97 protein-coding genes, 1 tRNA gene and 1 pseudogene (2 of these 99 only partly in view) are annotated in these 115343 nt (G+C 58.2%); 32 read left to right on the forward strand and 67 right to left on the reverse strand.

Translation table 11 applies throughout. The features are described 5' to 3' along the window. Positions 1-966, reverse strand: the 5' portion of a protein-coding gene (hrcA, locus tag JDEN_RS07805) for a heat-inducible transcriptional repressor HrcA (RefSeq protein ID WP_015771826.1). The gene continues 54 nt to the left of window position 1, outside the view; 966 of the gene's 1020 nt are visible here — the first part of the coding sequence; the start codon lies at positions 964-966; its stop codon lies beyond the left edge, outside the window. 141 nt (positions 967-1107) lie between these two features. Between hrcA and JDEN_RS07810 the strand changes: the two genes are divergently transcribed. Further along, entirely contained in the window at positions 1108-1962 is an 855-nt protein-coding gene (locus JDEN_RS07810; RefSeq protein ID WP_015771827.1) for a DUF3097 domain-containing protein, read from the forward strand. A gap of 83 nt (positions 1963-2045) precedes the next feature. On the opposite strand, the gene JDEN_RS07815 is transcribed toward JDEN_RS07810, so the two are convergent. The 3 genes from JDEN_RS07815 to lepA form a co-directional block, all read right to left on the reverse strand. Further along, the gene (locus tag JDEN_RS07815) at positions 2046-2945 is read right to left on the reverse strand and encodes a proline-rich domain-containing protein (protein ID WP_015771828.1); all 900 of its coding nucleotides are present in this window, start codon (positions 2943-2945) and stop codon (positions 2046-2048) included. A gap of 102 nt (positions 2946-3047) precedes the next feature. After that, positions 3048-4319: a radical SAM family heme chaperone HemW gene (hemW, locus tag JDEN_RS07820; protein ID WP_015771829.1), complete on the reverse strand. Its 1272-nt coding sequence runs from the start codon at positions 4317-4319 to the stop codon at positions 3048-3050. 7 nt (positions 4320-4326) lie between these two features. Beyond that, positions 4327-6198 (reverse strand): translation elongation factor 4, encoded by a 1872-nt coding sequence (gene lepA / locus JDEN_RS07825; protein ID WP_041287868.1) that lies wholly within the window; start codon positions 6196-6198, stop codon positions 4327-4329. Positions 6199-6349: 151 nt separating this feature from the next. Between lepA and JDEN_RS07830 the strand changes: the two genes are divergently transcribed. Both JDEN_RS07830 and rpsT read left to right on the forward strand, forming a co-directional pair. Then, positions 6350-6901 carry a type II toxin-antitoxin system PemK/MazF family toxin gene (locus JDEN_RS07830; protein WP_015771831.1) on the forward strand — a complete coding sequence of 184 codons (552 nt, stop codon included), beginning with the start codon at positions 6350-6352 and terminating at the stop codon, positions 6899-6901. Positions 6902-7153: 252 nt separating this feature from the next. Further along, positions 7154-7414 carry a 30S ribosomal protein S20 gene (gene rpsT / locus JDEN_RS07835; protein WP_015771832.1) on the forward strand — a complete coding sequence of 87 codons (261 nt, stop codon included), beginning with the start codon at positions 7154-7156 and terminating at the stop codon, positions 7412-7414. Between the two features lie 112 nt (positions 7415-7526). Here rpsT and JDEN_RS07840 read toward each other — a convergent pair whose 3' ends face one another. From JDEN_RS07840 to JDEN_RS07870, 7 genes are all read right to left on the reverse strand, one after another. After that, positions 7527-8237 carry an ABC transporter G family protein gene (locus tag JDEN_RS07840; protein WP_015771833.1) on the reverse strand — a complete coding sequence of 237 codons (711 nt, stop codon included), beginning with the start codon at positions 8235-8237 and terminating at the stop codon, positions 7527-7529. Positions 8238-8239: 2 nt separating this feature from the next. Then, positions 8240-9106, reverse strand: coding sequence for an ABC transporter ATP-binding protein (locus JDEN_RS07845; protein ID WP_015771834.1), 867 nt, complete (start codon positions 9104-9106; stop codon positions 8240-8242). Next, on the reverse strand, positions 9099-9467 hold the full coding sequence (locus JDEN_RS07850) for a GntR family transcriptional regulator (protein ID WP_015771835.1): 369 nt from the start codon (positions 9465-9467) through the stop codon (positions 9099-9101). Before JDEN_RS07850 ends, JDEN_RS07845 begins: the two co-directional genes overlap by 8 nt. 120 nt (positions 9468-9587) lie before the next feature. Further along, a complete protein-coding gene (gene holA, locus JDEN_RS07855) occupies positions 9588-10580 on the reverse strand; it encodes a DNA polymerase III subunit delta (RefSeq protein WP_015771836.1) in 993 nt (330 codons plus the stop codon). A 75-nt stretch (positions 10581-10655) separates the two neighbouring features. After that, positions 10656-13136 carry a ComEC/Rec2 family competence protein gene (locus JDEN_RS07860; RefSeq protein ID WP_015771837.1) on the reverse strand — a complete coding sequence of 827 codons (2481 nt, stop codon included), beginning with the start codon at positions 13134-13136 and terminating at the stop codon, positions 10656-10658. After that, the gene (locus tag JDEN_RS13015) at positions 13133-13918 is read right to left on the reverse strand and encodes a ComEA family DNA-binding protein (RefSeq protein ID WP_015771838.1); all 786 of its coding nucleotides are present in this window, start codon (positions 13916-13918) and stop codon (positions 13133-13135) included. The genes JDEN_RS07860 and JDEN_RS13015 overlap by 4 nt, the downstream gene beginning before the upstream one ends. A 100-nt stretch (positions 13919-14018) precedes the next feature. Next, a complete protein-coding gene (locus tag JDEN_RS07870) occupies positions 14019-14861 on the reverse strand; it encodes a DegV family protein (RefSeq protein ID WP_015771839.1) in 843 nt (280 codons plus the stop codon). A 160-nt stretch (positions 14862-15021) separates the two neighbouring features. Between JDEN_RS07870 and JDEN_RS07875 the strand changes: the two genes are divergently transcribed. Then, positions 15022-16341 (forward strand): hypothetical protein, encoded by a 1320-nt coding sequence (locus tag JDEN_RS07875; protein WP_015771840.1) that lies wholly within the window; start codon positions 15022-15024, stop codon positions 16339-16341. Here the strand turns inward: JDEN_RS07875 and JDEN_RS07880 are convergent. The 7 genes from JDEN_RS07880 to JDEN_RS07910 form a co-directional block, all read right to left on the reverse strand. After that, complete coding sequence (locus JDEN_RS07880) at positions 16309-19788, reverse strand: ATP-binding protein (RefSeq protein WP_226926577.1); 3480 nt, start codon at positions 19786-19788, stop codon at positions 16309-16311. The two genes, JDEN_RS07875 and JDEN_RS07880, sit on opposite strands and share 33 nt — an antisense overlap. Then, positions 19751-20440, reverse strand: a complete 690-nt coding sequence (locus tag JDEN_RS07885; protein ID WP_015771842.1) for a DUF4194 domain-containing protein — start codon at positions 20438-20440, stop codon at positions 19751-19753. Before JDEN_RS07885 ends, JDEN_RS07880 begins: the two co-directional genes overlap by 38 nt. Further along, positions 20437-22005 carry a DUF3375 domain-containing protein gene (locus JDEN_RS07890; RefSeq protein WP_015771843.1) on the reverse strand — a complete coding sequence of 523 codons (1569 nt, stop codon included), beginning with the start codon at positions 22003-22005 and terminating at the stop codon, positions 20437-20439. Before JDEN_RS07890 ends, JDEN_RS07885 begins: the two co-directional genes overlap by 4 nt. A 74-nt stretch (positions 22006-22079) precedes the next feature. Then, complete coding sequence (leuS, locus tag JDEN_RS07895; RefSeq protein WP_015771844.1) at positions 22080-25034, reverse strand: leucine--tRNA ligase; 2955 nt, start codon at positions 25032-25034, stop codon at positions 22080-22082. A 60-nt stretch (positions 25035-25094) separates the two neighbouring features. Then, the gene (locus JDEN_RS07900; RefSeq protein ID WP_015771845.1) at positions 25095-26321 is read right to left on the reverse strand and encodes an MFS transporter; all 1227 of its coding nucleotides are present in this window, start codon (positions 26319-26321) and stop codon (positions 25095-25097) included. Then, the gene (locus JDEN_RS07905; RefSeq protein ID WP_015771846.1) at positions 26318-27007 is read right to left on the reverse strand and encodes a metal-dependent transcriptional regulator; all 690 of its coding nucleotides are present in this window, start codon (positions 27005-27007) and stop codon (positions 26318-26320) included. The genes JDEN_RS07900 and JDEN_RS07905 overlap by 4 nt, the downstream gene beginning before the upstream one ends. Then, positions 27004-28941 carry a metallophosphoesterase family protein gene (locus tag JDEN_RS07910; protein WP_015771847.1) on the reverse strand — a complete coding sequence of 646 codons (1938 nt, stop codon included), beginning with the start codon at positions 28939-28941 and terminating at the stop codon, positions 27004-27006. The genes JDEN_RS07905 and JDEN_RS07910 overlap by 4 nt, the downstream gene beginning before the upstream one ends. Positions 28942-29215: 274 nt before the next feature. On the opposite strand from JDEN_RS07910, the gene mqo reads away from it, so the two are divergent. Together mqo and JDEN_RS07920 are read left to right on the forward strand one after the other, a co-directional pair. Then, positions 29216-30712 (forward strand): malate dehydrogenase (quinone), encoded by a 1497-nt coding sequence (gene mqo, locus JDEN_RS07915; protein WP_226926576.1) that lies wholly within the window; start codon positions 29216-29218, stop codon positions 30710-30712. 54 nt (positions 30713-30766) lie between these two features. After that, entirely contained in the window at positions 30767-31762 is a 996-nt protein-coding gene (locus JDEN_RS07920) for an aldo/keto reductase (protein ID WP_015771849.1), read from the forward strand. 21 nt (positions 31763-31783) lie between these two features. Here the strand turns inward: JDEN_RS07920 and JDEN_RS07925 are convergent, their stop codons facing one another. Further along, positions 31784-32413 (reverse strand): thymidine kinase, encoded by a 630-nt coding sequence (locus JDEN_RS07925; RefSeq protein WP_015771850.1) that lies wholly within the window; start codon positions 32411-32413, stop codon positions 31784-31786. After that, the gene (locus tag JDEN_RS07930; RefSeq protein ID WP_015771851.1) at positions 32413-33048 is read right to left on the reverse strand and encodes a trimeric intracellular cation channel family protein; all 636 of its coding nucleotides are present in this window, start codon (positions 33046-33048) and stop codon (positions 32413-32415) included. The genes JDEN_RS07925 and JDEN_RS07930 overlap by 1 nt, the downstream gene beginning before the upstream one ends. Positions 33049-33355: 307 nt before the next feature. Between JDEN_RS07930 and JDEN_RS07935 the strand changes: the two genes are divergently transcribed. The 3 genes from JDEN_RS07935 to JDEN_RS07945 all read left to right on the forward strand — a co-directional run bounded on the left by JDEN_RS07935 (position 33356) and on the right by JDEN_RS07945 (position 35217). After that, positions 33356-34024 carry a helix-turn-helix domain-containing protein gene (locus JDEN_RS07935; RefSeq protein WP_143713273.1) on the forward strand — a complete coding sequence of 223 codons (669 nt, stop codon included), beginning with the start codon at positions 33356-33358 and terminating at the stop codon, positions 34022-34024. A gap of 99 nt (positions 34025-34123) precedes the next feature. Further along, positions 34124-34507 (forward strand): hypothetical protein, encoded by a 384-nt coding sequence (locus JDEN_RS07940; RefSeq protein ID WP_015771853.1) that lies wholly within the window; start codon positions 34124-34126, stop codon positions 34505-34507. Positions 34508-34545: 38 nt separating this feature from the next. Then, positions 34546-35217 (forward strand): alpha/beta hydrolase, encoded by a 672-nt coding sequence (locus tag JDEN_RS07945; RefSeq protein ID WP_015771854.1) that lies wholly within the window; start codon positions 34546-34548, stop codon positions 35215-35217. On the opposite strand, the gene JDEN_RS07950 is transcribed toward JDEN_RS07945, so the two are convergent. From JDEN_RS07950 to JDEN_RS07965, 4 genes are all read right to left on the reverse strand, one after another. Next, positions 35162-35818, reverse strand: coding sequence for a CYTH domain-containing protein (locus JDEN_RS07950; protein WP_015771855.1), 657 nt, complete (start codon positions 35816-35818; stop codon positions 35162-35164). The two genes, JDEN_RS07945 and JDEN_RS07950, sit on opposite strands and share 56 nt — an antisense overlap. 36 nt (positions 35819-35854) lie before the next feature. Beyond that, positions 35855-36889 carry an adenosine deaminase gene (locus JDEN_RS07955; protein WP_015771856.1) on the reverse strand — a complete coding sequence of 345 codons (1035 nt, stop codon included), beginning with the start codon at positions 36887-36889 and terminating at the stop codon, positions 35855-35857. A gap of 122 nt (positions 36890-37011) precedes the next feature. Continuing rightward, positions 37012-37419, reverse strand: coding sequence for a YchJ family protein (locus tag JDEN_RS07960; RefSeq protein WP_015771857.1), 408 nt, complete (start codon positions 37417-37419; stop codon positions 37012-37014). Beyond that, positions 37416-38198, reverse strand: a complete 783-nt coding sequence (locus tag JDEN_RS07965) for an alpha/beta hydrolase (RefSeq protein ID WP_015771858.1) — start codon at positions 38196-38198, stop codon at positions 37416-37418. The genes JDEN_RS07960 and JDEN_RS07965 overlap by 4 nt, the downstream gene beginning before the upstream one ends. A gap of 165 nt (positions 38199-38363) precedes the next feature. Between JDEN_RS07965 and JDEN_RS07970 the strand changes: the two genes are divergently transcribed. Further along, entirely contained in the window at positions 38364-39191 is an 828-nt protein-coding gene (locus JDEN_RS07970; RefSeq protein WP_015771859.1) for a lytic transglycosylase domain-containing protein, read from the forward strand. Positions 39192-39204: 13 nt separating this feature from the next. Here the strand turns inward: JDEN_RS07970 and JDEN_RS07975 are convergent, their stop codons facing one another. Next, entirely contained in the window at positions 39205-41103 is a 1899-nt protein-coding gene (locus tag JDEN_RS07975) for a glycoside hydrolase family 15 protein (protein ID WP_015771860.1), read from the reverse strand. Between the two features lie 112 nt (positions 41104-41215). On the opposite strand from JDEN_RS07975, the gene JDEN_RS07980 reads away from it, so the two are divergent. Further along, positions 41216-42574: a glucose-6-phosphate dehydrogenase gene (locus JDEN_RS07980; protein ID WP_015771861.1), complete on the forward strand. Its 1359-nt coding sequence runs from the start codon at positions 41216-41218 to the stop codon at positions 42572-42574. 8 nt (positions 42575-42582) lie between these two features. Next, a complete protein-coding gene (locus JDEN_RS07985; protein WP_041287871.1) occupies positions 42583-42888 on the forward strand; it encodes a hypothetical protein in 306 nt (101 codons plus the stop codon). A gap of 228 nt (positions 42889-43116) precedes the next feature. On the opposite strand, the gene JDEN_RS07990 is transcribed toward JDEN_RS07985, so the two are convergent. Then, positions 43117-45066, reverse strand: coding sequence for an oxidoreductase (locus JDEN_RS07990; protein WP_015771863.1), 1950 nt, complete (start codon positions 45064-45066; stop codon positions 43117-43119). A gap of 250 nt (positions 45067-45316) precedes the next feature. On the opposite strand from JDEN_RS07990, the pseudogene JDEN_RS08000 reads away from it, so the two are divergent. Beyond that, a pseudogene (locus JDEN_RS08000) lies at positions 45317-47800 on the forward strand (phosphoketolase family protein); the annotation flags it as partial. A 79-nt stretch (positions 47801-47879) separates the two neighbouring features. Here the strand turns inward: JDEN_RS08000 and JDEN_RS08005 are convergent. From JDEN_RS08005 to JDEN_RS08025, 5 genes are all read right to left on the reverse strand, one after another. Next, positions 47880-48689, reverse strand: coding sequence for a sulfite exporter TauE/SafE family protein (locus tag JDEN_RS08005; RefSeq protein ID WP_088585232.1), 810 nt, complete (start codon positions 48687-48689; stop codon positions 47880-47882). Between the two features lie 50 nt (positions 48690-48739). Next, positions 48740-49681 carry an amino acid ABC transporter permease gene (locus JDEN_RS08010; protein ID WP_015771867.1) on the reverse strand — a complete coding sequence of 314 codons (942 nt, stop codon included), beginning with the start codon at positions 49679-49681 and terminating at the stop codon, positions 48740-48742. Further along, complete coding sequence (locus JDEN_RS08015; RefSeq protein ID WP_015771868.1) at positions 49678-50352, reverse strand: amino acid ABC transporter permease; 675 nt, start codon at positions 50350-50352, stop codon at positions 49678-49680. The genes JDEN_RS08010 and JDEN_RS08015 overlap by 4 nt, the downstream gene beginning before the upstream one ends. Positions 50353-50423: 71 nt before the next feature. After that, positions 50424-51260: a glutamate ABC transporter substrate-binding protein gene (locus tag JDEN_RS08020; RefSeq protein WP_015771869.1), complete on the reverse strand. Its 837-nt coding sequence runs from the start codon at positions 51258-51260 to the stop codon at positions 50424-50426. Positions 51261-51334: 74 nt separating this feature from the next. Beyond that, positions 51335-52114 carry an amino acid ABC transporter ATP-binding protein gene (locus tag JDEN_RS08025; protein ID WP_015771870.1) on the reverse strand — a complete coding sequence of 260 codons (780 nt, stop codon included), beginning with the start codon at positions 52112-52114 and terminating at the stop codon, positions 51335-51337. A 198-nt stretch (positions 52115-52312) separates the two neighbouring features. Here JDEN_RS08025 and JDEN_RS08030 point away from each other — a divergent pair, with 198 nt between their 5' ends. Further along, positions 52313-52501, forward strand: a complete 189-nt coding sequence (locus JDEN_RS08030) for a hypothetical protein (protein ID WP_015771871.1) — start codon at positions 52313-52315, stop codon at positions 52499-52501. Positions 52502-52671: 170 nt separating this feature from the next. Here JDEN_RS08030 and feoB read toward each other — a convergent pair whose 3' ends face one another. The 3 genes from feoB to pdxR are packed head-to-tail and all read right to left on the reverse strand — an operon-like array spanning position 52672 to position 56193. Next, positions 52672-54525 carry a ferrous iron transporter B gene (feoB, locus tag JDEN_RS08035; RefSeq protein WP_015771873.1) on the reverse strand — a complete coding sequence of 618 codons (1854 nt, stop codon included), beginning with the start codon at positions 54523-54525 and terminating at the stop codon, positions 52672-52674. After that, the gene (locus JDEN_RS08040; RefSeq protein ID WP_041287873.1) at positions 54522-54758 is read right to left on the reverse strand and encodes a FeoA family protein; all 237 of its coding nucleotides are present in this window, start codon (positions 54756-54758) and stop codon (positions 54522-54524) included. The genes feoB and JDEN_RS08040 overlap by 4 nt, the downstream gene beginning before the upstream one ends. 52 nt (positions 54759-54810) lie before the next feature. Continuing rightward, complete coding sequence (gene pdxR, locus JDEN_RS08045) at positions 54811-56193, reverse strand: MocR-like pyridoxine biosynthesis transcription factor PdxR (protein WP_015771875.1); 1383 nt, start codon at positions 56191-56193, stop codon at positions 54811-54813. A 125-nt stretch (positions 56194-56318) separates the two neighbouring features. Here pdxR and pdxS point away from each other — a divergent pair, with 125 nt between their 5' ends. Both pdxS and pdxT read left to right on the forward strand, forming a co-directional pair. Further along, entirely contained in the window at positions 56319-57221 is a 903-nt protein-coding gene (gene pdxS, locus JDEN_RS08050; RefSeq protein ID WP_015771876.1) for a pyridoxal 5'-phosphate synthase lyase subunit PdxS, read from the forward strand. Continuing rightward, the gene (gene pdxT / locus JDEN_RS08055) at positions 57218-57814 is read left to right on the forward strand and encodes a pyridoxal 5'-phosphate synthase glutaminase subunit PdxT (protein ID WP_015771877.1); all 597 of its coding nucleotides are present in this window, start codon (positions 57218-57220) and stop codon (positions 57812-57814) included. The genes pdxS and pdxT overlap by 4 nt, the downstream gene beginning before the upstream one ends. 80 nt (positions 57815-57894) lie before the next feature. Here pdxT and JDEN_RS08060 read toward each other — a convergent pair whose 3' ends face one another. Both JDEN_RS08060 and JDEN_RS08065 read right to left on the reverse strand, forming a co-directional pair. Continuing rightward, a complete protein-coding gene (locus tag JDEN_RS08060) occupies positions 57895-58575 on the reverse strand; it encodes a response regulator (RefSeq protein WP_015771878.1) in 681 nt (226 codons plus the stop codon). Continuing rightward, positions 58572-59984, reverse strand: a complete 1413-nt coding sequence (locus JDEN_RS08065) for a sensor histidine kinase (protein WP_015771879.1) — start codon at positions 59982-59984, stop codon at positions 58572-58574. The genes JDEN_RS08060 and JDEN_RS08065 overlap by 4 nt, the downstream gene beginning before the upstream one ends. A 137-nt stretch (positions 59985-60121) precedes the next feature. Here JDEN_RS08065 and JDEN_RS08070 point away from each other — a divergent pair, with 137 nt between their 5' ends. Beyond that, positions 60122-60847, forward strand: a complete 726-nt coding sequence (locus tag JDEN_RS08070; protein ID WP_015771880.1) for a DUF4352 domain-containing protein — start codon at positions 60122-60124, stop codon at positions 60845-60847. Positions 60848-60959: 112 nt separating this feature from the next. After that, on the forward strand, positions 60960-61403 hold the full coding sequence (locus JDEN_RS08075) for a rhodanese-like domain-containing protein (protein ID WP_015771881.1): 444 nt from the start codon (positions 60960-60962) through the stop codon (positions 61401-61403). A gap of 50 nt (positions 61404-61453) precedes the next feature. On the opposite strand, the gene JDEN_RS08080 is transcribed toward JDEN_RS08075, so the two are convergent. Next, positions 61454-63967 (reverse strand): FAD-dependent oxidoreductase, encoded by a 2514-nt coding sequence (locus JDEN_RS08080; protein WP_015771882.1) that lies wholly within the window; start codon positions 63965-63967, stop codon positions 61454-61456. Positions 63968-64139: 172 nt separating this feature from the next. Between JDEN_RS08080 and JDEN_RS08085 the strand changes: the two genes are divergently transcribed. After that, positions 64140-65081, forward strand: coding sequence for a VOC family protein (locus JDEN_RS08085; protein WP_015771883.1), 942 nt, complete (start codon positions 64140-64142; stop codon positions 65079-65081). 42 nt (positions 65082-65123) lie between these two features. Beyond that, entirely contained in the window at positions 65124-66236 is a 1113-nt protein-coding gene (gene ald, locus JDEN_RS08090; protein WP_015771884.1) for an alanine dehydrogenase, read from the forward strand. Positions 66237-66286: 50 nt separating this feature from the next. Here the strand turns inward: ald and JDEN_RS08095 are convergent, their stop codons facing one another. From JDEN_RS08095 to JDEN_RS08125, 7 genes are all read right to left on the reverse strand, one after another. Further along, positions 66287-67177 (reverse strand): glycine betaine ABC transporter substrate-binding protein, encoded by an 891-nt coding sequence (locus JDEN_RS08095; protein WP_015771885.1) that lies wholly within the window; start codon positions 67175-67177, stop codon positions 66287-66289. An 83-nt stretch (positions 67178-67260) separates the two neighbouring features. Beyond that, positions 67261-68148 carry an ABC transporter permease gene (locus JDEN_RS08100; protein ID WP_015771886.1) on the reverse strand — a complete coding sequence of 296 codons (888 nt, stop codon included), beginning with the start codon at positions 68146-68148 and terminating at the stop codon, positions 67261-67263. Further along, positions 68145-69416, reverse strand: a complete 1272-nt coding sequence (locus JDEN_RS08105) for a quaternary amine ABC transporter ATP-binding protein (protein WP_015771887.1) — start codon at positions 69414-69416, stop codon at positions 68145-68147. Before JDEN_RS08105 ends, JDEN_RS08100 begins: the two co-directional genes overlap by 4 nt. Positions 69417-69946: 530 nt before the next feature. Beyond that, complete coding sequence (locus JDEN_RS08110) at positions 69947-72118, reverse strand: VaFE repeat-containing surface-anchored protein (RefSeq protein ID WP_015771888.1); 2172 nt, start codon at positions 72116-72118, stop codon at positions 69947-69949. Positions 72119-72273: 155 nt separating this feature from the next. Next, on the reverse strand, positions 72274-72561 hold the full coding sequence (locus JDEN_RS08115; RefSeq protein WP_015771889.1) for a hypothetical protein: 288 nt from the start codon (positions 72559-72561) through the stop codon (positions 72274-72276). A gap of 9 nt (positions 72562-72570) precedes the next feature. Further along, on the reverse strand, positions 72571-73959 hold the full coding sequence (locus tag JDEN_RS08120; RefSeq protein ID WP_197712993.1) for a TFIIB-type zinc ribbon-containing protein: 1389 nt from the start codon (positions 73957-73959) through the stop codon (positions 72571-72573). A gap of 10 nt (positions 73960-73969) precedes the next feature. Continuing rightward, positions 73970-75211: an SHOCT domain-containing protein gene (locus JDEN_RS08125; RefSeq protein WP_015771891.1), complete on the reverse strand. Its 1242-nt coding sequence runs from the start codon at positions 75209-75211 to the stop codon at positions 73970-73972. 188 nt (positions 75212-75399) lie between these two features. Here JDEN_RS08125 and JDEN_RS08130 point away from each other — a divergent pair, with 188 nt between their 5' ends. Further along, positions 75400-76341: a DUF808 domain-containing protein gene (locus tag JDEN_RS08130; RefSeq protein WP_015771892.1), complete on the forward strand. Its 942-nt coding sequence runs from the start codon at positions 75400-75402 to the stop codon at positions 76339-76341. Here JDEN_RS08130 and JDEN_RS08135 read toward each other — a convergent pair. The 5 genes from JDEN_RS08135 to JDEN_RS08155 all read right to left on the reverse strand — a co-directional run bounded on the left by JDEN_RS08135 (position 76286) and on the right by JDEN_RS08155 (position 80835). Then, complete coding sequence (locus tag JDEN_RS08135; protein ID WP_041288359.1) at positions 76286-77677, reverse strand: MFS transporter; 1392 nt, start codon at positions 77675-77677, stop codon at positions 76286-76288. The two genes, JDEN_RS08130 and JDEN_RS08135, sit on opposite strands and share 56 nt — an antisense overlap. A 151-nt stretch (positions 77678-77828) precedes the next feature. After that, entirely contained in the window at positions 77829-78509 is a 681-nt protein-coding gene (locus JDEN_RS08140; RefSeq protein ID WP_015771894.1) for a PIN domain-containing protein, read from the reverse strand. Positions 78510-78646: 137 nt separating this feature from the next. Next, entirely contained in the window at positions 78647-79387 is a 741-nt protein-coding gene (locus tag JDEN_RS13655; RefSeq protein WP_143713275.1) for a hypothetical protein, read from the reverse strand. A gap of 83 nt (positions 79388-79470) precedes the next feature. After that, positions 79471-80091, reverse strand: a complete 621-nt coding sequence (locus JDEN_RS08150; RefSeq protein WP_015771896.1) for a DUF6318 family protein — start codon at positions 80089-80091, stop codon at positions 79471-79473. A 72-nt stretch (positions 80092-80163) separates the two neighbouring features. Continuing rightward, positions 80164-80835 (reverse strand): histidine phosphatase family protein, encoded by a 672-nt coding sequence (locus tag JDEN_RS08155; RefSeq protein WP_041287875.1) that lies wholly within the window; start codon positions 80833-80835, stop codon positions 80164-80166. A gap of 174 nt (positions 80836-81009) precedes the next feature. Between JDEN_RS08155 and JDEN_RS08160 the strand changes: the two genes are divergently transcribed. Continuing rightward, complete coding sequence (locus tag JDEN_RS08160) at positions 81010-83124, forward strand: LamG-like jellyroll fold domain-containing protein (RefSeq protein ID WP_041287876.1); 2115 nt, start codon at positions 81010-81012, stop codon at positions 83122-83124. Positions 83125-83401: 277 nt separating this feature from the next. Next, on the forward strand, positions 83402-85834 hold the full coding sequence (locus JDEN_RS14250) for a LamG-like jellyroll fold domain-containing protein (protein WP_197712994.1): 2433 nt from the start codon (positions 83402-83404) through the stop codon (positions 85832-85834). A gap of 154 nt (positions 85835-85988) precedes the next feature. Here the strand turns inward: JDEN_RS14250 and JDEN_RS13450 are convergent, their stop codons facing one another. Continuing rightward, positions 85989-86885: a 3'-5' exonuclease gene (locus JDEN_RS13450; RefSeq protein WP_015771900.1), complete on the reverse strand. Its 897-nt coding sequence runs from the start codon at positions 86883-86885 to the stop codon at positions 85989-85991. A gap of 199 nt (positions 86886-87084) precedes the next feature. Between JDEN_RS13450 and JDEN_RS13660 the strand changes: the two genes are divergently transcribed. Together JDEN_RS13660 and JDEN_RS08180 are read left to right on the forward strand one after the other, a co-directional pair. Next, entirely contained in the window at positions 87085-87474 is a 390-nt protein-coding gene (locus tag JDEN_RS13660) for a hypothetical protein (protein WP_143713277.1), read from the forward strand. Next, complete coding sequence (locus tag JDEN_RS08180; protein ID WP_015771902.1) at positions 87474-88937, forward strand: hypothetical protein; 1464 nt, start codon at positions 87474-87476, stop codon at positions 88935-88937. Before JDEN_RS13660 ends, JDEN_RS08180 begins: the two co-directional genes overlap by 1 nt. Here JDEN_RS08180 and pepN read toward each other — a convergent pair. After that, a complete protein-coding gene (pepN, locus tag JDEN_RS08185; protein ID WP_015771903.1) occupies positions 88913-91561 on the reverse strand; it encodes an aminopeptidase N in 2649 nt (882 codons plus the stop codon). The two genes, JDEN_RS08180 and pepN, sit on opposite strands and share 25 nt — an antisense overlap. A 125-nt stretch (positions 91562-91686) precedes the next feature. On the opposite strand from pepN, the gene JDEN_RS08190 reads away from it, so the two are divergent. Further along, entirely contained in the window at positions 91687-91890 is a 204-nt protein-coding gene (locus JDEN_RS08190) for a hypothetical protein (RefSeq protein WP_049754458.1), read from the forward strand. A 17-nt stretch (positions 91891-91907) separates the two neighbouring features. On the opposite strand, the gene JDEN_RS08195 is transcribed toward JDEN_RS08190, so the two are convergent. The 4 genes from JDEN_RS08195 to JDEN_RS08215 all read right to left on the reverse strand — a co-directional run bounded on the left by JDEN_RS08195 (position 91908) and on the right by JDEN_RS08215 (position 95427). Beyond that, positions 91908-92720, reverse strand: a complete 813-nt coding sequence (locus tag JDEN_RS08195; protein WP_041287877.1) for an HAD-IIA family hydrolase — start codon at positions 92718-92720, stop codon at positions 91908-91910. Positions 92721-93015: 295 nt separating this feature from the next. After that, on the reverse strand, positions 93016-93711 hold the full coding sequence (locus JDEN_RS08205) for a DUF6318 family protein (protein ID WP_143713279.1): 696 nt from the start codon (positions 93709-93711) through the stop codon (positions 93016-93018). Positions 93712-94009: 298 nt separating this feature from the next. Then, complete coding sequence (locus tag JDEN_RS08210) at positions 94010-95071, reverse strand: restriction endonuclease (RefSeq protein WP_226926575.1); 1062 nt, start codon at positions 95069-95071, stop codon at positions 94010-94012. Then, positions 95053-95427 carry a PH domain-containing protein gene (locus JDEN_RS08215; RefSeq protein WP_015771908.1) on the reverse strand — a complete coding sequence of 125 codons (375 nt, stop codon included), beginning with the start codon at positions 95425-95427 and terminating at the stop codon, positions 95053-95055. The genes JDEN_RS08210 and JDEN_RS08215 overlap by 19 nt, the downstream gene beginning before the upstream one ends. A gap of 109 nt (positions 95428-95536) precedes the next feature. On the opposite strand from JDEN_RS08215, the gene JDEN_RS08220 reads away from it, so the two are divergent. Both JDEN_RS08220 and JDEN_RS08225 read left to right on the forward strand, forming a co-directional pair. Then, on the forward strand, positions 95537-95899 hold the full coding sequence (locus tag JDEN_RS08220; RefSeq protein ID WP_015771909.1) for a DUF952 domain-containing protein: 363 nt from the start codon (positions 95537-95539) through the stop codon (positions 95897-95899). A 149-nt stretch (positions 95900-96048) separates the two neighbouring features. After that, on the forward strand, positions 96049-97953 hold the full coding sequence (locus tag JDEN_RS08225; protein ID WP_015771910.1) for a DUF2075 domain-containing protein: 1905 nt from the start codon (positions 96049-96051) through the stop codon (positions 97951-97953). A 90-nt stretch (positions 97954-98043) separates the two neighbouring features. Here JDEN_RS08225 and JDEN_RS08230 read toward each other — a convergent pair. Continuing rightward, a tRNA-Ala gene (locus tag JDEN_RS08230) sits at positions 98044-98116 on the reverse strand. 197 nt (positions 98117-98313) lie between these two features. Beyond that, positions 98314-98874 carry an STM3941 family protein gene (locus JDEN_RS08235; protein WP_143713280.1) on the reverse strand — a complete coding sequence of 187 codons (561 nt, stop codon included), beginning with the start codon at positions 98872-98874 and terminating at the stop codon, positions 98314-98316. A gap of 220 nt (positions 98875-99094) precedes the next feature. Here JDEN_RS08235 and JDEN_RS08240 point away from each other — a divergent pair, with 220 nt between their 5' ends. The 4 genes from JDEN_RS08240 (at position 99095) to JDEN_RS08255 (ending at position 102826) form a co-directional block, all read left to right on the forward strand. Next, on the forward strand, positions 99095-100360 hold the full coding sequence (locus JDEN_RS08240; RefSeq protein ID WP_015771912.1) for a M18 family aminopeptidase: 1266 nt from the start codon (positions 99095-99097) through the stop codon (positions 100358-100360). Between the two features lie 185 nt (positions 100361-100545). Continuing rightward, complete coding sequence (locus JDEN_RS08245) at positions 100546-101202, forward strand: DUF6318 family protein (RefSeq protein ID WP_015771913.1); 657 nt, start codon at positions 100546-100548, stop codon at positions 101200-101202. 217 nt (positions 101203-101419) lie between these two features. Further along, positions 101420-102037, forward strand: coding sequence for a PKD domain-containing protein (locus tag JDEN_RS13025; RefSeq protein WP_226926573.1), 618 nt, complete (start codon positions 101420-101422; stop codon positions 102035-102037). Positions 102038-102184: 147 nt separating this feature from the next. Further along, positions 102185-102826: a DUF6318 family protein gene (locus tag JDEN_RS08255; RefSeq protein ID WP_015771915.1), complete on the forward strand. Its 642-nt coding sequence runs from the start codon at positions 102185-102187 to the stop codon at positions 102824-102826. 144 nt (positions 102827-102970) lie between these two features. Here the strand turns inward: JDEN_RS08255 and JDEN_RS08260 are convergent, their stop codons facing one another. The 10 genes from JDEN_RS08260 to proB form a co-directional block, all read right to left on the reverse strand. Beyond that, complete coding sequence (locus JDEN_RS08260; RefSeq protein WP_015771916.1) at positions 102971-103648, reverse strand: histidine phosphatase family protein; 678 nt, start codon at positions 103646-103648, stop codon at positions 102971-102973. Positions 103649-103657: 9 nt separating this feature from the next. Further along, the gene (gene rsfS / locus JDEN_RS08265) at positions 103658-104083 is read right to left on the reverse strand and encodes a ribosome silencing factor (RefSeq protein WP_015771917.1); all 426 of its coding nucleotides are present in this window, start codon (positions 104081-104083) and stop codon (positions 103658-103660) included. A gap of 38 nt (positions 104084-104121) precedes the next feature. Further along, a complete protein-coding gene (locus JDEN_RS14345; RefSeq protein WP_015771918.1) occupies positions 104122-105540 on the reverse strand; it encodes a hypothetical protein in 1419 nt (472 codons plus the stop codon). 3 nt (positions 105541-105543) lie between these two features. Beyond that, entirely contained in the window at positions 105544-106152 is a 609-nt protein-coding gene (gene nadD, locus JDEN_RS08275; protein WP_015771919.1) for a nicotinate-nucleotide adenylyltransferase, read from the reverse strand. A 35-nt stretch (positions 106153-106187) separates the two neighbouring features. Then, complete coding sequence (locus tag JDEN_RS13830; RefSeq protein WP_015771920.1) at positions 106188-106358, reverse strand: hypothetical protein; 171 nt, start codon at positions 106356-106358, stop codon at positions 106188-106190. Between the two features lie 245 nt (positions 106359-106603). Then, positions 106604-107899 (reverse strand): glutamate-5-semialdehyde dehydrogenase, encoded by a 1296-nt coding sequence (locus tag JDEN_RS08280; RefSeq protein WP_015771921.1) that lies wholly within the window; start codon positions 107897-107899, stop codon positions 106604-106606. Positions 107900-107909: 10 nt separating this feature from the next. Further along, complete coding sequence (locus tag JDEN_RS08285; RefSeq protein WP_015771922.1) at positions 107910-109505, reverse strand: pyridoxal phosphate-dependent decarboxylase family protein; 1596 nt, start codon at positions 109503-109505, stop codon at positions 107910-107912. After that, positions 109502-110932: an MFS transporter gene (locus tag JDEN_RS08290; protein WP_049754528.1), complete on the reverse strand. Its 1431-nt coding sequence runs from the start codon at positions 110930-110932 to the stop codon at positions 109502-109504. The genes JDEN_RS08285 and JDEN_RS08290 overlap by 4 nt, the downstream gene beginning before the upstream one ends. 192 nt (positions 110933-111124) lie before the next feature. Further along, positions 111125-114565, reverse strand: coding sequence for an endo-1,4-beta-xylanase (locus JDEN_RS08295; RefSeq protein WP_015771924.1), 3441 nt, complete (start codon positions 114563-114565; stop codon positions 111125-111127). Between the two features lie 265 nt (positions 114566-114830). After that, on the reverse strand, positions 114831-115343 hold the 3' end of the coding sequence (gene proB / locus JDEN_RS08300) for a glutamate 5-kinase (RefSeq protein ID WP_015771925.1). Its footprint extends 669 nt past the window's final position; only the last 513 of its 1182 coding nucleotides appear in the window; its start codon lies beyond the right edge, outside the window; its stop codon occupies positions 114831-114833.

Below are 115343 nucleotides of genomic sequence, written 5' to 3' on the forward strand. Positions count from 1 at the left end.
GGTGCCTGGGTAGTCCATCCCGGTGGGTCCAATAGACCCGAGTGCCCCTAGTGTGTTGCTGTTCGATCCGTAATGGGTGGTAATGACAGAAGTTTCCTTGAGGGTGTCGACTTGAGTTTCGCTTCCGATACGCACGGTCACAGCCCCGGAGTCTTCCGCCACTTCAGTGAGGAGTTTGAGGAGGACCACCTGTTCTTCCAGTGCTTCAAGGATGGGCCTGAGCTGGGTGAGCACAATACCGTTGCGGGTGAGGTTGGAGGTTCCCGCCAGGACAAGACGTTCGTCGTTGTCTTCGTCGAGGGTGGCGGTCAGTAGGTCAACGATCGCGTGAAAGATGTCAGCAAGTGGGCCGGCGAATTGTTCTGATGCACAGTTCAAGTCGTCGCTGACGTCTGGTTGCCTCTTGCCGACCGCGTGTGCGTTGAGTGCGCCACGCATGGAGGCGATGTCGTCTTCGCTAATGCTGGGGTCGATGTCGATGTGGCGTTGTTCGACCCGCCCAGTGTCCGTGATGATCACCAGAAGCACGCGTGTGGGGTGCAGCCTTACCAGTTCCAAGTGTCGGACGGTAGATTTGCGAAGTGATGGGTATTGCACGACTGCCACTTGCCCGGTAATTTGTGCCAGCAAGCGTCCGGCACGGTGGACGACGTCATCCAGGTCCACCGCACTGTCGAGAAACATGTGAATAGCATTGCGCTCTGCACCAGAGAGCGGTTTGACGTCGGAGAGTTTGTCAACAAAGACCCGGTAACCGAGGTCAGTGGGAATACGACCCGCTGATGTGTGTGGTTGGGCGATCAGTCCGGCATCTTCGAGGATGGCCATGTCGTTGCGAATGGTGGCTGGCGACACCCCAAGTCCGTGACGTTCAGCAATGAGTTTAGAGCCGACCGGCTCACGGGTGCTCACGTAGTCCTCGACGATGGCACGGAGCACTTCCAGTCGACGTTGTTCAGCGTGCATGGTCGCTCCTTTCCAGCCTGCGTTTGGCACTCCCCACTGCCGAGTGCCAATTCTACCGGTTTTTTCGTACCCGTGTCTGTGATTGTCACCAACATGGGTGTCGTGCCACCGCCAGGGCATGTGGCCCGCTAGTCTTCGAGCGTGAGTTGGGACAGATATGGTTCAGATGTTCTTGGTCAGCCTACCCCCTCGTCGCGGACACCCTCAGTTGCGCAGGTGGAAGCCCGTCGCGGGCTAGTTGTTGAAGAGGTGACAACAGGGTGGGTTGGCGCTGTAGTCCGAGTGGAGAAAACCGCTGGCATGCACACGGTCACCCTGGAGGACCGTCATGGCGCGCATCGCGTGTTCCGGCTGGGGCCGGGATTTTGGGTGGACGGGGAACCGGTAGTTCTGGTGCCCCCACAACGCGTGACAGCACCCGTTGCCACACGCACTGCGTCTGGCTCCCGCATGGCTCCGCTCAGCCGCGCGCGCGTTGCCCGAACCTCACGCATCTGGGTAGAGGGAAAACATGATGCTGAGCTTGTGGAAAAAGTGTGGGGGGCAGACTTGCGGGTTGAGGGCGTCGTGGTGGAAATGCTTGACGGGGTTGATCACCTTCAGGACCGGTTGGAAGAGTTCGGCCCCACTCCTGAATCCCGGGTGGGTGTGCTCGTTGACCACCTTGTTCGAGGGAGCAAGGAAGCCCGGATTGCCGATGCGGTCGCCGAGAGATTCCCACCCCGGAGCGTTCTTGTGGTGGGGCACCCGTATGTCGATGTGTGGCAAGCGGTGAAACCTCATCTCCTTGGTCTTCCCGCGTGGCCGACAATCAGCCGCGATGTGGAGTGGAAGCGGGGAATTTTGGCTACTTTGGGGTGGCCGGCGCAGACACAAATGGATGTTGCCCAGGGATGGCAACGTATTTTATCTAAGGTGACGACGTACACGGATGTTGAGCCCGCACTGCTGGGGCGGGTGGAAGAACTGATCGATTTCGTCACCGTGGATGAGTAGTAGCCATGCGTGAGGGGCAGTGGCTGAACCACTGCCCCTCACAGCAAGATACGTATTCGTGTCAGATCGATGCACGTAGCGTGTCAGGCGGCGACTGATTCTCCGATGAGTCGCTTGTACACCCACGCGATCGCGAGCAAGCTCACTGGGGTGGTGATAAGAAGGCCCACACCCAGGAGTAATGCGCCAACAAATACCAACAGCATGACGAACACGAGCAACAGCAGTGTGGGGACGAAGTTGTTCATGGCCAGCGTGGCAGATGCTTTGATGGCGTCAATGGCGCCCATGTTTTTATCTAGTGCGAAGTACAGCGCAAAGATCGTGAAGAACGAGATGATGATCCCGGCGATGCCGGTCCATGCGAGCAGGCCGTTCGCGACAGCGATGAGCAGCGACACGATGATGGCTTGACCAAGGTTGGAGAAGTCAAAGAAGTCAGCGAGCGTCAATTTCTGACCGGCTGCAACCTTGAGCGCGACCTTGGCAAAAAGAGCACCGGCAGCGAGTGCGAGTGCCCCAACGACGAGGGAAAACAGGATAAGTCCACCGAAGCCCAGCGCCATGAGACCACCGTCGCCGCTGGCAGCGGAGGCGCCGAGCACCACACTCATGATGATGGTGACGATCAGGAGGATCAGACCGTAAATAACCATCCCACCGATGAATGCACCGGCGTTGTCTTTGAACTTGTTCCACCCCCACGAGAATGCGTCGCCAATGGGGAACCCTGCTGAGTTGTTCTGGTGCGGGTAAGACGCTCCTTGTTGACCGTAACCTTGTTGCCCATAGCCAGGCTGTTGAGCACCGGGCTGCCCATATTGTTGCTGCCCGTCGTACGGGTTACCTTGGGGCTGCGCTGGTGGCTGCTGACCGTACCCAGGCTGCTGGTAAGGGTATTGGGGTTGCTCTGTTGGCCCAGGTTGTCCAGATGTTGGAGGCTGCTGGTTCTCCGGCTGCGTGGGGTCGTTGTTCGTCGTCATCGAAATCTCCTTCATTGTCATCCATGTACAGCCAACATAACTGCTGACGGGTTCACATGCACATGGTGACGAGACCCTATCACCCTGGGCGACAGCAGTCCGTCACGTGAGATCGCGGACGATCGCATCTGCCATCAACCGTCCGGAACGGGTCAACTGCACGCGACCTGCAAACACGGCGCGCGCATCGATCAGTTCACGGGCGATCAATGACGCCAGCACTTCGCGACGCTCCTCGGCCACCCACTGAACAGGCATCCCCTCACGAAGACGGATCCCCAGCATCACCCGTTCCAGGTGGGCATCGTCACCTGTGAGCAGTTCCCGCCCGGCAGCAGGTGATTGGCCGTTTTCCAGTGCGTGAGCGTACCTGATTGGGTGTTTGACGTTCCACCATCGCACCCCGGCGGACGGAGCATCGTCGTGAGCGTTCGGGTCACCTGCCATGAATGAGTGTGCTCCAGGGCCAATCCCCCACCAGTCATGTCCCCGCCAATACGCCAGGTTGTGACGACACACCGCGAGCTCACCGTCAGCGCGTGGACGCGCCCAGTTTGAGATCTCATACCATTGGTAACCAGCGTCGCTCAGGACAGTGTCCGCGACCTCGTATTTGTCGGCTTGGTCATCGAGCGACGGGAGTTCAATGTCGCCGCGCCGCACCTGGACTGCCATGCGTGTGCCCTGCTCCACGGTCAGCGCGTAGGCTGACACGTGCCCTGCACCCGTGGCTATGGCAGCGTCTAGGGAACGACGCCAGTCATCCATGGATTCCCCTGGGGTGCCGTAAATGAGATCAACTGACACCTCGAGGCCCGCCTCATGTGCCCACCGAACCGCAGACGCAACATTGGCTGGGTTGTGAGTGCGCTCAAGCGTAGCCAGAACATGAGGAACCACCGACTGCATTCCCAAGGACACTCGCGTAAAACCCCCGTTCGCAAGGATCTCCATACTGTGAGGGGTGACGGAGTCAGGATTCGCTTCGGTGGTGACCTCAGCACCATCCGCAAGGCCCCAGGTCTGGCGCACCGTGGACACTAAAGAGACCAAGTCCTGTGCGGGCAGCAAGGTGGGGGTGCCCCCACCAAAGAATATTGTCGATGCGGGGCGCGGGGGGTAGCCCGCCCGGTCCATGACCTGGCGGGCAAGTAGGATCTCCTGTGCTGCGGTCTGGGCGTAGTTCCGTTGACTAGCTCCTCCACCCAATTCGGAGGCTGTGTACGTGTTGAAGTCACAGTACCCGCATCGCACAGAGCAAAAGGGCACGTGAATGTACACACCAAAAGCACGGTCCGAGGGATCCGACCCTACCCATGCGGGTAGTGACCCATCGCGGGGAGCTGCTTCGCCCTGGGGAAGAGCAGGAGTCATGAGTGACTCATTTCTTTCGCGAGTCTCCTTGCTCAGAGGTCAACGCGGAGATGAAGGCTTCTTTAGGCACGTCAACTGACCCAATGGTCTTCATGCGTTTCTTACCCTCTTTTTGTTTTTCCAAGAGCTTACGTTTACGTGAAATGTCACCGCCGTAGCACTTGGCCAGAACGTCCTTACGAATCGCACGGATCGTTTCTCGGGCAATCACACGCGCACCAATAGCGGCTTGGATCGGCACCTCGAACTGTTGCCGCGGGATAAGTTCTTTGAGTTTTACGCACATTTTCACGCCATAGGCGTAGGCCGCGTCCTTGTGAACGATGGCGCTGAAGGCATCGACTCGCTCACCTTGTAGCAGGATGTCAACTTTCACCAGTTCAGATGACTGTGCTCCGGTGACGTCGTAGTCCAGTGACGCGTACCCACGAGTGCGTGATTTGAGGGCATCAAAGAAGTCGAAAACGATCTCGGCGAGCGGCAGAATATACCGCATTTCCACCCGGTCAGCGGAGAGATAATCCATGCCTTGCAGCTCACCACGCCGTTCCTGGCACAGTTCCATGATGGCGCCAATGTACTCACTGGGCGCAAGAATCGTGGCTTTAGCCACGGGTTCTTGCACGTCACTGATTTTCCCTCCGGGGAACTCGGAGGGGTTGGTGACGTTCACCCAGGTTTTGTCTTCGAGCTGAACGTCATAAATGACGTTGGGTGCCGTGGAAATGAGGTCGAGGTTGAATTCGCGTTCTAACCGTTCCCGCACAATTTCTAAGTGGAGCAACCCAAGATAGCCCACACGGAACCCAAACCCCAACGCCACGGACGTTTCGGGTTCGTAGTTGAGTGCCGCATCGTTGAGTTTCAATTTATCCAGCGCGTCACGCAACACCGGGTAATCCGAACCATCAATGGGATACAGACCTGAAAACACCATGGGTTTGGGTTCAGAGTACCCAGGAAGCGCGGTATCTGCGGGTTTTGCTGCGTTCGTGACGGTATCGCCAACCTTGGATTGGCGGACGTCTTTCACACCGGTAATGAGATAACCGACCTCACCAACTCCGAGCCCTTTGGTCGGAATTGCTTCGGGGGCAGACACACCAATTTCGAGGAGTTCATGGTGGGCTTTAGTGGACATCATGACGATACGTTCACGCGGGCTGAGTTTGCCGTCCACGACACGCACATAGGTCACCACACCCCGGTAGGTGTCATACACCGAGTCAAAGATCATCGCACGGGCAGGCGCATCTGCCTCACCAACGGGGGCGGGAAACGAGGTAACAATCTGATCAAGGAGCGCTTCAACCCCGACCCCCGTCTTGCCCGACACCCGTAAGACGTCATCGGGGTCTGTTCCCACTAAACCCGCCAGTTCCTCAGCATATTTTTCTGGTTGCGCAGCTGGCAGATCAATTTTGTTGAGAACAGGAATGATTTCGAGGTCGTTTTCCATAGCAAGGTACAAGTTCGCCAGGGTTTGTGCTTCGATACCTTGCGCAGCATCGACCAGAAGAATTGCCCCTTCACATGCCGCCAGCGACCGTGACACCTCGTAGGTGAAGTCCACGTGGCCGGGGGTGTCGATCATGTTCAGCGCGTAAGGGGTTCCGTCGACCTCCCAGGGCATCCGCACTGCCTGCGACTTAATGGTGATTCCCCGTTCCCGTTCGATATCCATCCGGTCAAGGTATTGGGCACGCATGGAACGGTCATCTACCACACCGGTTAACTGCAACATCCGGTCCGCAAGGGTCGACTTGCCGTGGTCGATGTGCGCAATGATGCAGAAGTTCCGCAGCAGCTCGGGCGGCGTTGCCGCGGGCTGGATACGTGCTTGGCTGGCAGATGAGGGAATGGGAGTCACGGGTGACATTCTCCCATGATTGACCCAACGGTTCGTCCTGTTTCGCTATGAGCCGGGCCACTACCACCTGCCGATGCGCCTGACCGCAGGTGAGTATGGTGGGTTTAGCTCCCCGTGGTTGTTGTTTGCTTGAGCCGTGGCCTGCGGATACGGTGGCGCTATGGTTTCGCCCTCTGTGCGCCGTCTTGCTGGCGCTGTCGCTCACGTTCTGCGCTCGCGCGCCCGCGGTCACCGTGTAACGAAGGGGGATGCCTCGCCTTCACCTGGTGACGTTGCCCGCTCCACCAGCAATCGTGCGCCCGTTCAGGACAACGGTGTGTTGCTTGATGCTTACCCTGGGGACTTCACGGGGGTGTTTTCACCCCGCTACGCTCCCAGTCTGGATGGCGACCCAGACCCCGGTGAAATCGTGTGGGCGTGGGTACCTTACGAGGAAGATTACAGCCAGGGCAAGGATCGACCTGTCCTCCTTGTGGGTCATGACGGCCCGTGGCTGTTAGGAATGATGCTGACGTCACGGGATAGGGATCAGCGATCCCACCCTAACTGGGTGGAAATTGGTACTGGGCCCTGGGATAGCCAGGGCCGCGACAGCGAGGTGCGGGTTGACCGGTTGATTCGTTTGAACCCTGACCGAGTTCGTCGTGAGGGTGCGATTTTGCCACAGAATCGATTCGCGGCAGTTGTTGCTCAATCTCCTTTTGCTCGGTGATGAAGTCCGCACTGCTTCGCGTGCAGAGCGCCGCCTCGAGCATGACACACATCACCGAGAGAACACCGCGTTGATCCGCTGAGACCGTTGGCCGATGACGGTGCGACTGTTAGGATTATGAATTGCTTGTCCGTCAGGTCGGCGGACAGCGCTCTCGTACCTCACCACGGGTTCCCCACCCCAGTCCCGGTACGAGCAGAGCCTTCTACGACCTGTCAGCTCACCACTTGGTGAACGAAAGAAAGTGCTCACGTGGCAAACATTAAGTCTCAGATCAAGCGTAACCGCACCAACGAGAAAGCTCGTCTTCGCAACAAGGCTGTGAAGTCTGAAGTGAAGACGTACGTTCGTGCGGTCCGCGAAGCTGTTGCGGCTGGCGACAAAGAAGCAGCTGTTGCTGCTCTTGCTGTTGCTTCCCGCAAGCTGGACAAAGCTGCAACGAAGGGTGTCATTCACAAGAACCAGGCTGCTAACCGCAAGTCCGGTCTTGCTAAGGCAGTGAACGCCCTGTGAGTCTGTGAACTCAGACAATCAAAGGCGCCGTCCCCGTGTCTCGGGGCGGCGCCTTTGTCATTGCTGATAACGGGTGGTTCTCGTCATGTGGCGTGAGTTCATGGGACCCCGTCTACCGCACTGAGGCGTGCCGCAGCGCCGTATATTGAACGATCAACGCCATAACAACAAGGATAAGTCCACCATAGACCACCCACGTCCAGGTGGCGTGTGCGGCCCAACCGCTGATGTGCGGGGCAGCCCAGGCAACAAGTGCGACAAGAACGACCACAGCGGTGATTGCCCCAACCACGGGTCCTTTCGGTCCGGCTTTGACAAAGAGCGCCCCGAAGGCTGCACCAATACTGAGCGCGACCCACGTCATCATTGTGGTGATTGCAAAGAGTCGCAGGCTGTCACCCGCGCCAAGAATGTAGACATCAAAGACGTGGGCGCCCGTCCACCAATGATTTGTGGCTTTTTCGATGCTGCCCAGGGCGAGTGCAATCGCCCCAGTAGCAACGCTTTGAATGAAGAAGTACGCTGCGGTTCCACTGATGTACGCACGCCGCGTGGTCCCCATCGACATGGCAAAAGGGAACGTGGACGCAACAGCTTGGACCCCAAGGTAGACGAAAAACCCGGCGACACTCCAAATCGCGCCACCATTGTTACGAAATCCTTGCTGGACGTTTGGGTCAAAGGTGTCCACACCAAACCGCATCATGGCGACCGCAATCAACACGGACACTGCAACAACGCAGAGGTAAACAAAGACCGGGACACCAAACACGATTGTCGGTTTGTTGAGGTGAAGCTTGGTGATGGTTGTTGGGGTTGTCATGATCATGCTCCCTGTGATGAATCGCCGATGGCGGCAACGAGGTCTTGAAGCGGCAGTGGGCGCACGTCAAGTCGTTCTGGTAGTTGCTGCGGCGGCTCCCCGAGGAACGTGGCTGACGCTAGTGATCCTACGGTGCGCATCGACAGTGCCGGGCTGCCGTGAGCCCAGGTGGTGAGTTCGGCGGCAGGGCCAAGGAGTTCATACCCGAGGTGCGTAGCGTCGTCTGCTGCCACATCGAGCGCGACGACCCCTTTGTTGAGCACCACAATGCGATCAAAGATTGATTGCATCTCCCCCACCAGGTGAGTGGACAGCACGATCGTGCGGGGGTGGTTGGTGTATTCCTCGATGAGGAGTTCATAGAACTTGTGTCGAGCAGATACATCGAGCCCCAAGTACGGTTCGTCGAAAATGGTCACCGACGCGCGGCTCGCGAGGGTCAGGGTGATGGCAAGTGCTGACAGCTGCCCCCGGGAGAACTTCTTGATGATCGTTGAGCTAGGAAGGGAAAACTTCTCAGCCAGCTGGTGAGCACGATCGGTGTCCCAACCTGGGTGAAAGCCCTGGGCAATACGCAGGGCATGTTTGAGGGTGTAGTCATCAGGGTAGCGTTGATTGTCACGAATGAAGCACATATCCCGAGCAACTGCAGCGGACTCAAAGGGAGTATGACCGTGGACAGTCACGTGCCCGCTAGAGGGTTGGTCATGCCCGGCAATAAGGGACATGAGTGTGGTTTTGCCGGCACCGTTGGCACCAAGAAGCCCGCAGATCTCGTTGGGGGCGACAGACAGTGTGACGTCGTTGAGGGCGGTGACAGACCCGAAAGAGCGGGTCACGTTGGCCACTGCGATGGCTGGATTAGTCATGGGGGTACTCCTGGGCTATCAGTGCGCAGAGCGCATCAAGGTCGATTCCGAGTGCGCGCGCATTGCTGGTCAGAGTTCTCACGTCGCGATCAACGAACTCTTGTTTCTTTCGTGCCACAAGTTGGTCACGCGCTCCACGGTTCACGAACATGCCGATGCCACGTTTTTTGTAGGCGATCTGTTGCGATACCAGGAGGTTGAGCCCTTTGGCTGCAGTGGCTGGGTTGATTCGGTAGAACACGGCAAGTTCGTTCGTGGAGGGTAGGGGGTCATCGTCACCGTAGACCCCTTGCACGATGTCGCGTTCGATGACTTCGGCGACTTGTTGGAAGATCGGTGTTGCGTCGTCGAACAACTTCATCACCTCACTGGTTCATTACTCATGTAACTAACCTATGAACCTGACGATGTGTTGTCAAGTCACAGAGTCATGTCGCCTTTGCTGCACGGTGATCAAGCACCGCACAGCCCTCCACAACAGCTAGCGGCGACCAGCTAAGTCCGCAACAATGCGCACAGCACGTTCGATGGCATACTCAGGGTCGCGCCCCCCACCCTTGACCATCTCATCTGCTTCAGCCACCGCACAGATCGCCTGGGCAAGCCCATCAGGCCCCCACCCTGCAAGATCACGTTTCGCTCGATCAATTTGCCACGGCGCCAAACCAGTGTCCTTTGCGGTTTTGCCCTGCCGCATGCCTGACACCTTGGCCAACGCGCGTAACTTCATCGCTAAGGCCGCCACCAGGGGAACTGGATCTGCACCCGTGGCCATGGCGTGACGCAAAAGAGTCAGCGCCTGAGCTGTATCGCCCAAGACAGCCGCATCGGCAACTTTGAATCCCGTCACTTCAACTCGCCCACCGTAGTAGCGTTCCACGACAGAGTCGGTCACCAGGCCATCCGTGTCTGAGATGAGTTGATCACAGGCAGCAGCCAACTCCCGCACATCACCACCAAGCGCCCCCACTAACGCACGAACCGCATCGGCACTCGCTTGACGGCGGGCCCGCTGAAACTCCTTTGTCACAAAAGCGATTTTGTCGGCATCTTTTTTCATCGGCTCACACTGAACCACCGGGACACCGGCTTTTTTCACAGCATCCAGCATCTTCTTACCCCGCACTCCCCCACGGTGAACCAGGATCAGCCAGACATCATCAGCCGGTTGGGTCAGGTACTCAGGGACATCTGTAATGAGGGCGTCCGTTGTCGCTTCACAGTGGTCAATAATGATGAGCCGTGGTTCATTAAAGAGCGAAGGGCTGGTCAGGACAGACAACATTTGCGGCTGATAGGTGGCCGCAGCAAGAGTTGTCCGCTCAACGGCCGGATCAGCCTGGCGTGCCTGAGAAATCAGCGCGGTCAGAGCCCGATCAACAAAAAGCCCTTCTGTGCCCTGGATCAGAACAATGGGGGCGAGCGTAGCATGTTCCCAGGTGGTGGTCCGTGGACCACTGGACGCAGATGGCATGAGTTAAGGGTGTCACGTCCACCGGTCGGTTTCCAGTTGCCACGAGTACAAGGATTGCGGGGTACGCCACTGCTGTCATTGTTCCTTCTGCGGTGAACACATGTGGGAAGCGAGTACCCCGCGTGTGACGCTCACGTCAAAAGTGTGGCAGATGTCGGTGCGCATGATGGCAGCACCACGGTACAAGTCGAGCGCATCAGCGTGAGGGTGGCCGTAGGTGTTGTGTGCCCCCACACCAACAACAACAAGATCTGGCGCAAGAACGGCGGCGAGCATCTCACTTTGGCTTCGTGAGCCGTGGTGCGCCAGCTTGACGATGTGCCACCCAGGAGGTGAGGGATCCTGTTGGCTGATGAGGGCGTGCGCGAGCTTGTCCTGCGCATCTTCCTCAAGATCACCAAGAAAGGTCAGCGTGAGCGGCTCATTGGGGCCAGTGACAGTAAGTTGCACGACCAACGAATCGTTATTACGTGGATCACTATCACGGGAGGGTGCAGAAACTCGGGCTGGAGGCATTGGCCACAAAATATTCATCGTCGTGGTAGGTGACAACAGCACACGCTCCCCTGCACTATGGCTGATGATGCGGGTCCTTCCGCCCGTGTGTTGGTCGAGAAGTGCGCGGTCATCCGAGTCGTCACTGTACCGCTGCGAAACATGCACAGCTCCCACGTCGACGGCGTTCAACACCTCAGGTAGTGCACCTTGATGATCTGCGTGAGCATGAGAAATGATGAGCGTGTCGATGCGTGCCACCCCGGCTTTGTTCAGACACCGGGTGATCCCGCTGTTCGGTGGTCCCACGTCAACCATGATGATGTGCCCGGTTGGGTCTTTGACGAGGAAAGCGTCACCTTGCCCAACGTCACAGGCAATGAGAGTCCACTGGTCGGTTGTGGGCCACCAATAAGTCAGCCACGTCGGTCGGATCACCACAATGACCAGGGTGCACAGGAGGATCAGTGCACATCTGCGCAGTACGGCTGGTGGTGTGATCGTCGGTGCGCTACCGCGCGGAGGAAAGAACTGGGTATCGCGCGCAGTAGTGATTAAAGCGGCCACCTGCATAATTGTGCGGCGTTGCACTGAGTGGATAGTCGTGCCCCACCACGCTCGGGCATCAGGATGAAAGAGACTGAGCACGGAGGCGAAAGCAAGCATGGCAAGTGCTGCGGCACAGACACCTTGTGGCCCTTCCCACCACGGTAGGCGCGCAAAGGGAAGCTGCGCGCAGGTGACAGCAACATAGGAAATCCACGAGGTCGCGATGCTCGCCACGTGGAAAAGGGCCAGTGCAACAGGCGGCGCCCATGGTGCAATGAGTGCCCCCAGCAGCGAGATGATCGTCGCCGGCGCAAGAGCTGGGGCCGCCAGCGTATTCGCAAGAACAGAAATCACAGAGATAGAGGGGTCAAGGATGATGAGGATGGGGGTGCACGCCATCCAGGCCGCGGTGGGGACCGCGAGCGCGTAGGCGAGCGGTTCTGGCATCCATCGGCGTGGTTGTGAGGGCCGGTGCAGGGCTGTGGCGATGGGGGTGGTTCCCACGACGAGCCCTGCGGTTGCGGCAACGGACAAAACGAATCCGAGATGGGTGGTGAGGTAGGGGTTGGCGGTCACGAGAAGGATCACTGCCCAGGACAGGGAGGTGAGCCCTTGCGGTGGGCGGCGGATAATAATCGCGAGAACGGCGATCGCAGCCATTGTTGCTGCTCTAAGGACGCTTGGTTGGGGGTGAACGAGAATCACGAACAGGGCCATCGCTACTGACGCGACGATTGCTTTGGCCCATCGGGGTAGGGGCGCTGCCAGGGTGAGGACCATGAGGAACACCAGGGAAAAGTGGGATCCAGAGACTGCGGTGATGTGGGTGAGGCTGGTTGCTTTCATGGCGTCGTCGAGGTGTGGTGGCATGAGGGTGGTGTCGCCGATTGCGGTTCCTGGGACAAGTCCTTGTGCTTGGGGTTCAAGCGTGGCGGCAAGGTCCATGGTGTGACGCCGCACGGTGTTGGACCAGGCGGTTGGACCGGTGGGGTGTGCGTGGGTGGTGATTGTGTGGGTATCGAGTAGAGCAACACGGTGGCTTGTTCGAGGTGCTTCGCGTGTTGTTCCACAGGCTGTGATGCGATCTCCTCGTTCCAGGGGAGCGTCGTGAATGATCATCACGGTCAGGGTGTCAACAACGAGGTCTGTGTACCATCGTGGCTGGTCAGGTGTTGACTGTGAGGTGGGCTGTGATGCTGTGGCAACTGTGCCGTTGATGCACACCTCGGCTGTTGTTGTCACAGCTTGCGGCCATTGGGCGTGGTGTGTTCGTTGGTGCAGGATGACCATGTGTGTGACAGCGAATGAAGAAATGAGGGCGGCCAGTACAAGGCCTGTGGCCCATGCAGTGGGGCGTGGGGAATGCCGTAACCCTGCAATGACGCCCACCGCAGCACCGATCATAAGGAGCGCGAGGACGCCGAGAGCCCACGATAGTGATAGTCGGGCACAGGCAACCGCGATCCAGGTGAGGAGAGCGAGGGGGACGAGCCGTAGGTCTCGAACTTTCACGAAGCCCCCGTGGTGAGGTGAGGGGTGAGGTTCTCCAGGATCGTTGGTCCGATCCCGCGGACTCGGTCCAGTGAGTGCACCGTGGGAAACGGCCCGTGTGTGGTGCGGTCATCAATGATGCGTTGCGCCAGCGCAGGCCCAATACCGGGGAGCGTTTGGAGGTCCTCACTGGTGGCGGTGTTGATGTTGATAGGGCCAGTCTCTGGTGCGGTTGATGGGGTTGGGGACGGAACGTTGACAGGTGGGTCGTCGTCTTTGTGAGGGACAAGGATTTGTTCCCCGTCCTGAACGAGACGGGCAAGGTTATGGGCATCGGGGTGAGCATCGGTGGTGAGACCGCCAGCGGCGTTGAGGGCATCTGCCACTCGAGCACCATCGGTTAGCGTGTATATCCCCGGTTGTTCTACTTCCCCGGCAACATGGACCACCGGGCCACTGGTGGGGGCAGGGGTGTTGCCGGTGGTGTCCTCAACAGTGTGCGGCTCCTGGTCAGCTGGGTCACTGGCGGGCTCGATGTCAGCGGGTTCATTGACAGCTGTAGGGGCACTTGAGTCAAGGATGGGTTGTGGTGTGGTGTACGAGGAGATGGTGATCACGAGGAACACAACGAGTGCACACATGAGCGCTACTGTTGCGGCAGTCGTACCCCACGTCCACCGCTGAATGGTGCGTTGACGAGACACCAACCCGTCATGGTTGAGTGGGTGCCCGTGGGCTGCAGTGTAGGTGTCAAGAAGGCGTGATGAGGAGGCTCGGGGTTGAGATTCGTCGTGCGGGTTCACCCCGGCACGGTAACTCCTGTGATCCCTCGATGGCAGTGAACCGGCCGCATTTGTCCGGCAACTGTGGACAACGAGGGTGAGTCACCCTGTGAACAACCCGCTAGTTACTGCGTGGTTCAGGTCCAGCCCACGCCACAGCGAGAGTGCCGGCACCAGTGTGAGCGGCAAGAACCGTTGACAACGGTGACACCATCGGAACAATGCCCACCTCCGTTTCGACCATGTCCGCCAGGTGCTCTGCATCCGTGGGAGACACACAATGGTGAACAGTAAAGCGTGTCGCGCCATTGTCACGAGCACGCCGAGCAGCCGCAACCAACCGCGCCTTGCCAGCTTGCTGTGAGCGCACCGCACCATGGGGACGAATCACCCCACCAGCAAGAGAAAGCATCGGGCGGATCCCTAACCGCTGCCCAACCGATCCCATCGGTAACGTCAACCGCCCCCCGGCAAGAAGCCGCTCCAAGGATTCCACACAAAATTCTGCGCCCACCCGGGCACGCGCATCAACAAGCCACTGGGCGATGGTGACCGCAGACGCCCCCTGATTCGCCAACGTCCATGCGTCAGTGGCCAAGTAGCCCAACGCCTGACCTGCAGCATAGGAGTCCACGACGTGGACTCGACCAGGCCACGCCCTTCCAGCTAACACTGCTTGATGGTGAGTTCCAGACAGGCGAGCGGACAACACGACGACAACCACGTCGCTTGCCCCGTGGCGGAATGCCTGCGCATAGGCTTCAGAGAACTGTGCTTGGGTTGGCTGCGAGGTTCGTAGTGGCCGACCAGATCTCACGTATGCATCTGCGTCATCTTGCGCAAACGTGGAATCATCAAGGAATTCCCGATCACCCGCGTGCACATGAAGTGGGACACGCGAAACCTCGGCTGGAACTGACCCGGCTGTTGAGTCCGTGAGAAGAACGACACGAGATGTTGACACCCTCACAGAGTACCGTGAACGTCACCCACCCCGAAGAACACAACCAGCATGTGCCAACCAGAAGGTGGACCTGACGGTGGGGAAGATAACCCTCTAGTCTGACGACTCCCCTACGCCAACATCGTAAGTTAGGAACGAGGATCACCAGACAAGGAACACGATGACCGCACACATGACACATCACCACCGGCGCCAGGCGACCGCATGGGTGACTGTTGTTGTTACCGGTTTACTCGCCGCGTGCACTCCGGGAGGAGAACCATTCACTCCCGTTGACCCCACAGGTGATCCGTCAGCAATTGTCACCCCTGATACCAGTGGCGAAGACTATGCGCTGGACAATGACGGTATTAAGGTCACCGAAATTGACGCCAGCGATGCGCGCACAGCCCTGTCCGGGCACCAGTACGACGTCGTCCATGAATACTCCTCCGCACCCGAAGAAGACTTCTCCCCGGCGCAGATCACTGCTGATGGAGAAATTATCGCCTTCGCGCGTGATAGTGCGTCGCAACCGGGAACCAGAGACCTAGGAATTGTGGCTTCCGACCAGTATGAGCGTCTCACCAACACTGATGAACACTGGGGTGAACTACCACATGATGTGTCAGTCGTTTCTACGTTCAAGTCCACAACTGTGTGGGTCGAACACACCGGAGAGCGAGACCAATCCGCCAGCCCGTGGAAGATGTTCGTCCACAACGCGCAAACAACCCGTGAGATCGCGTCCTCCACGAACCACACACCAGACATTAGTGCAGTCACGTTTGGGCGGATCACCCTCAGCGATAGCGAAGGCGTGCTCCGAGTCTCCGTTCCGTTCACAGGTGAAGTCACCCCCACGGACGGAAGCGCGCGACGGATTGACGCCTTTGTCTTGACCGCAACACTCACCGACCCAGCACAGGTAGACATTGTCCCCCTTGGCCCCTCGCCACTGCCCTCACTCACTCACGATCACTTGTGGCAAGTAGTCACGACAACAGAGCCTGAGGACTCCACGACACGGTTAGTGGTGACACACCTGAACACCGCTTCAGATCACAAAGAGGCTCCTGCATCCGACACGAGCACAAGGACGTCACAACCCACCGACGTCCTCACCTACAAGCCAGGGGTCCGGGTGCACCCTGAGTTGGTCACCTCAGGAAACATTGTGGCTTTGCGTGTCACACAGGGAACCACACACTGGATAGACCTATACAACGCCACCAGTTCGAGCATCACGCGGATCCTTGTACCCACATTCCCCACCAGCATTGACATGTGCGAAGGGATCATCGCGTGGACGTCACCAGCGGTGGACTCCCCGTCGTCCACCGTGTCAATCTACTCCCTGAACGACTCAACCCTGTGGGCGACCGATGTTGCTGATAACCTCGGCACGATCGCTTGTCGGGGGGACTACCTCATGTGGCAAGCCATGGATTCCACCACGGAAACAAGCTCAACGGCTGTGGTCATTCGCTGGAAACAGTGACTCACCTGTCACGCGTAAGTCAGGTGTCTCGCTCACACCCTCCCTCTCAGCAGAAGCAGGGACGGTAAAGTCCGAGACACTCAACGCACCATCAGCAGCCAACGACCAGTTCACACGGGTGATACCGCGAGCGTCTTTGACAGTGTGGATCAGCAACGGAACATGCGGTTCCAACGCTGACACCTTATCGAGGGGAGCACCAATAACTAGCTGGAAGCCCAGCCCCTTCCACGCGCTCACCGCACGTCCAGCGAACCGGGAATCTGCTTTGATGAATGCCTCGTCAAGAAACACCGGTGCATACCGTGGTCGCACCGCGTCAGCATCACCCAACTGGTAACGCAACGCAGCACCAACAATGAACGCCACAAGTTCCTGCGACTCACCACCAGATTTCCCGGCAATATGATCATAAATGGACACCTCAGTTCCTTGTATGTCCACTTTCACAGCCTCAACTCGCACGTGTTCACGCACATCAATGAGTCGGTTCCGCTCCGCGGATGTGGGGCGTACCCGCTCCAACAACGCGCGCATCCGTTGGAACCGTGACTCACGAGCAACCGGGTCCTGATGAGTGTCGTGGTCACCTAACTCGCGCGCCAACGCACTGAGTTCACTGCGGAAACGCTTCACATCGTTCCCCTCCCGCACACGCGCAACAATCCGCAGCCGGTGCCCCTCATCATGAAACGGAACCGACCACAAAATGTCGTTCACTGGTTCCATACGGCGACGGATATCGTCAAGAGACCGAGCCATCTGGGCGTTGAGCGTCGTCAGTTCATGTCCAGACAACAACGTGAGAGTGCGGTCCCATTTACCTCGTAACTCATGGAGGCGTTGATGCTCAAGGTCAGCCAAGATCGCCTCATAGTCGTTGTAGGCACGCACTGGATCAGTGGACAGGTCCGGGTGCGGCCAACGACTCACATAAGTGTCGAATAATCGCCGCAGTTCACCATTGGCCCGATCAACCTCAGTGTGCGCGTGTTCGCGTTCCGCAGTGAACTCACGCACCAACTCCCCAACCACCCGGTCAAGGTCGGCCACACTGTCGAGGGCACGGTTGCCTAAGCGGTCCTCAAGGATTGTCACTAACCGATGATCAATGTCGCCTGGGTTCTCCCCCAGTCGAGTTTTCGCCTCGTCATCTGCGTCTACAAGCTCCGCATACTCATCATCTAGGGACCCCATCTGCGCTGACATTGTCGCGATCTGTGTGCGCACCTCATTGGTTTGCGTCACCAACCGACGCTCCTCAGCGGACAACTCGGCAACAACACTGTGACCACTGGTCAGACTCTCGATGTGCTGCTCGCGCTCAGTCAACGTCTTACGTGCACCGTCCACATCAATATCAGGCCACACAGCAGCAGCGATCACCTCGTGAGCTCGCACCACATCGCGCCACGCCCCCTGCTCACGGTCCATGACCTCAAGAACGCGCGTGGTCTGAGCAATCTCGTTGTCAAGGGCCGCAATCTGTTCCCGAGCTCGTGCCACCGCATCGTCATTGGAAAACCCCAACACCGACCGGGACGTACCGCCATGACTCCCCCGCCGCCCCTGACTGAGTTGCCCTGTGATTGTCACCGCAAAAGGGTGTTCACCCAACTCCTTTGGGTCATCGACACACACGGCAGCAAATGACTGCATGAGTCGCCCCTGAAGCCATCCAGCAAAGGGACCACCCAGAACCTCAAGCCTGCCCGGGATCACCCGTGAATCGTCACACACCACCGGTTCAGAAAAGGTGGGAACTCCCTCAAAATGCACTCGCCGTGGCAACTGCACCCGGTTGATCGCTGCCCGAAACTGCGGCAACTGATCCTGAGCAACGACGAGCGTCACAGCAAAACCACCCAACGCCTGCGATATCGCGGTGCGCCACGGTTCGTACTGAGCTTTTACTTCTAACAGTTCACCAACAAAAGGCAAGTCCGCCGGTGTCCACCCACACGCCTTGGCTAACAAGTCACGCGCATGGTGCAGGTCCTCGGGAATGTTTCCCCGCCGAGCCCCCAATGACGCCACCTGATCAACGAGTACCTGCCGTTTCTTTACCAGACCATCACGCCTGGCCAACGCCTCGTAATGGTCCTGTCGCGCCTTCTTCTCCGCCCGCGGCACATCCTCAACAAATGCCCGCGACATGCGCTGCGCTGCCTCAAACGACCGTTCATCGTGCACCTCAACACCCACCATCCGGGCATGGTCATCTAGTGCGGCACGCACCGCAGTAACCGACTCAAACCGGTCACGCAACAACCGCACATCCCGGCGCAAATCCGCAACCTGCTCACCACCCTCACGAGTCAACGCCGCCCGCACAACGTCACGGTGCTCCTCTAACGCCCCCAACCGGGCCTGCGTCGCAGCCCGCTGGTCGCGAAGTGACCGGTAGGTCGCCCGGTTCAGTCGAAGCGCATCGTTCAGAACAGCAAGCGCCCGCTGGTCACGCCACTGCGACACAGCAGACCCTGGTTGCACCCCACCAATAACACCCAACGCGTCCAGTTCATCAACAGTTGACTGCGCTCGAGTTCGACGCTCGTGCAACTCACGGATCGGTAACAAATGCTGAACCTGCTGCTCTGCACTGAGCAGTTCCTCACGGACCGCAGAGAGTTCATCCACATGAGAAACTGCCTTCGCTGCCGTCTCAAAGGTCGCAGGGTCCTCTAACACAAGTTGCTTATAGAGCGCATCAACCGTAGAAATGTGGTGCCCCGCCTGGATGCGCGCCAACAGTTGCATCGCTTTCGCGCCGCCACCGGCAGCACCAATTCCTAACGTGTCATGAAGGCGAGTGAAGAACGCTGCATCCGAATCAAAAAAGGTGAGCCCTTCGGCGCGCGTCAAGACACGACGGGGAAAACGCGCAGCCGCAAAAGGCTCCAAGCGCCGCACATCATATTTTCCTTCGCTCACAACCCGGTGAAACACACACTCGTCGTTCCGTTTCGCACCACGTGGGACATAAAACACCCGCATGGCCGTCACAAGCGCGCCCGCCTGGTCACGCCACGTCATGGCGATAGCCGACCACGTGTCACCGTCACTACCACGCAGTAACGCCTCAACAACACCGTTGGCGCCCTGGGGTCGATCATCAGTTTTACCACGCACATACGACAAAATATTGCGCTGCTCACTGCCCCGTGCACGACCCGTCAACGCCGCATTGGAGGCGCCATTAAACGGAGTGGTGTGGGGCATCATCAACGCAATGTAGGCATCAAGAAGCGTAGACTTCCCCGACCCTGACGCCCCCGATAACAAGGTCCCATCAGGGTGGAAGGGAACCGTGTGATACCCGTGGTACCCACCCCAGTTCACCAACTGCATCGATTCCGCAACCCACTGCTGCCCCGTCGAGGAGGCCGGAATGAGCCCAAACAACGACTCAGTGAACGTCATCTTGTCCCTCTTCGTGCTCGTCATCCTCAGCGTCCACGGTGCCATGGATGCTGTCCTGCTCACACCACTGACTCAACTCCCGCAACCGCTCCACCGGAACGATGATGTCAACCACTGGTGACACCACAAGTCGGCCGCTACCCACCTCAGAAAACACACCTTCGCGGGTCAGCTGAGCGATACCTGCCTTGATTTCGTTCTGCTGCCCGGCAAGGTTCGTGTCCGATGTGTCAAAGAATGACTGCACCAGATCAACCAGATCTTCACTATCAACAACAGCGGTCGTCGAACCTTCAAGAGTTGCGCGTCGCCGCAGCGCCCGCGCTTGCACCAACAGGACTGCTTCAACCCGGCGGTAGGGTTCGTCACGCAACAAGATCGGAACGTGAATGCCGTCCAACCGAACCTGCTCTTTGTAGATGACCTCATAGTTGCGGTCGATGACGAGCGTGAGGAACATGTCATTGAGACGTGACTGGAGTACCGCTTCTTCCTCCAGGATCGTTGCCCACTCTGTTGGGTGGGCGGACCGGGCAATGAAACGGCGTTGCATAATGAGGGCGAGTGCGCGCCGGACGTGCGGTTCAAGGACACCGCGGTCGTGATCGAAACACACCTCAGGGGTTTCTTCGGCTGGCGGGACCGTCACAAAAGCGTCAGCGGATGACGAGGTCATTGCGTGCCTCCTTCGGTGGGTTGCGATGCGGTGGGAAGTGCCATACGCGGCACCAGAAAGGTGCGGGTGGTTCCGTCGGGGCGCACCGCGGTCACAGTATCCCAGGGCAGGTGCTCTTCCCTGACGGTCTTCCCATGATCGGCAGGTGGCGCGGTGTCCTTGCTGGACTGGCGCTGAGTGGTGGCGAGGTGATCCTCATCGAGGTCAGGTGCTGCGTCGTTCATCATGATTTCCTGAAAACCCAGCACGTCCACTGGTCGTTGCAGTTCCGTTGGTGCGTGCTGGAATACCTCTGCCAGCGTCGTGTATCCGTGGCGGGGTGCGGCTTCAAGAACCTGCCGGATGTCCTTGTGGTGCGGTCCGCCCATTGCCCGCGCATAACCGCGGTCCAGTTCGGCTGCCACTTCACCATCATCGACGAGGGCAGGTGGCCCCTGTGCCGGACGGATGTCAGGCACGGTGGTGCGGAGCTTACCGATGTGCGCGCGACGGAACCTTGGCAGGGCTGGCACTCGTTCTCCTCGCGACGTGCTGGGGAACCACCTGGTCAGAGCGCTCAGGGCGTGTTCTAGTGCGTCGTCGATTTCCCGGTCATGAGCTGGGTTGTAGTGACGTAGGTGTGTGGTCAGTGATCGTGACGCTCGTTGTTGTTCACTGAGCACAACGTCCACAGAGTCAACGATTGAGGACACGATGGACCGGAGTGCTTCTTTCTCAGCGAAAGGTAACGATTGACCTGCTGGTGAGGACACGATGGTGTGGATGGCATGGTTGAGTGCAGCCACGGTGGCGTCATCACGCAAAATGTCGAGAGCACCAGTGAACGCGCGGCCTTCTGGGGTGGCGGTCAGGAGGTGTTGTGCTTGGTCAAGGTAGTCGTCGAGAACGTCACCAGCCCGGCGGTCTCCGGCTCTGAGCTGGGTGAGGATGTGGCGTTGGAGATCTTTCATGGATTCGGCGACCCGCGCGAAGTCGGCGGGAAGTTCCCGGACCAAGTGACGCACATTGTCGAGGTTTTCCACCATGCGCTGCACGGACATGGTGGGCATGGGTGCTCCCGCAGCCAGTTCATCGCGTTCGCGGGACAATTGTGCGATGTCGTGATCTATTCGTGCGATGCGTTGGTCACGGTCCGGTTGGGCTTCATGTGCGAACCGGTCTAGTGTGTCAATGAGCGTGCGCATCCGGGTGCTGGACACCAGTGGGTGGGCGCCGGACGCGCGGTGCACAAAGTCGAGTGCGTCTTTGGTGTGTGAGGTCAATGTGAACAGCTCGGTACCGTCGTCGGCGAGATGCCTGATGAGCCACTTCTCGCGCACCCAACGGCTCAACAGCTGCCGTACGCTGTGTCCGTCAAGGTCATCGCAGTTGTGGTGGGCAAGAGCGAGTCGATGCTGTTCGACTTCAAGGGCAACCTGTTCTGCGTCCACGCTCGCCCGGTGAGGTGGGAAGACCTGAGCCAAGATGGTCAGAACCGTGGGTGCATAGTGCCTGTTGAGGAGGGCAAGAGTTGGTTGGTCGAATGCGGAACGGGTTCGTTCCAGGTGCGCAATGAGGTGATCCACGCTGCTCCTCGTCCCGGAGCGAACCGCCCTTAACCCGGTGAGGGCTTAGGCGGTTCGCTGGGTTTGTGGTGGGGCTACTCAGGGACGATGTTGACGAGCTTGGGAGCTCTCACGATCACCTTGCGGATCCCTCGACCATCCAGTGAACGCACAACTCCTTCATTGGCCAGTGCCGCGTCGGTTAAGTCCTGTTCACTGATGGACGTGGGAACATCTGCTTTTCCACGCACCTTGCCCTGAACTTGGAAAATGGCGGTAATGGTGTCATCCACCAAGTACGCCTCGTCAGGGGTGGGGAAGGGCTGGTACACCACAGAGTCGTCATGTCCAAGACGGTGCCACAGCTCTTCAGCGATGTGCGGCGCAACTGGTGCCGTCATGATGACGAGTGCCTCAGCAGCGTGCCGGGGCACAGCAGGCAAGGACGTGAGGTGGTTGTTGAGTTCGATGAGCTTGGCGATAGCGGTATTAATCCGCATCCCTTCCATCTCATCGCGCACGGCAGCGATCGTTCGGTGCAACACCTTCAAAGTGTCGGTCGCCGCAGTGTCATCAGTGACGGTGATGTCACCGGTATGTTCATCGATGATGTTACGCCACAGACGCTGCAAGAACCGTTGTGCCCCCACCACTGCTCGCGTTTCCCACGGGCGCGACAAATCCAGTGGCCCCATGGACATCTCGTACACCCGGAAGGTGTCAGCACCGTACAGTTCATACATGTCATCGGGTGTCACGACGTTCTTCAGTGACTTCCCCATCTTCCCGTATTCTCGGGTAACTGACTGGTCTTGCCACGTGTAGGTGGTGTCACCGTTCTCAGAGACATGCTCGTCCACCTCGGCAGCGGGAACATACTGTCCGCGTTCGTCGGTGTAGGCGTAGGCCTGAATATAGCCCTGATTGAACAAGCGGTGGAAGGGCTCCGGTGAGGAGACGTGCCCCAGATCAAACAGCACTTTGTGCCAGAACCTGGCATACAACAAGTGGAGGACAGCGTGTTCAACACCACCCACGTACAGATCAACTCCCCCAGCGGCTCCCACAACATCGTTGTGGTGCGGGCCAATCCAGTACTGCTCCAATTCCTTGGAGACCACATGCTCGGCGTCGCTGGAGTTGTTGAACGGGTCAATGTAGCGCAAGTAGTACCAGCAGGAACCAGCCCAGTTCGGCATAGTGTTCGTTTCGCGGCGATACATGCGAGGCCCGTCGCCCAAGTCCAACTCGACATTCACCCAGTCGCTGTTACGACCCAGTGGCGGTTCGGGCTCAGAGTTCGCATCATCTGGCTCAAAGGTGCGAGGCGCAAAATCAGGTGTATCCGGCAATGCAACAGGCAGCATTGATTCAGGCAACGCAACCGGACGCCCATCGTTGTCATACACAATGGGGAACGGCTCACCCCAATACCGTTGCCGCGAGAACAACCAGTCACGCAACCGGTATGTCACCGTACCAGAACCAGCACCGCGTTCTTCCAGCCACGCAATGATCGTGTGTTTCGCGTCGTCAACACTCATCCCATCCAACGACACCTCATCGTTGTGGGAATTGATGACCGCACCATCACCAGTCCACGCGCGGTCCTCGCCAAACCCCTCCGGCGGAGCCACGGTGTACACCACGTCCAAGTCAAAGGCTCTCGCAAAAGCAAAGTCACGGTCATCTCCACCAGGGACAGCCATGATGGCACCCGTGCCATACCCCATGAGGACATAGTCTGCAGTGAACACAGGAATCTCGTGACCATTCACAGGGTTCGTCGCAAAAATCCCGGTGAACACACCTGTTTTACTTTTCGCGTCAGCCTGACGTTCCACAGCGGTCTTCGCAGCCGCTTCCTGCTGGTAGGCGCGCACAGCATCGCGAGGGTTGTCATACCCACCTGTCCACGCATCGCGAGTCGAGGCAGGCCACTGCTCAGGAACAGCAGACTCCACCAATGGGTGCTCTGGCGCTACCACCATGAAGGTGGCACCAAACAACGTGTCAGGGCGGGTAGTAAACACCTGCAAGGACTCTTGACCCACCGCAAAGGTCACGTGGGCACCCTCGGAACGCCCCACCCAGTGACGCTGCATGGACTTGACCTTGTCCGGCCAGTCAATGAGGTCAAGATCAGAGATCAGACGGTCAGAGTACGCGGTAATCCGCATATTCCACTGCCGCATCGGGCGCTGAAACACAGGGTAATTCCCTCGTTCGGAGCGCCCCTCAGCGGTCACTTCCTCGTTCGCGAGGACCGTGCCCAACCCAGGACACCAGTTCACCGGCGCTTCGGACACATACGCCAACCGGTACTCGTTGAGCACTGCCTCACGCTGAGCGCTCGTCAAGTCATTCCATGTGGCACCTTCCACCACATCCTGCACAGCAGGGACAGTGCGCTCACCGCGCTCAAACTCGGTAATCAATTCAGCGATGGGACGGGCACGCCCCACCGAACCGGCCGCGTTAGGTGCTTCAGCGTCGTACCACGAGTTGAAGATTTGCAAGAAAATCCACTGCGTCCACCGCACATAATGGGTGTCCGTTGTCGCGAACGAACGCCGAGAATCGTGCCCCAACCCCATCCGACGCAACTGTCGTTGCATGTTCGCAATATTATTCTGCGTCGCGACGCGCGGGTGCTGACCAGTTTGAATGGCATACAACTCTGTGGGCAACCCAAACGCGTCAAACCCCAACGCATGCAGCACATTGTCACCGTTCATACGGCGGAACCGTGCCACTGCATCGGTCGCAATGTACCCCAACGGGTGCCCCACATGCAGACCAGCACCAGAGGGGAAGGGGAACATGTCCATGACAAAAAATGACGGGGAATCTGGGTCAGCATGCAGCCCGCGGCCATCCGTTAACCCACCCAGCGGGTCAGCCGCATGATAAGTTCCTTCATCCTCCCACCGCTGCTGCCAGGTACGTTCAATCTGCTCCGCGAGTGCCGCTGTGTACCGGAAAGTGGGCTCATTCGAGGCAGTGTCTGGTGCTGGCTGATCAGAAGTGGGCGTAGTATTCACGCGCATTAGTCTAGCGCCTCACCACCCAAACAACCGTGCTGATTATCCCGCGTGGACGCAGGTCACTTACTCCAACGACTGCAACACCTGCTGAACCTTGCTGTCACGCGCATCGTGAGTCCTGGTCGTGATCTGAATCATGGCAAAACCAAGAACCGTTAACCCCAGCCCCAACCACGCTAACCCCTGGTACCCGGTCGTAGCAGCCAACACCACACCACCTAAGAACGCCCCATTTGCGTTCGCTAAATTGAGCGCAGAGTGACACAGAGCAGCTCCCAAGGACGGCGCCTTGGGAGAGAGGTCCATCAATAGACCCTGTAACCCCAACGCCAAATATTGTGCTGTGAAGCCAACAAAGAAAACTCCGACAAACAACCACACGGGCATGTGTCCGGTGAACCCAAGGAATACGAGGGCGACAGAGGTGGACACAAACCCTACTGTGACTGTGAGTCGAACGTTACGGTCCATCATGCGGCCTGCAAAACCAATCCCGACGGTCATGCCCGTGCCAAACAGTGCGAGCAGCAACGGGATCACCCGGTCGCTGACGCCTGCCCCCAATACCGCCATCGGCTGCACATAAGAGTAGATCGCAAACATGCCCCCAAACCCCACGGCTGAGCCAACAAACACCCACCACAACCGTGGATTCTTCATCGAAGCGAGCTCCGATGCGGGCGATGCGCCTGGTTCCGCCGACACCGCGGGCAACGCCATCAGCAAGATCACCACGGCGAGTGCCCCGAGTATCCCCACAGCAATAAAGGACGCGCGCCACCCCATGACGTGGCCTAACCAGGAAGACAGCGGCACACCGACCACATTGGCTACGGTGAGCCCGCCAAGCATGATAGACATCGCGAAACCACGTTTCGCTGGCCCCACAATCGCGGTCCCCACGACTGCACCGACCCCGAAAAACACCCCGTGCGGAAGTCCTGCGATGAACCGCCCGACAATCAGCCAAGTCAGGTCCGGGGCGAACGCGGAAAGCGTGTTCGCCACCGCGTATAGTGCCATGAGCAGCACAATCAGGCGCGAGCGCGACAGGCGCGCGGTGGCGATTGCAATGAGTGGTGCACCAACCACTACGCCCATCGCGTAGGCGGTGATGGCATGCCCGGCAGTTGCTTCCGTGACGGTTAAGTCTGAAGCGATGTACATGAGGATCCCCATGGTTGCGAACTCGGTGGTTCCGATCGTGAAACCACCAAGCGCCAGTGCGCCAAGGGCCAGGTAAACCCGGGCTGTGAATCGTGGGGTGGGGGTGGTTGATGTGGTGGTCACTCAGTCTCTATCCATACGGCGTCTGCTGCGCGCAAACCTAAGGTGAGTTCGGTCAGGTGGTTGGGGTTGTTTGTTGGTGCCCACAGGACATCGATGACCCCAATAGCGTCACGGCGGGCGTGGACACGAACGTGTGCGTCAAGCCCGAACCCAAGATCAGCGAAGTACCGTAACACATCGGGGTCGTCATCTGAGATTCGTGCCACGGTTCCGGTCGCCCCCTCGGGCAGGACCGTGAGTGTCAACGCGGCAGGTTGGGTCAGAGCCAGGTTTGCACTGGGGATGGGGTCGCCGTGCGGGTCACGGGTGGGATGGCCAAGAGCTTCGTCGATGCGGTGCACCATGAGGTCAGAGACTGCATGTTCGAGTACTTCGGCTTCGTCGTGGACCTCGTCCCAGGTGTATCCCAAGTGTTGGACAAGGAACGTTTCAATGAGACGGTGCCGGCGAACCATGTCGAGTGCGTGGCGCCTGCCTTGCTCAGTGAGGTGGATGGCCCCGTAGCGTTCATGGTCGAGAAGGCCCTGGCTGACCAAACGCCGCACCGTTTCGGAGACCGTGGATGGGCCAACGCCAAGCCGTTCGGCGAGGTCTTTTGTGGTGACTGGCGCGTCAGACCATTCCTGCAGGCCCCACACCACTTTGATGTAGTCCTGTGCGACTGATGTCAGCGTCCCGGTGCTCATGGGGTTGCGTCCTTGGCGGTGTCAGAAGAATCGGGGCTGGATGGTGGGGTGGGGCTGGTGTCCGCTTCCGCATCGTCAGGTTGTTGCGCACCAGGGTTGCTGTCTGGTGGAAGAGCTTGAGTGACCACGGTGGGCATCGGGATGCGGGGGCCGACAAATGCAGTTGCGTCAGGCGTTACGGAAATGAATTGGATATCCACAAATCGGCGCTCATCTGGGTCAAAACGCACAACGGACATCTGTGCGGTGCCTTTCAGTGGGCCAATACTTGCTTGCCCTTCCACTGCCCCGGCAGTGGTCGAGTTCACAAACTGAATACCCAACCCCACCTGTTCTGGACCGACACGACGGTGCAAATGCCCAGAGATTTGCAAGGGAGCGCACCCTTGATTAAGCACTGGCGTTCCCACGTAGGGCGTGTGGATCAACAGCAGGTCAACGTCTTCTTGGCAGGCAACCTGCGCGAGACGTTCACCAGTTTGCGCGTAGGTCTCCCCACGAACCAGTGTGGATCCTTGGCCGATGCGGGTAGCACGGGGGTCTTGATCACCCAAAATACGCACACCCTGCACCTCAACGACCTCGCCACCAAGGGTAATGACCCCTGCGTCACGCGCATGGCCGGTGGTGATTTCCGAGTCGTGATTGCCGTCGGCTTGGACCATGACAGCACCTCGAGGGACTGCTGACGCAAAAGAATCCATGCAGAAACGTTCCAGGTCGGTGCCGTTGATCGTGGTGTCACCGCCGTTGAGGATGATCGATGCGCCGCTACGAGTTGCTGCCGTAGTGATCAGCGGAGACATCCCCACATTGCAGTGGAGGTCAGTGACCACAAGCATGGTCACGTAGTCATCCTGGGGTGGTTCCTCTGCGGGCGTATTGTCGGACAACAGCCGGTGAAAGTAGGGAACAGTGGGGGATGCGGGCTGGGTGTTGGCGTCGTCATCTGGATCCGTGTTCATCCCCGGTAGGGCACCTGCCCCCAGTGGGTCCGGAGCGGTCAGCGAGAGAGGCTGCCCACCTCGAGCTTGCCACACATCTGCGTCATGTTCGGCACGTTCTTGCGCGGTCGTCAACGCGTCATCGAGCGAAGCGTTCGCTCGGTCGTAGAAGGATTGATTTTCTTCATAGACGCCGATCAGTTGCTGCCCGTAGGTGTCAATCACCCCGGAAAGACGGCCCGTCAGGCGAGCACCTTCCAATGGCGTGTTAGTAAAGACTGCAGATGCTTGGGAACCGACGTTGTCGAGGTGGCGTTCCGAGCGGTGAACTGTCGTCCACGTGGTTGCGCCGAGGGTGAGTGTCGCGATTGTCGCTAATGCCCAGGTGCGTCGTGCTAACCGGTAGGCCGTCTGTGTGCGCCGTGCCCGCCCCATGAGCGCACCGGCAATCAGGACTAGGGCAACCATCGTGAGCGCGGCCAACCCAGCTCGCACCAGTGCATCGTGAATGAGAAGTTTTGTGACCAAACCAATGGTGGCTTCAGGAGCCGCGAAGAATTGGAGGTAGCTTTGGACGTCGGACTCTAGCGCGCTGAGAGCATCGTCTGGGTTGAGCGTGGTCAAGGACTCGGGGATTTCGCCGATGGTGGCGGTCACGCCCAACCCCACGGGCAGCGGTGAGGGAATTTGCAGTGTGCCGAGTGGTCCGGCATCCACTGTGATCACAGAGTTCACGGTCACGTCATAGGTCGCGTCATGCGGACCGAAGTTCGCGTGTGCGGTCGCAGTTGTGACACCAAAAATGAGTGCAGTGACAGTGACAAAGAAGCCAACCAAGCTCAGACGGACGATCCGTGGCGGGGTGATGCCATCACGCGGGTGCATAGACCAGCGCACCCAAGCCCTCCACGCCCGGGAAAGAGGGGGCGCCAGTCGTGCGGTGACACCGTTCACGGTTTGCCGCAGGATGGTCAGGCGTGGTCGTCCCATGGCGTTCTCCTTTCGTGAGGTGTGCACTTCGTGATGTCGCTCTGGGCTCTATCTTCTCAAACACCGTGACTTTGTCCCCTGTTGACCTGTGGTGTTCGTCACCACATTTCGCCGTGAGTGTGCGGCAATACTCACAACTTTCATCGTTTTTGCTCGTGGCGGCGAGGGCTTGGCCGACCCTGATAACGGGGACGACGAACGCCCACACATCGACCATCGTGAGATACCTCACGGACACCTCCACGCCCTAGGCGACCAGCCGTAATATCATCGGGTGGCTAAGACACAATCTCCCCAAGACAACATGTACGACGTGGTGCTCATCGGCGGTGGGATCATGAGTGTCACCCTCGGCGCCCTCATCGCACAACTGCAACCCACCTGGACAATCCGACTCTTTGAGCGCCTCGACGACGTGGCCCTCGAATCATCCAACCCCTGGAACAACGCAGGCACCGGTCACGCTGCCCTATGCGAGCTCAACTACACCCCAGAGCAACCCGACGGAACTATTGCGATCTCCAAAGCCGTCACCATCAACGAACAGTTTCACATGTCCCGGCAATTTTGGGACTACCTAGCCCGCCAAGGTGTCATCCCACCGGTCGACACATTCTTGTCCCCCACCCCACACATGACCTTCGTGCGCGGAGCAGACAACGTTGACTACCTCCGCCGACGCTTCAACGCTCTACGCACCCACCCCAACTTCTCCGAACTCGAATTCAGCGACGACCCGCAGGTCATTGCTTCCTGGGCGCCCCTCCTCATCGCTGACCGCGACCCGAACGAACCCATCGCGGCTACCCGCGCCATCGACGGCACAGACGTCAACTTTGGTCGCCTCACCAACCACCTGGCCGCCTACCTCCAAGACCACGGCGCTGACATCTCTTTGCAACACGAGGTTCGCGGTCTTCGCCAGCACACCGATGGCACCTGGACGATCACAGCCAAAGACAAGCACTGGAACGCACCACAACGGACCACAAAGATCCGGTCCCGGTTCGTCTTTGTTGGCGCAGGCGGAGCCGCTTTGCATCTCCTGCAAAGAGCCGGCATCCCCGAAATCAAAGGGTACGGCGGATTCCCCATCTCCGGAGTGTTTCTGCGCACGTCACAGCCGGAAATCGTCGCTCAGCACCAGGCCAAGGTTTATGGAAAAGCCTCCGTCGGATCGCCACCAATGTCGGTGCCGCACCTTGACACCCGTGTGGTGGACGGAACAACCTCACTTCTCTTTGGACCCTACGCAGGCTTCTCCACAAAATTCCTGAAAAAAGGGTCATTCCTTGACCTCTTCACGTCCTTGCGCCCATCGAACATCCTCACCATGCTCACCGTAGCCAAGGACAACTTTGACCTCACCCGGTACCTCATCACTGAGGTTCTCCGGTCACCGATCTCCCGCTTCCGCGCACTGCGTGAGTTCATGCCCACCGCGAACCCCGCAGACTGGGAGTACATTACTGCAGGTCAACGTGTACAGGTCATGAAAACTAGGCCTGGTGAGCGCGGAGGTGTGCTGGAGTTTGGAACAGAACTCGTCAGTGCAAAGGACGGCACCATCGCCGGACTTCTCGGGGCATCTCCTGGGGCATCCACCGCAGTGTCCACCATGCTGGACTTGCTGCGGAGCTCCTTCCCTGATGAGTACCTCACCTGGCAGCATCAACTCGCCACAATGATGCCGAGTTTGTCCGTTGATGATGCCGATACGGAACTTGCATCGTTGAGTGACCGCATTCCCCACACACCCGAGGTGTTCTAACGCACCTACGCGTGCCGCACTGCTTGTACGAGGCGGCACGCGTAGGATCGCCTTATGGACATTCGATCAACCTCACGTCTCCCGTATGACCTATCAGTCATTGGCCAAGGCACGTGGCAACTCGGTGCCGACTGGGGCGACGTCACTGAGGACCAAGCCCTTGCCGTCCTGGATGCAGCCTATGAATCTGGGGTCCGCTTCTTCGACACAGCAGATGTGTACGGCGATGGGCGATCAGAACAACTCATTGCCACGTATTTGCGTTCCCGTCCCAGCCATGGGATCACGGTCGCGACAAAGATGGGTCGCCGCGCTAACCCTCACACCGCCGACCACTACACATTGGACAACTTTCGCCGCTGGACTGACCGCAGCCGCAAGAACCTCGGCGTGGACACCCTTGACCTGGTCCAGTTGCACTGCCCACCCAGCCCGGTGTTGGACCAAGAGACCACCTACGAATGGCTTGACACGCTGGTCGCCGAGGACCGCATCGCTCATTATGGGGTCTCGGTGGAAACGTGCGCTGAGGCGTTAACGGCCATAGCTCACCCCCGTGTCGCTTCGTTGCAAATTATTGTCAATGCGTTCCGACAGAAACCGCTACAGCAGGTGTTGCCTGCTGCAGCGGACGCTGGGGTTGCTGTTATTGCACGGGTCCCGTTGGCATCTGGGCTACTGTCTGGCAAGTATGACCTGTCCACGACTTTCCCTGACAACGACCACCGCACCTATAACCGTCAGGGGGAAGCTTTCGATGTGGGTGAAACCTTCTCGGGGGTTCCTTTCGATGTTGGCGTGTTAGCTGCAGGTGAGTTCACCGCTGCAGTGCAGGCTCAAGGTGTGGAAGCGACACCAGCGCAACGGGCGTTGCGCTGGCTCATTGATCTACCGCAGATCACCACGGTCATTCCGGGGGCGCGGAACGCAGACCAGGCGCGGGCCAACGCTCTGGCTGCGGAGCAGCCACCACTGGATGAGGCGACCGCGAAGCGCATTACTGAGATTTACGATGCGCACATTCGCTCACACGTGCATGACCGCTGGTAGGGGTGCACTGCTGGTATGAGGCTAGTCTTGCGCCACGTGCCATTCTCGGTTGAGTCGCCCACCTGATTCTCTGAGATAGCACGTGGCGCACAAAGACTCGTATGTCACTTCCATGCCGTCAATGGCGACTTGGTCGCCTTCAAAGATGTAGGTCCCGTGGGCACACCGGGCGTTAAAAACGGCTTTGCGTCCGCATCGGCAGATTGTTTTGAGCTCTTCGAGCGAATGGGCGATTTCTAAGAGTCTGCGCGAGCCAGGAAATGCGCTGGTGCGAAAGTCGGTGCGAATTCCGTAGCAGATGACGGGAATGTTATCGAGAACGGCGATGCGCATCAGGTCGTTGACTTGGTGCTCTGTGAGGAATTGGCTCTCGTCAATGAGAAGGCAGGAGACGTCTGTTCCGTGTCGTTCTTGCACCTGAGACCGGTGGTGTTGGAAAGTCTGGTATGCGTCGTCGTTGTCTCCCAGGAGGTAGTCCACACTTCGGTCAACGCCAAGGCGTGACAATATCGCTCTCCCGGCTTTCGAGTCGACCCCAGGTTTTGCAAGGAGCACCTGGTGGCCGCGTTCTTCGTAGTTGTGTGCGGCTTGGAGGAGTGCAGTGGATTTGCCGGAGTTCATTGCGCCATACCGGAAGTAGAGCTTTGCCACTAGGTGTCCTTGCTGTGGTGCGGGGGTTTGGGGGCGTGCAGGTCGAAGTGAACTCCAACCATGCGGAGAGTGAAACACATCAACGCTGCGAAGACCACCCACGGTACTGATGGCAGCGAGGATGCAACGATCACTGCGGTTAAGCTTGCGCCTAGTGCAGCGGGAATGGCGTACAGCTCGGTATGGAGGACGGCGGGGATTCGCTGAATCATGATGTCACGGATCGTTCCGCCCCCTGCTGCGGTAATGACCCCAAGAATGATGGATTGAATTGGTCCAAGACCAAACGTCAGTCCTTTGAGTGTTCCGGTGACGGCGAACAGGGATAGTCCTACTGCGTCGAACAGGGTGATCGTTGGGGCGAGTTTTTCCAGGCGCGGACCTAAAAAGAATGCGATGAGCGAGCCCAGAGCCGCGATGAACAGGTATCGCCAATCCATGAAGGTCGTGGGGGGTAGGGAGTCAATGAGGATATCGCGAATGAACCCTCCTCCCAAGGCAGTGACCATTCCGAGTGTGAGCACACCGACAATGTCCACGCGGGCAAACTTGAGGGCTGTCATTGCGCCGTTGACAGCGAAAGCGAGGGTTCCTAAGAGGTCGAGGGTGAGCAACGCGATGTGCCCTGAATCCATGCCTTATTCCTACCTGATTTTGCTGTGGTGACCAAATGGGTCTTGCCTCATTGACGTCTGTGGGCGTGGTTGATGAGCCACATGACGCGACGTGATGGCACACACCACAAATGACAGTTAAGATTAGGCTTACCTAATTACTATGCGCGTCGTGACAACGTAAGGGCCCCAAGTGACCGTTATCGAGCTTCCTGTTTCCGCAAACACTCGGTGCACCCCGTCCACATCACTGGACCACCCCCTGGGATGCCGCCATGGACAAGTCCCACACCTTGCACCAAGCACTACACGCACACTGTCCACGCACATGCTCGCCTGGGTTCCCCACGGAACGTTACGCGTTGACATCGCGGGTCGGACCTACCTTGTCACCCACACCCGCCTCCTGTGGGTCCCTGCCAACGTGACACACACGCTACGCCCGTCCCACGATGCCCTCCTTATCCCTTTCATGATGCCCACTGATCCAGACACCACCATCAGCACGTGGACAACGGTGCACACGATCCGCGCCACAGGCGCACTGCATTCGCTTATCCGCGTGCTAGCCCAACCTGCGTTATCGACCGCCCACGAGTACTCCCGAGCGCTCGATCAGTTACTGGATGTTCTGCCTCGGCTCAAAGAACTCGACATTGACGTGGCCCTCCCGTGCGATCCGCGTGCGGCCACTGTCGCCACAGCGCTGATAGAGAACCCTGCGCATCCACGAAGCCTCGAGGAATGGGCAAAGGTTTGTTACACGTCGGCAAAAACACTACAGCGCCTGTTTGTGCAGCAAACAGGCGTCACTTTCCCCGAGTGGCGCACTCGGGTGCGAGTGCGAACCGCTTTGGATTTACTCCATGAAGGCTGGACAGTTCATTCTGTGGCGACACGGGTGGGCTATTCGACTGCCAGTGGATTTATCGCCGCATTTTCCCGAATTACCGGCCACACACCAGCCCGTTACATGCGAGAAAACCCGAAAATCTAAAAACCGACATAAGGGCACTCCGCTTTCCACATGGAAAGATTTTCTTCGAATATCAGTCAGATGGTGGACACTTTCACCCGCACACGGGAAAATCAGTGCATGACCACATCTGAAGTTCGCGACTCAACCTTGAGCGCCCTGTGGTACCGATCCCCTTCTGACGCAGCGATCGTCCAGGAACGCCTCACAGGCGCCGGTATCACCGAGGACACCCTCGAGGCTTTTTTCGCCACCTATGACCCCCGCACCCCTGAATCCATCTCGAACGACCAGTTCTCCCACCTTTCGGATGACCAACAACTCCTGTTGCTCTCTGAATACGCCCACCGCCAAGGGCGCCTGTCCGAGCTGGTTGCTGACCACCGCAGATCCATCATTACAACGCTCCTTGCCACGCGTTCGTTGAGTTCCATTGCTGGCGCACTTGGCGTGACAAAGCAAGCCGTGCACAAAATCGCCCGCAGTACCCGAGTCACCCGTTAGTTCTCCATCTCACCAGGTGTGTGCCATAAGGTAGTGGCATGAACCTTGATGCAGATGCTGTTGTGTGGACCCATGCCACGACCCGCCAGTCGGTGCCCTCACGCCCGCTCCTCGTGTTGATGCATGGGCTGGGTTCACACGAGCACGATCTTGTGGGGCTTCTCCCCCACCTACCCTCCCATGTTGATGCAGCCTCGCTTCGAGCTCCGCTGCGCGACATGGGAGGGTTTGCTTGGTTCCCGCGTGGGGACAGCGCTGGCACACCTGATGGGCAAGCCATCGCCCAAGCCGCCCAGGCCGTCTTGTCGTGGCTTGACGCTTCGGTTGATGCGACGACCCCTGTGATTCCAGTCGGCTTCTCCCAAGGTGGCGCAATGGTGACCCAGTTACTTCGGGAACGACCGACCCGTTTCGCAGCCGGTGTCGTGTTGTCAGGTTTCCGGCATAGCGCACCTCATCCGCATGACGCAGAACTTGCTGAGCAACACATCCCCGTGTTCTGTGGTCGTGGGGACAGTGATCCAATCATCACCACGGATCGTTTTTTTGACCTAGAGCACTGGCTTGAGCAGCACACTGATGTGGACTTGCACGTGTACGCGGGTATGCCTCACGCAGTCAACGCAGAAGAATTGCGTGACCTATCAGACTTCATTACTCGAGTGTGTCCTGTGGCGGAAGTGAACGGTTCGTCCCCAGACTTGTCATAAACGTCGGGCCAGAAAAACCCAATTCGGCACCAAAGTCTTCCGCCCACGCACTAAAGGGGTGTGTGGCTAACGATTCGTTGGAGAACCGTCGATCCTCAGTGACCTCGGACACGCAAAAGTGAGGGATTTCGAGGTTCGTCACGGGGCTGCCACGCTCACATTCAGCAATGATGAGAGGGCGGTTTGCGCCGCCAAACACATCGATCACCCACCCGTCAGTGCCCAGAAACAACCCGTACCTGTTTTTCACAATGACCTGCCCACCAAGCTCGATCATGGACAGTGCGATGGACACATCAAGTTCACGTTCAGCTTCATACCGTGTGCCAGCGTTCATCGGCCCTTTGACGGTGACGGCAGCGAAGTCAAAATCAGTGCGATGACGGTTGATGATGTCGCGGTAGTGGTCGGCGCCGTCCACGGCGAGCCGTACCCCTGTGGCTTGTGCTCGAACTCGCAATGCATGGCCTTGTTCTGCCAGGTAGTAGCTTTGCACAATGAGTGTGGGAGTTGGGTCATCAAGCACAACGGAAGGGAGGTGTTCCACATAGAATCGGCGTTCGAACTCAAAGTCACCGAACCCGCAGTCGTTGTCGCTCATCGTGTGGTCACCTCCCTTCCTGTTGCTGGTTGAGCGTTAGTTTTCGTGGTAACTATCCACATAAGCGGTGAGTTCTGCGATGTATTCTTCTTTCTTTTCGGCACTGACCCACGACACCTCAAATGAGTGTCGCGCCAGGTCAACCATGTCGCTACTACTCGCTCCGGTCGCACGGGCGAAAGCACTGTAGTTGTCTGCGATGTACCCACCGAAGTAGGCGGGGTCATCAGAGTTCACAGTGACTTTCACACCCTCATGCAACAGGTTGAGAATTTCGTGCGCTTTCATGTCGTCGGTGACAAAGGAGTTCGACATGGGGCAGCAGGTCAAACCTAGTCCTGCGTCACGCACTTTCTTGACCAACGCGGGGTCTTCCACAATGTTCGTACCGTGGTCGATTCGGTCGACTTGGATGTCATCAATGACTTGCCGGATGTGTTCGACGGTGTTGTCTTGGTCGATGTCGCAGTGCATGGTCAGTTTGAGGCCGTTTTCGCGGGCACGAGCAAAGACGGCGGCGAACTTTTCTGGAGGGTTACCGCGTTCGTCAGAGTCAAGGCCTACTCCTAACAGTTTGTGGCGGTGTGGGAGCGCCTGCTCCAGTGTGTCGCGTGCTGATTCAGCGGAGTGATCCCGAAGGAAACACATGATCAGTTCAGCATCAATGCCGTGGCGTTGCTCTGCGTCGTAGGCCGCACGAGAATAGCCGTCAATGACGGTAGCGAAGTCGATTCCTCGGCTGGTGTGCGCCTGGGGGTCAAAGAACATTTCCACCCTGCGTACGCCTTGGGTTGCGGCCTTCGCGAAGTACGCATCAGCCAAGTCGTAAAAGTCCTGTTCGGTGACAAGGACGTTCATGGCAGGGTAATACACGGCCAAAAAGGAGGCGAGGTCATGGAACTGGTAGGTTGCTTGCACCTCTTCTACGGTGTGTTGGCCAATGTCGATGCCGTTGCGTTGCGCTAACCGTAGTTTCAGGTCGGGTTCCAGTGTTCCTTCAACATGGAGGTGGAGTTCTGCTTTGGGTAACCCCGTGAGGAATTGTTCGCTGGGTGTGGTGGGCAGTGGCACGGCTTTGTCCATTCGTTGGCTACACAGGTCCTCGCACCTGGTGTGGTGCTTATCACCAACTTATCGGGTCTGGTCGTTTCTGGCTTGCGCGACACCCCTGACGTGGGGGTTGACCCAAGGGATTAGGTCGTCACTCGCTGGGTGACCTCCCCCAGTTCGTACAACCATTGCCCGTCCACCTTCACAAACCGTGACTGTTCTGTCATGGACCCACGTGCGTTGCCGTCGCGCCAGTGGGCACGAAACGTCACGTACCCTGTGTCACCGGTGACTGGGGGCGCATCGAGAATCCGAAGCCGAGTCCACACAAGAGAGTCGTCAAGGGTAAGGTCATCAGGCCGCGTATCAGGGTGCCAGGTGTCTCGAACATAGTCGATGTCCCCCACCGTGTATGCACTGTACCGCGAGCGCATGAGTTGTTCCGGGGTCAGGGGTGTGGCGCGGTGTCCGTGGAAGGGTGCGCAGCAGGCGATGTAAGGGGCGGAGCTGCCGCATGGGCAGGCAAGGTGACGGTTGGCTGGTGTGGTCATGGTTGCTCCGTTGTGGTGGGGAACATCCAGGTGAGGACTTGTTGGATGCTGTAGTCGAAGTAGTCCCAATCGTGGCTTCCGGGGCCGGTGAGGTCGGTGGTCACCGTGATGCCGCGTTCGGTGGCTGTGTGCGCGAAGTGGAGGTTTTCTTGGTAGAGGAAGTCTTCGGTTCCGCATGACTGGTAGAGGCGTGGGAGGTCGGTGGGGTTGGCGCGGTGAAGCATGGTGATGGGGTCATCGTCGGTGCCGTGGGGGTGTTGGCCGCCCCACACCTGTGGGACTTCGACGGCGAGGTTATCCACGGCGGGGGTTGGTGCCATGCTGAGGACGCCGGAGATGGAGGCTGCTGCTATGTACCGGTTGGGGTGGCGTAGCGCGAGTTTCATGGCGCCGTATCCGCCCATGGACAGGCCGGCAACGTAGGTGTGGTTGCGGTCGGTGGCGACGCGGAAGAAGTGGGCGACTTGGTGAGGTAGTTCGTCGCTGATGAAGTCCCAGTAGCGTTGGCCGTGGTGTTCGTTGGTGTAGAAGGAGCGGCCTGCGCGGGGCATGACCACTGCGATTCCCAATGGGGCGACGTACCGTTCGATGGAGGTGCGTCGGGTCCAGATGGTTTCGTCGTCGCTGAGTCCGTGGAGGAGGTAGAGCACGGGTGGAGGTTGCGCGGTTGTGCGGGTGTTCATTCCGATCTGACCGGTGGCGGATTCGGGCAGGATCACTGTCATGGCTGTGGATTCGCGCAGGGTTTCGGAGAAGAAGGAACAGGTAAGGACGGCCATGGGTTCTCCTTGGTGTGTGTTCACGTGATCTTTCGATGTTGCGTGCGGCTCCTGCACGCGTTGTCCGCCGGTACGCCCCGTGGTGCGCACTACAGTGGGACAGTACACCCGGTGGTGTGTTGGTGTCATGCCTGGTGCGGTCGTGAAACGCGGGAAGGGGCTGTTGTGGGTTCTGGTTCACGTGGCGGGTCGCGGCGTGTGTCGCGTCGCACCCAGCGTCGTCGGCTGGGTTGGGGTGTGGTGGTGACGTGCGCTGTTGTGGGCGTGGTTGTCGCGGGGTTGGTGGGTGCGATTCGGCATTTTGCCGCCGGGCAGCGTGTCGTTGAGGCTCCAGTTCCCTCGGTTTCGCCTCTTCCTGTTGCGTTGCCTGTGCGTTCTGGTTCTCCTGATACGGAGGGGACCGCATCGTTGCCTGACGATGCGTGGGTGGAGTTCGCGGCGAGTGCTACTGGGGTGAGTGCTCGCGCTGTGCGCGCGTATGCGGGTGCGGCGTTGTTCATGGCTAAGGACAACCCTGAGTGCGCTATTCCGTGGACTTTGCTGGCGGGTGTGGGACGGGTGGAGTCTTTTCATGGGCAGATCAATGGGAGTGAGGTGCGCGCTGATGGCCTTGTGACGCCGCAGGTGATTGGTATCGCGTTGGATGGGAACGGGGTTGCTGCGATTCGTGATAGTGACGGCGGTGCCTTAGATGGTGATGTGGTGTGGGATCGGGCGGTTGGGCCCATGCAGTTCATTCCGCAAACGTGGGAACAGTTTGGGGTTGATGCCACGGGCTCTGGTGGCGCTGACCCCCATCACATCGATGACGCGGCGCTGACAGCGGCACAGTATTTGTGTGACCGTGCCGGTGGCCCTGTGGTGGAGGAGGACCGGTGGCGGCAGGCGATTTTGGCGTACAACAACTCCGTGCAGTATGTGCGCGATGTGACAACGTTTGCGAATAGGTATGCGCTGGCGGTGGGGCAGGCAACCACGCTCGATCAAGGCTAGCGGTGTGGTGTGGTTACCGTGTTCCTCTGGCGCGGGCAATCGCATCGACGGCCCGAATAAAGCCGATGTGGCTGAACGCTTGAGGGTAGTTACCTGCGAGCCGTTGACTGGATGAGTCGTATTCTTCACTGAACAATCCCAAGTCGTTGGCGCACCTGCTGAGACGCTCCACAAGGTCTTCGGCGTCGCCGATCCGTCCGCTGCGTGCGTATTGTTCCACTAACCAAAACGAGCAGATCATGAAGGAATACTCGCCACCTTCCAACCCATCTATGCCCAGATCCGTTCGGTATCGGTGGACAAAACCCGCCTCGTCAAGCAGGTCGTGTTCGATTTTTCTCACCGTCCCCAGCATCCGTTCGTCATCAGGGGCCACGATCCCGGTGACAGGAAGGTGCAACAACGACGCATCCACTTCGTCGTTATGGTAGGTCTGCGTAAATGACCCCAACTCCTCATTGAAGCCTCGTGACAACACCTCGTCTCGTAATTGGTCGCGGCGCATCCGCCATTGGTCAACCGGTCCAGGCAAACCATACTGATCAACAGCTTTAACACCCTGATCAAACGCGGCAAACATCATGGCACGACCATGCGTAAACCAGTCTTTGGGGCCACGCATCTCCCAAATGCCGTGGTCTGGCCGATCAAGGTTGTGTTCCACAAAGGTCAACAGGTTACGTTGCAGCGTCCAGGAGAACTCATCTTCTTCCACACCAGCCTCACGAAGCGCCGCTAACGCGATCATGACCTCCCCCACCACATCAGCCTGGTACTGGTCCACAGCACCATTACCAATGCGCACCGGCCGCGACCCTTCATAACCAGCCAAATGGTCAAGTTCCCGCTCCGGCAAGTGCCGCTCCCCCGCAGTGCCATACATGATCTGCGTGTCATCAGGGTCCCCAGCAACAGCCCGCAACAACCAATTACGCCAGTGCAATGCGCCTTTGGTGTACTGGTGGGCAATCAACACCTCAATGGTCAGTGCCGCATCCCGCAGCCACGTGTACCGGTAATCCCAGTTGCGAGATCCCCCAAATTCCTCGGGAAGTGAGGTGGTTGGCGCCGCCACAATGCCACCCGTTTCCTGGTCAGTCAGTGCCCGAAGCACCAGCAATGACCGCATCACCCGTTCGTCATACTCGTGGCGTGCATCCACGTGGCCAGCCCATTGGCGCCAAAACTCCACCGTGTCTGCGATCGCTTGATGAGGGTCTGGCACAGCCGGCAAATCATAATGGGAGGGAAGGTACGTCAACGTCCACGCCTCCTCATCACCTTCATCAAGTGTCATCGTGAGCGCAAGACGGTCAGCGATCGCACCATGAAAATCGACGAGCCGGTCAGCAGGACCGTCCTCCTCGTCCCCTACCGCACCCGGGTAGTCACTGTGCGTATCCCACGAATCATCGATGCGCATCGGCGGCCCACTCAACAACAACGCGTCTGGTCCAGCAACAGACAACAACGCCTCACTGCCATCAGGGCACGACACCGTGCGAGTCCACGGACGCGCACGGTTGTAATCGAACCGGATACGAAGATCATGAGCAATCGTTGCCCGCCCCCGCTCACACCGCACCCGACGAACCACAGAGTTCGTCGCCGTGTCAGTAGGAAGAACATCAGTCACCACAACGCGCCCCTCCGCGGTCTCCCACGTGGTGTGCAACACAAACGTGTCCCGTTCATAGTGACGATCCACCACCCGCCCATCCACCACACGAAGCTCCCAACGGCCATCCTCAGGTTCACCAAGCAGCGCAGAGAACACAGCAGGAGAATCAAACCGAGGCAGACACAACCAATCAATGGACCCCTCCCTCGACACCAGTGGACCAGTTTTCATATCAGAAAGAAGTGCATAGTCTTCCAGGCGAGTTGACGTGTGTGTTGTGTGTTCTCCCATCACCCTAGTCAACCAAGAATTGGTCAAATACGCTCGTCAACGCCACCTCACACCCTCCACCACGCGGTCAGTCCCCCCTGCAGGTAACCGATAACGCCGGTAATGTGCCCCCATGAAGCCCATCACCAACTTTGTCATCCTCGGCGCCGCAAGCGATGTCACAAGCAGACTAGTCCTGCCCGGGATCGCATCACTCCTCAACGCCGAACCCCACCGCACCATCACCGTGATCGGGACCTCCCGCCACGACAACCTCGACATGGCAGACATGATGCGGCAAGCCGCCACACACGTTGGGGCACAAGGACCAGCAGTAGACAAGGCCATCAACACCGCAACCCACAGCCGCGTTGACGCCACCAATGCCAACGACATCCTCACAGTCCTGTCCACCCATGACGGTCCCAGCGCACTCTATTTCGCCCTCCCACCAGCTGTCACCCTCAAAGCCCTGACCGCGCTCGCTGACACCGGTGTTCCTGACGGCACCATCCTCGCGTTAGAAAAACCCATCGGTGACGACGTCCAGTCAGCACACCGCATCAACGAACTCGTCCACCAGATCGTCCCCACAACCTCAGTGTTCCGCATCGACCACTTCCTTGGATTACCCGCGTTACGAAACCTGTTAGGGTTCCGATTCGCAAACCGATTCCTTGAGCCACTACTCTCACGAGATCACGTCGACCGCATCGATATCACCTTCGATGAAGAACTTGGCCTCGAAGGACGGGCCGAGTTCTACGACTCGACAGGTGCGCTCGCAGACATGATTCAGTCTCATTTGTTGCAGTTACTTGGTGTGGTCATGATGGAGCCACCAGCCTCGTTTGATGAGGTAGAGATTCCTGCGTTGATTGCCCACGTGTTGCGGTCAACCCATGTGTGGGCTGATGACGCGCGACCGATGCCACCAGTTCGTGGTCGCTACAGTGCAGGACGTGTGGGCGGCCGGGAGCTCCCGGCTTATCGTGATGAAAAAGGTGTTGATCCGGCACGCAACACCGAGACGTTCGCGCAGGTGACTGTGGAGGTTGATACCTGGCGGTGGAATGGGGTTCCGGTGACGTTGCGCTCAGGTAAAGCGATTGGCTCTGCCCGCCAAGATATCTGTATCACCTTCAAACGGCCCCCGCACCGGTACCATCAGTTCCCTCGTGACGGATTAGTTCCCCCTGCGACACTTCGGTTTGGTGTCATGGACGAGCACATCACCATGGACGTCAACGTGGGTGGCCCGTTTGATTCACGGGGGATGTCGCGGGTGAGTTTGTCCTCGGGGATGCCGGAGCCTGGGGTCACCGCGTATGGGTCTGTGGTGCGTGGCATCCTTGACCGGGACCCCACATTCGCGGTGCGGGCAGATTCGTCGCAGGAGGCGTGGCGCATCATTGCCGATGTGCACGCTGAGTGGGAGCACCGTCATGTTCCGTTGGTCGATTACCCGGCTGGCAGTGAGGGTCCGCAATGAGGTTGCGAATGGTCGTCACAGCCAGTTGTGTTGCTGCTGTGATGGTGGGGTGCGCGGGCCGCACCGGTGACCCGGTTCCTTCAGACTCGCAGCGAACGTCTTTGGCAGAACAGTCAGCGCCCGAGGGGGAGAGGGATACGTCGTCTGCGGGCGTGGTACTGGGGACAGCCGTGGAGATTGTTGCTGAAGATCTACCGTCTCCATGGTCGATGGTGTTGGGGCTTGCTGTGGATGGTGAGGACCGGCTTGTGGTGTATTCCACCGGTTTTGATGGGAACCGAGTTGATCGCTCTGTGATGCTCGGGGAACCCTGACCCGGACTCATATGTTTACTCGTTGGGTCATCACAATGTTCAAGGCTTAGCTTTTTCCAGTGATGATGACTCTACTGATGGGCGTGGGCAGCCTGGACCGACCGATGATCGGATTCTTCGATTGACCGTCGCACAGTAAGTACAGGGATTTCCTGAGGCTCGCCTTTCACCTATTGCAGATGCGTGGCGGGCGAATGGTTCGTCCGCCCACCACGCATCACATCAGTTCTAGAGTTCGCAGGCCGCTGCAAAGCCTGCGTTGATCGCTTCACCCACTTTCGCGGGCGTGACGCAGTCACCAACGGCGACAATCGTCCGGCCTTGAGCTTGCGCAGCTTCCTGGAATTCTTTGTTTGGTGCTACACCAAACGCGGAAATCACAGTGTCTGCGTCAATGACAACATCCTGGCCGTCGTGTGTTGCCACAACCGCACCCGACGTCACCTGCGTGACAGTGTGGTTGGTCAACACAGTGACATTGTGGTCGGCAAGCTGCCGCAGAAGCGTCATCCGGTTGATGATAATGAGATCACGGGCAAGCCCCTCGCCCATTTCCACAATGGTGACCTCGTGTCCCTCAAGAGCAAGCTCTAGTGCCAAATCTGCGCCTGACAAGCCACCACCCAGAACAACAACCCGGTGGCCAAGCGGTGCCCCATTGTGCGCGTCAAGGACAGAGACCACCTGGTCACTATCAAGTCCACCAATGCTGGCAGGTTCAATGGGCACGGAACCCGTTGCCACAATCACCTCATCCGCATCGGCAATTTCTGGGCTATCAGCCCGAAGCTCAACTCCCGTGTGGATCGTCACGGGCAACTGCGCGAGTTGCCTCTCCCACCAACTGATCATGGCTTTGAGTTCCTTTTTGAACTCTGGTGTTGCTGCTGGAAGAAGAACCCCACCGAGGAGGTCGTTCTTTTCATACAAGTCCACCTGATGCCCTCGAAGTCCCGCGACCCTGGCCGCTTCTAGTCCACCAGGACCACCACCCACAACGACCACGTGTTTTGACACAGGAGCGGGAGTAATGACACGTTCGCGTTCCAAGCCCACCTGTGGGTTCACAGCGCACCCTAGCGGCAGGGCAAAGAAGGCATTGCCCACACACATGGCGTTACAGCGAATACACGGGCGGATGTCTTCCCGGCGTCCCTGGGCAAGTTTGTTGACCCATTCTGGGTCAGCAATGAGGCCTCGCCCCACACCTGCAATATCAGCTTTCCCCTCGTTCAACACCTGCACCGCAGTGTCTGGGTCAAGGTTTCCACACGCCACAACCGGAATGGAAACAACCTCTTTCAGGGCTTCAGCAGCTGACACCATGCACCCGTCACCCAGGTAGTACGGGGGAAAAACGTAGTCCATTGCTTCGTACGACCCGTCATCAGCAAGGATAAAGTCCAGCCCAGCCGCCTCAAGAATCACTGCGATTTTGCGTGACTCTTCCGCGGTTCGGCCACCAGGGAAACGGTGATCAACAGAGAGCCGGAAGCTCACAGGCAACCCAGGCGCCGCCTTCTTCACAGCCTGGATAATCTCCACAGCAAACCGGCAGCGCGCCTCAACTGACCCACCATACTCATCGGTGCGACGGTTCCACACGGGGGACATGAACTGATCTATGAGGTAACCGGTGTGTCCGTGAATGTCGATGGCGTCAATGCCCGCAAGCGCAGCTCGCGCTGCGGCTTCGCCTGCGCGCTGTACGAGCAATTGGATCTCGTCGACCGTCAGCGGCCGACACAACACGCTGGGGTCGGCGTAGTGCGGGTTATCTGACGCGGAGATTGGGGGGCGGTCAGGGTTGACCACGTTGATGTTACGCCCCAGGCCTGCGGTGAGCTGTAATGACACCTTAGCGCCGGCTGCGTGAATAGACTCCGCGAGCGCGGTGAGTCCAGGGATTGCAGCATCCGTGTCAACGCGGCACAGGCCCTCGTTGATCTGTTCGAAGTCTTGGGAGAACGCTGCAATACCGGTCATGACGAGCCCTACTCCCCCGCGTGCGCGTTCGGTGTAGTAGGCGATTTCTCGATCGGTGATGAGCCCTTCGTGTGTGCCCATTTCTGTGCCCATGGGTAGGAGAACCACTCGGTTCGGGATCGTCATTGTCCCGAGTGTGATGGGGCGTAGGAGTGGGTCGTAGGGGGACAGTTCGACCGGTGTGCTGGTCATGGTGACTCCTTTTGATGGGGGCAAGGATGATATGGTCATTGTGACACGAGTCACCTACCGATCGGTCGACTTAGGTCCCTTTCTCATCAAGAAAGACAGCCTCCACCTCGAGGAACAAATCTTCGACACGCCACAACACGCACCTGCCACCCTGCGACCGGCCAATTTGTCAGAAAAAACGCACCACACATCGACAGACATCCCATGTAATGGGTTGTTAGCCCTAGAGGGACCTCACGAAGTCCGGTAGGTTCGAGGTGGCGGGGATCACTCCCCAGCACAGACGAAGAAGGAGTCACCGATGTCTGAACTCACCGACGAGACCCTCACAATCATTGACCGGTGGTGGCGCGCAGCCAACTACCTCTCAGTCGGGCAAATCTACCTGCTCGACAACCCGCTGCTCCGCACGCCACTGAGCCGCGACGATGTGAAACCCCGTCTCCTCGGCCACTGGGGAACAACCCCAGGCCTCACGTTCCTCTACGCTCACCTCAACCGGGTGATCAAGGAACGTCAACAATCCACCCTGTACATCACGGGACCCGGCCACGGAGGCCCAGGACTCGTTGCAGGTGCCTACCTTGACGGGACGTACTCCGAGATCTACTCGGACATCACCGAAGACACCGAAGGGCTACAAAAACTGTTCAAACAGTTCTCCTTCCCCGGTGGTATCCCCTCCCACGTCGCACCAGAAACACCCGGGTCTATCCACGAAGGTGGTGAACTCGGATACGCGCTCTCACACGCCTACGGAGCCGCATTCGACAACCCTGACCTCCTTATTGCAGCAGTTGTCGGTGACGGTGAAGCCGAAACCGGGCCCCTAGCGACCAGCTGGCACTCCAACAAGTTCATCAACCCAGCCACCGACGGGACAGTGCTGCCCATCTTGCACCTCAACGGGTACAAGATCGCCAACCCCACCGTCCTTGACCGCATCTCACGCGACGAACTCGAAGCGCTCATGGTCGGGTACGGGCACAAACCCCACTTCTTCGAAGCAGGATACGACGACGAAGACGCATCATCATTCCACCGCCGGTTTGCTGAGCTTCTCGACACCGTATTGGATGAGATTGCGGCCATTAAAGAACGCGCAGCACAGGGCGACGAATCACGGCCACAATGGCCCATGATCGTGTTCCGCACCCCCAAAGGATGGACCGGCCCAGCCACCATTGATGGGAAGAAGACAACTGGTTCGTGGCGAGCACACCAAGTTCCTTTGGCTAGTGCACGCGACACCGACGAACACCTCCAGGACCTCAACGCCTGGTTGCAAAGCTACCGGCCCGACGAACTCTTTGACGAGAACGGAAAAGTTGCTCAAGACATTGCCAGCCTGACGCCCAAGGGTGACCTGCGCATGAGCGCAAACCCCCACGCCAACGGTGGGGTACTCATGAAGGAGCTGCGCCTTCCCCCCATTGAAGACTTCGCTGTGGACGTCCCCACACCAGGGTCAACCATCTCAGAAGCACCCCGTGTGCTGGGGTCCTACCTCACCGAAGTGATCCGTAGAAACCCAGATAACTTCCGGATCTTTGGCCCCGATGAGACCGCGTCCAACCGGCTCCAAGGCGTTTACGATGTCACCGACAAACAATGGAACGCTGAGTTCTTTGACGGTGACACCGACGAACACATGGCCCGCAAAGGACGCGTTGTCGAGATGCTGTCCGAACACCAGTGCCAAGGATGGTTGGAAGGCTACCTCCTCACCGGCCGTCACGGGCTGATGACCTCCTACGAAGCGTTCATTCACATCGTGGATTCCATGTTCAACCAGCACGCCAAATGGTTGAAGGTCACCAACCACATTCCGTGGCGCCAACCCATCCCGTCACTGAACTACTTGTTGTCCTCACACGTGTGGCGCCAAGACCACAACGGGTTCTCCCACCAAGACCCCGGGTTCATTGACCACGTGGTGAACAAAAAGGCTGAGGTCGTGCGGGTGTACCTTCCCGCTGACGCCAACACTTTGCTCTCCACATACGAGCACTGCCTCAAGTCGCGTCAGTACGTCAACGTTGTGGTAGCTGGAAAACAACCAGCACCAAACTTCCTCTCCATGGACGAAGCCAAAGCACACTGCGAACGCGGGTTAGGCATTTGGGAATGGGCCGGCACCGAAACACCGGGGCAAGACCCTGATGTCGTGCTTGCCGCAGCTGGTGACGTGCCCACCCTTGAGGTCCTTGCAGCAGCAGACATTTTGCGCCGCGAACTGCCCGACCTGAAGGTCCGTGTGGTCAACGTCGTTGACCTCATGCGGTTGCAGGACGAAAACGAGCACCCACACGGGTTGACTGACCGTGACTTTGACACGATCTTCACCCGCAACAAGCCAGTGATTTTTGCATACCACGGATACCCATGGCTTATTCACCGCCTTACCTACCGGCGTAACGGCCACGAGAACATTCACGTGCGCGGCTACAAGGAAGAAGGCACCACGACCACACCATTCGACATGGTCATGCTCAACGACTTGGACCGGTTCCACCTGGTCATCGATGTCATTGACCGGGTCAAAGGATTGGGTCAGAAGTACGCTGGGCTTCGTCAAAAGATGGAAGACGAACGGATTCGTGCCCGTGCATACACCCGCGAACACGGACAAGACCTCCCCGAAGTTCGCAACTGGGTGTGGCCTGATGCCGCCAACCAAGCTGATGGTGAAAAAGTCGATGCGACCCTCGACACCGGTGGCGACAACGAGTAACCACTTCCGTTGCCACTGCACGGTGTAAGGCGACACACCTGTGGGCCCACCCGGAGAAAAGGGTGGGCCCACAGCCATATCATTCAGTCAGGACGTCCCACCCCAGTGTGAGGATGAGCGCGCCGACCACACAAAGAAACGCGATCCGAACAAAACGGGATCCTCTCGCAACCGCCATCCGGGCACCCACATAAGCCCCGCAAATATTCGTGACCCCAATCACCAAACCCAGCGTCCACACCACAGCGCCAGTCGGGATAAAGAGCATTAACGCACCGGCATTGGTTGCCAAGTTCACAATTTTCGTGATCGCGGTGGCCGGTAAAAACGAATAACCAAGCCCCGCCACGAGAGCAATAACCAGAAAACTTCCGGTACCCGGCCCAAGAATGCCATCGTAAAACCCAATGACCATCCCCCATAGCATCGCGGTCACAGTGTGGCGGTGTCCAGACCACCGCAGATTGTCATAAGCCCCTAACTGAGGGCGGATCATCGTGTATACAGCCACACCAATCAGCACAACAACAACGATCGGTTTCAGCGCATCGGCAGGCAGTAACACCGCTGTTCGTGCCCCACCGATCGCCGCAATCAGCGCGGTCAGTGCCATAGGCAAAGCGGTGCGCATATCAGGGTGAACAGCCCGATAATACGTTGTTGCCGACACAGTAGTCCCCATGATCGAGCCAACTTTGTTCGTCGCCAGCGCCTGCACAGGACTGATTCCTGGAACAAGGAGCAACGCCGGAAGCTGAATGAGGCCCCCACCGCCAACAACCGCATCAACCCAGCCAGCCGCGAACCCGGCAACCGCAAGCAACACCACGGTCACCACTGTGATCTCAAGCCCAGCACTCCCAGGCACCAGCACCTCAGTTGCCACCATGACCGTCCCGTCTCCCCTGTCCTGCTTCCACGCAGTCGCCACGAGGAACACTAGTCAGGGTTAGTGGGGTTTTGCTCTGGTCGGTCACGCAAATCAGGTGGCCGACGAGTGGTGATGTGCGCAGCAGCAACCTCAACTTGCAGCGTAGAGCCGTGCGGCACCCGGGTTTTGCCTGAGGTACGGGACGACACACGCGATGCGGCCAGTTCAGCACACTTGGACAATGCGTAGTTGATAAGAACAAAAAGGACAGCTGCTAAGAGCATGACCTGCAAAATCGGCATCGGAGAGCGCGATCCGAGCAAACGTGCTTGACGCAACAGTTCGGGATACGTCACAATCTGCCCTAACGCAGAATCTTTTAAAATCACCACAAACTGACTCACCAATGAGGGGAGCATTGCCAAAAGGGCTTGCGGGAGCTCCACGGAACGGATCGATTGACCACGAGTCATCCCCACCGCCAACGCCGCTTCACGCTGACCACTAGGTAACCCGTGGACTCCCGAACGAACAAGTTCGGCAATGACCGCCCCGTTATACAGCGTCAGTGCAACAACAACTGCTACGAGCGGCGCATCGCTACGTGGGATCGCATCGACACGGGAAAACAACACCCACCCAGCAACCATCATGATGAGAACTGGCACTGCCCGAAAAAACTCGACGATAATCCCGCACGTCCACCGCACAACCACTGAATTTGCCAGCCTTCCCACCCCAAATAACGTTCCAAGGACCGTCGCCGCAGCAATGGACAAGGCCGCGGCGACCAGGGTATTGATCAGCCCGGGGATGAGGAAATTTTGCCAGGCGGAAGCTTCCACAAGTGGCGCCCACAGTTCTCCACGCAACTGTCCAGCATTATGAAGTTGGATTCCCATCCACACAAGGAGAGCCACCGCCAAGAGGGCACCCACAATGTTCGCAGCCACAATGCGTGCACGGGCTTTGGGGCCAGGGGCATCAAAAAGTACAGAAGAAGAACTCATCGTGACACCGCCAATTTTTGTGACAAGTATGTGGTCGCCATCCCCACCGGGATAACAATGACCACGAATCCCACAGCAATAGTGAGGAAGATAGGGATCACGTAGTTCCCGTTATTTTCAATCATTTCCCGCATGAGAATCGAGATCTCTGCCACTGACGCTGCCGCAGCAACGGTCGTATTTTTGATTAACGCAATAATCGTATTCCCTAACGGAGCGATAGCACCACGAAACGCTTGTGGCATAATGACTAGCCGTGCTGCAGGGAGGAAAGATAGCCCGATCGCTCGTGCTGCCTCTGCTTGACCAACCGGCACCGTGTTGACCCCAGATCGGATTGCTTCACAGAAAAATGACGCGTGGTACACCGACAGCGACAACACCGCGAGCCAAAAGAAATTCTGCGCAAAGTTCTGCGAGAAATTCACACCAAAAATTGGCCACAACACCAAAACCGCGAACACCATGATGACAGTGAGTGGGGTATTTCGCATAAGCGTCACGTAGGACGCCCCCAAAGCGCGCAGTGAAGGAATCGGAGAAATACGCATCATGGCAAGAACTAAACCAAGCGTTAATGCAATAACGGTAGAGAAGAATGCAAGTTTGAGGTTGACCCAGTATGCGGCGGGTATGTTGTAGGTCGTGATGACGTCAAGAAAATCTGCCATCGAGGTGGGGTCCTTTCCAGGTGGCGGCCATCCACGTCGTGGGGCGTGGACCGCCCCACGACGTCAGAGCGTTACTTGCACTCAACAAGTGTGGGCGGATTCAGCTCCGCGTTCGGTGTGAACCCGGTTCCAGTTGTTGCTGCATCGAGTGCTTCTTGCCAGCTTCCGTCCTCGAACATGTCAGTGAGGGCGTCGTTGATGGCTTGGCATTGGTCGGACCCTTCGGGGATGCCCACCCCATAGCGTTCCTCAGAGAAGGGGTTCCCCACGACCTTCATGGCGCCTGAGCCTTCTTCTGCGGCGAGACCGGCGAGGATGATGTCATCTGTGGTCACTGCGTCAACTTGCCCTGAGGTCAGCAAGGAAAGACATTCTGAGTAGCCGGGTTGTTCGACCAGGTTGATCCCGGTTCCCTGGTCGTAGGTGTCTTTGACTCGCTGCGCTGAGGTGGACCCGGAGACCGAGCAGAGGTTCTTTCCTTCGAGGGTGTCAGGACCGGTGATGTCGGTTTCGTCGGCACGCACAAGAAGGTCTTGGCCGGCCACAAAGTAAGGTCCCGCAAAGTCCACGACTTCATCACGCTCTTCGGTGATCGAGTAGGTCGCGAAAATCATGTCGACTTGGTCGCCTTCAAGCATGGTTTCGCGGTTTGCTGAGATCGCTTCAACAAACTCGACATCTTCCTCGGCGTACCCAAGTTTGTCAGCAACATAGCGGGCCACATCCACGTCGAACCCGGTGTATTCTTCGCCATCTTTGAACCCGAGTCCTGGTTGGTCGAACTTGATTCCGATGGTGAGAGTGTCACCGGAACCGTCGTTGTCGGAGTCGCCGTCTGAGCTGCATCCTGCCAGCACAAGTGCCGATGTGGCAGCAAGTGCCAGGGCGCGGTGGGTGGTGGTTCTCATGTGTGTCTCCTTTGTGGTGGGCTGTGCGGGTGTGGCACCGTGGTGCCCTGTCGGGTGGGGTGGACGGTAGCGGTTTAGTGGGTGAGAATCTTCCCGAGAAAGTCCTTTGCTCTGTCGGTTTTGGGGTGGTCGAAGAAGTTGTCGGGTGTTGCTTGTTCGATGATTTCTCCGTCAGACATGAACACCACTCGGTCGGCGGCCCGGCGGGCAAAACCCATTTCGTGGGTGACAACCACCATGGTCATTCCTTCTTTGGCGAGGGCGATCATGACGTCGAGGACTTCGTTGACCATCTCGGGGTCGAGAGCGGAGGTTGGTTCATCGAAGAGGAGGACTTTGGGGCGCATCGCAAGGGCACGAGCGATAGCGACACGTTGTTGTTGCCCACCGGATAGTTGCGCAGGCAGTTTCGTTGCCTGGTTGGCCACGCCAACACGTTCGAGCAAGTCCATGGCCTGCTTTTTTGCTTCTGCAGGTTTCAGACCACGGACTTTGATGGGGCCAAGTGTCACGTTATCGAGGATCGATTTGTGCGCGAAGAGGTTGAAGGACTGGAAAACCATGCCAACGTCAGCGCGGAGTTTGGCGAGAGCCTTGCCTTCTTCTGGGAGTGTGGTGCCGTCGAGTGTGATGCTTCCGGAGTCAATGGGTTCGAGTCGGTTGATGGTGCGACACAGGGTGGATTTCCCTGACCCGGAGGGGCCAATAACGACAAGGACTTCGCCTTTGTCTACGGTGAGGTTGATGTCTTTGAGCACATGAAGAGCACCAAAATGTTTGTTCACTGCCGTGAGTTCGACCAGCGGGTGGGCGTGGTTGTTTGGGATAGGTGTCTTGGGTGACGGGGTGGCCATCGTGCTCCTCACAGATGTCTGGCGACGTTGCCCTATTGTGACCTGCACCTCATGTCAGGTTGTGCACCATCATGTTTCACGCAGGTAACCTTTGCCACCGCTGGATGAATTCGTGGCCGGATCGTGACTTTTCACCCGCTTGGGGGTTCTCGTGTTTCCTCGGGGAATAGCGAAGATGGAACCAGGTGAGGAGGTCGCATGGAAAACCAACCGCAACGAGCTTCGTCAGCTGCAGCCCAGTGGATTGAGGCACACCGACCGTGGGTCGCTGGCGTAGCGCTCGTTGGCGCTCTCTCGAGGACGGTGCGTGGACCATCAGTATTGAGCCAGGGTTTCGCGTGGGGTGGTTTAGCCTGCTACGGCGGGTTTCTTCTCGCACTCGCGTGAAAAGAAGCAGCCGCGGCACGACACCGGGGAACACGTCACCTCACTGGGAACTGATGCTGCGCACTCCCGGCTGATGAGGTGAACAAAGTCAGGTGGGAGCGAGAGCTGCCGGGCAATATCGGGCACGCTCACGCCATCGCGCAGTGCGCCAAGCACCGCCTGTGACACGCTCATAGCAGCCGACCAACCTGAAAGACCACGACCGCTAAGAGCCAAGCCACGATCATTGAGGCCACCACGGCCACGGTGGTGATCCGCCCACCGAAGAGGCGCCGCTGTTCCGCAACTGTGACCAGGCACGGTGTGTAAACCAGGCAGAACACCATGAACGCGAGTGCTGCAGCTTCAGGGTGTCCCCCCGATGATTGGTCAAACGTTGTCCGTAGGCGGGCACCGAGGTCCCCAGCGTCAGCGGGGTTGTCGGGTTCTTCGAGCCCATAGGTGGTGGCGAATGTTCCCACGACCGCTTCTTTGGCAACGAACCCGGTGATGAGGGCTGCTCCAGCATGCCAATCGTCGAATCCGGCTGGGGCGAACACGGTGGCGATCTGGGTGGAGGCAACGCCAAATAGTGACTCGTGGGCTGGCAGGTCGGGGTCACCGACGGCGTAACCGCTGTGTGCGGGGATCGCTATCAGGACCCACACGCCAAGGGACAGAGACAAGATCACCACACCGGCGCGTTGGATGAAGGCTTTACACCGCAGGAGAACGGCGTGTGCCAAGGGGGCGATCCGGGGTGTTTGGTAAGCCGGCAACACGAGGAGGAGTGGTTGATGTGAGCCGGATCGAAATGCGGTTCGGGACAGAAGTAGCGCACCACCAATGATGACAAGTGCTGAGGCAATGTACATGCCTAACACCACTAGTCCGGCGTGGCCGGGGAAGAACGCGGAGGCGAGGAACAGGTAAATCACAAGGCGTGCGGTACAGGAAGAGAACGGGATCAGCAAGCCGGTGAGGAGCCGGTGGCGCGCATCGGGAATTGTTTTGGTGGCGCTGAGGGCGGGAACGTTACAGCCAAAGCCAATCACTAAGGGCAAGATCGACCGGCCGTCGAGGCCGATTTTCTGCATCGCGTGGTTACCCATGACGGCAACTCTGGCGAGGTAGCCGGAGTCTTCTAGCAGGTAGATGAGGACAAAGATGATGACCATGAGGGGCAGGAAGCTCACCACGGTTCCTACCCCGGCGAGAAGCCCATCAACGAGGAGTGAGTCAACCCATGCTGGGGCGGTCAGCGTGCCGGTTGCTGCCAGGATCATCGAGGTCACGGGGCCTGTGATCACCGACTCGAAGAGGTCTTGGATGGGGCCTGCGATGGTTGTGGTCAGTTGGAAGGTCGCCCACAGGACCGCGAGGAACACGGGGATACCGACCCAGGGGCGGAGCAGCACCGAGTCAATGAGGTCGCTGCGGGTTGGTGCGTGGTCACGTGCGGTTTCGACCTCGTGGATGACGCGGGCTACCCAGTCGAAGGTGTCAGCGCTGTCCTCGTGTTGTGCTAGCGCGACCGGGTGAGGTTCTGCAAGGGCTGCACTGACCGCGTCTCGCAGGTCGTTTGTGCCGTGGCGGAGTCGCGGATTGAGGACAACCACGGGCGCGTCGATGAGGACTGAAAGGCGGTCGGTGTCCACTGTGGAGCCACGATCAGCGGCAACGTCTGCAAGGGTCAGGGCAGCTACAACGCGCACACCGCGGCGTTGAACTTGACGAAGCATGTAGAGCGATGAGGCAAGTGCGGTGGCGTCGAGAACAACAATGACAAGGTCGTCGTGTCCTGCCCGTTGCACGAGTGCGTCGACTTCGGCGGCGGCAACTTCTTCGTCGGGTGATTGGGCTGCCAAGGAGTAGGTTCCTGGCAGGTCAACAATCTCGAGTGTGTGGCGGTCGCCTATTGTCCAGGTTCCGCGTTCCATGGTGACGGTGGTGCGTGGGGCGTTCATGGTTTTTTGTCGGGACCCGGTCAGTGCGTTGAAGAGGGTGGATTTCCCCACGTTGGGGTGGCCGAGCAGCAGAATCATGACGGGTCTTTCTGCGTGAGGTCGACAGAGATGTGACAGGTGGTGTCGCGATCGATGGCGATGCGTTGGCGGTGCACCACAATGATGCGTGTGCCGAAGGGTGCGTCGTGCAAAACGCTGATGTGTTGGCCCGGGTAGAGTCCCATGTCAGCGAGTCGTTGGCGGTGTGCGGGCGCGGCGGTGACAGCGCGTATGTGGGCGATGGTGCCGCGTGGGCAATCCGCAAGAAGCATAAGCCCAAAGTATGTGAGGTTAGGCGAACCTAAACGGGCCTTTAGTCCCGAGCTAGGCTGCGCCGACACCGCAATGATGCAACAGTCTCACGAGTTCATCCCACGCCTGCTCATCACCATAGGCATAGGAAATCACCAGCCCACTATCAGCGTCCGCGTTCCCCCAGTAGGCGGCAACGTCCATCACGGGGATACCAACTCGTTCCCCGCCCTGGATCAGTCGCTCAGCGCCGTCCTGGTCCATTCCACGCACCAGTGCATGCCCCCCGGAACGCACCTCAACTGACCAGGCAGGACAGTGTTCCACCGCATCGATAATGCGGGTTCGCCGCCGGACAAGTTCGCGGCGGCGCCGGGCAATACGACGACGCAATCCACCGCTGGCAAGGAACTGCGCGACAGCGTACTGAGCAATCGCCGATGCTCCCAAACCCAGATCACGTTGCACCTGTTTGACCGCATCATGCAGGTGGGGTGGCGCAATGACATACCCCAGCCGTACGTGTTCACTCAGGACATGTCGAAACGTGCCCACGTGAACCACCTGGTCGGGGGCTGCGCTCCACAAGGTAGGGATCATGGGGCCGACATGCCGGTAATCGGCGTCAAGGTCATCTTCAAGGACGAGAGCACCACCTTGGGCTGCATGGTGGAGCACGTCACGCCGTCGAGATGCGGGCATGGATCCGCCCGCTGGGTAGAGGTGGTTTGGCGTGAGAAGAACTGCATCAACTTGGGTGGGAAGTTCCTCAGGGATGACACCGTGTGCGTCAACGCGGGCCCCACATGTGGTGACACCGAGCCTATCGATGACTCGGTGCAGACCGGGATACCCCGGAGACTCAACCGCGATGGTCTTCAGGTCTGCGGCAAGGATGGTGAGAAGCAACCCTTCGCGAGCACCAGCGGTGATGAGGACGTCAGCGGGGTTGACGGGCATGAGTCGTACGTGGCGTAGATGGTCAGCAACCGCGTCTCGCAGACGCGACACCCCAGGGATGGGGTTGTCGCCTGGGTGAAGTGGCTGTGAGGCGGCTTTACGCCACGCTTCACGCCATGCAGGGTCGGTCAGTGGGCTTTGCGCTTGCCGATGCACGGGTGAGGTTTCGCTGTTGTGGTCAGCTGGCGTGCTGGAGGGCGAGGATGGCTGTGTTGAGGGGTGGGGTGCGTTGAGTGCGCCCGCCCCGGGGTGGACTGTGGTTGCCCCTCGCGGACGGGTGAGTAGGAACCCTTCGGCGATGAGTTGGTCGTAGGCCGCAACCACTGTGCCTCGCGACACGGTGAGTTGGGCGGCGAGTGTGCGCGTGGAGGGGATGGCGTCCCCGGGGGCAAGCGCACCGGAGGTGATGAGGGTACGGATTTGGGTTGCAAGGTGGGCGGCCAGGGGGATGTGGGAATCACGGTCAAGGGCGATCGGGATGTCTCTGCCTCGCACGTTGCCTCCCACTCCGCGGAACTGGTCTAGTCAAACTCATCATAACTGGATCTTCCACTGGACCAGCCTGGTGGGTCATGCTTGGCAACAGCACACCGCAAATCGTCACCTGAACGAGGAGAACCATGTCAACCGACACCACCACGTCCCCCGCCCCTGCAACCCGGGTCAACACAGGACTTGCCCGCATGCTCAAAGGCGGGGTCATTATGGACGTTGTCACTGCAGAACAAGCAAAAATCGCTGAAGACGCAGGCGCAGTCGCCGTCATGGCACTCGAACGAGTCCCCGCCGACATTCGCGCCCAAGGTGGCGTGGCCCGCATGTCCGACCCCGACCTCATTGATGGCATTATTAACGCGGTGTCCATCCCGGTCATGGCGAAAGCCCGAATTGGTCACTTTGTTGAAGCTCAAGTCCTCCAAGAGCTGGGAGTTGACTACATTGATGAGTCTGAGGTCCTCTCCCCCGCCGACTACGTCCACCACATCAACAAACGTGACTTCTCTGTTCCGTTTGTTTGTGGAGCCACCAACCTTGGTGAAGCACTGCGCCGGATCACAGAAGGCGCTGCCATGATCCGTTCCAAGGGTGAAGCTGGCACTGGTGATGTGTCCGAAGCTATGAAACACATCCGTACGATCACCACGGAAATCGCGCAACTCGCGGCGCTCCCGTCCGACGAACTGTTTGTCGCAGCTAAAGAGCTTCAAGCACCTTACGACTTGGTTGTCGAGGTCGCGAAAGCTGGCCGCCTCCCCGTTGTTCTGTTTGTTGCTGGTGGTGTAGCAACACCGGCAGACGCGGCCATGATGATGCAGATGGGTGCGGACGGCGTGTTTGTTGGATCCGGCATCTTCAAATCCGGCGATCCTGCCGCACGTGCCAAAGCAATTGTGCACGCCACCACCCACTACAACGACCCAGCAGAAATCGCACGGGTGTCACGCGGCCTTGGCGAAGCGATGGTGGGCATTAACGTTGCTGATGTTCCGGCACCACACCGTCTCGCGGAGCGCGGCTGGTGAACTCTGCACCAACCGTTGGTGTGCTCGCTTTGCAGGGGGCGGTGAGCGAGCACAGCGACATCATGACCAGTCTTGGGGCCCGCACGGTGTTGGTGCGGCGAGCCGATCAGATCGACGGGTTAGCTGGCATCATTATCCCTGGCGGCGAATCCACTGCCATGGCGCGTATCGCTGCCCCGTTAGGTCTGTTTCCCGTCCTTCGTGAACGAGTGATCGCTGGGCTGCCTGTCCTTGGTACGTGTGCGGGGTTGATTCTTCTTGCGGACCGCGTCACGGACGCGGGCGCGTTAAATGGATTTGATCGACTTGCCACTTTAGATATCACTGCGCAACGCAACGCCTATGGCAACCAACTTGCCTCATTTGAGGCGCCTGTCACGATGCCCGAGCACGATCATGCAACTATCGATGCGGCGTTTATTCGAGCTCCTGTGATCAGTGAGGTTGGTCCCGCAGCCCGGGTGATCGCGGAGCATGGCAACACACCTGTCGCTGTTCAACAAGATCACCAGATCGCCGCAACATTTCATCCAGAAATCACCGGAGACACCACGCTCCATCAGATGTTGTACCGACTCATCAGTGGGGCCTAGGTGGCACCGGGGTGCCACCACCTCGTTGGTCGTGGTCACGTCGGTGTCACTGCGTGCCTGCACACAGGGCTTGCTGAGGTCTAGTGGCCATCAGCAAGCCCTGCTTTCGCAGCAAGGACCGCTAACCGGGTCCGGTTATCTGTTCCCGTTTTGTTCATCGCACTTTTCAGGTGTGTCTTCACGGTTGCTTCCCCCAAGTAGAGACGAGTAGCGATCTCAGCGGTGGAAAAACCTTCTGCAACCAGTGCCGTGATCTCACGTTCGCGGTCAGTTAAGCTGGCCAGTAGTGACTGTGCGAACTGTTGTGCAGGGCGAGTTTCAGCTGCCCGCAATCGTTCCACCACGACCCGGGCTGCGCGGCGTGATAAAGCCCCTTCCCCTGCAGCGACGTTCCGAACTGCGGTCGCAAGTTCCTGGGGCCCTGAGTCCTTGGCAACAAACCCACGTGCACCAGCATCAATAGCGTCCAGGATTGCTGATTCTGTGTCGAATGATGTCATCGCAATGACTCCTGGCGGGTTGGTGAGTGCTGTCACTTGCGTGATCGATTCGATACCACTCATGCGTGCCATCCGTAGGTCCATGAGGATCACCGCAGGGTGATGGGCGTGAACCATGCCTATTACCTGGTCACCGTCATGTGCTTCTGCGACCACATGCATGTCTGACATGGTGAGGATTTGGGTGAGTAGCGTGCGCACAAGTGCGTCATCATCAACGATCATGACCCGAATTGGCGTGTTGTGAGCTTCGGTAGTCATGCGTTGTCCTTGCTTGGCCAAGGGAGGGTTGCGGTGAGAAACCAGGCACCTCCGATGTTGCGACTGTCGAGTTTCCCACCGACAGAGTCTGCACGTTCGCGCATCCCGGGGATTCCGGTGTGTGAGCTGGTCACAGCAAGTCGGTGTTGAGCGGCCTGTGATATTTCGTTGGTGATTGATATGTGCACACCAATCACAGGGGCGGCAATAATGCGTACATCAATGGGTGACCCATCCGAGTAGCGGATCGCGTTGGTGATGCCTTCTTGAACGATGCGGAACATCGCTTTCGCGACTGGTGGTGGCAGACTGTCACTGTGGTCGAGGGCAAGGTGTTCGGTGATATTCGCCCCTCGTTCTTTGGCGTCGTCAATGAGGGTGCTGATGTCGTGAGCTGTGGGGTTCACCCCGGTGTATCCGCCGTCGCTGGAGTCTCGCAGGGAGGTGATGAGGCCACGCATGTCATCCAAGGCACGGTGCACTGTTTCTCGCATCGCCCTGGCACTGTCAGGCACGGTGGGGTCCTTGCTGCTCATTTCGAGCACAGAGGCTTGCAAGGACACTAAGGACAGTTGGTGGGCGACCGTGTCGTGCATTTCGCGGGCGATTTGTTCGCGTTCTTGCTGCCGGGAAAGTTGGGTGCGGAGTTCCTTCGCTTCTTCACCTTGTTGAGCCACAGTGTGTTGCACGTGGGCTAGTTGTGTGGTTGCTGTCGTGAGGAATTCGTGGGTTGCAGTGGCAACCTGGTGCGCTTGGGTGCGCGCCTGGTTGGCGCTGTGCGCATACCTGCGGATCAGTCCGATCCCGACCGCGAGCGCGTAGGCGAGGGTAGCGATAATGATGTGGGCGGTGAGGGGGAGCCTGCTGGTTGTACCGGTGACGGCGTCTGTTGTGGTCCACATGGCGTGGGCGTCGGGGAGTCTGGCTTCTTGCCAGACTCCAAGTGCCGTCACAATGATGGCGGTTGATACCCCAAGGATGGCGTGGTTGCGGGGCGCTCGGGCGATGAGCCAGTTGAGTGCGGTCAGGGTGCCGAACGGTCCGAGCAGGAAGGGGAACGCGAGGATGGCGTTGGTGGTGAAGATCGCGGTGGGGTGGGTGCGTCGCCAGACCATGGTGATTCCTGCTGCCAGAGCTGCGGGAAATGCACCTAAGGACCAGAGCACCTGCGCGGTGGACAGGTCCTGCCCTTGGACGGTAAAGGCGGCGTAGGAAAGGGAGAGGAAACCGACCAAGACTACTGCATTGATGGTGCCAAGCACGGACAAGATACGCCGAATTGTCGATGCGCCAGTTGCTGGCGCTGTGGTGTGTGGCCTTTGTGTTACTCCTGGTTGGGTGTGGGGTGGTTGTGTCCCATCACCGCTATCGATGGCGGAGTACGGGTTGGGTTGCCGGGGGTGGGACATGTCAGCAGATTACCGGGTGGGGGCCACGGCGCGCCTCCCCCATTCGGGTGACGGGCTTGACCCATGTGGGGGAAGTGGTGACAAGGCTGGTCAGCGATGGTTGTGGTGTTACCAATTCGACGTAGAAAGGACTTGTCATGACGTCACCTGTTCCTCCTCATGCCTCTGATTCACAGCACCAGCCTGGGTTTGTCCCACCTGGAGTTCCACAAGCGCCGGTTGTGGAGCAGAAGAAAAACTGGTGTGCACGTCACAAGGTGCTCACCGGGTGTCTTGCTGTGTTGGCGTTGTTCATCGGTGTGGTGGCCGTCAGTGGTGGGGAAACCTCTCCGGGTGCTGAGGCTGCTCAGGACGCAACGGGAGTCACGGCTGGAGCAACTGATGAGGGTGGCGGTGATGCAGGCGAGTCTAAGGCCAGTGATCCTTCTGTTGAGGGACCACAAGGCTTTGTCATCGGTGATGTGGCCACAGCAGGCGACATGTCTTACACAGTCACAGGCGTGGACACCGCGGCGTCTGTGGGCAGTTCCTTCCTGGAAGAAAAGGCCAAGGGCATGTATCTCATTGTGTCTGTTGAGGTGACGAACAATGGCAATGAAGCTGTCATGATTGATGATTCTTTCTTCACGTTGAAAAACGGGGATAAGTCCTATGACGCTGATTCGATGGCTTCGATGACGGCGAATAGCGATGACAGCGGCAATAGTTCATTTTTCTTGGAGAACATCAACCCTGATGTCACCATGGCGGGGAACGTTGTCTTTGATGTGTCGAAGGACATCGCAACTGCACACGACAATCGAATCGAAGCACAAACAGGTTTCTGGGGGACAGAAACTGTAGAGATCGCTTTGACTCAGTAGTGACATGAACGGGTGGGGCGACGTGTTCGCCTCACCCTTCGGCCCCCTCTCGACAAACCATATACCCCATGGGGTATATTCATGGGGTTCGCTTCCTCACGAAAGGCACCCCATGCGCTCTCACCTCGCCCGCACGACCACCACCGCGCGCACCACCCAAGCAACCACCCGCATGACCGCACTTGCCGCCCTTGCCACCGCATCGATGATCGCCCTCACCGGCTGTTCATCCTCATCCACCCCACAATCATCAAACACCACCACACCCAGCATCGAGATCACAGACACCACCGTCATCCTGGACGTGCGCACCGAACAAGAATGGAACGAAGGCCACCTCGACGGCGCAGAACTCCTCGACTTCACCGGCGGAGACTTCACCCAAGCCCTTCCAGACCTTGACCCCGACGCAGATTACGTCCTGTACTGCCGCTCCGGGAACCGGGCCGGCCAAGCTGCAGCTCTCATGGATGACGCGGGGTTTGACTCCGTCATCAACGCAGGGAGTGTCACCGAAGCCGCCACCGCAACAGGACTGGACATTGTTGTGCCCTGAGTCCCACCACACCGGTGGGCCTCAGGGCACGACCTTTCCTCACCGCGTCACTAGATGAACAACGTGGACCCAGACTTCTCTGCCGCGGCAATAAAGGTGGCCACACCACCAAGCTGGACCCCGTCAATCAGGTCGCTTTCCGCGATCCCCAACAAATCCATGGTCATGGTGCACGCCGTGATCTCCGCGCCCCCCTCAATAGCTGCGCTCATCAACTCCGGCAAGCTCGACACTGAGTGATCCTTCATCACCTTTTTGATCATGGCAGTTCCCGCACCTGCCATGTTCATCGTGGACAGCTTCAACGCATCAGGACCAGACGGCATCATGGCCCCAAACATTTTGTCGAGCGCCTTACGATCACGAGCAGGCGGGTTCTCCCGACGAAGCGCATTCAGCCCCCAGAATGTGAAGAACATGCGCACCGGTTTGTCCATCGCCAGGGCACCATTAGCAATAATGAACGCCGCCAGCACCTTGTCAAGGTCACCGGAGAACACAACAAACGACATCCCCTCACGAGGGTCTGTCACCACGCCAGCACCGGATGCCGGTGCAACAGCCCCGCCCATACGCATCGTCATGCGGTAGCCAGGACCATGCGGGGTAAGGTCAAGAATCTCATGTCCATTTGCCCCTGCCCACGCAGGACCATCATGCGCAAACCCAGGGTCAGACACCGTGACCGTCACCTCGTCACCCGGTTTCAGTGAAGCCGCTGTCTTCTTCAAGGACATAATCGGCCCCGGGCACGCCAACCCCGTGCAATCCAAGTCAATGTGGTGCGCAGGACCTTGAGCTACGGCGGCTGCGATCTTCTCCAACGCAGGATCGCCACCCGCGGGTGCATGGGAAATCTCAGCATGCTGCGGGGAAGCGCCTTCGCCTTCGACCTCATGCCAGGCACGGAACGTGATGGACCCACCGGACAGGGTGCGCACATCGGCAAACCCGCGTTGCACCAGAATCCGATGCGCAAGGTAGGAACGGAACCCTACCGCGCAATATAAGCGAACAGGAATAGTGGGATCCCACTGCTCCACCTCATCGCGCAGTGTGGCCAAGGGTACGTTCACCGCACCAGGGATGTGCCACAGGTCGAACTCCTCTGGGGTGCGCACATCAACGACTTTGGCACCAGCCACAGCTTGCGGGAAGTCCTGCGCGTACCACAGCGTCAAATCTCCGCGGATCGTGTTCGCGCCAACAAACCCGGCCATGTTCACAGGGTCTTTCGCCGACCCAAAAGGCGGTGCATACGCCAGTTCGAGTTCTTCTAGGTCATAGACCGTTGCACCGAGGCGAAGTGCGGTTGCCAGCACATCCAAGCGCTTGTCCACACCATCAAACCCCGACGCTTGCGCTCCCAGAAGTTTGCCTGATTCAGGGTCGAACAACACTTTCAGGTGCATCGCAGCGGTCCCGGGGTAATACCCCGCATGACCCGAGGGGTGCACGTGCACTGCACGATACGCCACGCCCGCATCAACGAGTTGTCGTTCGGTTGCCCCTGTCCCCCCGGCCACCATGTCAAACACTTTGACAATCGACGTGCCCTGTGTCGAGGTGTAGGTGGTGGACCGGCCACAGATATTCTCAGCAGCAACTCGGCCCTGACGGTTCGCTGGCCCCGCCAAGGGGAACAACGACTGGCCAGGAAGGACTGTGTGAGGGGTTTCCACAACGTCGCCAGCTGCCCAAATATGTGGGTCACTGGTGCGCATGTGCTCATCAACGATCACCCCACCCTTGGGGCTGAGTTCCAGGCCTGCCGCCTGTGCAAGCGCACTGGAGGGGCGCACGCCCACGGACAAGATGACGATATCCGCCTCTAGTGAGGAGTTGTTTGTCAGTTCTACCCGAACCCTGCCCCCTTCTTGGTCGACAAATGCGGCCGCAGCGGTGTTCAGGTGCAGGCCAATTCCACGGGCACGCAAATGGTTTTCTACCGGAACGGCGATTTCGCGGTCAACGGGTGGCAGGATCTGGTCTGCCGCTTCCACCACATTGACAGTGACACCACGATGGTGGAAGTTTTCCGCCATTTCTAGGCCGATGTAGCCCGCACCGATGACCGCTGCTGTCACCGGTCCGCGTTCTTTGTTTGCGTGCGCTTCCAGGGCATCGTCGATGCGCTGTTTAATCCGGTCCATATCACCGATTCGGCGCAGGACCATGACGTTGGGCGAGTCGATTCCTGGGAGCGGTGGACGTACCGGCTCTGACCCTGGCGTGAGGGCAAGCGCGTCGTAGGTTTCGGTGTATTCGGTGTTGTCGTCAATGTTTCGAACGGTGACCGTGCGGGCCTCGCGGTCAATGGCGATGACCTCATGTCCGGTACGGGCATCAATGTTGAGTGATTCGCGCAGAGACTGGGGGGTTTGAACCAGGAGACGTTGACGGTCAGTGATGACATCGCCGATGTGGTAGGGCAGTCCGCAGTTGGCGAACGAAATGTGGTGGCCGCGTTCAAGGACGATGATCTCGGCGGTTTCGTCGAGTCTGCGTGCACGGGCTGCGATGGATGCTCCGGCGGCGACTCCGCCGACGACGACAAGTTTCATGGTGTTCCCCTTGATGTGGTGGTACGTCTACAAACTCAGACTACACCTAATACCCCGGGGGGTATGGGACGTTTGCCCAACGAGCCGACCGATGTGATCACGATTACAATCACAAGCGGTGGGAGCGATCCACGCAACCGCACATTGAGCCACAGGGACAAGGGGGTCAACCATGGCACACCACACACTCGTGCCCAACATCTGGTGCAATGGTGACGCGGAAGCACTTGTCGCGTTTTACAGCACCGTGTTTCCAGAAGTGACTGTTCACCAAACACTGCACTACCCACAGCATGGCCTACCCCACTTCCAAGAACACATGGCTGGAAAAATCCTCACCATTGACTTCTCCATCATGGGAGCACGATTCATCGCGATCAACGCAGGGCCCGACTTCCACGCCAACCCCTCACTCTCCTTCATGGTGAGTATCACCCCAGAAATCAGTGACGACCCGCGTACGCTGGTCACCACCCTGTGGGACGCCCTCGTCGCCGAAGGATCAGCGCTCATGCCGCTCGGAGACTACCCATTCTCTGAACACTACGGCTGGGTAGAGGACCGATTCGGAATCAGCTGGCAACTGATGGCACACACCACCACACCCACGTCACGACATGCCGCCACTCCCCCACGCCCCACCATCATGCCCGCCCTGATGTTCGGAGCCCACCACGTCAACCAGGCCGAAGAAGCCATCACGCACTACATGTCCGTCTTCCCGAACTCACAGTTCGGCGAAATAGCCCGCTACTCCCACCCCCAAGGGCCAGCGGACGCTGGATCACTGATGTACTGTGACGCCGTGCTCAACGGGTCATGGATCAGTGTGATGGACGCCGGAGTTGACCAAGACTTCACCTTCACCGAAGGGGTCTCACTCCTTGTTGAATGCTCCACACAAGAAGAGATCGACCACTACTGGGCCGGGCTGTCACACAGGCCTGAAGCAGAACAATGCGGCTGGTGCCAAGATCAGTTCGGTGTCAGCTGGCAAATCGCGCCTCCCGCAACACCGGAAGACGTCGAAGACCTCGGGGCATACCAAGCGATGATGTCCATGAAAAAAATACATCTCCAACAGCTACGTGACGCACGAGGCAGCGCAGGCTAATTGGCAGTGGCTCTCCCCCACCGAACCGCACGAGGACCGAGCATGCATATTGGTGTACCCACCGAAGTCAAGAACAACGAAAACCGAGTGGCACTCACCCCTGAAGGAGTTTCCGAACTCGTCCGCCACAACCACACAATCCTCATCCAGGCAGGAGCAGGCGCAGGCTCAGGAATTAGCGACGACGAGTACCGTGCACAAGGAGCAACGATAGTCACCACCGCTGATGAGGCATGGAGTTGCGAACTCGTTGTCAAAGTGAAGGAACCAGTCGCCTCCGAATATCGCTACCTACGCCCCGACCTCACCCTCTTTGCCTACCTTCACCTTGCCGCAGCCCCACCACTTGCCACCCAACTCGTGAATAATCACGTCACAGCGATCGCCTACGAAACCGTCCAACAGACCGACGGCTCCCTCCCCCTCCTCGCCCCCATGAGCGAAATCGCTGGTCGACTAGCCGTTCAAGTTGGCGCCTACCACCTCATGCGCCCAGTTGGAGGATCCGGGGTCCTCATGGGCGGAATCGCTGGCACCCCACGCGCCCACGTCGTTGTTCTTGGTGGAGGTGTCGCTGGGACCCATGCCGCACAAGTAGCCTCAGGAATGGGAGCAGACGTCACCGTCGTGGACGTGTCCCTCCCCCGCCTGCGCACCTTCGAAAACCGCTTTCACGGTCGGATCCATACAGCCCTATCCTCCCCCATGCGCATCAGCTCACTCCTGGACAACGCCGATCTTGTCATCGGGGCTGTCCTCGTTGCAGGTGGAACCACCCCATCTCTCGTCACCAGCGCCATGGTCGAAACAATGCGCCCTGGATCCGTCCTTGTCGATGTTGCCATCGACCAAGGAGGATGCTTCGAACCATCACGCCCCACCACACACGATGATCCGACCTACACCGTGCACAACAGCATCTTCTACTGTGTTGCCAACATGCCCGGAGCAGTCCCCCGCACCTCAACTCGCGCACTCACCAACGCCACCCTCCCCTACATCAGTCAACTCGCCGCCCACGGGTGGCGCACCGCAGCCCACCTCAACCCAGCCCTCGCATCAGGAATCAACACCACCGGTGGCACCATCACCCACCCGCACGTGGCGAAGGCCCTTGGCACACAGCACAGCGGCCTACCCACAGTCAGTGGGTAGGCCGCCGTCGTGTGCGCACAATCAGCTATGGCACACAGCAATCACACAGATCACGAAGTCATGGAGTCAACAAACTCTTGGTTTTCTTCCATCCACTGGCGCACAAGTGGCTCGTAGTCATCAGTGTCGTTCTCGTTGAAGAGCAAATCTTCCAAGTCATAGAGCAGTTCAGGGTCCATGGAGAAGTCACCCAACCATTGGGCCACCTCCGGGAAGTCCTCGGCAAAACCATCACGCCCATACGAGTGGATGAGTTCAGCTCCGCCTAGTGCGCCTTCGGGGTCCTCAAGGTTACGCACTGGGAACGCTGAGTACGCCCAGTGCGGCTCCCACAGCGTCACCACAACATTCTCACCCGCGTCCGTAGCAGCCTTCAACTCAGAGAGCATCGCCACAGTCGACGAGGTCGTGAAGTCCATTCCTTCCAAACCATAGGTCGGGATGACTTCGTTTTCGGTCGCAGAGGTCAACCCTGCAGCCGGCTCAATACCAACAATCTGGTTTCCGAACGCGTCTGCATTGTCAGCAAGCTCGGCAAGCGAGGTGATCGGAGCATCTTCGTTGACAGCAATAGTGAGCTTCGCCTGGTCAAACCACGAACCAAGATCCTCGATCTGGTCACCATACTCTTCCACGTACTCTTTGTGGGTACCAGGCAGCCACACATCAGTGGTGAAGTCATAGTCACCCGTGGACAACCCCACAAACACAGGGGCAGCATCCGCGTAATCAAGGGTCACGTTGTAACCCTCATCAGCGAGAACAGCAGCCCACAACTCTGAGGTCGCAATGCCCTCATCCCAGCCGTTGAACACAGCAATGCTCAAGTCTTTGTTCTCACCAGCGTCACCTTGCGAGGTGTCGCCGCCGTCAGACGAGCAGGAGGCAAGCACAAGCCCACCAGCCAACACGGCAGCAAGGGAAGCAGTTTTCTTCATCATCTTCATGGTCCTTTCTTCTCAGCCCCCGGGCTTTCCGGGTACTGTCGGGACCGGTCACCCCACATCGGGGCACCGATCAGGGCTCAGGAGGCCCGAGTGTTGCGATGTGCAGCACGACCATTTCGTAGCCGTGCATACAGTCCTCGCCGCTGCCCAAAAGCACCGGTCAAACGGTCCAAGACCATCGCGAGGATGACAACAGACAACCCGGCTTCCACACCGAGTGCCGTATCAAGACGGTTCAGGGCGGCAATGATGTCACCACCAAGACCACCAGCCCCAACGAGACCAGCGATCACAACCATCGACAAAGACAACATGATGACCTGGTTAATCCCGGCCATAATGGACGGCATAGCAAGAGGCAATTGGATCTGCCTCAAGATGCGCCCCGGGGTGGCGCCAAACGCCTGGCCTGCTTCAACGGTTTCACGGTTGACACCGCGAATACCCAGCTCTGTGAGGCGAACACCCGGTGGCATAGCAAACAAAATGGTGGCAACAATACCGGGGGCAACCCCCACACGGAACAGCAACAGCGCCGGAATGAGATACACAAACGCCGGCATCGTTTGAAGGAAGTCCATGAACGGTCGAACCACCATTGACACCCACTGCACTTTGGCAGCAGCAATACCCAGTGGAACCGCAAGAAGAATCGCAATTGTGGCCGCAACGAGCACCAACGCAAACGTGTCCATGGCGTTATCCCATTGATCCACAGCCATAATGAGGACAAGCCCCACACCTGAGAGTAACGCAAACAACCAGCCACGAGCCAACAGACCCAGCACCACGATGGCACCGATAATGACAAACGCTGGTGGTGTTGCAAGAACCCAGTTCACGCCGTCGTACGCACCAAGGAAGATGCTGCGCAGCACACCGAAAAATGCGGAGGCATTCGCGACAACCCAATCAACGCCGTCGCTCACCCAGTCGCCTAACGGAAGACGAATCATCTCGTTCATTTGTCCGCCTCCTCAGCACTCAACGCTTCTTCAACAACAGAGGGCGCCAACGCTGGAGGCACAGGCTCAGCGTTCACCCCTGCCTCATGTTCGCCACCGAGAGCTGCCAGCAAGACAACACGCGGGATCACGCCCACCAGTCGTGTTGACTCATCAACAACCGCTAGCGGCAAAACAGACTCCACTGAAGGAGTCACCAAGTCAGCAAGTAGCGCATCAGGTGCTGTGTGTGACGCCTGCGCCAAATGCCCGGAGACGTCATCGACGCCTTTGCGCACAAGTTCTAACGCGACGCGGTCCGTCATCACTCCGTGCAGCTTGCGGGCGCGGTCAACAACAAAACAGGCTGACGTTTGCTGCTCACGCATGATGCGCAGCGCCTTACGAGGCCCACCGGGCAGTTGCATGAGCGCAGCTGGGGGTTGCGCTACCGACGAAGCAGTGAGAACCCGGGCACGATCGACGTCCTGAACAAATTGAGACACGTAGTCGTTGGCTGGGTCAGTCAAGATTTCTTCGGGAGTCCCAATTTGCACGATTCGACCATCACGCATGACTGCGATGCGGTCACCAAGGAACATCGCTTCGTTGAGGTCGTGGGTGATGAAGATGATGGTTTTTCCCAGCTTGGACTGCAATTCCACCAGCTGTTCTTGCATCTCGCGGCGGATCAGTGGATCCAGGGCGGAGAACGCTTCGTCCATGAGGAGCACATCGGTGTCAGCAGCAAGAGCACGAGCCAACCCAACGCGTTGCTGCATACCCCCGGAAAGCTCTTGGGGGTATTTGTCTTCCCAGCCGTCAAGGCCCACCATGTTCACGTATTCACGCGCTTTAGCGAGACGCTGCGCACGAGGCATTTTGCGAATTTCTAGTCCGTAGGCGACGTTGTCGATCACAGTACGGTGTGGCAGGAGCGCGAACTGTTGGAACACCATGGAGATGCGCTTTTCCCGGACAGCACGCAACGTGCGGGCGGGGACACCGGTGATGGAGTCGCCAAGGATTGTGACGTTGCCTGCCGTTGGCTCCCACAGTCCGTTGAGCATCCGGATAAGGGTGGATTTCCCCGACCCTGATAGGCCCATGACCACGAAGATTTCGCCACGCTGGACGTCAAACGATGCGTCGATCACTGCGGCGGTTGTTCCTGGACCGAGGTCGGTTCGGCTTGTTCCTTGGGAAAGTTTAGTGACGGCTGTTTCAGGTCGGTGTCCAAAGACCTTGTACAGCCCTTGGGCTTTGAGGACGATCTCGTTGGTACTCATAGTCCTTCCGGGCGAGCGCACTCGCCTTTCGCCGGGTGAGGACGATGCAGGCTAGGGTCCGGTCCTTGGCCTACGGTGCGGCGTTCTCGCTTGTGTGGGGGCACGGGGATCGCCGGGTGCATCGTGTCACCGTACATGCGTCGAGAGCCTTTCCCTCTCACGCCTGCGGCATCGCTTGGCACGTTCTTTGCAGATTCTTTGCGCCAACAACCAACAGAGCCTACCATAGGGTCGGAAGTCGGCGCGAACTTATACTTTTTTCTTGTTGCTTTTGTCAAATGCGCTGTTCGAGGGGCATAAAACCCCCTGTTTGTGAAACTGGCCACGGTCACTCAGTGGCAGGCCCTTGGCTGGGTGGCCCCAGCAGGGTTGTCAGCACATTGTAGGAAGACAAACAGGCGGTCTGCTCGGGGGGAGGTGAGCAGAACCGCCTGCTTGAGGTCCGCGGGTCGCAGTCACACGAAATGATGTCGCCCGCTCCACCCGCCACCGATCGTGGGGTGATTGATCAGTGTCAGGTAGGTGTGTGGTTACTCGGATTCAGCCTCTGTTGATGCTGCTTCCGCTCCTTGGAGTTCCCGGCGCGAGAAGCGCTGGTAGGCAACCAGACCGCCACCGAGGAGCAGCAGCACAAGTGCCGCGATGACTACGGTGCTGGTGAGGTTGAACCCGGTGTCAGCGAGTTCTGGACCTGCAACAGTGTCTTGATCGTTGGCAGGGTTGTCCACAACCTCACCCTGAACGTCGTCGTCAGTGATGACGAGCCCGGGGTTGTCCACGATTTCGCCACCCACTCCCTCTTCAGGTGCTGGTGTTTCTTCACCTGGCTGTTCAGGGGCTGGTGTTTCCTCACCAGGCTGCTCAGGTTCAGGGGTTTCCCCTCCGGGTTGCTCAGGTTCTGGAGTTTCGGGAAGATCAACATCCTTACCAGGGGTCTCTGGTTCTTCAGGCGTTGGGGTTTCCTCCGGTACCTCACCTGTGACAGTCACCGTTTGGCGTTCCTCATTGATGTCTTCGTGCACTGCAATGAGTTCTTCTGTGGTGTTTCCTGCGTCACCGGTGACAACGTAGAGACGTTCGAAGACGACGAGGGTTTTACCTGCATGGTCTGCTGGGATCTCGAAGTCGACGTCCACAACACCTGACTCAGCGCCAGCTTGGAAGGCGGTTTCCCCAGTGATGCCGGTGCTTTCGCCGGTGTCTTTGTCCATGACTTCACCGCGCACGATGTATGTTTGTCCGGTTTGAACACCGGAGTACTCGATACGGTCACGCAGTGTGCCACCCTCAACGGAGAGGATCTGGTCAGAGTCAGTGAGGTCGTAAGCATCAGTTTCGACCAGCGGGCTATAGACCGTTTGGTTCTCATCAAGGATGTCTTCATGTGTTGCCACAACGTTCTTGCCTTGTGTGACAACCTCAAACGCGACAACGGTTTTTCCAGCAAGATCAGCATCGGTGATGTCGAACGTGACTGTCACGGAGCCGTCTGCAGCGTCAGGGGTGAAGGTTTGCGATGCTGTGATTCCGGTGGAGATCGCTTCACCGTTGTCACGGACCATCAGTTCACCTGTGACTGTGTATTCCTGCCCCGAGGTCAGACCTGTGTAGGACACGACGTCAACGATTGTTGCTGGACCAAGCCCGTCAACAAACTTGCCACCGGTTTCTTCGTTTGATGCTGAGGTCGCAAGGCTTGGGCCTGCCCCCCAGGTCACAACACCGGTTGCTGCCTCAGTGACTTTTTCGGAGTCGGAGATGATCAGTGTCTGGGTGCGCTTGTATTTGCCGGTAATGAGTTGTCCGGTGAACTTTGACCCGGTCAGTTCCACGCTCACGTTGGCGGAACCAGGTTGTGCGTCTGCGGGAACGTCCACGTAGAGCACAGCGTTTCCAGGCACGGCGTTGAGATCAACGGCGTTGCCGTCAGCGTCAACGAGTGGGTAGGGAGAATCTGTCACTACGGTGACGGTGTCTTCCGATGCGGTGATCGCGATGGGTCCCACACGGTTGCCCGCATTGCCCTCAGCGTTTCCGACGGTCACAGACAGGTTGGGTTCCAATACTTCTGGGCGGCCGGTGTTTGCTTCACCAAGAAGGTAGGAGAACAGGGAGTCCACGCGGTGCTTTTGGTCGCGTGACGGGGCCTTGTTGTTAGACAAGATAAACCCGTTGTATTCGAAATTGCTTGATGCTGGTGCGCCGTCTGTCAGGGTCCAGATCGCGGCCTGGGTCGCGGTGATCGCTTCCTCAGCAGTTAGGCCCGAAAGACCTGTTTTCGCGATGAGTTCGTCAAGGGGTTTGTTGGGGTAGGAGTTGTAGGCAATCCACGCTGCCTTTTCCTTCACCAGGTCATCTTTAGCGAAGTTGTTTTGTCCAGGGAACTTGCTCCAGCCATCAACGTTGAGGTCAATGCCGTAGTAGGCGCCAACTGACAGTTCCACGCAGTAAGCGAAGAGGTCAGATTTCGCTCCCTTTTTGGTTTGCACCGGGAACAGTGTGGTGCGGATTATGCTGCGGTGGGACTTCACATAGAAACCTGCTTGTGCTTCGCTCTGGGAACCCATTTTTGGGTAGCCACGATCGAAGGAGGTCGCCTGTGATGTCGTGATCGGGACAAGGGTTAGTGTCGCAACGAGTGCGATGAGAAGCGCAAAGAGCCCAGCAAGTCTGGTGGGCGAAGATGCTCGGTTCGTGTGCATACCTAGAAAGGTAGAACGAGAGCGGGTGAAAAACAGCCCCCTATGAGGGCAAATGTATGGGGAGAGCGACCCCTACCCAGGGTAGCTCTCCCCACTTGATGTTTTTCACCCGCTCCTCGCGTCATACCTTTCAACGCATCTGCCGAGGTCGCGGCCTAGTTGCGCGCCCCGATCACGGATCGGGCGTTGTCCCCCTTGATCCGTGAGTTGCTAACCCCTCTCACAGTCTTCACTTTCGCATCGTGAGATCGCAGGTTCGCCACCTCCGCAGAGGTCTCTACTTCATGGTTATGCCGCTTATCGCGGTTGCGATACCGGGTGTACATGAAGAAGTAGTACGCCGGCCCTGACAAAAGAAACAGCAACGGCAACCAGTTGCCGCCATCACCGTCAACATTCACTGACACAGTGGCAACGCCAGCTAAAGCAAGGATGGTGTCCATCGTGTCCTCCTACAGGAACAGCACAGCTGCGATAGTTCCGAATACTTGCGCGATCGCTGAAGCAATCAGGAGGCGCCGGTTGTTGATGGGAATAGACCCCATGGTTTCACCGGTCCGCCCATTGACAGCAATGTAGTGGAGTAGTTTCTTGCCATTGCGTTTTTCTTCGTAGTAGCTGTACAGCCACACCGGCAAGTAGGCGGACACCCACCGCTGCCCTTTGACCTCAAAACCTTCCTGCTCCCAGCGCACACCACGGTCATAATGCCTCAGCGTGGGGAGCATCTGATGGCGGCCAATGTCACGAGTTTGCCGCAGAACAATGTCAGAAACATTGTCCACATTGGTGTCACGACGTTGGGAGGAAAAACCGGACAGGTAGTTCGCATCGAACCGCACAATGTTCTTCGTGTCGAACGGCATGATCGTATTGATGATGTTGTTCGTGTTGTGTGAGGTGTCAATGTTGAGTTTGTCAGATGAGGACTCAATAGTCAGGTCATCCACATACAGGTCAAACTGACGGGCGACTTGGTACACGTCAGCGTCATAGACAGTGCGCTTGTTGTCGTCGCTACCGACCGTGTATTGGCGTAGTTTGTGCTCCCCCATGCCCTGCAGTGACATTGACGCATTCACGTCCACGATGAGGTAAGGCAAGTACACCCCGATGACGTTCTCAGGTGTGAACTCAGCCAAGAACTTCCGGTGAGCAAAGAACTTCCGAGAGTTCGCGAACTTCGAGATCCGCCCCACAGCCTCGTCTTTAGGTAGGGAGAAGGGAAGCACCGCATCGGGAACTGCCCCGTTGGGGATCTGCTGGTTCATGGACAATGTATTACGGCACCAGTGGCACCGCGCCTGCATGGCGTGTTCGGTGTCAATGACCACCTCAGCGCCGCACGCTGAACACTTGAAGCTCACAACTTCGTCAGTACCGGGGACAAGGGCTGCAGACCCGGAACCGATCGTGATGCCGTCAAGGGCGCTGATAGGCGTGTCAAGGTCGAACTCCTCAACAGCGCTGGCCTCTTGCCACTCGTGGCGGCAGTAGTGGCACCGAAGCGTTCCTTTGGCGACGTTCAACGAGATTTCTGTTGACCCGCATCGTTCACACTTGTTCAATCCGTCTTTAACAGCGGAATCGGTGTGAATAACTGCTGGTCCGTCATGTTCCTCGTAGTCAATAGCAGGTTCTTCACCGGGTGCGTACCCAGTGTCTGCTTCCTGTCGAGACTGTTCACGCACGTCACCCCATGTTTTGTCCTGAAACTCCGTTGCCGGGGTTTCCTCAATGGGCGGCATCTGGTGGTCTGGGTGACCGTAAGCTGGGGGCTGCCCGAACCCCGTCGGTTCGTTGTCCGACGGGGTTCCGGGCGCCTGGTTGGGCTGGTTCACTGTGTGCCTCTCAGAGCCCCAGGGCTTTCGCCTTAGCAGCGTCGTAGTCTTCCTGGGTGATCAACCCCTGATCGAAGAGGCTCTTCAACTGTGCAAGCTTGGTCGCTAGGTCATCTCCCCCACCTGCCGATGCGGCTGGCTGCTGGGCTTCTTGCTGGGCTTGCTGGGGTGGTGCCGGTGGTGGTGGCACCTGCTGGTAGGACTGTTGTTGCCCTTGTGGTTGTTGCAGGCCACCAAGCGCCTGGCCGGCTGCGTTCATTCCCATCCCCATGAACGCCATGCCGGCACCGCCACCGTTGGGGTTTTCTCCGGCGGCTTGCATCCCGCGTGCCACAGATTGTTGGAGGAAAGAGTTCCCACGAGCCCCACCGAGCGCATCGGCTTTCTTGACATCGGAGAGGAGCGCGCGGGTGTCTTCGTCGTATTCGATAGCTTGGATTGCCACTTTGACAATGGTCAAACCACGGTCTGATGACCAGCGGTATCCTTCTTCGACTGCTGCGGACAGTGACTGGGCGAACCCGATCGCGTCCCCCTGAATGCGGGCAATCCGGTTGCCTTTGGAGGGGTCGTTTGTGTAGTGGGAGAACGCTGCCGCAAGCGAGGACACCACTTCGTTGAAGAGCTGTGATGCAGCGTCGTTGTCGAAGTCGGAGAAGTCGAATGGTTTGGCGCCTGGCTGCAGGTAGGTCAGTGGCACGAACTGTTTGGCGAACAAAATGGGGTCGAGGATTCGCAGAGTGTAGGTTCCTCGGGTGATAGCCCCCACCTGGGCACCGAGGTAGGCGTCGTCCCAGTAGATTTCTGATTGCGTCCCAAACCGGTTGTTCGGGATTTCTTTGAGGTTGACGTACACGGCAAGCTGTTGGCTGCCCGGTTGTCCGCCGAACTTGAAACGTTCCCAGGACATGGTGATCAGTGGGCTGACAATTCCGTCCCCCGCGAAGATTGATTGGGAGTTGATGTCGTCAGAGCGCCACTCGTAGCCACCTGGTTCAGCAACAAAACCAGTGATTTGGCCGTCTTGGAACGTGAGAAGCCCGAAGCCTTCGGGGACAACGATCTTGGACCCGTTGGTGATGATGTTGCTGGAGCCTTTGACATTGGCACCGCGCCCAGCGTTTTGTCCTTGGGTGATCCCGGGGAAGAGAGCAGCGGTGGGGGCGATCCCTTGCGGTGGGGTGAGGAAGTCTTTCCACTGGTCAGCGAAAGCACCTCCGATTGCGCCTGCGAATGCCTTAATGAACCCCATGGGTACTCCTCACGATCTGTCGTTCACTGTAGGGACGAGACCGAATGAACCGTGTGGTCCACACCACGGATGGCCTCGCGTGCTCTATTAGTACCACGCGGATCAGACCCCATCCCAGTAGTTAACAGGGATTCTCATCCCCCTTGTGTGCCCTATAGTTATTTCGGTTCCCCAGAAAGGTCTGTCTCATGGCGTCCGGTTTTCTTGCTCTTCTTGACGATATTGCTGTCCTCGCTCGTGCCGCTGCATCGAGTTTGGACGATCTGTCCGCTGCCGCGATGAAAGCATCAGCGAAGTCTGCTGGCGTCGTCATTGACGATGCGGCTGTCACCCCGCAGTATGTGCAAGGCGTTTCCCCAAAGCGTGAGTTGCACGTGATTAAACGCATCACCTTGGGGTCATTGCGTAACAAGTTCCTTATCATTTTGCCGGCCGCGATGATCTTCACGACCTGGGCTCCATGGATTTTGCCGATCCTCCTCATTGTGGGCGGCGCCTACCTCACGTTTGAGGGCGCGGAGAAGGTGTTGGGGTGGTTTGGGGTTCATCTCCATGGGGAAAAGGAAACTTTGACCACGAGTGAGAACCCGGATGAGTTTGAGAACACCTTGGTGCGTGGTGCTGTCCGCACTGACCTCATTTTATCCACGGAGATCATGCTCATCACGTTAAGCAACGTCGATGTGGATGGGTTTGTGGACCGCCTCATTGTCTTAATCATCGTGGCACTTGTGATGACAGCTGTTGTGTATGGTGCGGTCGCTGTGTTGGTCAAAATGGATGACATTGGGCTTGTGTTGGCACGTTCCCGTGCAGATGCAGTGGGTGCAGTGGGCCGCGGTTTGGTGGCGGTGATGCCCAAGGTATTTACCGCACTCAGCATCATTGGAACGGTCGCCATGCTGTGGGTGGGTGGCCACATTTTGACAGCGTCGATGTCTGACCTTGGGTTCTCCCTGTTTTACGACATCGCGCACGATGTTGCGCACGCGGTGGAACCGTGGGGCGGAGCAGTGGGTGCGTGGGTTGCCGACACCCTCTACTCTGCCGTGTTCGGGGTTCTTGTCGGTCTCCTTATTGTGGCTGTCGTGGCAGGGGTTGGGAAGCTCCGTCACCGCGAGGTGCACTGACGCTCCCCCAGGCGATAAGAGCTGCTGCCAGCGCAAGGAAACCGGCGACTGCTTGCTGTTCTCCTACCCACCCTTGAACCGTGGGGAGGTAGTAGGGGTACAGTGCGGGCAGGATGATCGACACGGAGTACCCGACCCCGTACCCGGTGGACCGCACGTGTGGGGGGAAACGTTCAGATAGGTACGCGCCAATGGGTCCGTATACGGAGACTGTGAAGACCTGAAGCACAACAACACAGGTGATGAGCGCCCCGACAGATTCCACACGACCGATTGTGAGGTAGGTTGCGGGGGCAATGACGGCGATGAGTGCGGCTGCGGTGAGGAAAAACCTCCGCCTTCCCATGAGGGTTGAGGCATGCCCAGCGGCCAGCATCGTCACCGCAGACGCCGCTGTTCCGCACATCATGATGAGTGTGACGTCCACTGAACTGAGTTCTGCTCGGGCAGATAGTTGTTGTGTGACCACGGGGATTGCCATGTTTGTCAGGAGCCACAGCCCTGACATGAGTGTGAATACTTGGACAAAAACCTGCCGATGCGCCCCCACTGTCACGTCGACAAGAGCCCGTCTGTCAGTTGCCCGCACAGCTGGGGCCGGGCGGGCGCTGGGTGTGGTTGGCGCATCGTCAGGCAGGGTGGCAGGAAACGCTGCAGGGGCAGCGTCCACCACTGAACGCAGGTAGTAGATCATCATGACCAGGGCGAGCGTTGCGGACAAGATGAACGGGACCCGCCACCCCCACGCCGCGTATGCGCCCTTGGGCAGGACCGTCAACAGCGTGAGGGTGAGGGCCGCAATTGTGGCGTTCGCTGTTGGGGACATGGCCATGATGCCACCGGACACAGCCCCACGCAGACGTGGAGGTGTCCATTCCATGGCAAGGGGAATTGCCGCGGAGTATTGGCCACCGAGGAAGATTCCCCCAAGGAAACGCATGGCGATGACCGTGTACAACGTCCACACACCCCAGGATGTGTGGGGTGGGACGACCGCGATCCCGATGGTGGTTGCTGCGATACCGGCGAGGGTAATCACAGAGATGCGCGTGCGTCCGAGGCGGTCGGCCCAGGGGCCAAAAAGGAGGGACCCAAGGGGGCGCCCAATGAGTGTTGCCACAAATACAAGCCCTGCACTGGTGGCAAGGTTCTCTGCCCCAAACAGGGTTGCGGTGACGGGCGCTAACGCGATGACGGGCACAAAAATGTCGAACTGGTCAACGTAATTGGCGGCGAGGGCACCTTTGATGGCACGGCGTGCTGGTCGTTGCCCCTGCTGAGAAGCTTGCTGAGGTGAATCGTTTGTTGTGGCGGGTGCGGCTGAAGGCACGGTCATGGTCACTCTCTTCCTTGCCGGCATGATCCGGTCTGGTGTGACGGTCGAAGCCGCAACAGCTTCCTCTCAGCCCGGTGCGCCGGACTCCCGTGGGTTGCCCCACACAATAACCACACGTCACCGTGACATGAAGAACGCGTCTCACATACTGTCAGCCTGTCTTTATTGTCACAGCGTCTGTGCGGTAGTTGGTAAACACCTCTCTTAGCGCTTTGAATACTGGTGCGGAATCGGGCTGACGGATTCCTCGATCGAGGATTGACTGAAAATCAGGAAGAGTTTGTGCCGTACGCATAGCGTTGTAAATCACAGTGAAGTGCTGGGGCTTCAATCCTAAATCTTTCACCGCCGCGCGCACCTTTTTCTTCAGCGGCTCGGGTATCGCCTCTTGTTTTTTGACGCCCACAGGAGCTTTCTTGACACTCTTCGCAGCGCTCACCGTTTTTTGAGTATTTTGCGTAACACTGATTGACGGACGACGTTCTAACGAAATATTTTTTAATCTAGTTGCCCAAAAGTCAATCGCGGAATCAAAACCAGCGTCCTTCGTAACAATAACGTAGTGATTTTCGTGTACCTGCGGGTTGGTGATAAGCAGAGCAAGGTAGCTCACTAATTGAAAATCAAGGTAGTTCGGCGTACTCCCATTCGCCTTCTTCCATTCCACCGATGCCACAACTTTGGGTCCTGTTAATTGCGTCACCAAGTCAACAGGTATTGTTTTATCTTTGGCGCCGAGGAATACTACTACCAGGTCTTGTGGGGAGAGACGCGTAATTCCGTTGAGCCCGGCTGCATGAGTGTTCTCGAAGTCAATTAAGTAGATGGACACTCATTGATCATAGTGCTTCAACGTGTTTTGCAGAACAGCCCACACCGCACTTGCCGGTCAAACGAACGGGTAACCTGCACTTCTATACACAAGGAACCTGGGTTTTTGCGCCTTCAACTGGCGTTCAATTCTCAGGTTCAGCCGGTCAGCAGTGGAACGCGTTCGCCTATCGTGATGGGTTCAGCGGTATCAGTTGTTTCTGCTGTGCCGTTGACCGGTTGCCATGTGGAGCCACCATCAATCGAGTATTCACCAGTCCACGTTGTTGTCAGCGTGATTGTGAACGCCCCCAATGTGACGTATTCATGGAACACAGTGTGCTCAGGATAAGACTTTCCCGGATCCGCGGTCACGGTAGGTTCGCCTTTATCACCCCACTCCCACGTATATGTTTCCGGGGTCGCTCGCACAAGGATCTGCGTACCTAATACATCAGTTTCCAGGACTTGCGGGGAAGGATCAGTCACAACAATGACTGGCAACCGAATAATGTACTCCTCGTGGTCTGGTTCGATCGAAATACCCGAACCCACCAGTGGTAACTCTTGGAAATCAGCGGCGGTGAAGACAATCTGAGTAGAACTCATTGGTTCAGCCGACTCGCCAGGGCAGTACCCGCGAGTTTGGTGCTGACTCAACAAAGCATTCGTTGCCCTACTACGCACGTACACAGTAGCGGGGTCAAAAACAAACTCACCGTGCTCACACTCAGGTGCAGGTAAGCTCCTCAGCCCATCACACCCCATCGACAACTTCGGATAACCATTACACCCAGGAACCCGACGCTCATACGTCGTAGACGCACCAGAAGCACGACCACCACCCTGAGAATCATTCAATAGTTCACCGATCCAGTTTTGACGGTTCTCGATTCTCACTTTATCATCGCTCATTGAAGGCAGCGGCGAATATGGCTCTTGAATTTGGAACATCACTGCAATCGATAGAGTCAGAAATAAACTCACGGTTTTGAAACCTCAATCAGTTCCCATTCTCCATTTTTGTAACCTACCGTGAATATCCCATCAGTTGTGACCACACCATCAGTTTTTTCTTCATCAAATTTCGTCGTTACTGTAAAAGCGCCTTTGATAGTGAAGGCGACTTCACGGTCGACATCCACCGAGAGCACTTCGTCGAGTTTCCAAATGACATTTCTATAGTTTTCTTCGGTGTTACTCATCGCTTCTATTTCAGCATTGATGTTCGCACAAAACGAGCACTGTTCGTAGCTGATGTCGTCGAGAAGCGTCGTGTCACGCGTGGCAAAACTATAGCTAAGAACATCGAAGAAGTATTCAAGGGCAGCAACCGCCCCACCTTCACCATCAGAAGACATCGCTTCCGGTTTCACTGGCGGGTCAACCTCCACAACAGTGGGGGTTCCCTCTGGCTCTGGCGTAGCCTCCGGTTCAGCACTGGTTTCTTGGTTAGTCGGTGACGTCGACTGCTCACCACCGCCTTCGTTCTCAGTGGAACAACCACCAGCAAGAAAAACGACAAACATCAACGACGCCAACGCAGCCGCGCGCCGCACACGAAAACCCCGTAAAGAGAAAGAAAGAAAATTCACGCCACCCATCACACCCCACCACACACACCCCCACCATGGGGCCACCTCCCCTGTGGGCAACCACCTTGGCGTGTTCCTGGTTTAGTGCGGTCCCACGTTGTAGGCCTGCAACGTCCACACTGCCCCTACGCCGGCGGCGCCGTCAGGTTGGTAGCGCAGTTCAACCCAATGAGCATGGTTAATATGTCCCAAAATATTGGGCTGTTCGGGGAGGTTCAATAACCGACGCGCACCAGCGGCAATGGCCGAACCATGGCTCACAAACACCAATGGCCCACCAGACGTAACCATGGTGCGGAGGTCGTCGTTTTCCCAGACGCGTGTCACGTGGCGCGTGACCGTCCCCGCCACGCGTCTCCCCACATCGATTCCTGTTTCCCACCCGGGAATGTCGGGGTCGCCACCCGCGTTCCGGATGGCCAATTCCTCGGGAAAGTCCTGTGCAAGTTGGTCTACTGTTAGCCCTTCCCATACGCCATAGCTGCGCTGGGTCATCTGCTCGTCAACGCTCCAGGGCACCCGGCAGAGATCGGTGAGAAGCTGCGCGGTTTCGCTCGCTCGTTGCAGGGGCGACGACCAGATTTCACGGGGTGTCCCGTGCCGGCCGAGCATCAACTCACCCCCAGCACGGCCCACCTCAAGTCCTGCAGGATGGGTTGGGGTGTCGCGCCGCCCTTGCAAGCGGCCGCGCTCGTTATCGGGGGTGGGTGCGTGCCGCCACAGCAGCACGGTGAGGTGGTTGGTGGAGGTCACATCTGTAGTTTACCGATGCGCGAGTAACACCGTCCGCCTCACCCATACCTTCCAGGGTGGGGACCGCACACCAGATCACAGCAGCCTATTGCCCACCCTTCTACATCGTTGTAGGTTTGGCGGACGCGGGAAACTCCGCGCCCACCCCCAGGCCCATGAGCATAAAGGAGTGCCATGATGAAAGCCACCAGGCGGGCGGCTCTCGCCGCCTGTGCAGCGGGGATACTAGCTCTCACAACGTTGATCCATCCCGCATCCGCAGTTGAAAAACCACCAGCACCAGGTTTCCGGGACGTCACCGTCCACGACCCCTCTGTTGTGACCTCTGGGTCACACATCTGGGTGTTCGGATCCCACGGCGCATCAGCCCACACCCAAGATCTCCTCAACTGGACGCAACACACAGTTGACCTGAGCCAGAACAGCAACAACACGCTGTTCACCAACCTTCGAACCGAACTCAAAGAAGCACTGGACTGGGCGGAAACTGACACCCTCTGGGCATCCGACGTCATCCAATTGCCCAACGGCAAATTCGCGATGTACTACAACGCCTGCAAAGGCGACTCACCCAGGTCCGCACTCGGCCTGGCAATCGCAGACACAGTGGATGGCCCCTACAAAGACCAAGGCATCCTGCTGAAATCGGGAATGTGGGATGAGGAATCTGAAAATCCCGGCGAGATCTATGACGCGTTGATCCACCCCAACGCTGTTGACCCTGACGCGTTCTACGACGAAGACGGCACCCTGTGGATGGTGTACGGCTCCTACTCGGGTGGAATCTTCATTGTGAAAATGGATTCCGCTACCGGGAAACCTGTTTCTGGCCAAGGGTACGGGACCCACCTCATGGGCGGAAATCACTCACGAATCGAAGCGCCCGCTATCCAATACAACAAGGACACCGGCTACTACTACCTGTACACGTCCTTTGGCGGGTTAGACGCCACCGGTGGGTACAACATGCGTGTAGCCAGGTCAAAGAACCCCAACGGCCCCTACGTGGATGCCAAGGGAACGGTCATGTCCACGGTGAAGTCCAACCCGTCACGCCCCCTGTTTGATGACGCAAGCATTGCACCACACGGGGTGAAGCTCATGGGCTCGCACGTTTTCACACGCGAATCCGGGTCCCCCGGAAGCGGGTCAGGGGTTGGTTACGTGTCCCCTGGACACAACAGCTGGTACCAAGACCCAAAAACCGGGAAAATGTTCCTCATTTTCCACTCCCGTTTCCCGGACACCGGAGAAATGCACCAGATGCGTGTGCAACAAATGTGGTTCAACAAGGATGGTTGGCCGGTGTTGTCCCCGATGCGCTATGCAGGGGAGACAACGGAACGAACAGTCTCTGAACATGTCGTTGGCACCTGGCAGTTGATCAACCACGGCACAGACATCAACACCACTGCCACAAAGTCGTCGACCTACACCTTCCGCTCAGGTGGAACTATCACCAGCGGGACAGGAACAACAAGCGTGGGAAGTTGGCGAATCACCTCACGCAATACCGCTGACATCACTCTCGCTGGAACAACATACAACGGCGTGTACACCCCAGTTTTTGACCCGCAATACAACTCCTGGAGTTACGGGTTTACCGCACTATCCAGCACCGGAACAGCCCTTATGGGACGCAACATCAGTCTCGCAGCGCGCAGCGCATCGACACCAGATGGGGCTTGGTCTTTTGAGGGCAACCTCAACGACGCGTCCGGCCAATCAGCGACAGCCACCACCACTGGCAACCGACTCGGCACCGCAGGCACAGCCCCGACCTACACCACCGGAATCCACGGACGCGCCATCCAATTGAACGGAAGTAACGGGGTTGTACTCCCCCAAGGGCTCATCCATGGGAACCGTTACACCGTGTCCATGTGGATCAAACCCGAACAACTCACCGAGCACACACCAGCATTTTTTGGTGCAGCATCCACTGAACAGTGGGTTTCTTTGGTCCCACGTGGCAACGCAGCAGCTCAAGGCAATGCCATGGTGTGGTCTGGTACCCAGTGGTATGACGCCCCCACCACAACCAGCCCACCACTGAACCAGTGGACGCACCTTGCCTACGTCGTCAATAACGGCACTGCACAGGTGTTCGTCAATGGGAGCCGTGCCTACAACGGCACCGGCTTCCCCAACGTGTTCACCTCAACCAACGCTACCTTTGCTCTTGGAGTGAACTACTGGGACACCCCCTTCAGTGGAGCAATCGATGAGGTGAAGGTCTGGCGCACAGCCCTCACCGCATCGGACATCAGCGCACTCGCCGCACGATAAAACCATCGTGGTGGACTGGTTGGCGCAGAATAGTTGGCGTCAACCAGTCCACACGGCACCCACATTGGGCACCTCTCCCCATCATCAAGCGTTTTTACATCGTTGCAGAACAAATCTACATCGTTGTAGAGTCGGCTCAGGCGCAGGCATCGATCCCCGGCTTCCCCACCCAAGGCGAACACCGGTGATGCGTACCAGCAGCACAACCCACCCAGGTACAACCGTTCACCACGCCCAAGCAGGACACTGAGTGCCTGCGCCCTCTCTGTACTGTCCAATGACGAACAGGACCACCATGCAACCATCACGTAAGACGGCGGGTATCGCCGCCTCGATGGCAGGGATTCTCACTGCTACTGTCCTTGCTGTGGGTGTTTCATTACCCGCACACGCCAAGAAAACGCCACACGACACCCCGACGTTCACCGACGTCACTGTGCACGACCCGTCCGTTATCACAGACGGCGACGACATTTGGGTGTTCGGTTCACACGGCGCATCAGCCCACACCCAAGATCTCCTCAACTGGACGCAACACACAGTTGACCTGGCTCAGGACCGCGATAACCCCCTCTTTGAGGACATCTACAACGAACTCAAAGAAACATTCGAGTGGGCGCAGTCCGATACCTTGTGGGCTTCTGACGCCATCCAACTACCCAACGGCAAATTCGCGATGTACTACAACGCCTGCAAAGGCGACTCACCCAGGTCTGCACTCGGGTTAGCAATCGCAGACACAGTGGATGGCCCCTACAAAGACCAAGGCATCCTGCTGAAATCGGGAATGTGGGATGAGGAATCTGAAAATCCCGGCGAGATCTATGACGCGTTGATCCACCCCAACGCTGTTGACCCTGACGCGTTCTACGACGAAGACGGCACCCTGTGGATGGTGTACGGCTCCTACTCGGGTGGAATCTTCATCCTTGAAATGGACAAAGACACTGGCCTGCCCCTACCTGACCAGGGTTACGGTCAGCACCTCCTCGGTGGAAACCACTCACGTATCGAAGCGCCAGCCATTCAATACAACAAGGACACCGGCTACTACTACCTGTACACGTCATTCGGTGGATTAGACGCCACCGGTGGGTACAACATGCGTGTAGCCCGCTCCAAAAACCCTGATGGTCCCTACGTGGACGCTCAAGGCAACGACATGTCCCAGGTCAAGTCTGATCCGTCTCAACCACTCTTTGATGACGCATCCATTGAACCGTATGGTGTCAAACTCATGGGCTCGCACCTTTTCACTCGTGAGCTTGGCGACCCAGGTGAGGGCGCCGGGGTTGGTTACATCTCTCCCGGCCACAATACCTGGTATGAAGATCCTGACACCGGGAAAATGTTCCTGATCTTCCACTCCCGTTTCCCAGGCAACGGCGAAATGCACCAAGTTCGGGTACAACAGATGTGGTTCACCCCTGATGGGTGGCCGGTACTGTCCCCCATGCGGTACGCCGGGGAAACAGCAGGGAGCGTGAAGAAAAACGAGATTGCCGGTGATTGGCAACTCATCAACATGGGCACCAGCATCAACACCACCCCCATTGAATCCGAGACAGTGCGCCTAGAGAAAAACGGGACCGTCACCACCACTGAACAAGGCGTGACAAAACCAACAACAACGCGCATCGGAAAGTGGTCCCTGAAAGGGAAAAACACCGCAACGATCACTGTGAACAACACCACGTACACTGGGTTGTTCACCCCAATATGGGACCCGCAATACCAACAGTGGTCCGTTGGTCTGAGCGCGTTGTCCAAGGACGGCATCACACTCACCGGGCGTCAGGTTGAGGTCCTCACCGGCGCTCAGGCTGTGAAAGCAGTTGCGAAAGCAATTGACCTGGGTAACACCAAGAACGTCACCGCGAACCTGACCCTCCCTACCAGTGGAACCGGTGGAACCACCATCACCTGGTGGTCCTCCAATGACGCTGTCATTGATGGAACGGGGAAGATCACGCGCCCAGCCGTGGGTGAGGAGCCGACGACCGCGAAACTCTACGCACGGATCACCAACGGCAAGAAAACCAAGAAAATGACGTACACGATCGTTGTTGCACCACGTGTTGCCGCAACCCTCGATGCGTCCTACAGCTTCGATGGTGACCTCACTGACACCACGGGGGCAGGTGAAGCAGCCACAACAACGGGTGCTCGCATTGACACAACCGGTGGTGAACCAGCGTTCACGGACGGTGTGTCCGGTCAAGCGCTCACATTGGACGGTACAAACGGTGTGCGGCTCCCCGATGGGCTCATTGACTCCCACTCATACTCTGTGGCGATGTGGTTGAAACCCACTGAACTCACCCAGTTCACAACAGCGTTCTTTGGCGCAGCCACGAGCGAATCATGGGTTTCTCTTGTGCCCTCAGGACACGATGGTGTGAATGGGCGAACCATGCTGTGGTCTGGAACTGCATGGTATGACGCCGACTCGGGCACACAGATCCCCACCGGCCAGTGGAGTCACGTGGCGTTCGTTGTTGACGGTGGAGGTGTAGAACTCTATATCAATGGGGAACGCACTTTTGACGGAACCGGGTTTCCTGATGTGTTTACCGCAAATGACGGCACCTTCGGGGTGGGTGTGAACTGGTGGGACACCCCATTCACGGGTGCTGTGGATGAACTCAACATCTATTCGTCCGCGCTCACCGCGCAGGATGTCCGCGATCTCGCCACGGTTGGTCAGTAACATCCTCCCTCCCTGTTACTGACTGAGCGGCATCACCGGCCGCATTCGCATAACCGTGGTGACCTGAGTCTGGGTACCGCCCACCCCCTGGGCGGTACCCAGACTTTTTTGTGCCCCCACCGTGTGGGCTTCGGGTACACAGCGCACCTATCCCTTAATCCCCGACGGCAAGCAGATGCGCGATCGCTCTGGACTGCTCTGGCATTTGTTGCACCAGTTCGTGGTAGAGACGTTCGTGCAGTTCAGACGCCGTGTCTCGGGACATTCCCATGGTGTTGCCCAGTTCTGCGAGCGCGTAGGTGTCGTTGTCGGTGAGGTGTCCTTGGGTGAGGGCTGTGGTGATGGTGCGGGTGAGGGCGGTGAGGTAGGTGGTGTGGTCTGTGGGTGTGGTGAGGTCGAATGCGTCGGGGTCGAGGGCGTTGAGGATGATGGTGGCGGTGTTGTCGGGGGTGGCGTTGGCTCGTGGGTGCCAGCGTGCGGTGAGGGGTGGGGGTGTGTGGTGGTGTCGGTTGGTGGTGGCTTTGGTGAGGTGGGGTTCCCAGTCGGTGGGTGGGCTGTTGTGGATGTAGTGGGCGAGGAGTTGTGCGGTTGCGGTGGCGTCGGCGAGTGCGGTGTGGGCGCCGGTGTTGGTGATGTTGGTGGCGGCTAGGCAGTCGGCGAGGGGTTTGCCTACTCCGGGTAGGTAGCGTCGGGAGAGGTTCATGGTGCATAGGAAGTCGTGTTGTTGGTGGAGGGTTTTTCCGGTGCGGTGGAGTTCGGCGGCGAGGAATCGGGCGTCGAAGGGTGCGTTGTGGGCGACTGGGACGCGGCCGTCGAGGAGGGTGAGGAGGTCGGTGGCGATGTCGGCGAAGAGTGGGGCGTGTTGGATGTGGGAGGCGTGGATGTGGTGGATGTGTTGGGCGGTGAGGTTGCGTTGGGGGTTGATGAGTGTTTCCCAGTGGCCGGTGATGGTTCCGTGGGTGTCGGTGTGGACGACGGCGAGTTCGATGACGCGGTCGTTGCGTGAGCTGAGTCCGGTGGTTTCGACGTCGATGACTGCGTAGCCTGTCACAGTGTTTCTCCTGTTCGTCAGGCCCTCTGTGGTTCCACCGTAACGGTGGGGTGTGGGGGCGTGGTTGGGACTTTTGGTCCTCGCGGTGGGGGTTTTCCACAGGTTGGCGGCTGCTGGTGTTGGTGGTGGGGTGTGGGCGGTTATGGTTGCGGGGTGTTGTCGGCGCCCTGTTGCGGGCTGTTGTGTGGGGGTGGTGTGTGTGGCTGGGTGGAGTGTGTCTGGTGATGCGGTTCGTGGTGTGGTCCGGGCGACCTCTGGGCAGGTGCGTGAGTTGGCGGGTGTGGTGGGGGTGGTGGGTGATGATGTGCTTCCTGCAGTGGTGGAGGCGGGTGGCGTATCTGGTGTGGTTGCGCGGGCGTTGGACGGTTGGGTGGGTGACCAGTTGTCGGGTGTGGTGGGTCCTGCGTTGGGTGAGTGTGGTGATGCGTGTGTGGCGGCTGTTGAGGTGTTGGCGGCGGTTGAGGGTGGAGATGCGGTGATGGTGGAGCGGCTTGGGGCGGAGCAGAGCAGGGTTTTTGGTTCTGAGGTGTCGGTGTGGTCTGCGGGGCGCCGGTTGGGTGTGCGTGATGCGGGGGTGACTCCTCAGTGATGGGGCAGTGTGAGGGTGTCACGGCATCGGATGGGTTGATTGTTCCGTGCCTGATTCCGGGGGTTGATTGTGATGCGGAACCGTTGCGTGCTGCGGCGTTGCGGTTGTCAACGGTGGCGATCCGGGTTCGGTATGGCTGTGACGATGCGAGTGTGGCGTGGACACCGTTGAGTTCGGTGTTACGGGTGTCGGGTACTGAGGTGTTGTGGGGTGCGTTGGGTGCCCCGTTGGCGTCGTTGCGGGGGTTCGCTGACCGGTGTGATGCGGTTGCTGATGCGCTTCGTGAGTTGGCGGTCACCTATGAGCGGGTGGTGCCGTTGTTGCGTGATCTGCAGGGGCAGGCTGTGGAGTTTCTATCGCAGTTTGTGGATGGGGATTTGGTGTGGACTGTTGAGGCGAAGTCACCACATCAGGGGCGGGTCACTCGGGTTATTGGGCCGTACACAGAGACGTTGGTGCATTGGCGGAACAACGAGGATGTGGTGAACCGCAACACGCAGTTGGTTGAGGGCGTTGCGCATCTGGTGGCTGACTTGGTGGATGCTGAACAGCGGTGCGCGAACACAATCCGTTTGCTGCGACACACACCGGAGCTGGGGTGGTCGGTGTCTGTTCCGCGTCCGGTGGAGCAGTTCGCAACCCAGTATCCGTGGGGTCAACGCACGGAACGGTATTTGTCAGGAATGGAGAAGTTCACTGACGGGGTGGTTCAGTCCATGCAGGACAGCACAAACTCGTTGGGGCTGATTGCTGGTTATAACCCCAGTACGTCAGAGTTTGGGGACTTTGGTTACAGCGCTTTTGTTGGGGCGGAGGCGGTGAAAAACTCTAGTGCTGCTGCGCTCGCACTGGTCCCGTCTGCGTATTTTACTGTGAACGCGATCAGCCCTGAGGCGGGGAAAGTAGTCGGTGATCGGGCAGTTGCGTATGCGAAGGGTGTGGTCAACTATGACGGTTGGGTGGACTCGCCTGCACACGCGTCAGGGGCTCTTGCCTCCGATGCGGCTATTGGTATTGCTGCCGGTGCGCTCACTGCGGGAATTGGCCCAGCATTAGGGACGGTCGGTAAAGCCGGGAAAACGGCAGTGACCTCATCTGCGGCGAATGTGGCCAAGAAAGTGACCAGCACGCGGGGGTTCCAGTTTTTTGATTCCGCAGTGGTCACACCTATGGTGCGCGCCATGCCATCAAGCCCAGGGGCTGTATGGCCTGTGGGCGGCGCCTCCACACCTGGGATGTTGCAAGGCCAGCTAACTCGTATGGTGGACAACGTTCTTCCCTCACCGCGCGATGTGGACCCTAACCAGCGTCCACTGCCGCAATCACCAACAGATGCTGTGAAGCAGAAAACCACAGACATCGTCTCTGATGCGGTCGAGAACGGGATCACCACCCCCAGCGAAGAGCCCACTGAGGGTGAGCGAACCCGCACCTACCCTCAGTTTGATGCGTCGCGCAACTGAGCTTTCGCACCACGAACAGCGTGATCATGCTGCTCAATAATGAGGCGGCGCAGAGCCCCCGGCGCGTCAGGGTTGTGAGCTAACCACAAAGAAGCCGGGTCTTGGCCGGTGGAGTGCCCCTGCGTGGCGCTGACTGCTGCAACAACCGCATCAACAGGGAACAGCCCGGTCACTAAACGGCGGGCTATTTCAATGCTGCGATCCGCCCACACCTGGGTCACCCGATCCCAATACTCCCCCTGCACCTCAGCGATCAGGTCACTGCGAGCGCCTGCGGTGATCCCTGAGATCAGTGCGTCGACATCCTCATTCGACAACGAGGTGTTCGTCCACGCATCGTTCCAGGCTGCCGCACGGGTTGTTTGGTCTGGTTGAGAAGCTCGTGCCCGCACAGCCGCGACTCGGCCGCTGCCGGTACGGTCACGGTCCAGTTCGCCAGTGATGTCGTCCTCACCGACAACACCAGTGGTGGCGAGGGCAGTCAACCACATCCAGCGGATATCAGCGTCAAGGACCAGGCCGGTGGGCGCATCGATTGTTCCATTGAGCCACCCGTGCACGACCAGCCCACGTGGAGTGTCCGACACTGCTGCAAGGGCGTGGGCGAGGGCGCGTGCCCACAGGACTTGCGCGTCAGAGCCGCCGGGTGCCGCATGTAACCCCTCCCACACGGTGTCTAACCAGATGACACGGACATCAGCAACCACGTCACGGTGGACGTAATGGTCCACGGCAAACGCGGCGTTCGCCAGTTGGGACCCAAGAAGCGCACTGTTGGTTTCGTGTTGGGCGTGGCGCGCCACAATGTCCAGGTAGGTGCGAGCCGATAGTTGGGCGTCACGGACCGCGTTCCACAACGATGACCACACCAAGGCCCGTGCAAGTGGTTCGGTGATCGCATGCACGTGGGTGGACACGGTCGCAAGCGAGGTGGCGTCCAAGCGCACTTTCGCGTACGTCCAGTCATCATCATTGACAATGCGCAGCGGTGCACTGTCCCACCCCGGCACAGTGATGGTGGTGCTCGCCTCAGTGAGGGTGACGTCTTGTTTCGCTGACCGCACCAAACGGTCACCATCCCAGGTGTATAAACCGACCACCAGGCGGTGTGGCCGAACCGGGTCTTGGGTCATCTCCACACTGTCAACCGGGCGCTTCCCCTCGGTGGGTTCAGGCGCATCGACAGCTGTGATCGTGGTGACCCCCGAGGTGGACAGCCACGCGTCAGCCCACGTATTGAGGTCACGACCAGAGGTCTCATTGAGGATCGTCAACAAATCCTGCAACGTGGTGTTTCCATAAGCGTGCCGATCAAAATATTGGCGGGCCGCAGCAAAAAACGCGTCCTGCCCCACATACCCCACCAGTTGTTTCAACACTGACGCGCCCTTGGCGTAAGTGATGCCGTCAAAGTTCAGTTTCGCGGCCTCAACATCAGGGATGTCCGCCACAATCGGGTGGGTGGTGGGTAACTGATCCTGCTGGTACGCCCACGCTTTACGACGGTTCGCAAACGTCACCCACGCGTCACGGTACTTTGTCGCTGCAGCCGCAGCATGCGCCCCCATGTAGTCGGCAAACGACTCCTTCAACCACAGGTCATCCCACCAACGCATCGTGACTAAATCGCCAAACCACATGTGCGCCATCTCGTGCAGGATCGTGTTCGCACGCCCCTCAAACTGGGCGTGCGTTGCCGCTCCACGGAACACGTACGCCTCAGTGAACGTCACCAACCCCGGGTTTTCCATGGCACCCAAGTTGTATTCAGGCACAAAAACCTGGTCGTACTTCCCCCACGGGTACACCGACCCAAACGCCGATGTGAAAAACGACAACCCCTGCTTCGTCACCTCAAGAATGTCGTCCGCATCCAGATACTGCGCCAACGACGCCCGACACAACACACCCAACTCAACGGTTTGCTCATCAGAACGCCACACCGAATCCACCCGATGATACGGGCCCGCCGCCACACACGTAATGTAACTGGAGATCCTGTCCGTGCGCGCAAACCGCACAGTCCGCGACCCCTCACTCTCCACAACGTCCACAGGAACCGTGTTGTTCAGCACTTCCCACCCTGCTGGGGCAGTCACGGTGAACTCATACGACGCTTTCACATCGGGTTGCTCAGCACACACCATCACGCGACGCGAATCCGCCGGCTCATACTGCGTGTACAAGTAGGTGTTGCCATCAGCCGGGTCCACATACCTGTGCAGCCCCTCCCCTGACCGCGAATACGCTCCCTCAGCAACGATGCGCACCACATTGACGCTGGACGGGTCCGTGCCAGCCGGGTCCGTGCCAGCCGGGTCCGTGCCAGCCGGGTCCGTGCCAGCCGGGTCAGCGACGACAAGGTTCGACACGGTAATACGGGCACCATCCCACACCACAGGCTGAACTTGACCATTCACAATCACCTCATGAACCGCGTTCCCCACAAAATCAAACCATGTGGACGGTGTGGTCGACGTGAACGTCAAGGTTGTGGTCACGGGAAAACCAGTGCACTCAGGGTCCGGAGCACCAGTCACATCGAGAAGCACATCAATAGTGTCAACACCGATGTGCGCAGCACGGTCAGCTGTCTCTTCCCGGGTCAGATTCGCAGAAGTCATACCCACTATCCTGTCACCTCTGCAACGATGCACAGGACAACGTGGGGAGAACCGCACAGTCTCCACTAGCTGACGGGCGCCACGTGTACGCTGCCCGCAGCCCAGTGACGGTGGATACTAGAAGTATGAGTGACACATCAGTGAGCACAACACGAACCACACCAGACGAGGAATGGGTGGACCCGCGCACAGTGACACGCATCGGTGTGCTCATGGCAAACGGGCAGTTAGCACCACGCGAGTTCATCACCCGTGAGGAAGCTGAAGCGTGGGCACAACCAGGTGAAGACGTCGTCGAATGGAACCTCGTATGCGAATGTGACCGGTAACCACAAACCGGACGTGACTAACCGTAAGACAAGAACCTCACAAGGAAAGTAGGGAGTTCAGCGACACTCTCAATCACCGCATCAGGTTCACCCATGTGTACTAACCCTTGCTGAGCAAACCACTTGCCTGTCTTCACCTGAATGGTGCCCACCTGCGCGGCTTTCCCCATGGCGATGTCTGTTGTGATGTCGTCACCAACAACCAACACAAGGCGACGCGCACTTTCCGGAACAGTTGCACAGGCAAGGTCAACAAACCTCCGGTGAGGTTTCCCAAGGACCACAGCCTCAACTCCCGCCGCGTACTCGAGCGCAGCCACAAAAGCACCAGTGTCCATGTGCACGGCGCCACCAGACATATAACAACGGCCCTTCTGAAGCGCCACGAGTTCAGCCCCACCACGCAATGCCGCTAACGCGCCATTCAACTGGATCGGGGACCATTGGGAACGCATATCACCCACAACAACATGCGTGGGGTGTTCATGCGCATCCACAAGCACCGCCTCATGACCAAGCTCGCTGGCAATGTCCGGTGTGGTCAACGGGTAGACCCGAGCGTTTGGTTTGTGGGCAAGGTACGCGCATGTTGCATGCACAGGCGTGAAAACGTCATCAACCGTCGCATCGACACCGTGGGTGGCAAGGCGCTGCGTGATCATCTCGCCCGATTCCGAATCGTTGTTAGTCAGGAACCGGATGCTCACACCCAAGCGGCGCAATTCGCGCACTGCCTTGGCGGCCCCCTCAATCACACCCTCTCGGGTGTAGATCGTTCCCTCAAGATCCACCAGAAGCGTGCACTCACCTAATTCGCTAACCTCGACCATGCACACACATTACAGACCTAAGAACACTTCCAGCGACACTATTCCAATCGAGTGAAAATTTTAGTCACACGCGTGACATGCGAAGCGGGTTATGGCTTGCACCAGCGATGACGGTAGGTGGCATCGACACTCCCCGTTATCCTAGAAGAACCAACATTAAGCAACGATCAAGCTGACACCAACACAACACACAGCAAGACCAAACTGTTTCAAAAAGCAAACACCACACTGATCCTTCACAAGATAAAAAGAACGCTGTCAGTGATTACCAAAAAGAAAATGGAATTACTGTGCATCAACTAAATGCCACCTCTCCCAAAGAAGCGAACTTCCACGCGGCTGCAGATTCGTTCACAACGAGAATCTGACGTTCCACTTCTCCCCTTCCAGTGAGGCCACCCAGCATTTGTCTATCCTTATTGACGACTGTTGAGTCTGGATAGTACAGAGTAATATTCACGATCCATGAGGCACCTAGTTGTCCGTAATACTCTTTCCACTGAAGCTTCGTTGTGGGCCCTACAACACGCCCTCCCCTTTCAGCAATTTCATTTACGTGATTCCTGATTTCCGTGCAAAGAGAACAATCGTCAGCAGCGACAGCGTTGAGGTAGGTAGAGTCGCCAGTGTTGTAGGTGTAGTTAAGAACGTCGATCATGTACTGGGCGGCAGCTTCAGCGCCCGCCTCGTCGTTGTTGGCCATCTCTGGATACTCGACCGGTTTAACAATCTCAACCTCAGGAACAACGTCCCCCACCTCATACTCAGAGGGATCAAACTCATCAAACGGAATCGGCGCAACCTCGCCAACCGCTTCGCCATCCGTCCCAGCATCGTCACCCTCAGTGTCAGCCGGCACTTCAACAGTCTTACTCACCTCGGTTGGTTCATCACCACCGCCGCTGCACCCACTCAACACAACAGCACTAACAACAAGCACCACAAGAGAACGACGAAAAAGGAAAGACGAAAGATCACGAGAAAAAGACATAGCCCCCATGATCAAGCAGCCCACCCCACCACACGATAGTCACCCCTCCCCTGTGGAAAAGAAGGCGCGCATCGTGAGTAAAGAGCCGGGGAAAGCTCAACTCAAGGCCTCTGTCTTCAGAGAATTAGGCGAGAAGGCCTTAACCAGTTGAACAGGGTAAATATCGAGATTTTGGAAATGGTCACAACCACATAGTTGCCGCACTGCCCACTGCCCATCACGGCAGCAGCTATTGCTCACTAAACTTCGTGGCGAAGCGCACAGCACCGCCTAGTTGGTGGCACCTCCGGTCGGTGTTTTACAGGTCGGCGTTGTCTGCCACAACAAGCAATGGTGTGAGCGGTATGCGCGTGCGCCACCGTTCCGGGAGCTGCGCATAGTGGTCAAGAAACAGCGTGACAACGTCCTCCCCAGTAAGAAGACGTAAACCCGACCGTTGACGTTCGATGGATATTGCGTCTCTGCTGTAGTTCCCTAGTGTCACAAAGACAACGTAGTCCCCGGGCCCTTGGGTGCCAATGAGTTGTTGAACATCCGGTGCACCGATGGTGCTGGTGAGGTGTTTACATTGCACTTTGATTTGTGGGGGTTCAACACCGAGCGGGTCGCGGTGGGCGATAACATCAACTCCCCCGTCTTGGTTGTACTGGGTGACGCGTGCTTGGTAACCGAGGGCACGTAAGAGGTCGGCTGTGAATTCTTCGAATTCTTGGTGGGTGAGGTTTTTGTGGAGCGCTTCGAGTACGTGGTCGCGGGTATGCCGTTCGATGCGTGAGGCGCGTGGTTCGTCGGTGTTCTCTTCGTCGGTTTCTTCCCTAGCGGCGTGCTCAACGATGTTTGTCACAGCATCCACGGCGTGTTCGGTTGTGTGGAGGGCCGCGAGGAACTCGTCCGCGTGTTTCCTCACGCGGAAAATCGTGAGAAATGAACCCACTTCGTAAAGCGCGGGCTGGGTGAAGACCGTCCGTGAAAGCCCGATCTTTTCCCAGCGGACGGGGCGTCGGTGGCGATGTGTTGTTTCATTTGTGGCGTAGTAGTAATCCCCCGTAATAATGCCGATGTTTATTGTGCTGTCGGGTTTGTACGGGGCAACAACGATGTCACCTGGTTGCATGGTGTCGCGGAGGCGGGTGAGGATGCCCGCCCACCCTGCGATAGCGAGGGGTTTACGTTCTGGGTAGTGCTTTGCGAGTTCGTTTTTGAACCCTTCACGCCCATCTGGGATGTTGTTGAGGTCTCCGAGTTTGTCCCACCCTGCGCTAATGAACCCTCCGGCGATAATTTCCTCTGTGAGTGTGTCGTTGTGGACACCCCAGATTGTGGGTTCAGGTTTCATGGTGGTCAGCTTCCAAGAACGCACGTGGCGATGAGATGGTCAATTCTACGGACGTCCATGCCCTTACCGAGTTTAATTTTGATGCGTCCAGCTCGAGTCCATAGTTCAACCTCGGCGGACAGGTCGAAAGTGCCAGCGTTCTCAGTGGACCACATGTTGATGGAACTGTAGGGCAGGGAGTAAATTTCAACTTTTTTACCTCGGATACCTTGCGCGTCCCGCACGATGAGGCGCTTAGAGGTAAAAATAGCTGAATCTCTGAATGTTTTGAACGCCGCGTAGGGTTGCTCACCAGGCGCAAGCAAACCCGCCACATCGTTGGGGATAGGAACTTCTTGAACAAATATCCACTCAGTTATCGCTGCTGTTTCCACGATCATTCCCGTCATGTGCTCCGTTATCGGTGGCTGCGTCGCCAACGTCATAGTATCCGTCATAATGCAATGGCATTAGTTGAACACCCCTCTAGTTTTGCTTTATGCTCAGCCCATGGAAATTTTCCACCTCACTCGGGTCTCTGACTGGGAGCAGGCTCAAGAAGTCGGTACGTACGAGATCTCAAGTAACGACCTTTCGTTGGACGATGTGGGGTTCATTCACGCTTCGTTGCCTCACCAGTTGCCAGCAGTGGCTGAGTTCGTTTTCGCGGGAGTTACCGATCCGTTGTGTGTCCTTGTCATGGACTCTGACAGAATCGAAGCAACAGGCACACCCGTTCGTTGGGAAGATGGTGGAAGCGGCGAACTCTACCCACACATCTATGGCCCCATTCAGCCCACGTGGGTTACGGATGTGATTCCAGCGGGATTTGACGAATCATCTGGCGTATTCGAGGTTCACTCCGACCGGTAGAAGCGCAAAAATCTCGGCCCTATTCGGCGCGTGATCTGCAGGTTCTCTTACGTTTCTGCTTAAAGTATGTGGTGTCAGCGGTATCGACGAACTTCTCTTGAGAGATATGTTCCCCACCGCACGTTTATTCGTGCTGCCCAGGGGAACACATGCCCAACGTTGTTCGTTACACTGCCCAACGCCTCAATGATGACCTTCGCGCAAACCCAAGTAGCATCGAGAGGGTTTTGGCTGATTATCTTGTTGCCGCTGGGATTGGGCGTCCGGGTGCTGCTGAGGTGCGGTCGTGGGATGCGTCCCTTCCAGCCCTATCTAGCACACTTATCGATGCTGGATTGGGTAACGTTGAGGTGTTGTTGGAGCACAAACTACCGTTAACTTCGAGGCGCGCTGACGCCGTGCTTGCGGGGACACATCCCACCACGGGTAACAACCACTACGTCGTGGTTGAGCTGAAACAGTGGACAAAAGCCCGCGTGCTTGATGAGTTTGACGGACTGGTCGAAGTGGAAGGCGCACGATATAACCCGGTGCTACACCCCAGCGTTCAGGTCAATAACTACGCCGAATACATGCGCGATTTCATGACGCTATTCGCTGAAACTGACATTCACCTTGACGCTGTTGCCTTCATGCACAACGCTCGATTCACCGAGATTCCAACTTTATTCGCCGATGAAGCGTCTAGCCGGGCGAGGATTTTCACAAGTGACACCAAGGACCAATTCACTGAGTACCTCGCAAAATCTTTCTCGCCGGACGTTCCAGGTTCACGTGCTGCTGACGCTTTCATCACCTCACGTATCGCCCCGTCGAAGCAGTTGTTGACTGTCGCTGCCCGTGAGATTCAAGAGCAAGAACAGTTCGTGCTATTGGATGAGCAACGAGTGGCATATCAACTCGTACTCGGCGCCCTGGAACAAGCCCGCCAAGCAGACACAAAAACAGTTGTCCTTGTGTCTGGCGGCCCAGGATCAGGAAAATCCGTCATTGCACTCACTCTCCTTGGTGAGCTTGCGAGGCGCGGATACCCGGTGCTCCACGCCACAGGGTCGAGGAGTTTCACTCAGACGCTACGTAAAGTCGCAGGCCATAGGAAACCTACCGTCCAAACATTGTTCAAATACTTCAACTCGTTCATCGATGCGGAAAAGAACTCAGTGGAGGTACTCATCCTCGACGAGGCCCACCGTTTACGGGAGAAATCTGTGAACCGGTACACCCCAAAATCGTTGCGCGAGAATGCCCGGGCACAAGTCGATGAACTGCTCGATACAGCACGTGTCCCAGTATTTTTGTTGGACGAACACCAAATCGTTCGCCCCGGAGAGTTAGGTAGCGTCTCTGATATCCGCGCCGCCGCAACGAGACGCAGCATTCCTGTTCTGGAAGTTAATCTCAACGCACAGTACCGATCAGGTGGGTCAAAAACCTACACCGACTGGGTACTTGCACTTCTTGGGTTGCAGGGCACACCTCCAACGATCTGGGAAGATGAGCCGAACTTCTCCGTACGCGTTGTCGACTCTCCGCTCGTGATGGAACAAGAACTAAGTCAGAAACTCACGCTGGGTGTTAATGCGAGAATGACGGCTGGCTACTGCTGGAAGTGGTCCAATGCGACTGAGACCGGACTTGTAGATGATGTTGTCATCGGTGACTGGTCAAGACCATGGAACTCAAAATCTGACAGACGTATCGGGGACATTCCACCATCATCATTGTGGGCTTTCGAACCGGCTGGGTTTGGACAGGTCGGGTGTGTTTACACCGCACAAGGATTCGAATACTCCTGGAATGGGGTCATCCTTGGCCCCGACCTAGTCTGGCGAAAGAATGTCAACGAGGGACAAGGCGGGTGGGTTTCACGCCGGGAATTCAACAAGGATCCCGATTTCGCTTCAGCAAAGAAGGTATCGGATGACGAGTTCGATGTGCTTATCCGCAACGTCTACAAGGTTCTCCTCACTCGTGGACTTCAAGGCACTCTTTTGTACTCCACCGACCACGAGACACAGGAATTTCTGAAGTCAGTTGTCAACCCCGGCAGTTGATACACCATCACACCAACACAAAAAACGTGTGGCCCGCAAGCCATGCTTGCGGGCCACACGTGAACGAGTAATGTCTCAACCATTCTCGAGTGGAGCTAAGGGGACTCGAACCCCTGACCCCCTGCATGCCATGCAGGTGCGCTACCAGCTGCGCCATAGCCCCATGCTTCTGTGACGGTGTTCCGTTCGGTGAAGCACGTTTATCGTAAACCACAACGGTTGGTGAACGCCAATCCGTTGTGCCTTGTGGCGGGGTGACGCTCGCAACAACGTTTGGTGGGTGGCGCATCGTCAGGTGCACCAGGTTGAGTGCGCCGGTCGCGCGTGCCGAGTTAGGCGCGCCGGGTCACGTGAACCGGGTCAGGCGTTCCAGCGGGACGCAACCCAGTAGGACTCCATGACGGTGAGGACTTCCCGGGGGTGTGCCCCCTTAATGTGGGACTGGACAATGTTGATAGGTCCGAACCCGAGTTTCACGTTAGCTTTCACGGCCATGCGCGCAAATGGGCCAAGGTGGCGGATGTGGGTGGCAGGGTCGTGAAGTTCCACGGTGAGGAACAGTTGGTCGCCGGATGCTTGCAACCGCATACCGCGCACATCATGCCACCGGATGGGCATGTGGCGTGTGACGAGAAGGGAGGTGTGGTCGTAGAACCCGTCCCTAGTAACCCGCAACGCCACGGTGCCGGCGCGCATGTGCCGAATCCACGCCACTGTCATCCACGCAAACCCCACCGTCGCCAGTGTCGCCCCGATCGCGATGGGGTCTGGCCATCCCACCCCAATCGCCATGAGCGCACTGATCACTGTTAAAAACATGGACATGAAGAGGACAAACACCCGCCGCAACACACCCTGCCGGTACACGACGCCCCCATACATCTGCCCCACCTGACTACCGATGCGCGGCTCCTGCACCACACCACTCCCTTCCGTGTCCGCCACTCACGTTCACTCACCGCAGCCCCGTGCCCGCCCCCGCCGCTGTTGGGGCGGGCGGGTCACGTCACCCGCAGAACAGTATCAGCCACCCCACACACCCGGCGCTCCCTCCTCACCACGCAGCGGGCGAAGTGGTGTTGTGGGTGGTGCGGGGCGCATCGGCACACACGGGCAGGTGGCGCGCCGTAGGATGGACACCATGGATACAGCCGAGTACATGTCAGGGTTTGCCCAGTTCATTAGTGCGTCGCCGTCGTCGTATCACGCCGCTCACGAGGTGGCCCGCCAACTACGTGATGCCGGATTCACTGAACTCCACGAACACGAACCCTGGGTGGCCCCCACACGGGCGTTTGTGATTCGCGATGGTGCGATCATTGCGTGGATCACCCCTGATGACGTGTCAACCACAGCTCCCGTGCGTGTCCTTGGTTCTCACACGGACTCCCCCGGTTTCAAACTGAAACCGCAATCGACAATCGGGGCAGCCGGGTGGCTGCAAGTGGGTGTTGAAGTATATGGCGGCCCATTGCTGAACTCGTGGCTTGACCGGGAACTTGAACTCGCCGGGCGGCTCGTCCTCACAGACGGCAGCGAACACCTTGTGCGCACCGGCCCATTCATGCGCATCCCGCAACTGGCCATTCACCTGGACCGCGAAGCGAACAAGAGCCTTTCGCTGGATAAGCAACGCAACACGGCGCCCGTGTATGGGGTGGGTGAGGTTGGTGACGCTGACGTCCTCGGTTACCTTGCTGACATTGCTGGTGTGAACGCTGCGGACGTCGCCGGGTACGACATTATTTCCGCTGACACTCAGGAACCTCGCCACTTCGGGCGGGATAACACCCTGTTCGCTGCGGGGCGCATGGATAACCTGTCGTCCGTGTACGCAGGGTTGGTGGCGCTGCTTGGCGCCCCCGAGGGCGCTGAGCACATCAGTGTGCTCGCCGCGTTTGACCACGAAGAAATCGGGTCCGAAACCCGCTCAGGTGCGTGTGGGCCGTTCCTTGCTGATGTGCTTGACCGCATCTATGAAGGGCTCGGCTCCACCCGTGAAGAACGACACCGTGCGATCGCCCAATCCTGGTGTGTGTCTTCTGATGCTGGGCATTCTGTTCACCCGAATTACGTTGACCGGCACGACCCTGCCGTGCAACCGTTGGCGGGCTCGGGTCCGTTGTTGAAGATCAACGCCAACCAACGCTACGCAACCGATGCGCAAGGCGCCGCCTTGTGGGTCCGAGTGTGCCAGGCGGCAGGAATTGAGTACCAGGATTTTGTGTCGAACAATAATTCGCCTTGTGGTTCGACTATTGGTCCTTTGACTGCGACCCGGTTAGGGATCCGTACTGTTGATGTGGGGATCCCTTTGCTGTCTATGCATTCAGCACGCGAGTTGTGCCACACCAGTGATGCGTTTGCGCTGACGAAAGCGATCAGCGCGTTCTATGAAGGAGCATGACAACGACTTCGGTGTGTGATTTGTTGCCGTAGCGAGACTGGCATTGCGGTACGTGACTTATTGCTGATGCGTGACCGGTGGGTTGTGGTTGAACGGCTGGGTTGGGATTTGTTGTTCCCCTGGTTTGTCCACAGGGCAGTGATGCCCATGTGAGCTGGTGGTGTGGGTGCGGTGTGATTGTGGGCATGTCTGTTTCTTTGTTGCGCGGTCGAACTGTTCGTCGTGTCCTTAGTGTCCTTGTTGTTGCTGGTCTTCTCGGGGCAGGGGCAACCGGGTGCTCTAACGATGCGGGAGCCAAAACTGAAAACACTGTTGATGCCTCCCCCACACCAACCAACACACCCACCGACGGGGAGGGTGACAGCGAGGGCGCTGAGGAACCAGTCGAAGACACACCAGCCGAACCCGAGCAACGCCCAGTCCCTGAAGAACCCGAAGCCATGAAAACCGGCGACAAAGCCGGAGCCATCGCCGCAGCAACCTTCTTCGTCGAAGTCATCGAATACGACGCCACACAACCCGATTCTCGCTTTTTCTCCAAATATGCTTATGAAGAATGTGGATGGTGCAATGAATACAAAAAGACTCACGAACAACAAGCCAATAGCAACTTTTCTTTGATAAACACGAACATCAATTTAGAGGATATTAAAACAGCCTCTTTTGCCGGCGAAGGATCGGTACTGTGGTCAGTCCCGATAAATGCAAACGTGTCTTCACACTATAAGTCGAAAAAGGATGATGAAGTAGTGGAAACGGAGCACACCCTTACAGGGAATATGCTCGTTGGCTATCGAAACGGCCAGTGGCTACTGGTTGAGGGTGATCTCCTTGTCAAGTAACACCAAACTCATTTACACAATAATTGTATCCATGACGTTTAGTCTCCACATCTTTCGAAATCAAGAGAGTGAGGAACCGATTTTTTTTGCACCTTCAAAAGGTTCTTTCACTGCAACCGGAGGTCAACAATTCAACGAAACGGTCGCATCTGAATCTCCCGGTTCTGAAAAAGCTGCAAAAAATTCAACAAAAAAGAAAAAGAGTCAACAGTTTGACTTGCCTTCGGGTGCGGTTTTGGGTGCGTGTCCTGAGGGTTCTGAGGGTCAGGATGCGTTGTTGTGGGTTGAGCATTTAGCTGTGTATGGGGGAAATAACTTGGGTGATTCCCCCGAGGGGACTGGGGGTTATGTCATGTACTGCTACCCGGATATGGAGGAAGTAAGTGCGGAGCCGATTGTGATTTCTGTGTCAGCTAAGGACTTTCAACGACTACCGCTACGCGGTTCTGGGATCGTTCTTGAACCAGACCGTGAAGACTACATCATCCGCCTTCCCGTCATCGCTTTAACCGACCCCTCCCCACAAGTCTTAACCACAACCATCCTTGGTGTTGGTGTAGCAATCCGTGCAACCCCAATCGAATACTCCTGGGACTTCGGCGACCAGACCCCTGCCCTCATCACCACAGACCCCGGCCGCTCCTACCCCGACCAGACAGTAGAGCACCTCTACACACAACTTGGCCAGTTCACCATCACCCTCACCACAACCTGGGAAGGCGAATTCTCCATCGACGGCGGCACCACCTGGCTCCCCATCAACGGAACAACCACAACAACCAACACCACCAACCCCATCACCATCGAAGAACGCGTCCCCCTCCTCACCGGCTAAGCACCACACACGCACGCAGGCGGGCAGACCAGCAAACCATCCCTCACCCGCAAGACTGCTATCGTTTTCTCCTCCGCGTTTCCCCGTTCCCCACAGGGCAGCAATACCCATTCAAACCAGTTATGTGCATGCGATGTGATTGTGGGCATGTCTGTTTCTTTACTGCGTAGTTACGCTGTTCGTCGTGCCCTTAGTGTCCTTGTTGTTGCTGGTCTTCTCGGGGCAGGTGTCACCGGGTGCTCTAACGATGCGGGAGCCAAAACTGAAAACACTGTTGATGCCTCCCCCACACCAGCCAACACAACCACTGACGGGGACGGTGACAGTGACGGCGCTGAGGAACCAGCCCAAGACACACCAACCGAACCCGAACAACGCCCAGTCCCGGAAGAACCTGAAGCCATGAAAACCGGCGACAAAGCCGGAGCCATCGCCGCAGCACAATACTTCGTCGAAGTCATCGAATACTCCATGCACACCAGCACCACAGACCTACTCGAAAAATACTCCTACGAACACTGTGACCGCTGCAGCCACTACATCGAAGTGATCAATACACGCCAAGAAAAAAACGTGCTCCCAAAAAGTGTAGTAATCAATTCATCGCAAGAAGGGCACCCTGAATTTAGAGGCGAAGGTGCAATAATTTGGAGGGTTCCCATGCACCTTCAAATAAGCGAACAGTGGGAAGCAGGTAAAGAACCCCGAAAGGAAGAAGTGAAAGTGTCATTTTCAGTTGCAATCGATAATGGCCATTGGGTTTTAGTAGGTGTTGGGGAAGAAGACTAATAATCCTACGAGCAACAAAAGCACAAAAAGGAAATCGGTCAATACACAACAGTTCCACCTACCTTGTGGGGCGGTTTCGGGCGTACCTCGTAGACTCGATATTCCGTTACTCGAAAAGCTGTGCGCCCCTGCGCTTGTCATCGACTATTGCAGCGCGTCTGGTCCTTCTGCCCACACGTCGGGTCCGTGGAGCATGGAGGGGCCTGCGTTGTGTTCGATGAGCCGCCATGCGGGTTGTGCCCCGTCTGCGGTGTTGCGTGCCATGACGGACCAGTGCACGTTGCGCATCCCTGCTAGTCCCCGCCAGGTGGAGGGTTCTTGGTCGAGGAGGTGCGCGATGATGCAGGAAATTGCAGCACCGTGGGATACGACCACAAGGTCGCGGGCATCAATGTCGCTGTTTGCGACCTCGAGGATCGCGTCAGCGGCACGTTGCCCGACAGTGTTTTTGTCTTCCAACCCATCAATGTTGGGTTCTCCCCCACCAGCCCAGAGGGCGTACTGTCCTGGCCATTTCTCTTCGATTTCTGGGCGGGTGAGTCCTTCCCAGGGGCCGAACCCTCGTTCCCGTAGCCGGGCGTCCGTGTGCACCTCGACGCCCAGCGCATCACCAATCACACGGGCTGTGTCACGGGCCCGTTCCAGGTCAGACGCGAGAATGAACGGGGTTGCCAGCGGGCTTTGCGCCAACACTTTCGCGGCTTCAGCGGCTTGCCACCGGCCAATGTCATCCAAGGGAATGTCCACTTGCCCTTGCAACCGCATCGCAGCGTTGTAGGCGGTTCGCCCATGACGGACGAGCACAATATTTTTCACAGCCACAACGACACCTCAGAAGTTCTTGGGGAAGCCGAACTCATCGAGTTCTTCCTCCTCGGGTCCGCCGTCACCCCCGCGTGCGTCCTCTGGGAGTTCAATGGAGGGGCAGTCTCCCCACAGTTTCTCCAACGCGTAGAACGCGCGGTCTTCCTGGTGTTGGACGTGAACAACGATGTCACCAAAGTCGAGGAGTACCCAACGGGCGTCGCCTTTTCCTTCGCGGCGCACGAGTTTGGTGCCCGCTTCGTGGAGTGCTCGTTCCACGGCGTCAACGATTGCGGATACTTGGCGTTCGCTGTTGCCTGACGCGATAACGAAAGCGTCGGTGAGGACTAGGTGGTCGCTCACGTCGAGGGCAATGATTTCGCTTGCTTTCTTGTCTGACGCAGCGCGTGCGGCTGTGATAGCAAGGTCAATGGCGTGGTCTGTTGCTGCCACGGTTCTCCTTTAACGCCCTGGTGAGGGCTTGTTCGGGGCTAGATCTGCGGGTTGGTTAGCCACCGAAGGAACACCTGTGTGGCCTCTTCGGTTTGCTCGGCACTGTCAGACCCTGAAAGTCCGACCTGCCAGATGATCATACCCAGTACGAGGGCAACAGCAACGAGGATGAGGTATTGCAACCACGTGTAGGAGTGGTCCAACTCGTAAGTGTCGTCTTCATTGTCGTCGTCATCATCCACGCCAACACCGGGTAATCCGAAGGGGTTGGCACGTTTTTCTCCGCTGACGGGTGGGAACGCGGCTGGTGCGGCGCCGTCATGGGCTGCGGGATGGTTGGTTGTCCCGCCACCAGGCGCTCTTCCCTCGGCTGATCCTCCGCCGAGTGGCGGGAATGCTGCGAGGTTGTTCGCGTCAGCGTCGCCTTGTGGTGCGGGCCCGCCTAGTGGGGGGAACGCGGCAGGGGCCGGGCTTGCTGTGTGGGTGCGTGGTTCGGGGGTTGCTGGCGTTGCGGCTGCTGCACCGCCTGCGGCACCCCATCCGAGTGCAGCACCAGGGTTGCCGCTTGGTGGTTGGGCAAGGTTCCGTTCGGAACGTGGGGTGCGTGAGGGGGGTGTGGTGGGTTGCGGCGCGCTACCGAACGGGTTGGCGGGGGCGGCGTCGTTGTCGCTGAAGGGGTTGAACGGTGCAGTGGACTCTTGGGGTTGTTCGTTGTGTGATGGTTCAGGGAACGCGGGCAGTCCTGGTTGAGTGTCTTGTGCGGACGGCACAGTACTGAATGTGGGGAACGCGGGAGGTGCGGGTCGTTGTTCCGCTGGTGGGGTTTGTGCCCGGGAACGGGCTGGGAGCCCTTGTGCGGACGCTTCTGTGCGGTCAGTGGGCCGGAACTCTTGGTGTGCTGCGTCTCGGAGTGCACCAAACGATGCGGGGGCTGACATTTGTGGGAGAACTGCGGCCTGTTCCTGTGCACGTTCTAGCGCCGCTTGCCGGGCGCGCGCATCGGCGGCCGATGGGTCTGGGCGTTGCCCGTGGGTGGGGGCTTGCCGCATGAAGTCACCCAGCTGTGGCATCCCTGTGGGGGACTGGGCGCTGTGGTTTTCATCGGGGCGGGAGCGTTGTGTGGGGGTATCAAAAGCCGGTGGTTGCTGCCCGTACTCTGATGGGCGTTGTAACCCGGACAGTCGCCCTGTTTCTTCGAGTGTGCGCACCGCACCTGATTGGTGCGGTGGGCGAACCTGTGGAATCCCGTGGCCTTGGGTGTCATACATGGAGCGACGTGATGGTGGGCTCGCTGGTCTGCCGCCGCCCCACGCTGCTGGGTCAGCGGAGGACATCGGCTGCGCCGATGACCCGGGTGTGGCCCCTGACCCACCAGCGGACTGCGAGGCTGCGAGTTCACGAAGCTCACGGCGCGTCAACGGCCGACCTGATGAATGGGTGGGATTCTGGTTGCTCATGTATTACACCTCAACTGCCTCACGAGGATAGAGGCCATGTTTCGCGATGTACTGGACCACACCATCAGGGACGAGATACCACACTGGTAACCCCGCCCGGGCGCGGGCCCGGCAATCACTCGACGAAATAGCCATCGCCGGGATCTCAAGAATGTTCACACGATCTGGGGGGATGCCCTCCACGCTGAGCGGATGCCCTGGACGTGTGACTGCCACAAATGTGGCCATGCTCCACAGCTCTTGGGCGTCCTTCCAGGTCAGCATTTGTGCGACTGCGTCGGCACCAGTGATGAAGAACAAGTCGTCATCTGGGCGTTGTTCACGCAGGTCACGCAATGTGTCAACCGTGTAGGTTAACCCGGGCCGGTCAATGTCTACCCGAGACACCGTGAAACGGGGGTTGGATGCAGTGGCGATCACGGTCATCAAGTACCGGTGTTCGGCTGGCGTCACCTGTTGATGTTGCTTGAACGTGGGGTTTCCGGTGGGCACGAAAATGACCTCGTCAAGGTCAAACCGTGCCGCCACTTCACTGGCTGCTACTAAGTGCCCGTGGTGAATAGGGTCGAACGTTCCCCCCATTACCCCGGTTCGGCGCCGCCGATCACCCATCGTTGTCACAATCCCCGCTCAGGTTTCCTGGCCGGTCAGTGACGTGACGCAGTGTTCCGGAAGGCGTAGGTCACAACAAGACCTGCAACAAGGATGCAGAAGGTCACCACGCCGTAGGCGATGGGTTCCATGGGGAGTTGGTTGACGATCTCAGCCTCTGCGGCCAGGACTGCTGATGACACGACATCCTCCAGTGGTGCGCTCATGGTTAGTTCTCCACATTGACAGATCCCCAGTTGCGGGGTCCTGTGTGTGGCTTCAGGTAAGTTCTCAGTGTCTCACGGGTAGGTATCGGCACCCGAGAGCCCAGACTCCACTTTCACAGTGTTTTCACGAGGCCCTCAGTGTCCAGGTGGGGGCGATTCGCGGCTCCACACTACCACGCACCCCACCCCTCCCCAGAGCGATTGCTCGGGGTATGGGTGGGGCTCCCCTCACCTGATATGCGGCGTCATGGCCGGATTTGGCCTTCGCCACGCACAACCCACTTCGTTGTGGTCAGTTCTGGCAACCCCATGGGACCGCGGGCGTGAAGCTTTTGGGTGGAAATACCAATCTCAGCGCCCAACCCAAACTGTCCCCCATCGGTGAAGCGTGTCGATGCGTTGACCATGATCGCGGCGGAGTCCAGTTCCGCAATGAACCGTTCCGCATGCGCGTAGTCGCTGGTCACAATGGCTTCAGTGTGACCAGAGGTCCAGGTGCGGATGTGGTCGATCGCCTGATCCAGGTCATCGACAACACGGACCGCGAGGTCCGCGGACAAATACTCTGTTGCCCAGTCCTCCTCTGTTGCCGCAACCGCGCTGACACCGGTGCCCTCAGTGAACGCAGCTGACGCATCGTCAGTGTGTACGGTGACGTTCTGCGCTGCGAGCGCAGTGTAGGCGGCGGGGAGGAAGGTGGTGGCGATGTCGCGGTGGACGAGGAGGGTTTCGGCGGCGTTGCAGACGCCGACTCGGTGGGTTTTGGAGTTGACGGTGATGTTGATGGCCATCTCGAGGTCGGCGGTGTTGTCGATGTAGACGTGGCAGTTGCCGGTGCCGGTTTCGATGACGGGGACGGTGGCTTCGCGGACGACGGTGTTGATGAGGTCGGCGCCACCGCGGGGGACGAGAACGTCGACGAGGCCGCGTGCGTGCATGAGGGCGACTGCGCCGGGGCGTCCGTAGGCGTCGACGGATTGGATGAGGTCGGCGGGTAGGCCTTGGGTTTCGAGGGTGGCAGCGAGGATTTCCACGATTTTTTCGTTGGATGATGCGGCGGCGCTTCCGCCGCGCAGGATGACGGCGTTACCGGATTTGAGGGTGAGTCCGACGGCGTCGACGGTGACGTTGGGGCGGGCTTCGTAGATCATGCCGACCACGCCCATGGGGGTGCGTTGTTGGGTGAGGCGTAGCCCGTTGGGGAGGCGTGAGCCGCGGATGATTTCGCCGACTGGGTCGGGGAGGGCTGCGACGTCTCTGAGGGAGTTGGCGATCTGGGTGATGCGGTCTTCGGTGAGGGCGAGGCGGTCGAGGAGGCCGGGGCTCATGTTGTTGGTGCGGCCGCGTTCGAGGTCGTGTTGGTTGGCGGCGATGATGGGGGTTGCGTTGGCGATGAGCGCGTCGGCGAGGGCGTGGAGTGCGGCGTCTTTAGTGGCTCTGGTTGCGGTTGCGAGGACTTGTGCTGCTTTTTTGGCGCGCGTGGCGATGGCTTCGACGTTGGCGGCGATGTCAGCGGTTATGGGTGTCGTGTTGTCGCTCATGTGTTCCACCCTAGTGGGTGTGGGGTGGTTCGTCAGGTTCCTTTCGGTGGGTGGGCGTGACGAGGAGGGCGAGGATTTCGGTGAGGAGTTGTTCGGCGATGGGGGCGGGGAGGAGTTGGGCGTAGGCGAGGATGTGGGAGAGGTCGTTGGGCAGGTCACCGGTGGTCGGGTTGATGCCGAGGGCGGTGAGTGCGGTGGTGAGGGTGGTGTTGGTGGTGGGTTCGGTGAGGGTGTCGATGAGGGCGGTGACGCGGGTGTGGAGGTCTGGGTCGGTGAGGGGGCTTGGGGTGCCGCGGACGGTGTCGGCTGCGGTGGTGAGGGCGGTGATGAGGTCGTGGGTGTGGTGTTCGGTGACGGGTGTGATGGTGAGGTGTGCTGATTGGGGGAGGTCGGGTTGGGTGCGTTGGTGGGCGCCGGGTTGGGCTTGGAGGATCCATCCGTGGGTGCGGGCTGCGTCCACCAGGAGGTGGGGGTTGACACGGCGGTTGGGTGGGACGGTGGTGTCTTCGACGAGGGCGAACAGTGGCCCGGTGGGGGTGCCTTGGATGGTGAGCCCTTCGATGCGGTTCAGGGCGGTGGTGAGGGTGGTGGTGGCGCGGTGGGTGGCGGCGGTGAGGTCGGTGAATCCTTGGGTGCCGAGGTAGGTGATGATGGCCCAGGCGGCGGCGAGGGGTCCTGGTGATTTTGAGCCAAGGAGGGTGGGGTTGACCACGGGGTAGCCGGGCCAGGCGGTGACGGCGAAGTATTGGTGGCGGTGGCGGTGGGGTCCGCGGTGGAGGATCACGGAGATCCCTTTGGGGGCGTACCCGTATTTGTGGAGGTCTGCGGAGATGGAGGTGACCCCTGGGACACGAAAGTCCCAGGGGGTGGTGAGGCCTGGCCACCAGGGTAGAGCCAGTCCGCCGATGCATGCGTCCACGTGCAGTGGGATGTTGGCTGCTTCGGTTGCTGTGGCGACGTCGGCGATGGGGTCGAGTTGGGCGTAGGGGTAGTTTGGTGCGGACAGGACGACAAGGGCGACGTCGTCTGCGAGGCGGTCTATCACATCGGCTGGGTTGACAGCACCGGTGGTGGGGTCCACGTCGACGAGGTCGAGGACGAGGTCGAAGTAGGCGGCTGCTTTGTGGAACGCGGCGTGGACGGTTGCTGGCGCCACCAGGCGTGGCATGGTCACCGTCGGTGGTGTTGTGCGTGCCGATGCGCCACTGGGGGTGGCAGGGTCGGTGTTGTTGGGCTGGTGGGCTGGTGTGTCCTGATGGGTGGCCCGCCACAGGTCGCGGGCTGTTTTGACGGCAAGGAGGCAGGATTCGGTTCCGCCGCTGGTGACGTTCCCAACGACGTTGTTGTCACCGTTGAGTGCGTCGCGGACGAACCCGAGTACGTCGCGTTCCATCATGGCGACGGAGGGGAATGTGGTGGGGTCGAGGCCGTTGACGGATTGGACGGCGCGGGCGGCTTGTGCGGCTAGTTCGTCGAGTTCGGCAAGCCCTGAGTCGTACACGTAGCTGAGGACCCGTCCACCATGGGTGGGGGCATCAAGTTCGCGAAATTGGGTGATCTGCTTGATGACGGCTTGGGCTTTGGGTGACAGGTGGGGGGTGGTCACTGGTACTCCTTCACGTTCGCGGCCATGATGTCAGCTCGGCGCAGCGGGTAGGCGCGCAATGACACAAGGGACACTGCGACGGCCAGGGCGGGAATGACACTGAATGCCACCACGATCCCACCAACTGCACTGTCAGGTTGGGTGACGTTCTGGGTGGCGGTTGATTCGATGTACCCGGTTGCAGCGAGCACAACGGTGAGGGCTACAGAGCCTAGGGCCATACCCGTGGTCTCCCCCGCTGTCCATACTCCGCCGTAGACGCCGGCTTGGGATTCGGTACGGACGGGGACGGTGTCAGGGAGCATCGCCATGGGCAGTGCTTGCAACCCTGCGTAGGCGGCCCCACACACGGCCACCGGAACGTACACCCAGGGGCCGGGGGCTACCAGGAGGAGCACAAGGGACACTGAGCCTGCCATGAAGATCAGCGACGCCCAACTGAAGGCCTTTTCTTTACCCACACGCCGCGCCACCGCACCCCACACCGGGGACATGATCACTGCTGGGGCAATGAGCGCAACAAAAAGGAATGTCACGGCAGCTTCTGAGTCGAGTACCCAGGTAGCCACATACTGGGCTCCTGCAAGCATGATCCCGGTGGCTGCTGCTTGGAGGAAAAACGTGAGCACAAGGACCCGGAACGGCTGGTTGGTGCGGAGCGTGTCCAGACCGGCACGGTACTGGCTGCCTAACCGGGTCATGCGACCCGTCAGTAACCGTGAGCCGTGTCGTAGTTCCGCTGTCCCCCTCGGAGCGTGTTGTGGGGGGCGGCGCGGCGCAACTTTCGCCGCCACCGCAAACCCCAGCCCAATAACCAGGCCAGCAACCACCGCCATGAGGACATACCCCAACCGCTGGTTATCCCCACCCAACGACCGCAACACCGGCCCACCGCCACCAAACAACAAAATCGCGACCGACAACACCACAACCCGCCACGCTAACAGTCGGGTCCGTTCGTCATAATGGCCTGTCAGCTCCACCGGCAACGCAATATAGGGCACCTGAAACAACGAAAACCCCACCGCGCATCCGATGAACGCCACCATCACCCACAGCGCAGCACCAGCCCCCTCAAGCCCCGGCGGCACCGCGAAAGTGAGAACAAAAAACACCGGCAACGCGAGCGCACCCCACCACATCAGGTAGCCGCGCGTGCCACGACGCCGGGCACTCGCATCGGAGATATCCCCGATCACCGGGTCGATCAGGACGTCCACAACTTTCGATGCGATAACCACCAACCCTGCTAGGCCAGCTGCCACCCCCAGTGTGTCAGTCAAAAAATAGATGAGGACCAAACCAGGCAGCGTCCCAAAACCGCCTGTGCCCACCGAGCCAACCGCATAACGCACAATCGTTGCCCGCGACAACGGTGCATCCCCCTGCGGTGACACCCCAACTGACGTGTGTGTTGAATCACCCATGGACCCCAGCGTAGCGGACAACCGGCCAAAATATTCCACGTGGAAGGTTTTGACCACCTGGCTAAGGGCACACAAAAGGTGCCGGGCGGAGTGAGAAACACTCCGCCCGGCACCCGGTGAACACCAAGCGCAATACCGTCACCGAGGGGATCGTGACGGCCCACGCCCGTGCTCAGGCGGGGGTGCGACGACTCACACGGTCAACTCATCGCTGTCCTGCGCGCCCACCAGACGGCGACGCAATACCACGATCGCTCCACCAGCAAGTGCCAGAAGAATCGCACCGAGAATAATGGGCAACGGGTTCGCACCAGTGTCAGCTAAACCATCACTGTCACCGTCCTCAGTGTCCGACCCAGCAGCACCATCATCAGAACCAGAGTCAGAATCAGATCCTGCCCCATCAGAGCCCGACCCGCCAGAACCTGGAAGGTTCGGCTCACCAGGAACAACAGGGTCACCATCTTCATCAGCGGCAAGGAGTTCAATCACACCCCAACGCGCCGTGGATTGGTAGCCTGCACCCGTTGGGTCAGCCCAGTTCGTGATGGATGCGCGAGCACCATCTGACGCATCATTGACCTGGAAATCGAAGCCCTGGAACGTGCCCGCACCACCCTCGTCACCCAAATCAATGGCCACCTCAACGATGTACCCTGTGTCTGTGGCAGCGGTAGCCGAGGTGATGCGTGCTTCCTGCATGGCCTCGTCACCAGTACCGAACGACACAACATTCTGCGCCGAAATACGGATCTGGGTGTCGAGATCACGGTAGGAACCATTCTTTGCGTTCCCCATGTCCACGTAAATCTCCACTGAGTCTTGCTCCCACGGAGATGCGGAGGTGACGTCCACGTCAGGGTCAGTGATCTCAGCGAACAAATACAACGTGGACCCGTTCCACACCGCACGAGTGTCCGCAGTGGCACCATCAGTGCCGCTGACCTGCTTACCCGTCGTGATCGACTGTGCGTCAGCGAACACATCGTCCATCACACCATCAATCTGTGGTGCAGTGTCCGCCTCAATCGCAGTGGTGTACGACAACTGTTCAATGAGGGTGAGAATACCGGTGGCACCTGGGCTGTTCCACCCCACCGTGTCACCGTCATTCACCAACCGAACATCGAAATCGTGAGTGTCACCAGCTGCCGCGCCCGCAACATCGAACTGAGTGGTAAAGGCCCAGCCGTACCCGTCAAACTCAACAACCGAGTCACTGTCACGGTTGACCGACCATGTGTCACCATCAAGGGTGAACTCCACCCGGTCACCTGCACCAGCGTCAGGGTCATCCACATACACAAGAGCAGTCAGCGCATCCGAACCCCACCGCAGTTGGAAGAACCCTGCATCCTCAACGTCGTGCATGGGCAACCGGTCCCACTCTGCTGACGTCACTGACACATCGTCAATCGAGGGTTGGAACACATTCGCGGTACGGATGATCGGGTCAAGTTCATCGGAGTCGATTGCCCCGTAGAACGCCTGCTTCGCCTGGTAGTCGTCATCAAAGAGAATCGGAGCACCATCGTCCACACGCCAGGAACGGCCATCGGTCAGACCCCACACGGTTGCCGACCACAAACGGCCAGTCTCCGCAGCGAACTCACGGATCATGGTGAAGGTGTCACGGTAGTAGTACCCTTGCTCCACCAACTTCGCGTCCGTCACAGGGGTCCCTGTGGTCACGTCAAGCTCGGTCACTGCCTGGAGCAAACCAAACTCGTCAAAACGGTCCAACGCGCCAGAAAGCGCTGACACCGGCATGGCCAGGGACACGTGCATTTGGTGCCCTACCCCATCGATTGGGGTGCCCGCGGCGACAAGCCGTTCAACCAGTGCGTAGTAGCGGTTCTGCTTCCCTGACTGTTCCGTGTTGTAGTCGTTAATGAACAGTTTCACCGGGTTACTCACACCTGATGCCGCATAGGTGCCGTTGAGCAGTTCCTCAGCGTAATCAAACGACAGTTTGATGAACTCTTCACCCAAAATTCGGTACCACTCAGACCGACGCAACCCATCAGCGTACTCACCCGAGTCCGAGACCACCTCGTTGATGACATCAAACGCGTTGATCGGGTTTGTTGCTGAACCAAACGGCCCGTACTCGTCTGTGATCGCTTTGGCCACATTGTCGATGTGCGTGCGCATCCGGTCCCGAAGGATCTGCTGGTCTGCTGCACTATCCGTGAGCGGTGCACCGCTCGCGTCTTGGAAGAACCACTCCGGGGTTTGGGAGTGCCACACCAACACGTGACCGTAAACCTTCAGGTCATTGGCGACCGCGAAATCCATCATGGCTTTCGCTTCAGGGTGCAGCCCAGACCAGTTGCCCTCATCGTCATACCAGTAATCGGGCTTCATGTGGTTTTCAGCTGTGATCTGGTCAAAGTGCTTGAGCAGCAACTCAGAAGCCAACCCGCTGGTTTCACGCTCATCAATCGCCACACCAACAGGAATATCCACAGTGGACTTCAATGGGGTGAGGTCTTGAACAGGGAGACCAGTTGCTTCAGCGAAAGAGACGTTATCCACGTAGAAGGTCGAGGTGTTTCCCGACTCGTATTTGGTTTCAATGTAGAACAGGGCACCTGGAACTTCGAAGCTCGGAATCGTGTAGCTGCCCGTCACCGTGGTCCACCCGGTGTTCGACGCGTTGGTGACCGACTGAACGGTGTTGTAGCCATCCGTGCCGTCAAAGAAACTCACGGTGATTTCACCAACGGGCTCATCAGGCGCGAACCGCACATCAAACGAGTAGTTGTAACGCTTACCCTCGACAAGAACCCCATCAGCGTCAAAACCGATCCCGTCACCGTCGAACTCACGGCCTGAGATCTTCACTGACGTCGTTCCATCAGAGGCAAAGTCCTCGGAAAGCTCAGCAGTGAAGGAGCTGTCGCCTCCATAGCGCTGCGCCCAGGCACCCATGCCGTCTTCGAAGCTTGTTGTCACTGAGGTCGTGTCACCAGTTGCGTCACCTTCCCCAGTGTCGCCACCGGTCTCGCCACCGGTCTCGCCACCGGTCTCGCCACCGGTCTCGTCTGTCGCACTCAGATCAGTGATAACGATATCGTCAATGTAGAAATCTTCGGTGTTCTCCGAGTCATACTTCGTCTCTACATGAACTTCGACGACATTGTCAGGCAGCGTGAATGTTCCAGAAACTGCCGACCATTCAGTTGATGTAGCAGGAAGATCCCAGATCAACCCGTCATACACAACATCGGCTCCGTCGTCGGATTTATATCCGAGGCTCAAGACTGCGCCTTCAGCCCCTTCAGCGAATCTAACGTTTGCCGAAAACTCGTATTCACCTCCAGCCACGAGAAGGCCGTCCGGGTTTAGTCCAATGCCATCACCATTGACATCACGGTCGCTGACTTTGGCTGACGCAACACCTGATGCCGCGTAGTCGGTGCTGACAGCAACGGTTGGCGCGCTCCCGTTGCCGTATCGAACTCCAAAAACCCCGAGTCCTTCTTCGAAGTCTTCAGAAACAACAACGGCGTCGGTGGCGGCCGGCTCCATTGTTAAAGGCGCCGCTTGTGCGGTCGCGAAGGTCGTGGACACCAGGGCAACTCCTGCAGCGGCGGCTGCAAACCCCTTCGTCCGATGGCCCAGTTTCATAACGCTCCCTTGCGTTTCGGGCGGCACCGCTCGACCACGTCTCCCCTCGTGTCACGCGCAGTGGCACCGCCTGATCGGACAACTGTTTTGTTGTACGGTTCAACTTATCGAAGTGCCATCGAAACTGCAATGGGTAGATTTTGTGAAGGCCCTGTCACGGCAGCGGTCCACCCGGTGTCACACCTTAGTCCACACCCTGTTCATGAAGGCAGACAGCATACGAGCCGGGAGCGTCTCCACTCCCGGCTCGTCGCAGAACAGTGCGTTAGACCTGGACTTTCTTCGGACGAATCGCCAACACGAGGTCATCACGGTGAACAACAGGACGATCAAAACCCGAACCGAGATCGTTACGCAACTGTGACGTCCTCTGACCAAGGATTTCGGGGAGATAATGTGAATCAAATGCCACCAAGCCCCGGGCAATCGATAACCCCTCCGGGCTCACCAACTCCACCGGATCCCCAGCATCAAAGTTCCCCGAAAAGTCTGTCACCCCTGCGGCCAACAATGACGCACGACCACCAAGAACCGCCTTCGTTGCCCCCGCATCAAGAAGTAACTTCCCTTCAGTTTTCGCGGCGTACGCCAACCATAACCGGCGGCGTCGCATCCGCTTCCCCATGATCGCGAACCACGTGCCCACATCTTCACCCGCAAGGGCCTGCGCCACCTGCGGGGCGCTCGTCAACACAACGGGGATCCCCGTCGCGGTGGCAATACGCACCGACTCCAACTTCGAGGCCATACCCCCAGTACCCACGGCGCTGCCCTTAGA

The sequence above is a fragment of the Jonesia denitrificans DSM 20603 genome (assembly GCF_000024065.1).
GTDB lineage: Bacteria > Actinomycetota > Actinomycetes > Actinomycetales > Cellulomonadaceae > Jonesia > Jonesia denitrificans.

Excerpts from the sequence above, each read along its gene's own strand:
- JDEN_RS08015 (WP_015771868.1), bottom strand. The coding sequence starts at position 50,352 with ATGGCAGATTTTCTTGACGTCATCACGACCTACAACATACCCGCCGCA.
- JDEN_RS07830 (WP_015771831.1), top strand. The coding sequence starts at position 6,350 with ATGGTTTCGCCCTCTGTGCGCCGTCTTGCTGGCGCTGTCGCTCACGTT.
- JDEN_RS08020 (WP_015771869.1), bottom strand. The coding sequence starts at position 51,260 with ATGAGAACCACCACCCACCGCGCCCTGGCACTTGCTGCCACATCGGCA.
- JDEN_RS08040 (WP_041287873.1), bottom strand. The coding sequence starts at position 54,758 with ATGCTTCTTGCGGATTGCCCACGCGGCACCATCGCCCACATACGCGCT.
- JDEN_RS07880 (WP_226926577.1), bottom strand. The coding sequence starts at position 19,788 with ATGACGAGCACGAAGAGGGACAAGATGACGTTCACTGAGTCGTTGTTT.
- JDEN_RS08080 (WP_015771882.1), bottom strand. The coding sequence starts at position 63,967 with ATGAAACTTGTCGTCGTCGGCGGAGTCGCCGCCGGAGCATCCATCGCA.
- JDEN_RS07965 (WP_015771858.1), bottom strand. The coding sequence starts at position 38,198 with ATGGCCGTCCTTACCTGTTCCTTCTTCTCCGAAACCCTGCGCGAATCC.
- JDEN_RS07840 (WP_015771833.1), bottom strand. The coding sequence starts at position 8,237 with ATGACAACCCCAACAACCATCACCAAGCTTCACCTCAACAAACCGACA.
- JDEN_RS08160 (WP_041287876.1), top strand. The coding sequence starts at position 81,010 with ATGATGAAAGCCACCAGGCGGGCGGCTCTCGCCGCCTGTGCAGCGGGG.
- JDEN_RS07875 (WP_015771840.1), top strand. The coding sequence starts at position 15,022 with ATGACCGCACACATGACACATCACCACCGGCGCCAGGCGACCGCATGG.
- JDEN_RS08220 (WP_015771909.1), top strand. The coding sequence starts at position 95,537 with ATGGAAATTTTCCACCTCACTCGGGTCTCTGACTGGGAGCAGGCTCAA.
- ald (WP_015771884.1), top strand. The coding sequence starts at position 65,124 with ATGCATATTGGTGTACCCACCGAAGTCAAGAACAACGAAAACCGAGTG.
- JDEN_RS08025 (WP_015771870.1), bottom strand. The coding sequence starts at position 52,114 with ATGGCCACCCCGTCACCCAAGACACCTATCCCAAACAACCACGCCCAC.
- nadD (WP_015771919.1), bottom strand. The coding sequence starts at position 106,152 with ATGGGTGATCGGCGGCGCCGAACCGGGGTAATGGGGGGAACGTTCGAC.
- JDEN_RS08005 (WP_088585232.1), bottom strand. The coding sequence starts at position 48,689 with ATGGTGGCAACTGAGGTGCTGGTGCCTGGGAGTGCTGGGCTTGAGATC.
- JDEN_RS08190 (WP_049754458.1), top strand. The coding sequence starts at position 91,687 with ATGAGTGACACATCAGTGAGCACAACACGAACCACACCAGACGAGGAA.
- JDEN_RS07930 (WP_015771851.1), bottom strand. The coding sequence starts at position 33,048 with ATGGATTCAGGGCACATCGCGTTGCTCACCCTCGACCTCTTAGGAACC.
- JDEN_RS08240 (WP_015771912.1), top strand. The coding sequence starts at position 99,095 with ATGGATACAGCCGAGTACATGTCAGGGTTTGCCCAGTTCATTAGTGCG.
- JDEN_RS08100 (WP_015771886.1), bottom strand. The coding sequence starts at position 68,148 with ATGAACGAGATGATTCGTCTTCCGTTAGGCGACTGGGTGAGCGACGGC.
- JDEN_RS07940 (WP_015771853.1), top strand. The coding sequence starts at position 34,124 with ATGACCACATCTGAAGTTCGCGACTCAACCTTGAGCGCCCTGTGGTAC.
- hemW (WP_015771829.1), bottom strand. The coding sequence starts at position 4,319 with ATGACTCCTGCTCTTCCCCAGGGCGAAGCAGCTCCCCGCGATGGGTCA.
- JDEN_RS08085 (WP_015771883.1), top strand. The coding sequence starts at position 64,140 with ATGGCACACCACACACTCGTGCCCAACATCTGGTGCAATGGTGACGCG.
- JDEN_RS07935 (WP_143713273.1), top strand. The coding sequence starts at position 33,356 with ATGCTCGCCTGGGTTCCCCACGGAACGTTACGCGTTGACATCGCGGGT.
- JDEN_RS07985 (WP_041287871.1), top strand. The coding sequence starts at position 42,583 with ATGGTCGTCACAGCCAGTTGTGTTGCTGCTGTGATGGTGGGGTGCGCG.
- JDEN_RS07990 (WP_015771863.1), bottom strand. The coding sequence starts at position 45,066 with ATGACCAGCACACCGGTCGAACTGTCCCCCTACGACCCACTCCTACGC.
- JDEN_RS07960 (WP_015771857.1), bottom strand. The coding sequence starts at position 37,419 with ATGACCACACCAGCCAACCGTCACCTTGCCTGCCCATGCGGCAGCTCC.
- JDEN_RS08070 (WP_015771880.1), top strand. The coding sequence starts at position 60,122 with ATGACGTCACCTGTTCCTCCTCATGCCTCTGATTCACAGCACCAGCCT.
- JDEN_RS07905 (WP_015771846.1), bottom strand. The coding sequence starts at position 27,007 with ATGAGCACCGGGACGCTGACATCAGTCGCACAGGACTACATCAAAGTG.
- JDEN_RS07885 (WP_015771842.1), bottom strand. The coding sequence starts at position 20,440 with ATGACCTCGTCATCCGCTGACGCTTTTGTGACGGTCCCGCCAGCCGAA.
- JDEN_RS07950 (WP_015771855.1), bottom strand. The coding sequence starts at position 35,818 with ATGAGCGACAACGACTGCGGGTTCGGTGACTTTGAGTTCGAACGCCGA.
- JDEN_RS14250 (WP_197712994.1), top strand. The coding sequence starts at position 83,402 with ATGACGAACAGGACCACCATGCAACCATCACGTAAGACGGCGGGTATC.
- JDEN_RS07910 (WP_015771847.1), bottom strand. The coding sequence starts at position 28,941 with ATGGGACGACCACGCCTGACCATCCTGCGGCAAACCGTGAACGGTGTC.
- feoB (WP_015771873.1), bottom strand. The coding sequence starts at position 54,525 with ATGATTCTGCTGCTCGGCCACCCCAACGTGGGGAAATCCACCCTCTTC.
- JDEN_RS08215 (WP_015771908.1), bottom strand. The coding sequence starts at position 95,427 with ATGATCGTGGAAACAGCAGCGATAACTGAGTGGATATTTGTTCAAGAA.
- holA (WP_015771836.1), bottom strand. The coding sequence starts at position 10,580 with ATGCCATCTGCGTCCAGTGGTCCACGGACCACCACCTGGGAACATGCT.
- JDEN_RS08205 (WP_143713279.1), bottom strand. The coding sequence starts at position 93,711 with ATGTCTTTTTCTCGTGATCTTTCGTCTTTCCTTTTTCGTCGTTCTCTT.
- JDEN_RS08115 (WP_015771889.1), bottom strand. The coding sequence starts at position 72,561 with ATGGACACCATCCTTGCTTTAGCTGGCGTTGCCACTGTGTCAGTGAAT.
- JDEN_RS08060 (WP_015771878.1), bottom strand. The coding sequence starts at position 58,575 with ATGACTACCGAAGCTCACAACACGCCAATTCGGGTCATGATCGTTGAT.
- JDEN_RS07975 (WP_015771860.1), bottom strand. The coding sequence starts at position 41,103 with ATGGGAGAACACACAACACACACGTCAACTCGCCTGGAAGACTATGCA.
- JDEN_RS08095 (WP_015771885.1), bottom strand. The coding sequence starts at position 67,177 with ATGATGAAGAAAACTGCTTCCCTTGCTGCCGTGTTGGCTGGTGGGCTT.
- JDEN_RS08255 (WP_015771915.1), top strand. The coding sequence starts at position 102,185 with ATGTCTGTTTCTTTACTGCGTAGTTACGCTGTTCGTCGTGCCCTTAGT.
- JDEN_RS08150 (WP_015771896.1), bottom strand. The coding sequence starts at position 80,091 with ATGGGTGGCGTGAATTTTCTTTCTTTCTCTTTACGGGGTTTTCGTGTG.
- JDEN_RS07920 (WP_015771849.1), top strand. The coding sequence starts at position 30,767 with ATGGACATTCGATCAACCTCACGTCTCCCGTATGACCTATCAGTCATT.
- JDEN_RS07845 (WP_015771834.1), bottom strand. The coding sequence starts at position 9,106 with ATGACTAATCCAGCCATCGCAGTGGCCAACGTGACCCGCTCTTTCGGG.
- JDEN_RS08280 (WP_015771921.1), bottom strand. The coding sequence starts at position 107,899 with ATGAGCGACAACACGACACCCATAACCGCTGACATCGCCGCCAACGTC.
- pdxS (WP_015771876.1), top strand. The coding sequence starts at position 56,319 with ATGTCAACCGACACCACCACGTCCCCCGCCCCTGCAACCCGGGTCAAC.
- leuS (WP_015771844.1), bottom strand. The coding sequence starts at position 25,034 with ATGCGCGTGAATACTACGCCCACTTCTGATCAGCCAGCACCAGACACT.
- JDEN_RS08195 (WP_041287877.1), bottom strand. The coding sequence starts at position 92,720 with ATGGTCGAGGTTAGCGAATTAGGTGAGTGCACGCTTCTGGTGGATCTT.
- JDEN_RS08065 (WP_015771879.1), bottom strand. The coding sequence starts at position 59,984 with ATGTCCCACCCCCGGCAACCCAACCCGTACTCCGCCATCGATAGCGGT.
- JDEN_RS08135 (WP_041288359.1), bottom strand. The coding sequence starts at position 77,677 with ATGACCGTGCCTTCAGCCGCACCCGCCACAACAAACGATTCACCTCAG.
- JDEN_RS08010 (WP_015771867.1), bottom strand. The coding sequence starts at position 49,681 with ATGAGTTCTTCTTCTGTACTTTTTGATGCCCCTGGCCCCAAAGCCCGT.
- JDEN_RS08225 (WP_015771910.1), top strand. The coding sequence starts at position 96,049 with ATGCCCAACGTTGTTCGTTACACTGCCCAACGCCTCAATGATGACCTT.
- JDEN_RS07945 (WP_015771854.1), top strand. The coding sequence starts at position 34,546 with ATGAACCTTGATGCAGATGCTGTTGTGTGGACCCATGCCACGACCCGC.
- JDEN_RS08075 (WP_015771881.1), top strand. The coding sequence starts at position 60,960 with ATGCGCTCTCACCTCGCCCGCACGACCACCACCGCGCGCACCACCCAA.
- JDEN_RS08245 (WP_015771913.1), top strand. The coding sequence starts at position 100,546 with ATGTCTGTTTCTTTGTTGCGCGGTCGAACTGTTCGTCGTGTCCTTAGT.
- JDEN_RS13830 (WP_015771920.1), bottom strand. The coding sequence starts at position 106,358 with ATGAGCGCACCACTGGAGGATGTCGTGTCATCAGCAGTCCTGGCCGCA.
- JDEN_RS08290 (WP_049754528.1), bottom strand. The coding sequence starts at position 110,932 with ATGGGTGATTCAACACACACGTCAGTTGGGGTGTCACCGCAGGGGGAT.
- JDEN_RS08125 (WP_015771891.1), bottom strand. The coding sequence starts at position 75,211 with ATGGGGTTCATTAAGGCATTCGCAGGCGCAATCGGAGGTGCTTTCGCT.
- lepA (WP_041287868.1), bottom strand. The coding sequence starts at position 6,198 with ATGTCACCCGTGACTCCCATTCCCTCATCTGCCAGCCAAGCACGTATC.
- JDEN_RS08180 (WP_015771902.1), top strand. The coding sequence starts at position 87,474 with ATGGGGCAGTGTGAGGGTGTCACGGCATCGGATGGGTTGATTGTTCCG.
- JDEN_RS14345 (WP_015771918.1), bottom strand. The coding sequence starts at position 105,540 with ATGAGCAACCAGAATCCCACCCATTCATCAGGTCGGCCGTTGACGCGC.
- JDEN_RS08295 (WP_015771924.1), bottom strand. The coding sequence starts at position 114,565 with ATGAAACTGGGCCATCGGACGAAGGGGTTTGCAGCCGCCGCTGCAGGA.
- pepN (WP_015771903.1), bottom strand. The coding sequence starts at position 91,561 with ATGACTTCTGCGAATCTGACCCGGGAAGAGACAGCTGACCGTGCTGCG.
- JDEN_RS08130 (WP_015771892.1), top strand. The coding sequence starts at position 75,400 with ATGGCGTCCGGTTTTCTTGCTCTTCTTGACGATATTGCTGTCCTCGCT.
- JDEN_RS07980 (WP_015771861.1), top strand. The coding sequence starts at position 41,216 with ATGAAGCCCATCACCAACTTTGTCATCCTCGGCGCCGCAAGCGATGTC.
- JDEN_RS08105 (WP_015771887.1), bottom strand. The coding sequence starts at position 69,416 with ATGAGTACCAACGAGATCGTCCTCAAAGCCCAAGGGCTGTACAAGGTC.
- JDEN_RS08030 (WP_015771871.1), top strand. The coding sequence starts at position 52,313 with ATGGAAAACCAACCGCAACGAGCTTCGTCAGCTGCAGCCCAGTGGATT.
- JDEN_RS07850 (WP_015771835.1), bottom strand. The coding sequence starts at position 9,467 with ATGAAGTTGTTCGACGACGCAACACCGATCTTCCAACAAGTCGCCGAA.
- JDEN_RS07815 (WP_015771828.1), bottom strand. The coding sequence starts at position 2,945 with ATGACGACGAACAACGACCCCACGCAGCCGGAGAACCAGCAGCCTCCA.
- JDEN_RS08110 (WP_015771888.1), bottom strand. The coding sequence starts at position 72,118 with ATGCACACGAACCGAGCATCTTCGCCCACCAGACTTGCTGGGCTCTTT.